Origin of the sequence: Collinsella sp. TF06-26 (assembly GCF_002232035.1) — a bacterium.
Classification (GTDB): Bacteria; Actinomycetota; Coriobacteriia; order Coriobacteriales; family Coriobacteriaceae; genus Collinsella.
In genome coordinates, this window is the sequence record NZ_NKXR01000005.1 from 1 (window position 1) to 115343 (window position 115343).

Genomic DNA, 115343 nt, shown 5'->3' on the forward strand with positions numbered 1-115343 from the left:
GTCCCGCGGGCCGCGAGGTGCGGTTCCGGAAGAGCTCGGGCGATTAGTGCGGCTCGGCTGAGGACGTCGCCGTCCTTGCACCTGCCGTCTATCGACCAGGTAGTCTACCTGGGCCCTTACCGGAAGGAGAACTAATCCCTGGAACGGCTTCCCGCTTAGATGCCTTCAGCGGTTATCCGCGCCGCACGCGGCTACCCGGCCGTGCCGTTGGTCGACAACCGGTTCACCGGAGGTGCGTCCACCCCGGTCCTCTCGTACTGGGGGCAGCCTCCATCGATTCTCCTGCGCCCACGGAGGATAGGGACCGAACTGTCTCACGACGTTCTGAACCCAGCTCGCGTACCGCTTTAAACGGCGAACAGCCGTACCCTTGGGACCTGCTCCAGCCCCAGGATGCGATGAGCCGACATCGAGGTGCCAAACCTTGCCGTCGATGTGGACTCTTGGGCAAGATCAGCCTGTTATCCCCGGAGTACCTTTTATCCGTTGAGCGACGGCCCACCCACTCGGGGCCGCCGGATCACTAGAGCCTGCTTTCGCACCTGCTCGGCTTGTGGGCCTCGCAGTCAAGCCCGCTTGTACTCTTGCATTCAAAAGGACGGTTGCCGACCGTCCCGAGCGGACCTTCGCGCGCCTCCGTTACCCTTTAGGAGGCGACCGCCCCAGTCAAACTGCCCGCCTGGCACGGTCCCCGAGCCGGTTGACGGCCTCGGGTTAGGACGCCGGTCGCGCGAGGGCAGTATTCCAAGGGCGGCTCCCCGGGGGCTGGCGCCTCCGGATCGATGCCTCCTGCCTATCCTCTACACGCGGGACCAGCGGCCAATGCCAAGCTGCAGTGAAGGTTCACGGGGTCTTTCCGTCCTTCCGCGGGTAAGTCGCATCTTCACGACCAGTGCAATTTCACCGGGTCCATGGTCGAGACAGCGCCCAAGTCGTTGCGCCTTTCGTGCAGGTCGGAACTTACCCGACAAGGAATTTCGCTACCTTAGGACCGTTATAGTTACGGCCGCCGTTTACCGGGGCTTGGCTTCGGGGCTTCGCGCGATGCGCTAACTCCTCCGCGTGACCTTCCGGCACCGGGCAGGCGTCAGACCCTATACGTCGCCTTGCGGCTTCTGCAGAGTCCTGTGTTTTTGGTAAACAGTCGCTTGGGCCTCTCCACTGCGGCCCGCCTCCGCTCCCCGGGCAAGCCGGTTCACGTACGCGCGGGCACCCCTTCTCCCGAAGTTACGGGGCCATTGTGCCGAGTTCCTTGACCATGGTTGACCCGATCGCCTCGGTATGTTCTACCCACCCACCTGTGTCGGTTTGCGGTACGGGCGCGCACGCGCCTGCCTAGGGGTTTTTCTAGGGACCTCGGGCTCACTCGCTTCGCTTAAGTGCTTCGTCCGGAGCCTCGCCCTCGTGCGGACCGGATTTCCCTGGTCCGCGGGCCGCGCTCCATCACGGGGACGTCCAGAACCCCGCCGAGCCACCCCCATCCGTCGCCCCGTCGGTCGTAGCGCCGCGTGCGCGGTGCAGGAATGTCTGCCTGCTGCGCGTCGGCTACGCCTTCCGGCCTCGCCTTAGCCCCCGACTGACCCTGGGAGGATTAGCCTTGCCCAGGAAACCTCGGGTTCACGGCGGACGAGTTACTCTCTCGTCTCTCGCTACTCATGCCAGCATTCTCACTCCCATGCGCTCCACCGCCGGTCGCCCGGCGGCTTCACCGCCCATGGGAAGCTCCCCTACCGATTCTGAAAATCAAAATCCCGCCGCTTCGGTGTCCAGCTTAGCCCCGTGTATTGTCGGCGCATGTCCACTCGACCAGTGAGCTGTTACGCACTCTTTGAATGGATGGCTGCTTCTAAGCCAACATCCTGGTTGTCTGGGCGGACGCACATCCTTTGCCACTCGGCTGGAACTTGGGGACCTTAGCGGGCGGTCCGGGCTGTTTCCCTCTCGAGCACACAGCTTAGCCCACATGCTCTGACTGCCGCGCTCTGGGCCGCCGGCATTCGGAGTTCGGTTGGATTCGGTAGGCGGCGAAGCCCCCTCGTCCATCCGGTGCTCTACCTCCGGCGGTGAACGCGCGACGCTAGCCCTAAAGCTATTTCGGGGAGAACGAGATATCTCCGGGTTTGATTGGCCTTTCACCCCTATCCGCAGGTCATCGCCGCCGTTTTCAACCGACGTGCGTTCGGCCCTCCACGGGGTCTTACCCCCGCTTCAGCCTGCCCACGGATAGCTCACCCGGCTTCGCGTCCGCGGCGCGGGACTCAAGTCGCCCTGTTAAGGCTCGCTTTCGCTCCGGCTCCCTTTCGGTTAACCTCGCCCCGCGCCAGCGACTCGCTGGCTCATTCTACAAAAGGCACGCCGTCACACCCCGAAGGGTGCTCCGACTGCTCGTGGGCGCACGGTTTCAGGTACTGTTTCACTCCCCTCCCGGGGTGCTTTTCACCTTTCCCTCACGGTACTGGTGCGCTATCGGTCACAGGGTAGTACTCAGGCTTGGATGGTGGTCCACCCAGGTTCGGACCGGGTTTCACGTGCCCGGCCCTACTCAGGGACCGCGTCGCGCCGTCCGGTCTGGGTTCGCGTACGGGGCTGTCACCCGCTGCGGCCGGCCCTCCCATGCCGTTCCGCTCCCCAGCCGGACCTGCGCCCGGGGGCGGCAGCCCCCGGATGCGCGGCCCTGCAACCCCGTCGGCGGAACCCCTGCCGGGTATGCCCGCTCGACGGTTTGGCCATCGGTCCCCTTTCGCTCGCCGCTACTCGGGGAGTCTCGAGATTGATTTCCTCTCCTCCGGGTACTTAGATGTTTCAGTTCCCCGGGTTGTCCTCCCGGCCCCTATGCGTTCAGGGTCGGGATATCCACACCTCTGTGGATGGGTTCGCCCATTCGGAGACCCCCGGGTCGAAGGATGTGTGCTCCTCGCCGGGGATTATCGCAGCTTGCCGCGTCCTTCATCGGCTCCCTGTGCCAAGGCATCCGCCGTGCGCCCGTGGTATCTTGCGGGACCGCTCTCGGGCCCGCGGGATATCCACGTGTCGCTAATTAAGTTAAATTAATCGATATCATGAATAGCGCTCGTATGTCGCAATTCGGGTATCTCATACCGCGGCACAGTAGTTGACTGTGCTCGCGATCAGATGCTCCTCACTCATATATAAGTGAATTCTTCTTGTTTGGATCGGATGAATGATTGCTATCATTCTTGATTTAATCGCAGAAAAGAATCGAGTCTGGAAGAATGATCTTCCATCTCTCTCCTATCGCTATGCGGCTCTCAAGGTACGCGGGTGCGACCCCGGGGACCGGGTGCTGCGGGGACTTCCCCCGGGCGACATCCACCGGACGGGCTCCTGCCCTCTATTCGAGTTAAGTTGATCTCTCTAGAAGATTTATCTCCCTAGAAAGGAGGTGATCCAGCCGCACCTTCCGGTACGGCTACCTTGTTACGACTTCACCCCCCTCACCCTCCACACCTTCGGCGCCTCCCCCCTCTCGGTTGGGCCGGCGACTTCGGGTGCAGACGACTCGGGTGGTGTGACGGGCGGTGTGTACAAGGCCCGGGAACGCATTCACCGCGGCATGCTGATCCGCGATTACTAGCAACTCCGACTTCATGGGGGCGGGTTGCAGCCCCCAATCCGAACTGGGGCCGGCTTTCCGGGATCCGCTCCCCCTCGCGGGGTGGCATCCCTCTGTACCGGCCATTGTAGCACGTGTGCAGCCCAGGGCATAAGGGGCATGATGACTTGACGTCGTCCCCGCCCTCCTCCGCCTTGACGGCGGCGGTCCCGCGTGGGTTCCCGGCATCACCCGATGGCAACACGCGGCGGGGGTTGCGCTCGTTGCGGGACTTAACCCAACATCTCACGACACGAGCTGACGACAGCCATGCACCACCTGTATGGGCTCCTCTCGGCCACGGGGTCTCCCCCGCTTCACCCATATGTCAAGCCCTGGTAAGGTTCTTCGCGTTGCTTCGAATTAAGCCACATGCTCCGCTGCTTGTGCGGGCCCCCGTCAATTCCTTTGAGTTTTAGCCTTGCGGCCGTACTCCCCAGGCGGGACGCTTAATGCGTTGGCTGCGGCACGGGGGGATCGTCCCCCCACACCTAGCGTCCATCGTTTACGGCTGGGACTACCAGGGTATCTAATCCTGTTCGCTCCCCCAGCTTTCGCGCCTCAGCGTCGGTCTCGGCCCAGAGGGCCGCCTTCGCCACCGGTGTTCCACCCGATATCTGCGCATTCCACCGCTACACCGGGTGTTCCACCCTCCCCTACCGGACCCAAGCCGCGGAGGTTCCGGGGGCTTCGGGGGGTTGAGCCCCCCGCTTCGACCCCCGGCCTGCCGGGCCGCCTACGCGCGCTTTACGCCCAATGAATCCGGATAACGCTCGCCCCCTACGTATTACCGCGGCTGCTGGCACGTAGTTAGCCGGGGCTTCTTCTGCAGGTACAGTCTTGACTCTTCCCTGCTGAAAGCGGTTTACGACCCGAAGGCCTCCGTCCCGCACGCGGCGTCGCTGCGTCAGGGTTCCCCCCATTGCGCAAGATTCCCCACTGCTGCCTCCCGTAGGAGTCTGGGCCGTGTCTCAGTCCCAATCTGGCCGGTCGGTCTCTCAACCCGGCTACCCGTTGTCGGCACGGTGGGCCGTCACCCCGCCGTCTACCTGATGGGCCGCGGAGCCATCCCCTCCCGTCGGGGCTTTAGCCGGGGTGCCATGCGGCACCCCGGGGTATCCGGTATTACCCGTCCTTTCGGGCGGCTATCCCGGGGGAGGGGGCAGGTTCTCCACGTGTTACTCAGCCGTTCGCCACTCGCTTCCCTCCGGAGAGGGGTGCCGTTCGACTTGCATGTGTTAGGCGCGCCGCCAGCGTTCATCCTGAGCCAGGATCGAACTCTCCGTCCAAAATATTCTGGGCTTCGAGCCCGTCCGGTCCTCTCAGTCCATCGCTGATCGGTTCCGTTCGATTCATATGGTTCTGTATAGGAAAAGGAATTTCTCGGGGCCGCCTCTCGGCGGCCTTGCGAAAAACAAATCCAAGTTAGACCATTTCAAATGGTTCGATGTCTGCCCGGATGCGACACTGAATGTGTCCATCCTCGCAGTATCCGGTTCTCAAGGTGCACGCCTGGCGGCTGATCCGGTCCGACCGGGCCGCGCGGCAAGGAGATATATTGCCAGACCGGAGGGGCGCCGGGGGCGGGAATCGCGCACTCCATATTTTGTTCACAAATGAATAGGTCCCTCAGTCGCATCACTGAGGTTAAAACTGAAGCATTGGCTTCTGATATTGGCGATGACCAGCTGGTTTATAGGTGTTAAGGCATCGGTCATCTCTGGAGCGCCACTTTACTCCAAAAGCATCAGCTATTTGTTTCCCGTCGGTAAAAGGCAGGTTTTGTTCGCCAAGCGTTCTTATATATAGAGAAGTTCGGGTTCGAACCCGTGTCGCGGCAACAAAAAAGCGGCCGGCATCCGCCAGTCGCTTTTTTAGTCTATGGTGGGCCGTCAGGGGTCCAGCCTGCTCCGCAGGCGGCCGCTGCGGCGCTTCGCGCCTTGCTCGCTGCGCTGGCAAACGCTCACGCGTTTACTCAGCTCCGCGCCCCGACGGGTTCGAACCCATGAAAAGGCGACAAAAAAGACGGCCAACCGAAGTTGACCGTCTCAACAATCTTTGGGTGGGCCGTCAGGGGTTCGAACCCTGGACCTTGGGATTAAAAGTCCCCTGCTCTGCCAGCTGAGCTAACGGCCCGCGGGTGGCATTGTACCACGGTCTGGGACTATTCCCAACTCCATTGGCCGTTCTGGAAAATCACAACTTCACGTCCATCAGGCGTAATGCCCGTAATATCGATGTCGTCCGTGCCAATCATAAAATCGACGTGCGTGCTCGAGACGTTAACGCCATGCTCCAGGAGCTCTTCCTTGGACATGTCATACCCACCCTCGATACATTCGGGGAAACCGACACCTAGCGCGAGATGGCAGCTGGCGTTCTCATCATAGAGCGTGTCATAGAACAGAACGCCACTTTCACGGATCGGCGTGTTCTTGGAGATAAGCGCAACCTCACCCAGATGAGCGGCACCTTCATCGGTGTCAATAATGCTCGCAAGCGTCGCCTTACCCACGCGGGCATCGTAGTCCACTACGCGGCCCGCCTCGAACTTGATCCAAAAATCATCGACCTTGTTGCCGTGGTGGATGAGCGGCATGGCCGAGTACACGATACCGTCAGCGCGCATGCGATCGGGCGAGGTGAAGACCTCCTCGGTGGGGATGTTGGGGAAGAAGGGATGACCGTCGGGGGTCTCACCCTTACCGCCGGCCCACTCATGGCCCTTCGTCATACCAATCGTCAGATCAGTTCCGTTCGAAGCGGTGTAGTGCAGGTAATCAAATTGATTATCGTTTAGAAAACGCAGGTTCTTTTCGAACGCCGCGTCATGAAGCTCCCAATCGCTCTCCGGGTCCTGGCCATCTGCGCGAGCGGTGTGCAGAATCGCATTCCACAGCTTATAGATTGCGACCTCATCGGCGTCTCCCGGGAACACCTCACGCGCCCAAGCCACGACCGGAGCGCCGGCGATACACCACGGGTTGATGTTGTAATCCAGTCCACGGCGGAAGACCTTGCACTGCGTATTCCTTGCCTTGGAAGCCGCGGCTGGCTTGGCGGGATCGATACCCTTGAGAGCTGCAGGGTCCGCACCCTCGATAAAGATAAAGCAGGCACCATCCTGGGCCAGGGAATCAAGCTGCAGGCGCTTCCACTCGGGCGTCTGCTCAAAATAGCTTTGCTCGACATGCTCGTACGTGAGCCTCGTCACGGCATCATCGGCCCAAATAACCGTCACGTGACCGGCACCGGAGGCATAGGCCTCCGCGACCACCACGCGCGCAAACGGCGCGCACTCGACCGGAGACTGAACGACAACCTCCTGGCCGGGCTTGACGTTTACGCCCTTGCGGACAACCAGGCGCGCATAGTTTTTAATCTTGGGCTCTAGGGCCTTCATGCCCTCCAGAGCCTCTTCGACCGTCAGGGCAGCTCGAATCATGTGCCACTCCATCTATCTATAGAACAGTAAAAAGACGCGCCGCAAAAACGACGCGCCTTATATCTTAGCGATAAGTATGCATGCAAACGCTACTTCTTCTTGGAGTCCTTCTTGTCCTCCTCGGCAGCCGAGCGCTCGATAAGGGCGTTGAGCTTGTTCTCGGACATGCCCTCGGCCTGCGTGCGGTACATGTTGCGCAGGGGACGAATACGAACGAAGTCGTAAATAAAGTCACCCAAAATGACGACGTAGGACAAAACGATGCCGACCATCTGAACAGGGCTGGACACCATGCCAGCGGGAGCGAAGTACAGCGAAGCCCAAATGGCCACGACGAGCACCATGCCGATAGCGAGCACGGCCCACCAAATACGGCGGCGCTTGGTGTAGTCCTCATCCTGCTTGAGAAGGATATTCGACACCGTGTAGATGCGATCCTCTCGGGCGCGCTGCTTGGCCTTGCGGGCGCGTTTTTCCTCCTTGGAAAGGCCTTCCAGGTTTTCGCCCTTCTCGAGCTCTTTGCGGCGTGCCTTGGATGATGCCGGCACGACGTGAACAGAGCTCGCTGCCTGACGGGCGGGCTTAGCGGATGCGGCGGACTTGCGCGCAACCCCGGTAACCTCGCGGGATTGCGTGCGCTTGTTCGTGGCGCTGCGGGTACTCACTTACGCGTTCTCCTTCATGCTTGTGAACTGGGAGCCCGTGATGATCTGGAAGGCCTCGCGATAGCGCTCGGACGTGCCATCGATGACCTCGGCGGGCAGGTGCGGGGTCTCCCCCGTCATATCCCAGTTGGCTTTGAGCCAATTGCGGACGAATTGTTTGTCGTAGCTGGGCTGAATCTTGCCCTCCTCGTAGCTGGCGGCAGGCCAGAAACGGCTGGAGTCGGGCGTGAGGCACTCGTCGATCAGCGTAACCTTGCCATCGATGACACCAAACTCGAACTTGGTGTCGGCGATGATGATGCCACGGGTCGCGGCGTACTCGGCAGCGGCCTTGTAGATCTTGAGAGACAGGTCGCGAATCTGCGTGGCGATGCCCTCGCCAACGATCTCGCAGCAACGCTCGAACGAGATGTTCTCGTCATGGTCACCGATCTCGGCCTTCGTGGACGGCGTGAACAGCGGCTCGGGAAGCTTGGAGGCCTCGGTCAGACCCTCGGGCAGCTGAATGCCGCAGACGGTGCCGTTCTCGTCATAGGTCTTCTTGCCCGAACCGGTCAGATAGCCGCGGACGATGCACTCGATAGGAATCGTCTGGGCCTTCTTGACCAGCATGGCGCGGCCTGCGAGGTAGTCACGATACTCGGCAAACTCCTCGGGGAAATCCGCCGGGTCGATGGAAACGAGGTGGTTGGGAACGATGTCGGCAAACTTATCGAACCAGAATGCCGAGATGCGGTTGAGCACCTCTCCCTTAAACGGAATCTCGTCGGGAAGAATGAAGTCGAACGCAGAAATGCGGTCGGTGGCGACCATCAGCAGGTTTTCACCGGTATCGTAGATATCACGAACCTTGCCACGGGAATCCGGACGACGCTCCATCGTTGTCACGTGAGTCACTCCTTACCAAAATACGACAGTAATGCGGGTTCTTTCCCGCACGTTTTCGCAAACCCGGAGCGGCAAGGACAAGACCCCTCCTTCACCGAGTAGCGAAAAGCTAGTGCTCCATTGTAGTAGATGCCGCGTCCGCCGTGTGCTCGCGTGGCAGATGAATCGTAAAAGTCGTACCCTTTCCAAGCTCCGACTCCACGGATATGTAGCCGTGATGACGCTCGACAATCTGCTTGGTCACGGCGAGGCCCACGCCCAGACCGCCCGCCTCACGGGCGCGGCTGGCGTCGGCACGCCAAAAACGACCAAAGATGCGCGACAAATCATCCTTGGCAATACCGATGCCCGTATCCGAAACCGCGATATCGACGTGCTTGCGGTCGCTGAGCACCGACACCACGACCCAACCCCCCTCGGGGGTATAGCGCATGGCGTTACTCAAAAGGTTGATGACGCATTGCGTGATCATGTCGGGATCTGCCTCGACAACGTCATCGTGGCCCTGCGTCTCATCCGCAAAGCGCAAACGCAGGTCACGATCGGCAAACAGGCGCTCCTGGCCATTCACAATCGAACGCACAAACGGCACCATATCCACCGGCTCCAGGTTGAGCGGCGCGGTACTGTTTTCCATGCGCGACAGATCGAGCATCTGCTGCACCAGACGGGCCAGACGACGCGTCTCGGATGCAACGGTTTCCAGATGCTCGTCGTCGGTGGGATACACCCCATCCTGCATGGCTTCGACTGTCGCGAGCATGGCCATAAGCGGAGTACGAAGTTCGTGAGCCACGTCTGAGGTCAGGCGCTTCTCGTGTTTCATATCCTTCTCAAGCGAAGTGGCCATCTCATCGAAGGTCTCACCCAGCTGATCAATCTCGTCATCACCGCGCAAACCAGTACGAGCGGACAGATCGCCATCGCGAATTTGCTTGGCCGTGCTCGTAATACGATGAATCGGCTTGGTGAGCATGCGCGACACGAGCGATCCGATAACGACCGAAATGCAGATTGCAACAACCGCGGCGAGGGCCATGGCGTTAAAGGTCTTCTCCCTAAATGCAGAATCCGCCTTGGTGAGCAAGGCATCGGAGCCGATGGCCCATAGCTTTACCTGTCCGACATGCTCGCCCGAAGACGTTATGATTTCGACGTTGGCAACGCTATCGGAGTCGGTTGGAGCAGACGAGACCGGGCTATGCGATGCTTTTTTACCGCTCGAGCTGCTCGACGCCGATTCGCTCTCGCGCACATCGGCGGTCGCGCTTGCCGAAGGCCATGAGTCGTCATAGACGACAACGCCCTTCTTGTTGACGACCTGCATACTCAGGTCGTCGGATACCAAACTCGATGTCGCGACCGTGCGCAGCTCGCCCGCAGTCCAGTTGCCGTTTTCCTCATACGACGTCGCAAGCTTTTCGGCAGCAGAATTGGCGATCTCGACGATATTGGAGCGCGTGTAATCCGAAAAGACCGTGCCCCACACAACAGAGACCACGCCCACCAGCACCAATACCGTCATGAGCGATGTCAGAGCAAAAGCAAGTGCCATGCGCGAGGGATAGCTCATCGTTGGCCGTGAATCGGAACGAGGCGTGTTCCAACTAGCCTTGGAACCCGCCTCGCTCTCCTGCTTGTGCTTTTGTCCGATTTCAAAGCGCGCAGGTGTCATATGTGATTTCCCTATTTCTCGTCCGACTTATCGGTCTTGGCCGGAGCCTCGAAGCGATAGCCGACACCGTGGACGGTGTAGAGCCACTTGGGCTTCTTGGGATCATCGCCCAGCTTGGCGCGAAGGTTCTTCACGTGGCTATCGATGGTGCGCTCATAGCCCTCAAAGTCGTAGCCGAGCACCTTCTCGACCAGCTCCATGCGGTTGTAGACGCGACCGGGGTGACGGGCAAGCGTGGTGAGCAGCTTAAACTCGGAAGCCGTCAGGTCGACTTCCTTGCCCTCGACCAAAATCTTGTGGCCCGAGATATCGATGACCAGATCGCCGAAGTCGAGTACCTCGACGGCTGGCTCGTCGGCCTGATGGGCACGGCGGAACAAGGCGCGTACGCGCGCGACAAGCTCGCGCGGCGAGAACGGCTTGATCAGATAGTCGTCGGCGCCGAGCTCAAGACCGATAATACGGTCCTCGATCTCGCCCTTGGCAGTCAGCATGATGATGGGGACATCCGAGGTATCGCGAATGGTGCGGCAAACGCGCTCGCCGGGGATCTTGGGGAGCATAAGGTCGAGCACGACCAGGTCAAACTGATGCTTCTCGAACTCCTCGATCGCGGACTGGCCGTCGCCGACACCCACAACCCAGTAGCCTTCGCGCTCGAGATAGGCAGCGACGGCGTCACGGATTGCCTTCTCATCCTCGACCAGCAGAATCTTTTTTGCATCTGAAGCCATAACACGGCCCCCCTGTCTCAATCAGCTAAGAACAAGCCCATTTTAACGCACCTGAGCCCGCCGGATGCCACTATGACGCGGCAGCTCGGCGGGCGGTACTCACAATTACAACGCGTTTATTCCCCTGTTGGCGCCTTTTTAACCCCTCTAAGCTTAAAGAGAGAATAGGCGTGCGGTGACCGTCTCGGGTATACCCTGGCTGTTGCGCACCGTGGCGTACGTAAGGAATGAGTCCGATTTTCCCGCCGTAGCTGGATAATCGCCATATTCCAAAGCGCGGTCGGGCGACAACAGCGAGCCATAGGTCTTGGCAGAGGTGTCGATGAGAAAATGCGATGCCTGGACTTTAACCAGGTATTTATTTTTCCTTCCCGCAACGCACGCGAGCGGCTCACGCGAAAGGAAGAGGTACGGCCCGCCCTCGTTACCGATATAGGTGCCCATATTGCCCAGGCTACCCACACCGTTATACGTCGCCTCAATGGAGAACACGAAGGTGTCGCCCATATACACGGCCTCGAAAGGCGAAACCGACGAAGGAAGCACCAGCTGAGCTCGCTTCGTATTGTTGCCGTCAGTCAGGTCGATCGCCGTCATACCGTAATAGACGCCCTCATCATTGTGCACGCGGGGCGAGATGGTCAGGATGCCGTCGCTCACACGCGGGGCGGATGCGAAGCGGCCCGTCGACTTCCAAATAGTCTCAGGCTTGGACTCGCTGGGCGACTGACGGCAGCAGTACGAATCGTTACTCGTCTTGCTGCCGCCGGACGAGGGCATCTTATACCAGATGACCGACGACCCATACGCTGTGAAGAGCGGCGGATCGTAATTTTCGCCACCGCGATCGAGCTCGACAGCGTTGCCGGTAAGGGAGGAGCCTGCAAGGTTTTGCGCATAGAGTTTCCAAGACGCATTGGCAAAGTTCATCTCGACCCACGCGAACACGCCATCACCCGCGCGAACGTCGTAAAACGCATAACCGGTTCCCTCAACGGGATCCTCGATAAGTGTGGTAAGCGAGCCATCGCCCAGGTTGAGCACACCAAGCGTATTGGCATGCAGGGCAGAAGCAGGCGCCATCATCGCGGCAGCGTAGTCGCCATCGCAGTAGTACAGCAGCGTGCCCAGCGGCAGCGTCCACGACGCCGCCGGCTCAAGATCGATATCAACAGCTTCGTACTCATCAGTGATCGAGACAATCTTCGAATCGTCCTTGATAACTTGCGGCTCGCCGGCGGCATCGTCGCTGGTGCCCGTTTTTTTCGAGCAACCGGCAAGCACCGTGGCAGCGCCCGCGGCAGCACCGCCGAGCACAAAGCCACGGCGCGATATTCCATTCTTGATGTGGTCGGCGATACCCATTAGGCGATCTCGGCGCGAGCGGCCTCGATAGCGCGCGTAAGCTGATCGGCGCAAGAGGTCTTTTTCATACCGCAGGTATTACCGGCGAGAACCTCGATTACGCGATCGGCAGGAGCACCCTCGACTAACTTGGAGATTGCCTTGAGATTGCCGTCACAGCCGCCGGTAAACTCAACGCCCAGCACCTTGCTGCCATCGTCAGAGAGATTGAGGTGAATATTGCGAGAGCATACACCCTGCGGCTTGTAATCAAACGAAATCATGCGATCCCCTCTCAGAATGTTATTCGAGACGACTATTATCCCCGTCTTTCCCTAAATGCAACGAGGCGCTTTGCCGGCAACACACATTACCAGCAAAGCGCCCTAAAAAGCTAACGTTATGCCCGAACCTACTCGAAGCTCAGCTGCTCCAGGCGATCGAAGACCGTGTCGATGCGGGTGAGGAAGTCCCACGGATCAAAGATCTCGTCGAGCTTCTCCTGGCTGACGGTGCAGCGCGGATCAGCCTCGAGACGCTCCTTAAAGGTGGGACCGGAGACGCAATCCTGCACCTCGTGCCAGGTAGCCATGGCGTTTTCCTGCACGATCGCATAGGCATCTTCGCGGGTGATGCCCGTATCGACGAGGGCCAGCAGGACCTTGGAGGAGAAGATGAGACCGCGAGTCTTGTTGAGGTTGGCCATCATGCGAGCCGGATACAGCTGCAGGCCGTCGATAACGCGGATGAGACACTGGAACATGTGGTCGAGTGCGATAAAGCTATCGGCCTGGGCGACGCGCTCGGCAGAGGAGTGCGAAATGTCACGCTCATGCCACAGGGCGACATTGTCGAAGGCAACCTGGGCATTGGACTTCACGATGCGCGACAGGCCACAGACCTTCTCCATGGTGATCGGGTTGCGCTTGTGCGGCATGGCGGAGCTGCCCTTTTGACCCTTACGGAACGGCTCCTCGGCCTCAAGCGTATCGGTCTTCTGCAGATTGCGGACCTCGGTAGCGATGCGCTCGCAGGTGGCCGCCGTGGTGGCGAGGACGCCGGCGAGGTAGGCGTGATGGTCGCGGGAGATGACCTGCGTGGACAACGGGTCGTGGACCAGACCCAGGTGCTCGCAGACATATTCCTCGACAAACGGCTCGATGGAGCTGTACGTGCCGACAGCGCCCGAGATGGCACCGAAGGCAACGTTCTTGCGGGCGTCCTCAAGACGATCCAGGTCGCGCTTGAGCTCCCAGGCCCAAGAGCCAAACTTCATGCCGAAGGTCATCGGCTCGGCATGGATGCCATGGGTGCGGCCAGCGCAAAGCGTGTTGCGCTCCTCGAAGGCGCGGCGCTTGCAGATCTCGCCGAGCTTCTTGACGTCCTCGATGATCAGATCGCAGGCCTGGGTGAGCTGGTAGCACAGAGCCGTATCGCCCAGATCGGAGCTGGTCATGCCATAGTGAATCCAGCGGCTGGGCTTGGGGTCGCCCTCGGGAACATCGGCGTCGATGTACTCCTTCATGTTGGTCAGGAAGGCAATAACGTCGTGGCGCGTGACTTCCTCGATCTCGTCGACCTTTGCCTTCTCAAAGTTGGCGTGGTCGCGGATCCACTGGGCTTCGTCTTTAGAAATGCCGATCTTGCCGAGCTCCGCCTGGGCCTCGCAGGCCAGGACCTCGATCTCCTGCCAAATGGCGTACTTGTTCTCGAGGGAGAAGATGTGTCCCATCTCCGGGCGGGTATAGCGATCGATCATAGCGGCTCCTTTTTGGTTATTGGCACGTTGGTCGTAACCCAACCATTGTACCGTGCGCAGGTGCAAGTATGGGCAGCAGGCATTAACCTAACATTTTGGAATTGGAGCGGGCGACGGGACGTCCGCGTATTTGCTTCGCAAATCCGCACCGGCTGCGGTCGATCTCCCCGGATTCACGGAGACGATGGGGAAGACTTTGTTGAATTGGCCGTCCCAAGGTCTCCCGCGCTCGATGGAGCGGGCAACGGGACGTCCGCGTATTTGCTTCGCAAATCCGCACCGGCTGCGGTCGATCTCCCCGGATTCACGGAGACGATGGGGAAGACTTTGTTGAATTGGCCGTCCCAAGGTCTCCCGCGCTCGATGGAGCGGGCAACGGGACGTCCGCGTATTTGCTTCGCAAATCCGCACCGGCTGCGGTCGCCTATCGGCGACCTTGCCTGCTCGCTATAAACGCTTCGCGTTTATTTAACGCTCGCACCCTGTCGGGTTCGAGTCCCGGCACTTTATTGAAAAAGGCACAGTAACGAAACGTTACCGTGCCTGAAATTCGAATGGAGCGGGCAACGGGACTCGAACCCGCGAGTGTCAGCTTGGGAAGCTGATGCCTTACCACTTGGCGATGCCCGCTTGTGTGTTGGCTAGTATAACGCGGTTGTCTTGTTCGATACAAGGGTGGCGATGCTTGTTTTAGCTGTGGAGATTCGTTTGAAAATCGCGTCAATTGTGGAGATGAGGACCTTTGACCTCCTGTTCTCCCTATCTTCTACCTGCGCTTTTGCTTGGTTGTTGTATTTGAGCTCAATTTGTCAGGAATTGGGCAAGCTTTTGGTCAGGCTCCGGTACTTACCCGCATGAACCTCGGGGGTAGCCTCATCCTACGCGTCGCAACCTCCCCATGCGGCGCACGAGGGATAAGGAGCAGCCATGTCCAACGCACCCACGCACTCTGTCCACAGCGCAATCGCAACAGGTCCGCTGCTCCTGCTCCTCTTCCTGCTTTTCGGCTGCCTGGCACCGGGAGCCGCATTTGCCGTCGATGGCTACGACCAGCTCGGCTTCCGCACTATTAGCGATGATTGTGGGCCCTTCTTTATCGGCAAGTATGAAGCTCAAGACGCCTCGATTGCCTACTGCATGAACCAGGAGCGCCCCGGCCCCACCAAGCCGGGCGGCCCATGGCTCAACTTTGATCAAGGCTGGGTGTGGCTCGACGACGAGTTCGCGGCAATCGTTTGTCACGGATATCCTACCGCCACGTCGTTTGGCGGTTACCATCTTTCACCCGATCGCGCCCGCGCCGCCACCCAGCTTGCCGTATGGATGCTCAACGGCACTACCCATGTCGACGGCACCTACTCCTACACGACCGCTCAGGGTAAAACCAAGAGCGGACACTTTACCGCCGACAATGAAGTCGTAGCGGCTGCGCGGTGGCTCCACGACAACGCAAAATCAGGAAGCATCAAAGCCGCTCCGCACCGCGCGCGGCGCTATTTAGGGGCCGTATCGGGCGGCAGCAAACGTCAAGACATGCTCTATGTACTGCCAGCGGTCTCTGTTTCCTTCCAAAAGCAGTCTGCAAACGCTGCCATTACCAGCGGAAACAATACTTATCAGTTTGACGGGGCAACATTCGATGTTTTTGAGAGCGCCAGCGACGCACGTGTCGGCACCATCCAGATGGACGGCAACGGTCGAGCACAGGCAACACTTCTGCCCAATACGGCATACTACCTAGTTGAAACGAAGGCGCCGGCCGGCTATGTCCCCCGTCGTGATCGCATCGCCTTTACCACGGGGAATGACGGTGGACAGGTCGCCATTGAAGAACAGCCCGGCACCATCAACCTGTGTATCGTAAAACTCGATGCCGCGACGAATGCCGGCCCCCAGGTGGGATCTTCACTCGCAGGAGCAGAGTTCACGTGTGTGTCGCAATCAACCCCTGGATGGGCGCAAATCCTCACGACCGACGAAAGCGGCCGAGCCACCCTCACCGATGTCCCCCTAGGAACCTTTACCATCTATGAATCAAAAGCCCCCGAGGGCTACCTGCCATCCAACGACAGCTGGTCCTATACCGTTAGAGCCGACCAGCTCGGTGATTCAGGCGTGGTCGAGATTGAATCTCGCGTTTCCGATATCCCCATTGCGTTTGACCTTGAAATTTCCAAATTCAAGGACTACGGCAATAGCGACCAATCCGGCTTGGAGCAGCCGGCGGGAGGTGTTGTCTTTGAGGTTGTGAGCAACAGCTCTCAGCAGGTTGTTGGCACACTGACCACAAACATCTATGGCTTTGCCTCCACCAAAGATCAGCCCGAAGCATGGTTTGGCGCAGGCAAGCGACCCGCCGGTGTCCACGGAGCCATCCCATACGACCGCGCCGGCTACACCGTTCGTGAGGTTCCGGAAACCGTCCCCGAGGGTTTTAAACGTGCAGGGGAATGGACAGTCGAGGCCAATCAGATTTCCGACGGCGCCGAGCTTCAATATATCGTGGACAACCACGCTCTGTCGACGCATCTCCAGATTGTAAAACGCGATGCCCAAACAGGCGCTTCTGTTCCCCTAGCCGGATTCACCTTCCAACTCCTCGACAGCAATCACAAACCTGTCTCACAAACTTGCTGGTATCCAGCACATAACGTAATGGACACCTTTACGACCGACGCGACCGGGACCGTCACACTGCCCGAATCGCTCGTGCCGGGCACCTATTATGTACGCGAAACCTCGGCCAAAGAGCCCTATCTTGTCGGCAAAGAGATCGAGGTAAACATACCCGCCGACATGAACCTAACGCCCGTTGCAATCGCCTCGTATTATGACCACGCCGCGACCGGAAACATCAGGATCGCTAAAACCGATGTCGTAGACGGCAGCAGCCTCGCGGGCGCCATCTTTGAGATCCGTGCCTCGGGTGATATCGTGCGCCCCGACGGTAGCATTGCCGCGCTCGACGGTGAGACTGTCGCTACCGTCACAACGGATGAAACTGGAGAAGCACGCGCGGACGACCTCCCGCTGGGATCTGGCACCGCACGCTACGAGGTTGTCGAGACTCAAGCGCCGGCAGGCTTCTTACTCGACCGGACGCCCCATATCGTAGACCTCGCTTATGCCGACCAGAAAACACCCGTTGTAGAAGCACGGCTTAACGTATCCGACGATTACACCAAGGTTGATATCTCCAAGGTCGATGCAAGCGGAGAGCAGGAAGTGAAAGGCGCACAACTCACCTTATATGGTCCCGATAAAACCGAAATAGACTCCTGGACCTCATCCGACAAGCCGCACCGCGTCGAACATCTTGCACCCGGCACCTACTCGTTGCGCGAAATGATGTCTCCGCGGACCTATGACCTTGCCGAGGAGATAACGTTTGAAATAAAGGATACGGGAGAAGTCCAATCCGTCGCGATGAAGGATGCGCCCATCGAGATCAAAGGACAGGTCGACAAGCGTCAGGAGCTTGTCCAACCTATCGGGAAGGGTCTGCTGGCCAACGGCGATGGTAAAAATCGCGCCGCAACGCAAACCAATACGGACGGTCTTTTCTCCTATACCATCGACGCTCGAAACGATTCAGCTACCTGGGTTGATGAGTTCACAATTACCGATGATCTTGAGTGTGCCGAGGACGATACGGCGAGATTCGTCTCAATCGAAACCCCCGTCGCCATCGGCGACCTCAACGGTCTGTGCAACGTGTGGTATCGCACGACGCCGTTGGACTCGACAGACGTCGATGAGCCGGCAAACGCGACGCTTGACGATGGGCACGAAAATCCTTGGCTTGAGTCCGACGAAGTAAAAGAGAGTCTGGGTGAAGATTGCCGCCTCGTCGATTACGACGGCTGGCACCTCTGGAAGGCGGATGTCTCGACCACGGAATCAGCCACACTCGAGGCGAAAGAACTCAACCTTGCATCCAATACCGTCGTAACGGGCATTCGCATTGAATACGGTGCGGTAGCCGCCGACTTTACGACTCGAAGCGATACGGATTCTTGGACCCGCGATGATCTCAAAGATGAGCACGACGACCTTGACGATGCCAAAGCAATCCTTGGCACAGATGCTCGGGGCGCAGTCGTGCACATGCAGGCAACGTCGGCTTACACACCCCAAACCGCACTCACCAACAGCGCACGCGTCGATCTTTGTCGCAACGGCGGCGGCGATAAACTTGAGTCACATGACGAGGACCGTGTCATTCAACGCTGTACCCTACCGCAGGACCTACCGGCAACAGGATCAGCTCCCATCACCGCTTGCATCACCGCGCTTCTGACCTCGGGTGCCGCAGCCCTATGGTTCGCTCGCCTTAGGTCAATCCCAAAGAAGCGCTAGCGCGATGAAAAAGCGGGCGAGCCAGTCCCCCGGCTCGCCCGCTTTCAATCATTTAAATCGCCGCATCTACTCTGCAGACGAAGATCCACCATCAACGATTGCCTGCTCGGACTCAGGAATCCCATCGGCGCCCGTGCTCTGTTCTTGCTCCACCTCTTCGCTGATTGCGGAGGCGGGGGTCGAGCCCTTCGCGCCCACGATGTAGGCAGCTCCAAACCCTAACGCAATGGCAATCAAGGTCAAAACCACGTAGACAGGCCAATGGCGCTTAATATACGAAAACACGTTGACTCCTTAGAGCTCCGTCTACGAACGGCGGATAACCTCGGTCACGACCTCGGATACCGTGGCAATGTTCGTCGGGTTGACATTGTGGGGCAGGTCGTCCTCGGTACGAGCACAAGCCAGGCGCGTGCCGTCCACGCCGGCGATGGTGAGGGCTCGGCGGCTCGCCTCGAGCGCGGCATAGGCATCGGTCTTGGCATAGGGCATCTCGAGCGCGCCACAATCGACATGGAACGACTTGCACACCTTGCTGACCAGGTTCATGATGCGGCGATCGCCCTTGAGCAGCTGCTGTTCGCCCTCAACCGTCACCACCGAAAGCCTACCGGCGCCGACGGATTCAAGATTGATGAAGAATACGCCGCGGAGCTTATCGCGATGCGAAGCCAAGAAGGCCTTCATACCGGCGCCATCACAGTCCGAGGCGCCCGTTGCCACAAACCAGATATCGTGACCGAGCAGCTCATCATCGCCCATAGAGGCGACAGCCGAGAGCATATCTTCGGAAGAAGCGCCGTCGGAAGACGTAGCGCCGCCCTTCCAGCCATCGTTATCGTCCTCGAAATTATCCCACGAACCGATGCCGCGACCGGACTTCTTGGCATCGTAATCGTCTTCGACGCCCAGCCAATCACTCATGCTGTCCTGTTCGTTTTTCTTTTTACGACCGAACAGGCCGCCCAGGCCGCGCTTGCGAGACTTGGGTGCCGCCGGGGCGGGAGCCGAAATGGTCTCGATCGGCTGAGCGCCCGACGCAACGGGCATAGGAGGCGCAACGGGTGCCGATGTGGGTTCGGGACCCTGAGCGGTAGCAAAGGGGTCGTTGACCTGTGCGGAGGGGTCGGGAAGGTCGAACAGCGACGTGCGAGACGCAACGTTTGCCTGCTTCATCGACGGCAGCGACGGATCGGGGACCGAAGCCAGCGGAGACGAGGAAGGTGCAGGCGACGGAGCCGACGCCGGATCGGGAACATTCATCTGCGGACGTGGCGATGCCTGGGAGGAAATCTGGGCCATAAGGGAATCGACCGTTTCGTCCTGGGTGGGAGCAACATCGGCAACCGTGGCACCGGAACCACTCGGGGTCGGCATGGTGAAAATCTGCGTGGAGTAAGGCCTCGACTCATCTGTCTCGGGAGCCTCGGAAACCGCAGGCACTTCCTCCTGCTCGACCTCGGTCGAATCATCTTGCTCGGCTGTTGCGTATTGCTCTTCGTCAGAGTTGGCCTCGACGGGCTCGTCCTCGGCGGCATCTTGGATTTCGGCAGCATCAATAGGCCCGTCATCGTCTGCCGCGTCGCCCTGCTCATCGGAAACAGGAAGGGACTCGGCAATCGCGGTGCCTTGCTTTTCAAACGTTATCGTGGAATCGAACTGCGCGGCATCAAACGACATGGTGCTATCGACGTGCTGCTGAGCCTCGAAAGACGTCGTCGCCTCAACAACATCCGCGGACGCCGGTTGCTGGGACTCAAAGGACGTCGTAGCTTCGGCAGCGTCGACGGGCACGGACTGCATAGCCTCGTTCTGCTCGAACTCTTGCGCCGCGAGCTCACGTGCCGCCTCGGTTGCCTGCTGCTGAGCGATAGCCTCCTGCTCGGCGGCCTCGCGTGCGGCAGCGCGCTTCTCCTCGAAATCGTCGACAAATTTCCTGCCCTTTGCGAGCGCACCCTTAAAGAAGCTGGAAGCGCTGGCACCAATCGAAGAGAACGCGGATGCAATATCGGCATGGGGCGTTGCCGCGGGAATCTCGGCCGAGAAATCAGTATCGCTCTCGTAAGACACGCGCCTCGGCTGTTCAACGTAATCGTCGTCAGACTCGTCCGCAACGTCTTGCGCCGGCGAGGCGGGAGCCAAAATGTCCAGTCCTACCGCGGGATCGATCGCGGACACCGCCTCGGACTCGGCAACGGCAGCGGTAACCGCGGCAGACTCATCATCCACGGTCACGACGGGGGCAGGCTCGGGCTCAAACGTCGGCTCCTCGCCCTCCTCGTAATCGAGCGTGCAGGACTCGGGAAGCATCCCGAGCGCACGGATGGCATCCGAACCAAAGCGGATGTTGCCGGCGGCATTGCGATAGAGCTTGGGCTCGGGCTCGGCCGCGACAGGCTCCTCCGCCGGCTCGGCAGCGGAAACCTCGTCATTGAACTCTTCGGCCTGGACAGCCTGATTCTGATCCTCGGGCACAATGGCGCCAATCAGCGTCTCGTCGGCAGACGCACCCTCAAAGCCCTCGATCTGCTCGTCGAAATCCTCACCCTGTTCGGGCTCGGCCTGAGCGTCGGGAGCAATCGGCTGACCGAACTCATCCTCGGCGTAGGTAGGCTCTTCATACTCGATGGTGTTGCCGTAGTCGTTTTGCTGCTGGGCCGCGGCATACTCCGCCGCTGCGCGCGCCATTTCCTCGGCACGACGCTTCTGCTCCCCAAAATAGGTATCGAACGGAACATCGTCGGGAAACTCGTTTTCGCCCTGGAAGGGAGCAACGTTGTCCATGACGCCGAGCATAGCGGCGACAGAAGACTTGTTGCACACTGCGCCGGACGTATAGGGAAGAATGTGGCGGTTAGAGATGATGTTTGCCGCGTTGACAAGTGCAACGAGGGAAGCGAGGATCGCGACAATCCACAGCAGAACCTTGAGCGCGCCGGGGAGCGGCAGGATACGCAGGATGGCAACGGCAGCAGGGGCAACCGTGGCAACGGGCAACAGCTTGGCGATGAGTGCGCGATACGAAGCATAGGGCTCGCGGGCGAGCAGCTCAGCACGGGGAGAGTCGTAGTGTGCGACAACGACCACCGGGCGGTTGCGCGGAGACGCGAGCGGGCCCGAGGCCTTGTGGTAGGCGATGACATTTTGGCTCACGCCCGTCTTGCCCAGGCGCGAAACCACGGGGTGGCCCGTGCGCTCGAGCACGTAAAGAACGGCGCCGATGATGGCCAGCAAGGTGCCGACCAAGCCGATACCGCCGCCGATGCCCATCAGCAGGGCACCGGCAAACGCAAGAATACCGGTAACGGCAAATGCCAATCTACTGGGCGCCGGGGCATTGAACTCCTGAACCTCGGGATCAAAGCCGTGGTTGCGGAAGATTTGAGCGATATCCTCGGCAGCCAAGCGCTCTTCTTCGCTGCATGCCGGCGTAATGCCGGTGTTCTGCAGCAGGTGGTTAATATAGTTCTGGGTGTTCGCCATGTGCGCTCCACATCCATAATCCGACAAATAGGCCCAATGCATGCACATTAGAACCGTATATAGTCGAAAGTATACCCCGAGCGAGCGCAAACGACCGAATTCGGGCCATCTTAACGCCCCGAGCGGACAAGGATATAGCCTAATCTCCATATCGGACTAAAATCATGGCAGCAAACTACCTTCTCATGCGAGGACTCTATGACGGCAAGCGACGCGACCGCGACAATTAAAAAGGGAAATTCGGAGCCCAGTTTCGATAAAACGGCTCAGCGCATCCTCAATCTTTTCTTTGTGCTCAACAGCTCCCCCGAACCGCTGACGACCGAGCAGATCGTCTTGGATTCTGACCTGGGATATGGTTCGGGCAATATCGACTCGGATAAGCGCAAGTTTCGGCGCGATCGTGACAAACTGCTCGAGCATGACATCTTAATCAAGGAGGTTCGCCCCGCCGGTGCGCAGGAGACCGAGGAAAGCTCGTGGACAATCGACCGCGAGCACACGTTTGCTGCAGGCGGCCTCATCACCGCAGACGACGCCGATATCCTGCTCAACGCCATCGACCAGACGCTAGCGGCCGGCTCATCCACCTTTGCCGCGCCGCTTGCCGATATTCGCTCCAAGATTGCCTATCTCACCGGTAGGACGGCGGTGGACGAAGTACCGATCCGCCGCTCTCCAACCGTCGATGCGGTTTGGAGCGCCTTTGCCGAGCGTTGTGCGCTGCGATTTTTATATCAGAACGGACGCGGCGAGCAGAAAAAGCGTACCGTCCGCGTCTACGGCATGTTCGAACGCGAGGGCGTGGCGTACTTCTGCGGCCTCGACAATGTCACCGACGACATCAGGACATTCCGCTGCGACCGTATCGTTCGCGCTTGGCGTCCTTCGAAGGCCTACGTCATCCCTGCGGACTTCAATCTCAACGACTATCTGTTCTTTGAATTCGATTTTGCCGACCGCCCGCCCGTTGCAGCTACGTTCTCGTTCGCCCCTCAGACGCAGATCGATATGATCAACGGCCTCACGCGCGGGCGAGGTGAGCTCGCACACACCGATGCGGGATGGATCTGGACCGTTGACGTGCGCGACCTTGAAGCCGCCGCCTCATTTTGCATGGCCCACGCCATGGACGGCATGAGGCCCATGGCCCCCAAATCGCTCAAGCAGGCGTGGAACCGCCTCATTGAAAGGACGGTGCACGAGCATGCCCGTGCGTAAACTCACCAGCGAGCAGAGACTCTCGCGCGCCATCGACATCATGGAGGCCCTCTACGCCGCCGGCGAGAGCGGCATGACACGAACCGAGATTTGCAGTCGCTTTGACATCACGGGGGTGTCGCTCGACGAGATTCTCGAGATCGTCTCAACGCTCGCGGACCGAGAATCGGGCGTGCGCATCATCTGCGAATGCCACGGCGAGCGTGTGGTCCTCACCGGTGACGCCGGGCGCGTGCTACCGCTGCGCCTGAGTGCCGCCGAAGGCGCTGTGCTCAGCCATGAACTTGAATCGTTGGGGATCGAGCCGCATACGGCAGCTCGGATTCGACATGCCCTTCTACCCGAAGAGCTCGGCTATAACCAGCGCGTCTTTGACACCGTCAACCACGGGTCGCACTGGCAGCAGCTGAGCTGCGCCATTCAGGACGGCGTTCGCTGCCGCATCTCATATCGCTCGATGGACGATGCACGGCCACGCGAGCGTCTGGTCGACCCCTTGCGCATTACGGCAAACGGCGACCAAACATACCTGATTGCCTGGGACATCGCGGTCGATGGGCAGCGCACCTATCGCATGGATAAAATCGAGGGACTCACCTTGACGGAAGACTCCGTCGTGCCTCACGCACCGGACGTTGCATCCCTCCACGATTCCCTTGCCCGGACGCAGCGTAGCGCAAAGCTCTTGATGCCACTCGATATGGCGGAGCATCTGGACTGGGCCGGCATCACCCTCATCGAGCGCAGCGGGGCAGACAAGGCAACGGTAACTGTGCATTACGGCTCCGAGCGTTGGCTACTGAGCCAGATAATCGCAGCGGGCGGAGCCATCCGCATCTTGGATGACCCCGCCTTGTCAAAGCGTCTGTGCGAAATGGCAAAAACCCTCGTCTGTCCGCTTTAGCGCCGCCGCTCGTGGCGTGCGCGCCACAGTTGCAGATAGTGACCGATCTGCGCCGATTCGATGCGCTGATAGGAGCTCGTGGGCAGCGACGTTAAGAACTTCTTTCCGTAGCCCTTCGTCACCAGGCGCGGGTCGGCCAGAATCAGCACGCCGCAATCGGTCGACGAGCGGATAAGGCGGCCGGCCGCCTGCTTGACCTCGAGCACCGCCTCGGGCAGCGAATAGCGCGCCCAAGCGCGGTCTTCGCGCAGGTTGCGCTCGCACGAGAGCGGGTCCGTGGGGCTCGAGAACGGCAGCTTGGGAATGATGACGCAGCGCAGCGTCTCGCCGCTGGCGTCGAATCCCTCCCAGAAGGCCTTAAGCGCAAAAAGCGACGAGGTCGGCTCGTTGATAAACCGGTCGCGCAGGCGACGAGGAGATGAGTTGTGCTGCTGGCAGTTGAGTTCCAGACTCGCACGGGCAAGCTTGGGCTCGACGCGAGCGTACAGCTCCTCCATATCACGCCTGTTGGTGAACAGCGTGAGCACCGAGCCGCCCATGGCAAGATGAGCGTCGACCAGCACACGCTCGAGCGCCGAAAGATAGCCTTCGCGGTCGCGTGGATCGGGAATATCCCCAGCCACAACCACGGCCATATTCGAATCGAAGTCGTAGCTCGAGTCCAAGTGCAGCGATGAAGATGTTGAAGCACCGATGCGATCGAGCCCGACAGCATGGTTGAAGTGCTCAAAGCTTTTGGACACCGTCATGGTCGCTGAGGCAAAGATAGCCGTGTGAACCTCGGGCAGCCACTCGGTTGCCAAGGCCTCGCCAATGTCGATGCGCTCTGCGGTCATCGACTCTCCGCCGGCACGCAGCCTGCGATTGACCTGCAGCGAATACACGTAGTGTTCATCGGTGCCATCAATGATGAGTTTGAGGTTCTCGGCCAGCTCGTGCAGGCGGCGCGAGATATCACCCAGGTCGACAACAACCTCGGGCTTGTCGGCGGCGACGGCTTGCACCAGCGCGTCGACGCTCTTGTCAGCTTGTTCCAATGCGGCGATGGCAGTGTAGGCCGACTGTAAGAAATCATGCCAGTCGTCTGATTCGCGCAGCTCGGGGCCAATCCACAGATTGGCATTGTCATAGCCCCCACGGGCACGGCGGCCGAGCTCGCGTACTCCATCGAACACGTCGGCGATCGCCATGCTCGCGCGCGCAGCCGTCGACGTCGCCTTGGCAGTAAGGCCCAGATAGAGCGTAGAGCCCTCGGAGGTTGCCAAATCACGGGAAACCTGGCTTAGCGCGCCGGTGCTCGAGCCACCCAGGCGCTCAAACAGAACGCGTGATTCGTCCGCCGACACCACGCGCGCCCACTGGCGGCGCGCCTCGCGCTCGATGGAATGGGCCTCGTCGATTACCCAATGACGAATCGGAGGTAAAATCCTGCCCTCGGCCGCGACATTGCGGAACAGCAGGGAATGGTTGGTGACCACCACATCGGCATGCGCCGCACGACGGCGAGCGCCGTGGACCAAACATTTATCAGGGAAAAACGGGCAGAGGCGGCGAGCACACTCGCGCGAGGCCGTCGTAAAGTCGGGGCGGTTGACGCTGCGCCACCGAATGCCGAGCGAGTCGAGGTCGCCATCGGCCGATTGGCAGACGTACGCCATAATGACCGCGACCGCCGTGAGCGTATCCGCCGGATCGCGCTTGGTGGTAATCTCGACCTGGCCGCGGCTCATGCGCTCAAGCTTGCGCAGGCACGGATAGTGGTCATACCCCTTGAGAGCGCAAAACGACAGACCACCGTCCAGTTGCTCGGCAAGTTTTGGCAGCTCATGGTACATGAGCTGGTCGGCAAGATTGTTCGATTTGGTCGCAATACCAACCGTGATGTTGTTACGGCGTGCTGCCTCGGCAAAAGGCACCAGATAGGCCATCGATTTGCCGACGCCTGTGCCTGCCTCAATTACTCGATGAGTGCCCGTGACCAGCGCATCGCGGACCTCGAGCGCCATCGCGATCTGCTCATCACGCGGCTCGTAGGTGGGATACATGCGATTGACCAGGCCACCTGGCGCATAGTCTGCCTCAATCTCCTCACGACTCGGCATCTTGAGTACCGGCAGTTCATCGGCGTCCACCCGATCGTCGGCGCGATCGGCCTTGAGAACGTCAGCACGAGCGGCGCTGAGAGAGAAGATAGAACCAGGGTTCTGCCCTGCCAAGAACGAGAAGATAGGACGATAGGACCAAGGCACGTCCGGATGCATGTCGGCTAGGCGCGCCATGAGGCCCTGGGGCAAGTCGGTGAGCGCCACGAGCAACACGCGCCATACGCCACACAGGGCGTCGACGTCGGCATTGGCACGGTGTGATACCGAGTCGCAGCCAAACAGATCGGCCATAAAAGACAGCTTGTGAGAGGCCAGGCGCGGAAGCGCGATGCGCGACAGCGCCAGCGAATCGATCCAAATATCGCTCACGTTGACGCCGCCTTTGACCGACTCGATAAACGAGCGGTCGAACGTGGCGTTGTGTGCGATCACCGGACAGCCACCGACAAAATCGGCGAGAGCGGCGACGGCCTCAACCGCCGACGGGGCATCTGCCACATCGGCATTTGTAATGCTCGTGAGCTCGGTAATCTCGGCGGGAATCAGCTGCTTGGGATGCACGAAGGTATCGAAGCGGTCAATGACCTCGCGGCCCGAAAGACGGGCCGCCGAGATCTCGATCAGCTCGTTGTCCTGCACCGAAAGACCCGTGGTCTCGGTATCGAGGACAATCACATCTTCCTCGATAAGGCCGAAGGACTGCGTTTTGGCGCGGTCGGCAAGCGTGGCATAGGAGTCGATGACAAACTGCGGCGTTCCTGACGAAACCGCGTCCTCGATTAGCATGCAATGCCCGCTCGACGAAGGCCCATACGGATCAGGCTGTCACAGACCTGCGGGAACGTCATGTCGTCGGTGTGGCGGATCTCATCCGGATACAGCGACGTATCGGTCATGCCGGGAATGGTATTGGTCTCGAGGATAACGGGGCCGTCCTCGCTCACAATAAAGTCGCTGCGCGAGATACCCAGGCAACCGAGGGCCTTGTGAGCGGCACAGGCAAGTTCCTGAGCGCGAGCGTAATTCTCGGGTGAAATCTGCGCCGGAATGCGATGGATATCCGTAGGGTCGACATACTTCACGTCCAGATCATAGAACTCGCAGTCCTCGGGCTTACGAATCTCGACAATCGGCAGGGCGCGCACGTCATCTTCGCCGTATACGCCGACGGTGATCTCGGTACCCTCGATGCACTTCTCGACCAGCACTTTGTCGCCGTACTCAAACGCCTTGGCGATTGCCGCGGGCAGCTCGGAGGGCTCATGGACCAGGGAAATGCCATAGCTGGAACCGTTGACGGCCGGCTTCACAAAGCAGCGCTCGCCACAAACCTCGACGATATGATCGATATCGACTTCATCGCCCACCTCGAGCGCGAGGCCGGGGGCAATGGGAATGCCTGCCTTGGCGTACAGGAGCTTAGAGACCTCCTTGTCGGCACCGCAGGCGCTGGCAAGCACGCCCGAGGCTGTGTAGGGGATACCCAGGGTCTCCATGGCACCCTGCATGGCACCATCCTCACCGCCGGCGCCGTGCATGGCGATAAATGCCACGTCGAAACCACCGGTCGCCATGGTTACCATAAAATCATCGGCAGCCGTGTCGAGCAGCTTCACCGAAGTGTAGCCGGCCTCCTTCAGTGCCACCACAACGTTCTTTCCCGAATTGAGCGAGATCTCGCGCTCAGCGGAATGACCGCCCGCCAAGACCGCTACGTGCATGTTCTCTAGGCTTTTACCCGGCATGGGCAGACTCCTCCTCTATAATTTCTGCAGCTGATACCATATTGTAGCGATACCCTCTACGTTTCCCCAAAATCGAAAGGCTTCCATGAATCCCAGGACTAAATCTCAGGACATTCGCGACTTGAGCCAAAACGATATTCGTGAGCTCGTGGCCGAACTTGGCCAGCCCGCCTTCCGCGCGAAGCAGCTCATCGAATGGGTCTTTGAGAAGAACGTTTGTTCGTTTGACGATATGACCAACCTTCCCAAGGCTTTCCGCGAGCAGCTTAAAGAGGCTTTTGCCTTTGATACGCCGACTGAACTCACCAAGCAGGTTTCCAAAGATGGCTCGCGCAAGTATCTGCTCGAGTACCACGATGGCATTTCCGTCGAGACTGTCGGCATGCCCCGTCGTAACAAGCTTTCCGTCTGCGTTTCCACCCAGGCAGGCTGCGGCATGGGCTGTGCCTTTTGCGCTACCGGTCTCAACGGCCTCAAGCGCTCTCTGACCGCTCAAGAGATCGTCGACCAGGTGCTTCATGTATCCAACGACTTTGGCGAGCGTGCCACAAGCGTTGTCTTCATGGGCCAGGGCGAGCCGTTTGCCAACTACGACGAGGTTCTCAAGGCGCTGCGTATCCTCAACGACCCCGATGGCATCGGTATCGGCGCTCGTCACCTCACCGTCTCTACCAGCGGCGTTATTCCCGGTATTCGCAAATTTGCCGATATCCCCGAGCAGTTCACGCTTGCCGTTTCCCTGCATTCCGCCATCCAGTCGACGCGCAATAAGCTCATGCCCGGTGTTAAGAAGTACACGCTGCTTCGCCTTCACGAGGCACTTCAGCTCTACACCGAGAAGACTGGCCGCCGCCCGACCTATGAGTATGCCATGATCGAAGGCGTCAACGATACGAATCCCGAGATGCAGGCGCTCTGCGACTTCTGCGAGGGAACGCTGTGCCACGTTAATCTAATTCAGCTTAACGACATCGAGGGCAGCCCGCTCAAGCCGTCGCCGATTCATAAGGTTGAGGATCTTCAGCGTCGTCTTGAGTCCCGTGGCATCGAGACCACGATTCGTAACTCCCGTGGTAACGATATTGACGCCGCTTGCGGACAGCTGAAGCAGCGCTTCAAAGTTCAGAAGAACGCATAGGGGAGTCGCACCCCAATACGTTTCATGTGAAACATCGAACGACCCCGGTTGCAGGATATGCAACCGGGGTCGTTTCATTTATCGACCTCAATTTTGGACCAACTGCTACCTTTCCCATTTTTTACGGACAAAATAAAGGGCCCTTGTCTCATGAATCAGACAAGGGCCCCTCAAAATATGCAGGGTAATTGTTTGGTACCTAATAGCCTACATTTTCCCATTGGTTGCTAACCCAACCTTGATTAATCTTGGGATTCTTCGTTACCTGAGCAGTACGCATGGCAACATCTTCTGTCATAACATCCATTTTCTTCTTTGAAGTATCGACGATATCTTGCGCGCTACGAAGCAAACGACCTCGAAGTTCATCGTCTGTCGCGATCTTATAGCCAGCAAAGGCACCAGCCGCGACAGTCGTCGCCAATGCAATCGCAGTTATAATCTTATTCCTCATCTTGGCCCCCTTGATCAAACTGAATCATTTCACCAAGAATACGAGAAAGCTCTTCTTCGTCTTTAAACTCAATTTCAATCTTATTCTTTCCACGCGAGCTCTTCACACGCACGTTGGTATTAAATACCTGGCGAAGCACACGGGCAGCCTTTTTAAAAGATTGAGGCGTTGCAGGCCTCGGCGTCTTAGGCGTCTCTCCGGCAGAAAACAATGGAGCAAGATTTTCTGTCGCTCTTACGGAAAGGCCCTCTGCAACAACCTTTTCTGCAAGTCGAATTCGAGCATCCTCATAGGGAACTGCAAGAATCGCACGTGCATGACCAGCAGTAAGTTTACCCTCAAAAATCATCTGCTGAACTACTTCGGGGAGATCGAGAAGGCGCAACGAATTTGTAATTGCAGAGCGTGACTTGCTTACTGCCTTCGACAATGCCTCCTGGGTCATACCGCTGGCATCAATGAGCTGGCGATAGCCCTTGGCCTCTTCGACGGGATTCAGATCAGAACGCTGAAGGTTTTCGATAAGAGCAAGAGCCAGCATCTCTTCATCATTAACATCTTTAATGATGACAGGCAGCTCCTCAAGACCAGCAAGCTTTGACGCCTGGTAACGACGCTCACCAGCGATAATCTCATAGCCGTTTCCATGCTTGCGAACCAAGAGCGGCTGCAAAACGCCATGTTCTTGGATTGACTCGCTCAACTCGCGAAGTTCAGTTTCATTAAAATGAATTCGCGGTTGATTAGGGTTGGGAACGATATCCTCAATAGGTAGTTTTGTTTCAGATGCGGCATTTGAAGCAGATGCAGCAGAACCACCGGTCTCATACTCAGCCTCTGAGACCAAAGCATTGAGTCCGCGTCCCAATCCACCACGTTTCTTTGCACTAGGCACGCTTGATCACCTCTTTTGCAAGGTTCATATACGCTTTTGCACCCTTATTTTGAGGTGCATAGGTAATTATCGGTTCTCCAAAAGACGGAGCTTCAGAGATTTTAACCGTACGGGGAATCAGCGTCTTAAACGCCTTATCACCAAAGTACGATTGAACTTCCTCAACAACCTGATTCGACAAAGAAGTACGTGAGTCATACATGGTCATAAGCACACCATAGGTGTCTAAGCCCTTGTTCAGACGTGATTTGACCATCTTCATTGACTCTAGCAGCTTCGTAACGCCCTCGAGTGCGTAGTACTCGCACTGGATCGGAATCAAAACGCTGTCTGCTGCGGTCAAGGCATTGATAGTAAGCAGGCCGAGCGAAGGAGGACAGTCAATGAAAATAAAATCGAACTCGTCCTGAATCGGCTCAAGCAAATCTTTGAGGCGGGTTTCGCGAGCAATTGCACTTACGAGCTCAATTTCGGCACCTGCAAGCTGAATCGTAGCTGGAATTACGAATACCTTTTTGCAATTTGTATCAAGAACAAGCGATTCTGCCGGCACATCATTCAACAATGCATCATAGATGCAGTGATCAAGGTCTTCTTTTTCAATTCCAAATCCACTTGTACTGTTTCCCTGCGGATCAAAATCGACAATCAGTGTCTTACGACCCTGCTCACCCAGTGCTGCTGCAAGGTTTACAGCCGTCGTTGACTTACCGACGCCGCCTTTTTGATTGATGATTGCAATGATACGCGTGTCTCTTGCGTTCTTAGAACGCTTAACGTCGCGAAATCCCACGGTCCCTCCTGGTGTGTATTAAAGCTGTCAAACGGAGGATGTTTCACGTGAAACATTCCGATTCGATATCAACCGCCATGTTTCACGTGAAACACTGCAAGTTGTTAGTATCCATTATGTTTCACGTGAAACATCTAGGCAAGCGGATTCTTCTTTGCCATGCCATTTGCACGAGGCAATGAAACGGATGCCGGATGACTCTTTTTAAGAACAATGAACTCCCTGTGGCCCAAGCCCTCAGGCAAATCGATTGCGTCATTCAGAAGCAAAGTGAAGCCGCAAATCTTAGCTGCTGACATGCCGGAAGCAAGCTCCTCATCCGAAGGATTACCCTTGGTGATAACAAATAGCCCTCCGTCTTTGAGGAACGGAGCAGCATACTCAACAAGAATCGGTAGAGGGGCAAGTGCGCGGGCGGTTACGACAGAAAACTGCTTCTTATGGCTTCGAGCATATTCTTCAAGGCGATCATGAACCGCATGAGCATGTTTCAATCCAAGAACATCAACAAAAAAATTGACAGCATCAACCTTCTTACCAACAGAGTCAATATAAGTAGCTTTACGATGCGTGGTTATGGTTAACGGAATACCAGGGAAGCCCGCACCTGTCCCCATATCGAGCAAAGCTCCCTCAGGAGCCTTATTGATATAGGGGAGCAAAACAAGTGAGTCGAGGATATGAAGTACCGCAGCATCTTCTATGTTAAGAATACGGGTGAGATTGGTTGTCTTATTTGTTTCCAGAACCAAATCCAAATGTTGAATACATTTCCTCAGCTCAGTATCAGTTACGCTCAAGGAATACTCTTTGCAATAGGAAGTTAGACGACTCAACATCTCGTCAGCCTGCTGATCGGTAAGTACAAACAACGAAAGCTCCTTTCTGACAAAAATCAGTGTATCGAGAACTTTTGACAAAAAAAGGGGACGTGGAAACCACGTCCCCTTAGCATAAGCTCGAGTAGATTATCGAGCAACAATCACCACATGGCGATCGGGGTCAGAACCCTCAGAATGAGTATCGACGGCGTCATTGCCACGAAGTGCAATGTGAACCAGTCGGCGCTCGTAGGCATTCATGGGCGGAAGCGAAACACTCTTATGAGTGCGGATGGCACGCTCGGCAGCAGACTGAGCCATGGAGGCAACCTTGTCCTGACGGCGGCTCTTGTATCCCTCGACGTCCACTACAACCGGATACCTAAAGCCGAGCTTGCGGCTCACCAGCAATGAGAACATAACCTGAAGGGCATCAAGGGTGCGACCATGACGGCCAATGAGAACAGCAAGGTCGGGAGCCGTTACATCCAGAATCAGCTCACCCTCGTCGCCCTCATACTCATCGATAGGAGAGTTGGCGGCATCGAAGTGCGAAAGGATGGAACGCAGGATGGAAATCGCGACATCGGCAATGGTGTCGAGCTCCTCGTCGGTCAGCTCTTCACCAGCCTTGTAGCGCTGTGCAATCTCGGGATAATCGCCCGCGACCTGCGGGGCAACCTCCTCAAGCATATCCTCGATGATCTCTTCAGACATAACGTACTCCAAAAGTTAGGTACCTAAATAAGATTGATATCCCACTACTTCTTCTTGTGCGGGCGCGGCTTCTTCTCGCGACGAGTGACCTCAACCTGCAGCGGCGCGTTCTTAAGGCGCTCCTCCTCATCGGCCTTCGCCTTGTCGATGACCTTCTGCGTCACAAAAATCTGCTGGATAACCTGCCAAGCAGACGAGACGTCGTAGTACAGCAGAACACCAACGGGAAGGCTCCAGCCCATCCAAAGCATCATGACCGTCATGACAACGGCCATCATACGCATGCTCTGAGCCTGCTGGCCGGTCTGGTTGCGCGACATATAGAGCTGCGGAATCAGGGTCAGGACAGCGAACAGGATCAGGCAGACCAGCGCAGGCAGCGCGACCATAAAGCCATCGGCAAAGGAGGCACTCGGCGTGGTGGTCAGGTCGGGCAGAATATTAAAGAACGAGAACGTGCCGTCGTTAAAGTAGTCCGGCAGGTTACGCAGCAGCGTAAATAGGGCGAACAGGACAGGCATCTGAATCAACAGCGGCAGACAACCAGCCATCGGGTTGAACTTGTTCTCGCTGTAGAACTTCTGCATTTCCTCGGCCTGACGCTGGGGATCGTCGGCATAGCGCTCCTGGATCTCGAGCATCTTGGGCTGCAGCACCTGCATGCGTGCCGTCGACTTAGTCGACTTGAGCATAAGCGGCGTCAGCAGCAGACGGATGATGACCACCAGGATGATAATGGACAGGCCCCAGTCGACCGCAAAGGTCTGGATGAGCTTGAGCAGCTCGAAAAGGATGTTAACGATCCAATCCCACATGTAAGTTTTCCTCCGATAGCGAGTGCCCGCTAGGGCACAGGGTCATAACCGCCGACGTGCAGGGGATTGCAGCGAGCGATGCGCCTCACGGCAAGCCAGCAGCCTCTCAAAACACCGTACTTCTCAATCGCCTGGACGGCGTATTGCGAGCACGTTGGGTAATAAATGCAGGCGTCAGGCAATAAGGGCGAAATAACCTGTTGATATATGCGAATAGGAGCGATGGCAACACGTCGCAAAACGTGATTGCTCATCGCTCCTCCCCGGCAACGCCGGCGCGTTTCATAAGCGAACGCAATGCATTGTCCATCTCCTGCGGCGAGGAAACCCTCGTCTTGGGAGTTGCGAACAAGATGATGTCATAACCCGCAACGGGAAATCCACAGCTGCGGGCGGCCTCGCGCATCACACGCTTAGAACGGTTGCGCACGACAGCACAACCGAGCCGTTTAGCACCAACGAAGGCGACCCTTCCGGAGTCGCCTTCGCCAACCGATTCACATATGGTCATTCGAATCAGAGGGTGATTGAAACGACGCCCCTGACTGAACACATGCTCGAAATCTTGCCGAGACTTAATAGTCTTCATGCGAGATGTGTGTATCGCTGCTAGACAGTGAGACGCTTGCGGCCCTTGGCGCGACGACGGGCGAGCACGGCACGACCACCCTTGGTGGCCATACGGGCACGGAAGCCATGGGTCTTGGCACGCTTACGCTTATTAGGCTGATACGTACGCTTCATCTTAAGTTCCTCCTGCTGCATTTCGAGTGTCCGCGGGGGCGCGGACGCAGATATAGACACGTGAGCTTGAAGATTGTAGGGAAATCAATGTTCAAATGTCAAGAAATCAAAGGTAAAAGGTTGCGCAGTTCACACGGTTCCCCCATAAGCCGAGCTCGATTTAGCGGTGCATGGCAACTTTTCACGATATTTCATCGAGTTTTCAACAGGTCATGTTGGCAATGTTGAGAACTTTTCGTCCGTTTTCCAAAGTTTTCAACAGGTTTTGAAAAGTTGTCGAAAGATGAGAAACATTGCACGGTGAGCTACTATTTGTTCGAAACCTTTTGAAAGATTGCGAGCGGCATGTCTGACGACTTTTACACCATGGTCGATTCCGGAGACCCGGCACCCGACAACGAGCACATCACCGGCGTGCGCGAAGAGCGTAAGGAAGGCGAGCAGACGACCACGCAGGCGCCAAAAGCCATGTACGCCGCGCGCATCGCCGTCTATGACGACATGCTGTCGACACCGCGTGTGATCGTCATTGATCCGCAAGATGTCCGCACGTATTTGGAAGAGACGACCAACACCGTCTACCAGTGTATGAAAGAGCAAGGTGGCCACATCTCGCTCATGGTCATCCGCGAGATTGTCGAAAACTTTATCCACGCACACTTTGCCGAGCCCATCATCTCGATTCTGGACGGCGGAGACACCATCCGCTTTGCTGATCAAGGACCCGGCATCGACGACAAGGAGCGCGCTTTCGACTTTGGCGTTACCAGCGCAAACAGCAAGATGAAGCGCTATATCCGTGGAACCGGAGCAGGGTTTCCCATGGTGCAGGAGTATTTGGAAAACGCCGGCGGGGCCGTGTCCATCGAGGACAACATGGGCAACGGCACCGTGGTTACGGTAAGCCTGGACCCTAAACGCGTGCAGGAAATCGAACGCGCCGGCGGGCGCGGTGCTGCCGTGCGGCCCGAGACGGAGCAGCCCGCATATCCCCTGCCGGGAGCTTTTGCGCAGCAGCCCATGGCAACGCAACAGATGCAGCCCCGCGTGGGACAGATGCAGCAGCCCGGAATGCTTCCTACACAAGAGCCCCAGGCGGCGTCGATGTCGATGCCGCCAAACGTGCCAGAGGCCATGCCGCTGGCGGATCAGGATACAGCAGCAATGCAGCAGGCGACGGGGGCACCGGGTGGCCAGCAAATGGGCTATCAGCCGTACCAACAGGGATATCCATATCAGCAGATGCCGCCACTGGGATATGGCCAGCAGTTCCCGCAGCAGTACCAGCAGGGATATCAGCAGCCGTACCAGCAGATGACGCAGCAGCAGTACAACCCCTGGGCCCAGCAGATGCCTCCGCAGCCTTACCACCAGTGGCCTCAAAGTTTTCAACAGCAAATGCCGCCGATGCAGAGTTCTCAACAACCAGCAGCTCAAATGATGTATCCTAATGCAGCAAATCAGTATGCGCAGCCACAACCGGACGTGTTCGTAAGCGATCGCGGCAACGCCGCGCTGGGCTATCTGGCGCAAAATCAAGCGTGCGGTGCTACCGATCTGGCGAGGGCGTTTGGAAACTCGGCCCCCACTTGGTCACGCACGCTCAATGACTTGGCGCAGGCCGGCTTGGTCATCAAGCATGGCCAGAAATACCATCTGACCGAACTCGGCGCCGCTCGCGTGCGAGCTCAGAGCTAAAGAACGGGAGAGACAGTGGACGAGGAAGCAAGCATCATCCTGGGGGATGCCATCGCCTTTTGCCAGCGCGACGGCCGAGATGCACGCCTCATCAACATGCTGGGGCAATCGCGCGCCATAAGCCTGACCGAAGATACGCTCACGATCGAGGCCCCCTCGCGCTTTGCCATCGCGCAGCTCAAAAAGCATCAGCCGACCATTGAGGCCTATCTGGAAGAAATCGCCTTTGCACCGATCGCGCTCGACATCGTGGCACCGCAAGGCGCCGCGACGGAATCCGCTGCCGCGACGGCGCCTGCCACGGCTCCCGCTGCTTCCCCGGCGGTGCCGGCCTCCGCAGGCGACGTGCCGACAATCGAGCACCAGCACAGCGATGTTTCCCGTGAAACCATGGCACCGTTGCCGACCGCGGCGGCGACGTCAACGAACGCACCCGTCACGCACATGCCCATCGCTCACGACGCAACGACGGGCGCGGATTCGGGCATTGCAATCAAGAACACGCTCTCGGCCGATGATTTTCGCCGCATGATGAACCAGATGAAGGGCGGAGCGCCAACTAAATCCACGCAAGCTGCGACCCCCGCTTCACCCATGCCAGCACCGACCGCGCCGGCCGAACAGAATACGGATGGAGCCCCGCTCGCCGCGAACTCAAAATTTACCTTTGAGAACTTTGTCTACGGCCCCGAGAACAGCCATGCCTATCGCTCGGCACTCAAGTTTGCCGCCCTCGCGGACGAGCGGGGCACGTGCACATCACTGTTCATCTACGGCAAATCGGGCCTGGGCAAGACGCACCTGCTGCTTGCCATCAAAAACGAGCTCGCCGAAAAGTCGCCCGAGATCAAGGTCAAGTATGCCAACTCCCAGGCATATCTGGACGACCTGATGACCGAGTTCGACCGCCAAAAGAAGAGCAACGCCCCCATCATGCAGGCGTACCACGGCGTGGACGTGCTCATCATCGACGACATCCAAAACATCATCGGCAAGCGCGCGAGCGTGGACTACTTTTTCCAGCTCATGGACGAGTTCATCCGCAACAACAAGAAGGTCGTCATCGCGGCAGACCGCGCCCCCAAGGACCTGAGCATGGACGAGCGTCTGACCAGCCGCTTCAACGCCGGCATGCTCTGCCTGGTCGCAGAGCCCAGCTACGAGATGAAATACAAGATCTTGCAGCGCTATTACGAGAACACCATCGTCGCCGCTCCCGAGGCAGGCGACGACTCGCTGCTGGCGGCCTATGGGGGCGACGGCGGGCACCTAACCGACGAGCACTTTAAACACATGGCCGAGGTCTCGGGTACCAACATCCGCGAACTCGAGAGCTTTTGCGAGCGCTGCGCCGGCGAGGCGGGCGACCGCGAGCGCGAGGGCGGGGAGCTCACCTTTGACGATATCGACGCCATCGCCAGCCAGTACTTTGACACATCGGCCAAAAAGATCAACGTCCAGACGGTTCAGTCCGTCATCGAAGAGCAGTACGGCGTGACGCACGAGGAGCTCATCGGCCCGCGTCGCAACGCCAATATCGCCAAAGCACGCCATATCGCTATCTACCTGGCCATCGAGATGTGTGAGATGACGACCACGGCGGTGGGCGCCGAATTTGGCAACCGCAACCACTCGACCGTCAGCACGAGTTACAAAAAGGTCCAGAAGATGATCCAGGAAGACCGGACTGTTACCGAAGACCTCAAGTCGCTGCGCGATAAAATTACACTGCGCTCGTAGGTAAATGGACACAGCTGTTGAAAACTTGTCGAAACCACGGGCATAAGGTGTCTAAAACCCAACCCGCGGTGATGAAAAGTTTTGCGCAGGTTTTGAACGTGGAAAACCACCCCTGTTGCACACAGGTTGCTGTCGATTCTCTTTCTGGGTCTGACCTGCGTCTTTGGGAGTAATCAACAGTTTCGTCAGTGCTATTACTATTATTAAGATATTTATATCTATAGAAAGGTATTAAAAGATGAAGTTCACCGTCAGCCAGAGCTCGCTTACACAAGCCATCGGCGTCGTTATGAAGGGTGTCGCTTCGGCATCCACCCTCCCCATCCTGTCGGGCGTGCTCGTTAAGGCCCAAGACGGCATCTTGGAATTCCAGACCTCTAACTACACCATCTCGATCCGTCATCGCATCGCGGCGCATGTCGAAGAAGAGGGCGAGATGGTTATCCCCTGTAAGATGCTCTCCAATATCACCAAGACCCTCCCCGATGCCCCGGTCACCTTTGAGCTGTCCGAGCGCCAGGTGCTGATTGGTTGCGAGAAGAGCTCTTTTAGGCTGAACACGCTCGATGCCAATGACTTCCCCGAGTTTCCGGCCTATGCCATCGAGAGTGCCGTGGAGCTGCCGACCGATGTCTTGTCCGAAATGGTCGGCCGCGTGTGGCGCGTCACCTCGACCGACAAGGCTCGCCCCATCCTGGGCGGCGTGCACATGAAGGTCGAGAACAACACCGTACGCCTGGTGGCGACCGATTCCTTCCGCTTGGCCGTGTGCGATACGCAGGTCGAGACCTCGACCCTCGAGGGCTCCTTTGAGCTCAACGTTCCGGCTGACGCCTTTAACGACGCGCTGAGCATCATGGCCAGCCAAGCGACCATCATGATCGGGGCTACCGACACCCAGGTCGTCTTCGAGGCCGGCAACACCACCTACGTGTCGCGTCGCATCGAGGGCGTGTACCCCAACTACAAGCAGCTCATCCCCGATTCGTGCGTGACGAGCGTCAAGATCGATGTCGCCGCCTTTAACGCCGCCCTCAAGCGCGTGGCCGTTATCGCGAGCGCCAACCCCGCCGTCAAGTTCGAGATCGATGTCGAGAACGGGCAGATGGGCCTGTCCTCCATTTCCAACGACCAGGATCTGGCGCAGGAGACGATCGATGTCGAGGCCGAGGGCGAGTCGGGCACCATCGCCTTCAACTACCACTACATCTTTGGCTGCCTCAACGCCCTGTCCAAGGAGAAGGAGATCACGCTGGAGCTCAAGAGCTATTCGCAGGCTGGCATCTTCAAGTCCTATGACAAGATCAACTACCTGTACCTGGTCATGCCGGTACGCATCTAGCGCTGCGCCATGACCATGTTCGCCCGCGATCTTTCCGTCGCGCACTACCGCAGCTTCGATAGCTATCGCCTTGCCCTGGACGAGGGCGTGACGATACTTGCGGGACCCAACGCGGCGGGAAAGACCAATCTCATAGAGGCGCTGCAGCTGCTGACGAGTGGTGCCTCGTTTAGGCATCCGACCGCAGCCGAGCTCGTCCATGACGGCGTGGGCTCGTGCAAGATCGAGCTGAGGCTCGAGGGCGGCGGCCGCGTGCTTGATATGGGATTGAGCGCGGAGGACGGTAAGCGCTCGTTTAGTCGCAACGGCAAGAGATGCTCTGCCGCCGGTGTGCGCGGGATTCTGCCGAGCGTGCTGTTTTGCCCCGACCATCTGGACATGGTTAAGCGAGGCGCCAGTGTGCGCCGCGCCGCCCTCGATGACTTTGGCATGCAGCTGAGCGCGCGTTATGCCGATCTTGCGAGCACCTATGGGCGCTGCGTGACCCAGCGTAACGCCCTGCTCAAGGAGACCTGGTGCTGTCGCGAGATGCTCGGCGCGTGGAACGATTCGATTGCTCGCGCGGGCTCGGCCCTGCTCGTGCACCGGTTGGCCCTACTCGACCGGCTGGCGGGCCATGTGCACACTGCCTACGGGCAAGTGGCGTCCGGCGAGGCTGCCAACGTGACCTATGCGTCCACGCTGGGGGATTTGCCCCAGGTCGAGGATCGCGAAGAGCTGAAGGGTTGGGCGTACGAGCGCATGCTGGCTGCCCTTGACGAGCATGCCGACGAGGAAATTCGCCGCGGCGTGACGTTGGTGGGACCGCATCGCGACGAGATCGAGTTCACCGTGGCTGGTCGCTCCGCCCGTTCATTTGCCAGCCAAGGACAGCAGCGCACGCTGGTACTGTCCTGGAAGGTGGCCGAGGTGGCCGTGGCTCGCGATGTCCTGGGCACCGCCCCGCTGCTGCTTTTGGACGACGTGATGAGCGAGCTCGACGGCGAGCGTCGCGGCGCTTTCCTGCGGCTGATCGGCGATGATATCCAGACGGTCATAACTACGACCAACCTGGGGTACTTTACCGATGACCTGCTTGATCGAGCCAAGGTGGTGAGCATGGGTGAGACGTGCTAATTACGAGCGCGAGAGCGAGACAGTCGCCTTCAGTGGATTTTTGAACGCAGAGCGCCAGCGCATCCTGGCGGCTGCAACGCCTAAGCGCCGTGCGCAGATGGAGGCCGCCGAGGAGTCGCGCGCGGTCTATCGCGCATGGAACGCGGTGTGCTCGGGCACGCGCGAGGGACGGCATGTGACGGGGCTGCGCTACCTGCCCGAGTCCAATGAGCTGCTGGTGTATCTCGACTCGCCCTCGTGGACGCAGGAAATGACGCTGTTGCGCGAGATCATCCGTGCGCGCATGGAGCGCGCCGGTGCGCATGTGGACGGCCTGGTGTTCAAAACCACCGCGCCCGGTCACACGCCGCCCGCCGCCAAGGAGCGCCTGCGCCAGGCGACGACCGAGCGACCGCCGGCCCCGCACGCCGACCTAAGTGAGGCCGAGCGTACCGAGATCGAGCGCCAAGTGGCGCCCATCGAAGACCAAAAACTGCGCGAGGCCCTCGAGAATGCCATGAGAGCCAGTGCCGAGTGGGCCAAGGGCGTGCAAAGCAAAAAAGAGCCTTAAATCGCATCTGGTGGCCTTGTAGAGCCAAATACCCTCGTTCCCGAGGGTATTTTTTTACGATAAACTAGTAAGGCTGTACACATTTTCTTGACTGAAGGAGGACGTGTGGCAAACGAAAACGATTACGATGGCGGCGAGATTAAGATTCTCGAAGGTCTCGAGGCCGTTCGTAAGCGCCCGGGCATGTATATCGGCTCGACGAGCGCCAGCGGTCTGCATCACCTGGTGTGGGAGATCGTTGACAACTCCGTCGACGAGGCCATGGCCGGTTTCTGCACCGAGATCCAGGTGACGGTCCACGCCGACAACTCCATCACGGTCGTCGACAACGGGCGCGGCATCCCCGTCGACGAGCACCCTGTTAAAAAGATCCCGACGCTCGAGGTCGTCATGACGATCTTGCACGCCGGCGGTAAGTTCGATAACTCGGCCTATAAGGTCTCGGGCGGCCTGCACGGCGTGGGCATCTCCGTCGTCAACGCACTGTCCAAGCGCGTGGTCGTTCAGGTTCGCCGCGATGGCAACACCTACGAGATGGAGTTCTCGCGCGGCAAGACCGTCAAGAAGATGGAGGTCGTGGGCACCTCGGATTCAACGGGCACCACCGTCACCTTCTGGCCCGACGACGAGATCTTCGAGACCTGCATCTACGATTTCGATACGCTGCACAACCGTCTGCAGGAGACGGCGTTCCTCAATAAGAACCTTAAGATTGTGCTGACCGACGAGCGCGAGGCGACTCCCCACGTGGAGGAGTTTTGCTACGAGGGCGGCATCATCGACTTCGTCAAGTTCCTCAACGAGGGCAAGGACGTCCCCGAGGCCTTTAAGGAGCCCATCTACATCGAGGGTAAATCGGATCCGGACGCGCCTGTGACCAAGATGGGCGAGGTCGAGGTTTCCCTGCAGTGGAATAGCGGCTACGGCGAGAACGTCATGTCGTTCGCCAACGACATCTACACTCCCGAGGGCGGCATGCACCTTGAGGGCTTCCGCACCGCGCTCACCCGCGTAATCAACGATTACGCGCGCAAGCAGAACCTGCTCAAGGAAAAAGACGCCAACCTGACCGGCGACGATGTGCGCGAGGGCCTTTCGGCCGTTATCTCGGTCAAGCTGCCCGATCCTCAGTTTGAGGGCCAGACCAAGGCAAAGCTCGGTAGCTCCTATATGCGCGCGCTCACGCTCAAGATCGTGACCGACGGCCTCGCCGATTACTTGGAGGAGCATCCCAAGCCCGCCCGCGAGATTGTCAAGAAGGCGCAACAGGCCTGCAAGGCGCGCAACGCCGCCCGCAAGGCGCGCGAGGCGACCCGCCGCAAGAGCCTGCTCGAGACGGCGTCCCTGCCCGGTAAGCTCGCTGACTGCTCGGTGCGCGATGCCGAGCTGACCGAGCTCTTCATCGTAGAGGGTGACTCGGCAGGCGGTTCGGCCAAGGACGGCCGTCGCCGAGACATCCAGGCGATTCTGCCCCTGCGCGGCAAGATTCTGAACGTCGAACGCGTTGGTGACCATCGCGCGTTCTCGAGCGACACCATCCAGTCGCTGATTACCGCGATCGGCTGCGGTGTCACGACGAGTGCCGGCGACGGCGGCGACTTCGATATCACTAAGGCTCGCTACCACAAGATCATCATCATGACCGATGCAGACGTCGACGGTGCGCATATCCGCATCCTGCTGCTGACGTTCTTCTACAAGTACATGCGTCCGCTGATCGATGCCGGCTACGTCTATGTTGCCTGTCCGCCCATCTTTGGCATCAAGGTGCGCAACAAGATCCACTACGTGTATCCCAACGGCCGCCAGCCCGAAGACGAGATCCTGCGCGACACCATCCAGGGTCTGGGACTGAACCCCGACGATAACGACGAGGACGGCAAGGCCAAGGACGGCAAGATCACCAAAAAGCGCAAGGGCTATACCGTCCAGCGCTACAAGGGCCTGGGCGAGATGGACCCCAAGCAGCTTGCCTCGACGACGATGGACCCCAAGACCCGCATTCTGCAGCGTGTGTCGATCGAGGACGCCGTGGTGGCAGACCGCGCCGTGCGCGAGCTGATGGGTTCCGAGGTCGGCTATCGCCGCGAGTACATTGAAAAACATGCGCATGACGCGCGTTTCCTTGATGCTTAAGAGGAGGTAACGTGGCAGACGATATCAACAATAACGAGGGCATGGGCGAGGCCGGCGACGCCGGCATGCCCGACGATCTGAGGCGCCTGCTTGCCCGTGCTGAGCAGGGCGAGGACGGCGATCCGGACGCCTATAACCCCGATGCCGATGATGACGAGGAAGAGGACGACGGTGAGCTCGAGGAGAGCTTTGGCGAAGTCGACCGTGGCGCCTCGGCCGGCGAGGATATCAATGGCGGCCAGCTCCAGATTTCGGAGTTCGGTCGCGAGATGAAGCAGTCGTTTATCGAGTATTCGATGTCGGTCATCACGGCGCGCGCCCTGCCGGACGTGCGCGACGGCCTAAAGCCGGTGCACCGCCGCATCCTGTACGCGATGAACGAGAGCGGCATCTACCCCAACCGTCCGCACAAGAAGTCGGCCTGGACGGTCGGCGAAGTTATCGGTAAGTACCACCCGCATGGCGACTCCGCGGTCTACGAGGCCATGGTCCGCCTGGCGCAGTGGTTCTCCATGCGCACGCCGCTCATCGACGGTCACGGCAACTTCGGCAACATCGACGGCGACGGCGCGGCAGCCATGCGTTACACCGAGAGCCGCCTGGCCAAGCCCGCCATGGAGCTGCTGCGTGACCTGCAGAAGGATACCGTCGACTGGCAGCCCAACTACGACGAATCACTCGCCGAGCCCGTGGCGCTGCCTGCGCGCTTCCCCAACCTGCTGGTCAACGGCAGCCAGGGCATCGCCGTCGGCATGGCCACCAACATCGCCCCGCACAACCTCACCGAGGCGATCGAGGCCACCTGCTACCTGATCGACAACCCCGAAGCCACCGTCGACGAGCTCATGCAGATCATGCCCGGTCCGGACTTCCCCACCGGCGCCATCATCATGGGCAGCGCCGGCATTAAGCAGAGCTACGAGACCGGCCGCGGCTCCATTACCGTGCGCGCCAAGGCTCACGTGGAGTCCACCAAGACCGGCCGCAGCCGCCTGGTCTTTACCGAGATCCCCTACATGGTCAACAAGGGCACCCTGCAGGAGAAGATCGCCCAGCTCGTCAACGACAAGCGCATCGAGGGCATCTCGGATATGCGCGATGAGTCCAACCAGAAGGGTATCCGTCTGGTCATCGAACTCAAGAAGGGCGTCATCCCGCAGGTCGTGCTCAACAACCTGTACAAGTACACCTCGCTGCAGACGACCTTTGGCGCCAACAACCTGGCGCTTGTCAACGGCGTTCCCAAATGCCTGAGTCTGCGCGAGATGCTGCAGCACTACATCGACCACCAGGTCGACGTCGTCACCCGCCGCACCCGCTTCGACCTTAAGAAGGCCCAGGCCCGCGCGCATATCCTTGAGGGCTACCTGATGGCCCTTGACCATATCGACGAGGTCATCAGCATCATCCGCTCCTCGCAGACCGACTCCGAGGCCAGCAGCCGCCTGATCGAGCGCTTTGGCTTTACGCCCGAGCAGACCACGGCCATCCTCGAGATGAAGCTGCGCCGCCTGACCGGCCTGGAGCGCGACAAGATCCAGGAAGAGCTGGACGGCCTGCGCCGCGCCATCGCCTACTACGAGGACCTGCTGGCGCACGAGGAGAAGATCCTGGGCGTCATTAAGGAAGAGATGCGCGAGATCTCCAAGAAGTTCGGCGATAAGCGCCGCACCGAGATCAGCCATGTCGAGAAGGACCTGGACGTCGAGGACCTCATTGCCGATGAGGACATGGTCGTGACCATCACCCACACCGGCTATGTCAAGCGCATCCCGGTGGCCGCCTACCGCGCCCAGAAGCGCGGCGGCAAGGGCGTGTCGGGCGTCAACCTCAAAGAGGACGACGTCATCGACGAGATGTTCATCGCGTCCACGCACGAGTACGTGCTGTTCTTCTCGAGCAAGGGTAAGGTCTATCGCCTGAAGGTGCACGAGCTGCCGGTGGGTACGCGCCAGGCGCGCGGTACCGCAATCGTCAACCTGCTGCCCTTCGAGGAGGGCGAGAAGATCGCGAGCGTCATCAGCTGCCGCGAGTTCCCTGCCGACGAGTACCTGATGTTTGCCACCAAGAGCGGCATGGTCAAGAAGACCGTAATGAGCGCATATGACCGCAGCCGCCGCGACGGCCTGATCGCTATCAACCTGCGTGACGACGACGCGCTGCTGAACGTGCGCCGCGTGCGCGAGGGCGACAAGATTATCCTGGCCACCACCGCGGGCAAGGCGATCATGTTCTCCGAGGAACAGGTGCGCGCCACCGGCCGCGATACCAGCGGCGTTCGCGGTATCGGTATGAAGGACGGCGTGAGCGTTCTGGGCATGGAAGTCACTAACGGCAACGGCGATCTGTTCGTCATCACCGAGCGCGGCTACGGCAAGCGCACGCCGGTCGCGGACTACCCGGAGCAGAATCGCGGCGGCCAGGGCGTCTACACCATCCAAATGACCGAGCGTAAGGGTAACCTCGCGGCCATGAAGACGGTGGGCCCGCAGCACGAGCTGTTCATCGTGACGGAGGGCGCGACGGTCATTCGCGTCAAGACCGATGAGATTAGCCAGACTGGCCGCGCTACCCAGGGCGTCAAGATGATGACCGTCGACGACAACGACCGCATCTGCGCCGTAGCCCGCATGACGGCCGCCAAGGAGAAGCCCGAAGGTGAAGCCACAGAAGACGGCTCTGCCCCCGAAGAAACCCCTGTCGATCTAGGCGACGGCAACGACATGCCAGAGGATCTCCTAGACGAGTAAGAGGAACTAGCTGGTAAAAATTATCAGACCCCATATATCGGCGGTCGGCGCACTGCGCGCCGACCGCTTTTTGACAATCTTGGGACCCCATGGTCGCTGGGCTGGCGGGATGGTTTTGGTTTGTCGCGAGTTCCGCACGCAAAGAAGGCCACTTAATGTGGCCTTCGTCTTGCGCAGGACTGTCCGAGCAGCAAACCAAAACCATCCCGCCAGCCCAGCGACCACCCTCCCAAAGATTTTCAAAAAAGTTGTTGACGCGCGCGTAACGACTCGTCTAATATATCTCTTGCGCAATGGACCTGTAGCTCAGTTGGTTAGAGCGTCCGGCTGATAACCGGGAGGTCACAAGTTCGAATCTTGTCAGGTCCACCACTTTCTTTCGCAATAAACACCCCAGCGAGAGCCGAGTCGCCGCTGGGGTGTTTATTACTGTCTCCGTGGGGGTTTAGCTCAGCTGGGAGAGCGCGGGCTTTGCAAGCCTGAGGTCAGGGGTTCGATCCCCCTAACCTCCACCATGATGGACCTGTAGCTCAGTTGGTTAGAGCGTCCGGCTGATAACCGGGAGGTCACAAGTTCGAATCTTGTCAGGTCCACCATCAAAACTGTGAAGAGCCTCGAGGGTTTCCTCGGGGCTTTTTTCTTACCTGCTGGAGTAGTCAAAAGAGCCCCGTCCCAAAAAGACTACTTTGATTTTGTGTGCTGTGCGAAAGTTTGGGTAGTATAGCTATTCAATGCGGCGGGCTGCCGCGTGTTAACCGCTACGTACCGGAGGTGTTCCATGGTTCGTGTCGACATAGAGACCATCGTCATGGCCGCCGGTCCCGTGCCATCGCTTATCGTGCTTCGCGAGCGCTGCAGCAAATCGGACTTGCCCGCGCCGCTGCGTTCCCTTTCCATTCAGACTGGTTCGTTTGAAGCTGCTGCCATCAGCCGCGGCATCGATAGCGGTCGCGCCGAGCGCCCGATTACCCATGACCTGTTGCTCGATACCGTTGACGCCTTGGGCGCCAAACTCGAGCGCATCGAGATCGTTCGCGCCGAGCCGCCGGTGTTTTACGCGACGATTGTCGTACTGGCCGATGGTGACGAGCGCAAGATCGATGCCCGCCCCAGCGATGCCATCGCCCTTGCCGTGCGCAGCAATGCTCCCATGTTTGTGGAGGACGACATCATGAATCGCCTGGGCACCGTTTCTGCCCATGCCGAGGAAGTCGACGACGAGCAGGAGTTCGAGAAGTTCGACGAGTTCGTCCATACGCTCTCCCCCGATGACTTCTAAATGCGGGGCGTCCAGGTTGCGGAGCGTTCGCTGATGGCCGGCGGCATGTCGGCTGAGGCGGCCGCCATCGCGCGTGAAGCCCAGATGCGCTCGGAAGCATCCGAGGCGGCCCGCCTCGCCTATGTGACACAGGCCCGCACGCTTCGCGAGCGCCGCGGCTCGTTTATCAAGATGGTTGTCATCTCCGCCCTTGTCGCGGCAATCTGCTCGCGCCTTCGTGGTACAGTTGGTGCGCTTGGGTTTTCGATCTCTACGGGCCTGGTGATCTGGGGCGTGGTCGACGCGGTAATGCTGACCAGTCAGATCAAGGTGCTCGACAAGCGTGCGGTGGATATGATGCACACCCGCGACGCTGCCGCCAAGATCGCTGCTGAGGCACAAGAACTGTAACGACGCCGGATTCGATGGGAAGGTCTAAAGATGGCACAGGATATGCAGGACGCCGGTAACGTCTCCGCCGAGCTCGACGCCATGGTGTGTGACCTGATTGGTGCGTTCTTGGACGACCTTGCCGCCGGCGAGAATCCGGGCGTAGTTGTGGCGATCGAGGACGCTGCTTCCAACCGTTATCTGGCGGCGCTCGATGAGGATGGCGAAGAGGCGTGCCTCGAGGCTGCCACCAACTTTATCTCCGAGCACAAGATGGGTCTTAAGGACGAGGGGCTGGGCCGCATCGCCCGTTACGCCATCGGCTACACCGGTTGTGTCGAAATTGACGGCGGCTATCACGACGCCCTGCTCGTGAGCTTCTTCGAAACCACGCTCGAGAGCGGTTTTTCGGCATACGTGCTGTATGAGGGCATGGGTGCCGGCGATGGTTTTATGTGGAGCGACCCTGAACCTGCAGGTGAGGAAACCCCTCTTATCTAAAATCGCTAAAATAAACGAGTTTTCGGTAAAAGGCTCAATATTCCCGCTGAGCGTTGTATCGCTGGGCGGGCCGCATACGCGTGCCGTTTGTATATGGATAGAAGATAGGGGAACTACATGCGCGTAGACAATCTGAGGAACATCGCCATCATCGCCCACGTCGACCACGGCAAGACGACGATGGTCGACAAGCTCCTGCGTGCCACGGACGCCTTCCGTGCCAACCAGCAGGTCGAGGACCGCGTCCTGGACTCTAACGACCAGGAGCGTGAGCGCGGCATTACGATTCTCGCCAAGAACATCTCTATCGAGTACAAGGACGTTAAGATCAACGTCATCGACACCCCGGGCCACGCCGACTTTGGCGGCGAGGTCGAGCGTGTGCTGCGTATGGCCGACGGCGCCCTGCTGCTGGTCGACGCTTTTGAGGGCCCCATGCCCCAGACCCGCTTTGTGCTGCGTCACGCTATCGACACCGGCCTTAAGATCATGATCGTCATCAACAAGATTGATCGTCCGGGTGCTAACCCCGAGAAGGCCTACAACGACTGCCTCGACCTTATGGCCGACCTGGGCGCCACCGACGACCAGCTCGAGTTTGCCATGGAGCACGTCATCTACGCCAGCGGCGTCAACGGCTTTGCCCGCCTCGATCCCAATGACGGCAACATGGATATGTATCCGCTGCTCGATATGATTATCGACGATATGCCCGCGCCCGAGGTTGATGAGAACGCCCCGCTGGCCATGCAGTGCGTGACCATCGACCACTCCAACTTCGTTGGCCGTATCGGCATCGGCCGCGTGTACTCCGGCACCATCCACCAGGGCGACCAGATCCTGGTCGTCAAGAACGACGGCTCCAGCGCCACCGCTACCGTCAAGCAGCTCTTTACCTTCGACTACCTGGGCCGCACCGAGTGCCAGGAAGTCGGCGCCGGCGACATCGCCGCCGTCGTGGGCATCGACCGCACCGATATCGGCGATGTTTACACCGACCCCGAGAACCCCGTCGAGCTCGAGCCCATCGAGATCGACCCGCCGACCCTGTCCATCGTCTTTGAGGCTTCGACCTCCCCGCTCGTCGGCCGTGACGGCGACATCGTGGGTGCCCGTCAGCTCAAGGAGCGCCTGTTCAACGAGGCCGAGAACAACGTGACCATGAAGATCGAGGAGCTCGAGGACAAGAGCGGCGTCGAGGTCTCGGGCCGCGGCATTCTGCACCTGTCCGTTCTGATGGAGTCCATGCGCCGCGAGGGCTTTGAGTTCCAGGTCGGTCGTCCGCGCGTTCTGTTTAAGAAGGACGAGAACGGCAACAAGATGGAGCCTGTCGAGCAGGCCGTCGTCGAGTGCCCGGACGAGTACTCGGGCAAGGTCGTTGAGGTCTTCGGCACCTCCGGTGGCATCATGACGAGTATGGATACCTCGGGCATCGTGACGCACCTTGAGTTTAAGATCCCGACGCGTGGCATCATGGGCCTTAAGAACCGCATCATGAACGTCACCCACGGCGAGGGCGTGTTCTACCACACCTTCCTGGAGTACGGTCCCTACGCCGGCGAGATCGGCAACCGTCAGAACGGTGCCATGATCTCCATGACCACCGAGAAGGCCGTTGCCTATGCCCTGGGCACGCTGCAGGAGCGCGGCCAGCTGTTTGTTGAGCCGGGCACCGAGTGTTACGAGGGCATGATCGTGGGCGAGCGCAGCAAGGCCGGCGACATGGTCGTCAACATCGCCCGTACCAAGAACCTGGGCAACCAGCGTTCCTCGACCTCCGATATTTCCGTGCAGCTGGTGCCGCCCCGCACCTTCTCGCTGGAGGAGGCGCTGGAGTACATCGCCGATGACGAGCTGGTGGAGATCACTCCCAAGAATATTCGCCTGCGCAAGCGTCTGCTCAATGCCACCGACCGCAAGAAGGCCGCCGTCCGTGCCGGTCAGGTCAACAAATAAGCGCTGGGGCTTATAACCGCCAATAAGAAAGGGCGTCGACCGCGATGGTCGGCGCCCTTTTTGGTGCAAGGGGGACAGGTTCGCTTGCACCACCACAAAGGTGCCTGTCCCCTTTGTGGTGGTTGGCAGCTAGGCGGTGGGGGGTTCCGGCGTATTAGCCGGCTGTTGCGACTTGAGGTGAGCGTTGCGCCAGATGATCTGGATAACATAGCCGAGCGTGAAGACAAAGGCCACGCCGCTGATGAAATCGCCTACGAGGGGGATTGCCGTAAGTGCACCTGCGATCACGCCGCCGGCGGCCGCCATGGCGTAGCGGTTCTGGCTGTGTCCGACCATGCGCGCGATCGCGCACCCTGCAAAGGCACTCGACACCAGCGCGATGCCAATAACACCGCACATGAGGGCTCCGGCAAGCGACAGACCAGCGATAGAGATAATTAGCAGTAGGACGGCGGGGACGATAGCAATCGTGCCCAGAAGACCGCTCACCCACAGGGGCATGGGGCGCTGGTGGAGCATGCCGGCGGCGCTGGCGGTTGCGCGCGGAAAGACGAGTTCGAGCAGTAGGGCGACAAAGCAGGCCGAGAGTGCCGCGGCGACGATACCGCCGATGACATCGTTAACGGTGGAAGTATCCTCGCTCTCGGTGCGGTCGATCTTGAGCGCGCCGACCTCGGCTCCCGCGGCGCGCTCGGGGTCCTCGGAGACGTGCGCGTTCACGGTGCCGGTGATGTGGGCGTTCTTGCCCAGGATGAGCTTATCGGCCCAAACCTCGACATCGCCCTCGACGGTGCCATCGATAGTCACCGTATCGCCCGCAAGCGCTGCCGACTTGGTAGAGCCGCGCAGGGCAACCGTCTCGCCTATCGCATAGAAACAGTTGGTGGTGCTGTCGGAATTGAGCACGACATGCTGGCCGGCAACGGTCACGCTGCCATCAACCGTAGTCTTGGCAATGTCGATGGTGCGCGCCGCCAAGCGGACGGCGCCGCCCACCGTGCAGTCGCGGATGGAGAGGCTCTCGCCTGCTGCAATTATGTCGCGGCCGATGGACGCATCGTCCAAGTTGAGGGCCTGACCTGCCCAGTACAGGTCACCTTCGACGCCGGACGAATTGGCGTCATTGTCGGTCGCAAGTACGTTGCCTGCGGTGTCTGTGCCGGCGAACGACGCCGTGGGAAGTGCGGTGACCGCTAGGGCGACGAGCGCGAATAGGATCGTGATGCGGACCCACGCTTTACGGCGCTGGGTCGACGGGAATTGATTACAGGGCATAGTGAATCCTTCGTCAGATGCTCGACATACACCTAACAGGGTACCCAACGCGTGGGCGCTCTAAAAGAACCTCTCGGTTGCATTTCGAAGGGTCGTGCCGTGCTGTTTACTTTTTACGGTGCAAGAAGCGCGCGATATCTTCTTCGGTGGGGCTTTTGATGTCAAAGCGCAGCGAGAGCCAGCGCAGACCCATGGTCACGACAACGCATACGACCAGCGCGGCGACATTGCTCATAATGCCGCTCATAACGAGACACACATAGCTTGTCGATCCGGCGATGGCGGCGATGGCATAAAAGTTAGTACGTTGGAAAATGCCCGGAACCACGCCCATAAAGCCGTCGCGCAACATGCCGCCGCCCACCGCGGTGAAAAAGCCCATCATGATGCACACCGCCGGTGCAAAGCCGTAGACCAGCGCCTTGTCTGCTCCAGTGGCGGCGTAGATGCCGACCGAGATGATGTCGAGCAGGGGAATGAGTTTTTCGGGCTTGTCGACGATTGCCGGGAAAATATAGATGATGGCTGCCGTGGCAATGGAAAGCGGCAGCGCCATTGGCTGGTTGAGGATGTAGACGTTGCCCACCTGCAGCGTCATGTCGCGTAAAAGACCGCCGCCCAAGCCACAGACCACGGCAAGCGCGACCGCGCCCACCAGATCGAGCTTGTGCTCGCGCGCGACCAACACGCCCGAGATTGAAGCCGCGACGACGGCGAACATTTCGAGCCAAAACGGGATGGCGACCATGGCATCTGTGGCGTGTGAGGTAACGGTCATAGCGGCGACGACGGGCAAGATGGGGTCCTTTTGGTTGCGGGTTTAGACAATGCCCGTACATAGTACATGGTTGGCGGGCGTGGTGATCCTATTGCTCGGTAAACGGTCGGGACTGGGTGGGGGCGTAGGTTCCATGTTTGGGGATCTGGGTCGATGCTGAACGCGATGGGGGCGTGGCTGAATAGGAGGGATGTCCAAATTTTGAGCAGCGCTCAAAATTTATCCGGTCGGCTTACGCCGACCGCGCTGCGCTAAAAACGCGCCACTGGCGCGTTTTCTTTACGCTTTGCGCCCTGGCGGGTTCGAATCCCTCCTCCTCCGCCGTATTTGCTTGTAAGGGACTCTAAACAAAAAAGCCCCCGTTTTCGGGAGCTTTCTCAACCAAAATGGCGGAGGAGGAGGGATTCGAACCCTCGTGACCTTATACAGGCCAAACGGTTTTCGAGACCGCCGCATTCAACCACTCTGCCACCCCTCCGCGTGGGGTAAAAACAAAGCAGGCTCGAAGGCCTGCTTTGGAATTAACTGGCGGAGAGTCAGGGATTTGAACCCTGGAGACGCTTTTGACGCCTACACGATTTCCAATCGTGCTCCTTCGGCCACTCGGACAACTCTCCGTTAAATGCGAAAGTCAGTATACACGAGGAACCGCAAAGTGCAAACAGAAAAGTTGGCATTTTTTAAAACGCTTGGCCGCGCTTGTCGTTGCAGTGGGGTTTGAGGTGCCAAAAAACGGCTTCCGACCAGCGTGGTTGATTAACTCAATTGTTCAAAAGGGGTATTCATAAGCGACTTGGCAATGAATTTAAAAATCTTTGGGTGGCGCTGTGGACCACTGGTATGCATTTTGCGACCACAGCCTTGTGCCCGTTGACCTGTGGCTTGGCTCAGCTTGTCCCCGCGGCGTCGTATCTTGTCCACAAATCCGTCAAGCACTTGGTCAGCATTTGGTTGGAAGACGCATGAAACGTCGTGCGAGTATGGGCATATGTGGAGGTCATGAGGTTGTAGCTGCATATTCTTGCGGCCTAGGAGGTTGAAAGATATTATTACCAAGTCTTTTCCTGCTTCAGGCGCACCTTCACGACCTGAAGCCACATTTGCCCAGAGGAGGTGACAATATGAAGGCTTATGAACTGCTGTTCTTTGTTGACCCGTCGCTCGACCCCGAGACTCGTCTCGCTGTTATGAAGCGTATCGATACCACGATCGCTGAGGGCGCTGGCAAGGTCGACTCCGTTGACGACTGGGGCAAGCGCAAGCTCGCCTACGAGATCAACGACCTCACCGATGGTGACTACACCCTCATCAACTTCCACGCAGATCCTACCCAGATCGCCGAGCTTGGTCGCATCCTGCGCATCACCGACGCTGTGGTCCGCCACATGATCGTCCGTCGCGACGACCAGGAGTAAGACTGTCGTTTTGGACTGGGCTTGTGCCCCAAGAGGAAGTAGTGAGTTATGAGCATCAATCGAGTGAACATCACCGGTAACCTCACCCGCGATCCCGAGCTGCGCGCCACCGCCGGCGGAACCCAGGTTCTGTCCTTTGGCGTCGCCGTCAACGATCGTCGCCGTAACGCGCAGACTGGCGAGTGGGAGGACTATCCCAACTTTGTCGACTGCACTATGTTCGGCACCCGCGCCGAGGCCGTGAGCCGTTTCCTGGCAAAGGGAAACAAGGTCGCGATCGAGGGCAAGCTGCGCTACAGCTCTTGGGAGCGCGACGGCCAGCGCCGGAGCAAGCTTGAGGTCATCGTCGATGAGATCGAGTTTATGAGCTCCCGTGGTGGCCAGGGTGGCTACGATCAGGGCGGTTATGCCCCCGCAGCTCCCGCGCCTGCAGCACGTCCTGCCGCACCGGTGGCTACGCCGCCCGCGGTCGACGTCTACGATGAGGACATCCCGTTCTAAGGGTTGTTCACCTATTTTTGAGTGAGAGGCGGCTTCGGTTCGCCGAAGTTGCCAAATGAAAGGTATTTTGACATGGCTAATGATTTTTCTGCACGTCAGCCGCGTCGTAAGTACTGCCAGTTCTGCAAGGAGAACACTGAGTTCATCGACTATAAGGACACTCAGCTTCTCCGTAAGTACATGACCGATCGTGGCAAGATCAAGCCCCGTCGCGTCACTGGCGCTTGCACGCAGCATCAGCATGACATCGCCAACGCCATCAAGCGCGCCCGCGAGATGGCTCTCCTGCCGTACACCGTCCCCGTGGTTTCCTCTCGTGGCAACCGCGACCGCGGCTAAGAAGGGAGACGCATCATGAAGGTTATTCTTCTCGATGAGATCAAGGGCAAGGGCGGCGAGGGTGACGTCGTAGAGGTCGCTCAGGGTTACGCTGAGAACTTCCTGTTCCCCAAGAAGCTCGCTGTTGCCGCCACCAAGGGCAACCTCAAGCAGCTCGACGAGCGTCGCAACAACATCGCCAAGCGCGAGGCCGTCCGTCTGGCTACCGCCAACGAGACCAAGGCTGCCCTCGAGGGCAAGCAGGTCACCGTTGACGTCAAGGTCGGCGACGAGGGCATCCTCTTTGGCTCCGTTACCGCCGCTATGATCGCTGACGCCATCAAGGCTCAGCTCGGTATGGACATCGACCGCAAGCGCGTCGAGCTCGGTAAGCCCATCAAGGTTGCCGGTGCCCACACCGTTGCCATCTCGCTGTACCGCGAGATCAAGGCCGAGGTTGTCGTTCTCGTCGGCGTTACCGCCGAGGAGCTCGCTGCCGAGGCTGAGGTCGAGGAGGCCGCTGAGGTCGCCGAGGCCGAGACCGCCGAGGTCGAGACTGAGGCTGCTGCCGAGTAGCATTTGCTGCAACGCAACAATCTTGTTCTAAGAAGGGCGCTCTGGGAAACCAGGGCGCCCTTTTGTTTTTTGCGCTGAGTGAGTGTCATGGTGAACGTTGCGTCGAAGTCCTATATACAGGACCGTTCATCCGTTTGGTTCGGTGATGATTGGCGGCGCGCGGCGCGTTTTGGGACCGTGGCTGATACTATGGATGCTCGCAAGCGATATGAATGAGGATGCTCATGGCATATGACGATAGGGAGACCGGGCTGACGGTCGAGGACCGCGGCTCAAAGTTGGGTCTTCCCCAAAACCAAGATGCAGAGGCCAATGTACTGGCCGCTATGCTGCTATCGCCCGAGGTGGTCGAAGAGGCCCAGGTCGAGCTGCAGCCCGATGACTTCTACCGGCCCATTCATAAGACCATCTATACCGCGATGGTCGATATGTACAACAGCCGCATTCCCATCGACTCCATCTCGCTGATCGATTACCTGCGCAGCATCAACAAGCTCGATGCCGTGGGCGGCGAGGCCTACATTTTGGAGCTGATGGGTCAGACCCTGTCGCTCGTCAACTGGCAGCACCATGCCGCCATCGTTCGCCGCGACTCGATGCTGCGCGAGCTGATCGGTGCCACCAACGAGATCAACGCGCTGGCCTATAACGCCCCTACCGACACCAAGGAGGTCGTGGAGCTGGCCGAGAGCAAGCTGCTCAAGGTCACGGCGCGCGAGGTCAAGTCGAGCTACAAGACGTTGACCGAGTTTATGGTCGAGGCCTATAACGAGGCCGAGGAAGTATGCCAGGCCGGCGGCCAGGCTGCGGGCGTGCCCACGGGTTTCCCGTCGCTCGACCGCATGCTCATGGGTTTTCGCGAAGGCCAGCTCATCATCATCGGCGCCCGTCCTGCCGTGGGTAAGACGTCGTTCGCTCTGAACCTGGCACTTAACGCTGCCGCTGCTGGTTATACCGTCGGCTTCTTCTCACTGGAGATGTCGGGCAAGGAAATTGCCCAGCGTCTGATTTGCGCCTACGCCATGATCTCGATCAGTGACTTCCGCATGGGCCGCATTAGCCCCGAGCAGTGGGCCAATATCAACGAGGCCACGCAGACCTTGTCCAAGCTCGATATTCTGATTGACGATACGCCCGGCACCACAGTGACTGAGATTCGCGCCAAGAGCCGCCGCATGCTCCATAACAAGGAAAAGGCAATCATCATTTTGGACTACCTGCAGCTGGTGAGTCCTCCACCGGGACGCCGCTCCGAGAGCCGTACCGTCGAGGTTTCGGAGATGTCGCGTGGTCTTAAGATTATGGCCAAGGAGCTCAAGATCCCGCTCATCGCGCTGTCACAGCTCTCGCGTCAGGTCGAATCCCGTACCGGCAAGCGCCCGCAGCTTTCCGACCTTCGTGAATCGGGCTCCATCGAGCAGGACGCCGATATCGTCATGTTCTTGGACCGCTCCGCCGACGAGGCCGAAGCCTCGCGCGACGATCGACCCGACGAGGGCGTTACGCGTATCGTCGTGGCCAAGAACCGTTCGGGCCCGATCGGCGACGTCGACCTGATGTTCCTGCCGGCATCCACCAAGTTCTATGAGCTTGATGGGGCACATGCCGAGGAGTAGGACAGGCGCCCGTTGCACGGGTATACTGGGAATGTTTTGTGCTTCTGCGTGCCGGCGTGGCGCGTAGACAGTCCATGAATGTAAGGAGTAAACATGCCGTCAACCGTTTTGGTCGGTGCCCAGTGGGGCGATGAGGGCAAGGGTAAGATTTGCGACCTGGTCGCCGGCGACTTCGATGCCGTCGTGCGCTATTCGGGCGGCAACAACGCCGGTCACACCATCGTCGTCAACGGCAAGAAGTACGGCCTGCACCAGGTGCCCTCCGGCATCATGTATTCCGATCACGTGTCGGTGATCGGTAACGGCTGCGTCGTCAACCCCAAGGTCGTCCTTGAGGAGATCGACATGTTCGAGGCCGACGGCATCACCACCAAGAACCTCAAGATTAGTGGCAACGCGCATGTCATCATGCCGTACCACATCGATCTGGATGGCGCCTTTGAGCAGAAGCTCGGCAAGAAGAACATCGGTACCACCAAGCGCGGCATCGGTCCGTGCTATCAGGACAAGATGGCCCGCATTGGTCTGCGCATGCAGGACATGCTGGACGAGACGCTGTTCCGCGACAAGCTGGAGACCGCTCTTGCCCGCGTGAACCCCGAGCTCGAGCTCATCTACAACCTGCCCACCTACACCGTGGACCAGATTTGCGACGAGTATCTGCCGATGGCCGAGCGCCTGCGTCCCTACATCACCGAGACGAGCCTGCTGCTCAACAACATGATCGATGAGGGCAAGAACCTGCTGTTTGAGGGCGCCCAGGCGACGCTGCTCGACATCGACCACGGCACCTATCCGTACGTGACGTCTTCCAACTGTACCGCCGGCGGCGCCATCACCGGCTCCGGTGTGGGCATGAAGAACGTCGACCGCGTGCTGGGCGTCATGAAGGCCTATATCACCCGCGTCGGTTCGGGCCCCATGCCCACCGAGCTTTCCTATGAGTCCGAGGCCGGCCACACGCTGACCGAGGAGGGCTATGAGTACGGCGTGACCACCGGTCGCCGTCGTCGTTGCGGCTGGTTTGACGGCCCTATCGCCAACTATGCCTCGCGCGTCAACGGCCTCACCGACATCGCCGTGACCAAGCTCGACGTGCTTTCGGCCTTCGACACCATCAAGGTGTGCGTGGCCTACGACGTCGATGGCGAGCGCTACACGAGCGTGCCCGAGCATCAGGTGCGCTTTGAGCACGCCAAGCCCATCTACGAGGAGCTCCCCGGCTGGAAGTGCGATATCACCGGTTGCCGCAGCTTTGACGAGCTGCCGCAAGAGGCTCAGGACTATGTGGCGTTTATCGAGGATCTGGCACACACCCGCGTGACGTTCATTGGCGTTGGCGCTGGTCGCGAGCAGATCATCAACCGATTCTGGAAGTAATCGGGACCATTTGGTTATTGCGATATACCCCTTTGCAGCCCAAGTGGGCGGCCGAGGGGTATATTTGCTTGCAAAGGGCTCGCGCGGAGCGGGCCATTCATCCATAGAGGAGGCACCCTTGAAGGCGGACACTCAAACCATCGACATCCTGTTGTTGGGCAGCGGCGGCCGCGAGCATGCTTTGGCAGCAAAGCTCGCAGCATCACCGCGCGCCGGCAAGCTCTACATTGCGCCGGGTAACGGCGGCACCGCGAGCTGCGGCGAGAACGTTGTTCTCGACGACTGCGATCCCGCGGCCGTGGCGGCGTTTGCTCAGAGCCACGGATGCGGACTCGTGGTTATTGGCCCCGAGGCTCCGCTCGTGGCGGGCGTGGCCGACGCCGTGCGCGCGGCGGGTATTCCCTGCTTTGGCCCGGGTGCCGAGGGCGCCCAGATGGAGGGCTCCAAGCTGTTCTCCAAGCAGCTCATGGAGCGTGCGGGCATTCCGACGGCAGCCTATGGTTCGTTTACCGACGAGGCTTCGGCTCTCGCCTACGTGCGCGAGCAGGGCGCCCCGCTGGTCGTCAAGGCCGACGGCCTTGCCGCGGGCAAGGGCGTTATCGTGGCGACCGAACTTGAGCAGGCCGAGGAGGCCGTGCGCGAGTGCTTTGGCGGCACCTTTGGCGATGCCGGCAGCACCGTGGTCATCGAGGAGATGCTGACCGGTCCCGAGTGCTCGCTGCTGGCCTTTACCGACGGCAAGACCGTGCGCCCCATGGCCACTTCGCAGGACCACAAGCGCGCGCTCGAGGGCGACAAGGGCCCCAACACCGGTGGCATGGGCGTCTACAGCCCGGTGCCCATCGTGACCGATGAAGAGCACGCCACGATGGTGGCGGTCATGGAGCAGACCGTGGCCGAGCTTGCTGCCGAGGGCATCGACTACCGCGGCTGCCTGTATGGCGGCTTTATGCTCACCCCCGCCGGCCCCAAGGTGCTGGAGTTCAACGCCCGCTTTGGTGATCCCGAGACTCAGGTTGTGCTGCCGCGCCTTAAGAACGACCTGGTCGAGGTCATGCTCGCCTGCGCCAACTGCGAGCTCGATCAGATTGAGCTCGACTGGCGTGACGAGTGGGCCGTGGCCGTTGTCCTGACGAGCGCGGGCTATCCCGGCAGCTACGAGAAGGGCAAGGTCATCACTGGCATTGAGGATGCCGAGGCCATGGAGAACGTGACCGTTTACCACGCGGGTACTGCCGTGGTGGACGGCCAGCTCGTGACCAATGGTGGCCGCGTGCTTGCCGTGACCGCTCTGGGCGACACGTTTGAGAACGCTCGCAACCTTGCCTACGAGGCTTGCGAGAAGATTGATTTTGAGGGCAAGACCCTGCGTCACGACATCGGCCTGCGCGCGCTGCGCGGCCGCGACGCCTGGGATGCCTAAAATCCGAGAGGAATGAGACGGATGGACGAGAAGAACGAAGAGCTCGTGGACGCGCAGATCGTCGAAGAGGACAGCCGCATGTATGGGCACGCCGAGGGCGAGCCTGGTGGCGAGGTCGCTGACGAGCCGGCGCTGGTGCTGGGCGACGACGACCCGCACGATGCCGAGCTGCACGAGAAGATTCTTTCGGAGGAGTGCGCCTGGAAGGGCAAGATCCTCGACGTCCACCGTCTTGAGGTTGAGCTGCCCAACGGTCGCCGCAGCGCCCGCGATATCGTTCGCCATCCGGGTGCGGCGGCCGTCGTGGCGCTGACCGAGAGCGGCAAGATCGTACTGGTGCGTCAGTACCGCACCGCCATCGACCGCGTGACGGTCGAGATTCCCGCCGGCAAGCTCGATCCAGGCGAGGATCCGCTCGATTGCGCCAAGCGCGAACTGCATGAGGAGACGGGCTTTAGGGCTGGTCGTATTCGCTTTTTGACGTCGATTGTCACGTCCTGCGGTTTTTGCGATGAGATCATCCGCATCTACTTGGCTACCAAGCTCGAGTTTGATGCGCCCAACCCCGATGATGACGAGTTTGTCAACGTGGACCTGGTGCCGCTGCACGAGCTGATCGACGCCGTGCTCGACGGCAAGATCGAAGACGCCAAGACCGTCGTAGGCGCGCTTGCCTGCGACAGCATCGCGCACCGCTTGGGTGGGGCCGATCTTTAACGAGCGGGGATGATCCCGCAGGTCTGTGTAAGTCAGCGAAAGTGCTCCAATTGAGACAAGGTGGCCTAAAAGAGGAGGGAAGCGTATGGATATACGCGACCGACGATTGAAGGCCAGATTGTCCAAATGGAGCACTTGCAGCGTCGAGACGAAACGCGGTTTGGTAAAACCGCGTAAGGTGACTATGTTTAAGAGGTTTCTTTCTTACTACGAGCCCCAGATGGGGCTTTTTGTTGCTGATACTGTTTGCGCTCTGGTGCTTGCCGCCATTGACCTGGCGTTCCCCATTATCCTGCGCAATTTGACCGGTGGGCTATTTACTCAGGGTCAGGCTGCCATTATGCAGGCGCTCGGCATGATCGCGGTGGGCTTGGTGTTGATGTATGCCGTCCGCTGCGCCTGCCGCTACTTTGTGAGCTATTGGGGTCACGTGATGGGCGCGCGCATGGAGTCCAAGATGCGCGAGGACCTGTTCGACCAGTATGAGCGCTTCAGCTTTGCGTACTTCGACCGCAACAGCTCGGGCGACATGATGAGCCGCGTGGTCAACGACCTGTTCGATATCTGCGAGGCGGCGCATCACGTGCCCGAGTGGATCATCATCTGCGGCATCGAGATTATCGGCTCGTTTGTGATCCTCTTTACCATCGCCCCGGTGCTGGCGCTCGCCATGGCCGTGGTGACGGCGGCGTTTTCGGCCATCATGTTTTGGCAGAACATGCGCATGCGCGAGGTCTTTAGCGACAACCGCAAAAAGATCAGCGGCATCAATGCGCAGCTGCAGGATTCGCTGGCGGGCATGCGCGTGGTCAAGAGCTTTGCCAATGAGGAGACCGAGCGCTCTAAGTTCCGCGCCTCCAACAATCGCTATCTTTCGTCCAAGGAGAACATGTATCACGCCATGGGCGTCTATACTGCGACGTATGGCCTGCTCTCGGGTGTGCTCTATGTGATCGTGGTACTGCTGGGCGGCTGGCTGGTCGCCCAGGGACAGCTGCAGGCGGTCGATATGGCGACCTTTGCACTCTATATTTCGCTGTTCTGCACGCCGCTCGAGACACTCGTCAATTCGGCCGAAACGTATCAGAAGGCCATCGCCGGCTTTAAGCGCATGGACGAGGTACTCTCGACCGCGCCGGATATCCAGGACAAGCCGGGCGCCATGGATCTGCAGGTGACCGCCGGCGCCGTGGATTATCACGACGTGTGCTTTAACTACGAGGATGTTGAGCTGGGCGAGGGCGATGCCGACGAGCGTCCCGTTATCGACCATATGGATCTGTCCATCAAGCCCGGGCAGACCATCGCTTTGGTTGGCCCTTCGGGCGGTGGCAAGTCCACGACCTGTTCGCTGCTGCCGCGCTTTTACGACGTTGCCGCTGGGTCCATTAGCATCGACGGTCAGGACGTGCGCGATGTGACGCAGCAGAGCCTGCGCCGCGCTATCGGCCTGGTGCAGCAGGATGTCTACCTGTTTGACGGAACAATCGGCGAGAACATCGCCTACGGCAAGCCGGGCGCTACGGCAGAAGAGATCGCCGAGGCCGCCCGTCGCGCCAACATCGATGCCTTTATCGAGTCGCTTCCACAGGGCTATGACACGGTCGTGGGCGAGCGCGGCAGCCGTCTTTCGGGCGGACAGAAACAGCGCGTTGCCATCGCGCGTGTGTTTCTCAAGAACCCCAAGATCCTGATTTTGGACGAGGCGACGAGTGCTTTGGATAACGAGAGCGAGGAGGCGGTGCAGGAGTCACTCGAAGAGCTGGCACGCGGCCGCACCACGATTATCATCGCCCATCGTCTTTCGACCATTAAGCATGCCGATGAGATTGCGACCGTTGAGCATGGTCGCGTTGTGGAGCGTGGCACGCACGAGGAGCTTCTCGCCCGTGGCGGCACCTATGCCCGTTACTATCGAATGCAGTTCGAAGGTGCGCGTGCGCACGAGCTCGACTGATTGATATGACAGGAAGTTTATGGCTGACAAGAACCCTTTGACTCCGGAAGAAGTGACGGAGTTATTCTCCGAAATCGATGCATCCGGCGTCTTGGATCCCACGCTTGCCAAAAAGCGAACCGAGCGCATGCGTGAGAAGGAGGCTGCGGCCAAGCGCGGTGACAAAGCGGCGCTAGCGCAGCTGCGCAGCGAGGACCGCGCGAGCCAGGCAAAACATATCGACCCGCTGTCCGAGGACGATCCTTCGGGCTCGCAGGTGAGCCATACCATTACGAAGACCGCGATGGCCGTAGTCATTGGTATTTTGGTACTGATCGTGGGCATGCAGATTGGCTACGGCGTGATGCGTCGTCTGAACACCGCCAACCTGTCCGAGAGCGTTTCGGTGGATACCGTTTCGACGGCGCTGAAGGACGGCCTTGAGTGGGGCAACGGCTTTACGCAGTTCCCACTCGACTTTACCGTCGATGAAGCCGATGAGCGCACGGGCACGGTTGAGGTGACGGTGTTGGACACGTCGTCTGCCAATGAGCTCGAGCTGCTGTCCAACGGGCAGATCCAGGCCGCGGCGCTTGCGACCAACGCCCTGCTCAACGACAAGATTGACCGCGTGGTGTATAACGTTCACGCCTATATCGACGAGGATAGCAACATTCAGCACGATTCCTTTTTCGGCATGTTCCCCGCGCGGGGTCATCAGAGCGCCATTTTGACGTTTGTGTGGACCAAGAGCTCATCCAACGCCACGAGTATCGACTGGAAGATGCGCATCGTAAGCATGGACGACACCATTGCCGAGCGCATTCAAAAACAGGTGAACTCGGTTTCGTCGCTGATCGAGGACCCGGTGGTGGGCCAGACCAAGATTGACGAGGAAAAGGCCGAACGTGACCTGGAGCATCGTCTGCATGGCCGCGAGATTTTCCGCGGCGGCAAGCCCGACCGAACGCCGTCCGATCTGCTGGAACAGGACAAGCAAAAGTAAGAGGCCATTATCCCGCGTGAGTCACAAGCCCCGCGGGATGATTTTTAATCCCCGTCCCAGAAAAATCATTATGCATAGAAAGTCATAATTATCATTTCGTAAACATTTCGATGAAATTAACGCCATGAGGCATGCTTGCGGTTACAATACCGCGAGGCCTAACTACACACCTTTAAGCCGGTCCTGTGAGACCGGGAAGGAGAATTATGGCGAACAACCATACCGCGGGCGCTGCCGCCCGCACCTTCGCGCCCAGCGAGCTTTGCCAGCGTATGCTGGCCAAAACCAGCAAGGGTACCTGCGGTCCCTGTATCCTGTATCTTGAGGATGGGACCATTTTTTATGGACGTGCATGCGGCGCCGAGGGCACCGCGACCGGCGAAGTCTGCTTCAACACCTCGCTTGAGGGCTACTTTGAGGTCATGACCGACCCGAGTTATGCCGGCCAAATTGTAACCATGACCTATCCGCAGATCGGCAATTACGGTATCGACGAGACCGATGTCCAGTCGGCCTTCCCCGGCGACGCCGTGCGCCCTGCGAGCGCTCCGGCTATGCGCGGCATGATCGTTCGCGACATGTGCGCCACGCCTTCTAACTGGCGCTCGGCCGTCAGCGTGCCGGAGTACCTGCGCGCTCACGGCATCGTCGCTATCGAGGGTGTCGACACCCGCGCTCTGGTGCGCCATCTGCGCGACAATGGTTCCAAGATGGGCATTATCTCGACAGAGATCTTCGACGTCGACGAGCTCGCCGAGCGTCTGGACGCAGCGCCCACGCTGGTGGGCGAGAACCTGGTCAAGACCGTGAGCTGTCCCGCGCCTCACGAGTTTGTGGCCGCCGACCTGCCTGCCACGCATGGCTTTGCGCTTGCGGCTGCCGCTCCTGCCCGTCACAAAGTGGTCGCCTACGACTGCGGTGTGAAGCGCGGTATTCTGGAGGGCCTGGTCCGTGCCGGCTGCGACCTCACCGTCGTGCCGTGGGATACGCCCGCCCAGCAGGTGCTCGACATGAATCCTGATGGCGTCTTTTTGTCCAACGGCCCCGGCGACCCCGATGCCGTGGTGGAGACCTACGAGCAGGTGCAGCAGCTGATCGGCAAGGTGCCGGTCTTTGGTATTTGCCTGGGTCACCAGATGATCAGCTTGGCCTGCGGCGCCCAAATGGAAAAGCTTAAATTCGGTCACCGTGGCGGTAACCAGCCGGTTATGAATCTGGTGAGCCGTCGCGTGGAGATCACCGCGCAAAACCACGGCTTTGGCCTGCTGTTCCCCAGTCTGGGCAAACTGATTCCGGAGCTTTCCGGCGGCGAAACCGAGCATGCGGCCGATGGCGACCTGCGCGCCTGGGTGCGTCGCGGCGTCGCGCCGGTCGTGATGAACGAGCGCTTTGGTCGCATTCGCCTGACACATGTGAACCTCAACGACGGCACCGCCGAGGGCATCCAGCTGCTCGACGCCCCGTGTTTCTCGGTCCAGTACCACCCCGAGGCTTCGCCCGGCCCCACCGATGCCCACTATCTCTTTACCGCCTTTACGCGACTCATGGACGGCGAGGAGAACTACCTGGACATCGACACCGCGAAGGACCGCCTCGCCGGCTGGAATTTCGCCGAGTCCGAGAACGCTGCGACCGAGGAGAACTAACATGCCTAAACGTACTGACATCAAGCGCATCCTCGTTATTGGTTCGGGCCCCATCGTTATTGGCCAGGCCTGCGAGTTCGACTACTCCGGCGCCCAGGCCTGCAAGGTGCTCAAGGAGGATGGCTTTGAGGTCATCCTGGTCAACTCCAATCCGGCGACCATCATGACCGACCCGGGCTTGGCCGACCGCACCTATGTTGAGCCTATCACCGCCGAGTTTATCGAGCGCGTGATCAAGAAAGAGCGCCCGGACGCGCTGCTGCCCACGCTGGGCGGCCAGACCGGTCTGAACGCCGCCGTCGAGCTGGCAAAGGACGGCACGCTCGACAAGTACGGCGTCGAGATGATCGGCTGCGACCTGGCCGCTATCGAGCGCGGCGAGGACCGCAAACTCTTTAACGAGGCCATGGCCGAGATCGGCCTGGAGGTCGCGCGCTCGGGCTATGCCTACAGCGTGGCCGACGCCGAGGCTATCGCCGAGCGCGTGGGATATCCCTGCGTACTGCGCCCGAGCTTTACCCTCGGTGGCGCCGGCGGCGGCATCGCGCATACCCACGAGGAGCTCGTCTCCATCGTGAGCCAGGGCCTTGAGCTCTCGCCTGCCCATGAGGTGCTGGTCGAGGAGTCCATCGAGGGTTGGAAAGAGTATGAGATGGAGGTCATGCGCGACCACGCCGGCAACGGCATCATCGTGTGCTCCATCGAGAATCTCGACCCCATGGGCGTGCACACCGGCGACTCCATCACCGTGGCGCCGGCGCAGACGCTCTCCGACCTTGAGTACCAGCGCATGCGTGTCGCCTCGCTCGCCATCTTGGAGAAGATCGGCGTCGAGACCGGCGGCTCCAACGTGCAGTTTGCCGTGAACCCCCAGACCGGCCGCCTGATCATCATCGAGATGAACCCGCGCGTGAGCCGTTCGTCCGCACTGGCCTCCAAGGCCACGGGCTTCCCCATCGCCAAGGCCGCCGCTCGCCTGGCCGTGGGCTACACGCTCGACGAGATCGTCAACGACATTACCAAGGCAACGCCCGCCTGCTTTGAGCCCACGATCGACTACTGTGTGGTCAAGGTGCCGCGCTTTGCCTTCGAGAAGTTTAAGGGTACCGACCCCACGCTCACCACGCGTATGAAGGCCGTGGGCGAGATCATGGCGATCGGCCGCACCTTTGAGGAGGCCTTCGGCAAGGCCATGCGCTCGCTGGAGGACGGACACCAGGGCATTTGCGCCGGCGGCAAGGAGGGTGCCGACAAGCTGAGCGACGACGAGCTCGCTCGGGCCGTGGCAACCCCGACCGAGCACCGCATCTTCTTTGTGGTCGAGGCCCTGCGCCGTGGCTGGGACATCGCCCGCATCCATGCCATCTGCGGCATCGATCCGTGGTACCTCAACCGTATCAACGACATGGTGCAGGTCCAGGAGAGCATCCGCGGCCTGCGTGTGGAGGATATCGACGCCGACGCGATGCGCCTGCTCAAGCAGTACGGCACGAGCGACGCCGAGATTGCCGCGCTGACCGGCTCGGACGAGCGCTTTGTGCGCGCCTATCGCAAGGGTCTGGGCGTGGTTCCCAGCATGAAGACGGTCGATACCTGCGCTGCGGAGTTTTCGAGCGCCACGGAGTACCACTACAAGACGTACGAGAACATCTACCGCACGAGCCCGGATGCCAAGAAGTGCGTGGCTCCCGACGAGACCACGCCGGCGGACAAGCCCAAGGCGATGATCCTGGGCGCCGGCCCCAACCGCATTGGCCAAGGTATCGAGTTCGATTACTGCTGCGTGCACGCGAGCTACGCACTGGCGGCTCGCGGCTTCGAGACCATCATGGTCAACTGCAACCCCGAGACCGTCTCGACTGACTACGACACCTCGGACCGCTTGTACTTTGAGCCGCTCACCTACGAGGACGTCATGGACGTTATCGATGTCGAGCGCCCCGACGGCGTCGTGGTGACGCTCGGCGGCCAGACTCCGCTTAAGCTGGCGCGCATGCTCGAGGAGAGCGGCGTGAACATTATGGGCACCAAGCCCGATGCCATCGACTTTGCCGAGGACCGCGAGCGCTTCGCCGCTCTGCTCGACAAGCTGGGCATCATGTACCCGCCGGCGGGCCAGGCCACCTCGTTTGAGGAGGCCGAGGCCGTGGCCGCGCACATCGGCTATCCGCTGCTGGTGCGCCCGAGCTATGTGCTGGGCGGCCGCGGCATGATGATCGCCTACGATGCCGAGCATCTGCGCGATTACATGGCCGAGGCTGCGCGCATTAGCCCCGACTACCCGGTGTACCTGGACCGCTTCCTGGAGGGTGCGATCGAGTCCGACGTCGACGCCCTGTGCGATGGCGAAGAGGTATACATCGGCGGCATCCTGGAGCATATCGAGGAAGCCGGTATTCACTCCGGCGACTCCGCGACCTGCATCCCGCCGTTCAGCTTTAGCGAGAGCCTGCAGGCGAAGCTCCGCGAGACCACGCGCCGCATCGCGATGGCGCTGGGAGTCCGCGGTCTGGTCAACGTGCAATATGCCATCAAGGGCGAGACCGTCTACGTGATCGAGGCCAACCCGCGCGCCAGCCGTACCGTGCCGTTTATCTCCAAGGCCACCGGTGTGCCGCTGGCCAAATGCGCGGCGCGCATCATGGCGGGCGATTCCATCGCGAGCTTGGGCCTGCCGAGCGATGAGCGTCAGCTGGACTGGTTCTGCATGAAGGAAGCCGTTATGCCCTGGGGCCGTTTCCCGGGCGCCGACGTTATCCTGGGGCCCGAGATGAAGTCGACGGGCGAGGTCATGGGTATCGCCAAGAGCTATCCCGAGGCATACGCCAAGACGCAGCTGGCGATCGACTACAAGCTGCCCGACCCGAGCGCCGGCAAGGTGTTCATCAGCGTGTGCGACCGCGACAAGCGTCATATCCTTTCGGTCGCGCGTATCCTGCGCTACCTGGGCTTTGATATCTGCTCCACCGAGGGCACGGCGCGCGTGCTGCGCGGCGGCAACGTGACGTGCGAGATCGTGGAGAAGATTAGCGGCCCGCACGACGGCGAGCGCCCCAACATCGGCGACCTCATTGCCGATGGCAAGATCGCGGTGATCATCAACACGCCGTACGGTCCGGGCTCGCGCGGCGACGGCTATCTGCTGCGCACCGAGGCAGTGCGACGCGGTGTGACCTGCGTGACCGCAATGTCTGCCGCCAACACGTACGTGAGTGCCATCGAGGCGGTGCGCGAGGACCAGCAGGGTCACGGCAGCGCCAACGACATGGGCATGGACGTCATCGCCCTGCAGGACCTGCCGCAGCACACGGTGTAGATTGAGCTGTCCGGCCGGGGCGGAGGGGGCTGAGTTTCCCCCTTCGCTCCGGCTGCAAGCAGAGTCGCTCAGTGGGAAACTCAGCCCCCTCCGCCCCGGCCTGCGGTGACTTGGCTGCACCGTGTGCTGCCGAAGGGGCTTTGTGCGATGACTAGGGCTGAATATAAAATGAGTGAGGGCGCCGTCGTTCATTCGAACGAAGGCGCCCGCACTAATATTTCAGCCAACGTACGTCATAGCAATCCCCGGTAGGTCGCAGGCGCTTCGCGGGCGGGCCGGGCTTTATCTGAACGACTTTGCGAAGCAACCGGAGTGAAGATAAAGCCTGTCCCGCCCGCAAAGCACCCCTCGACCTACCGGGGATTGCTATGACGTACGTTGGCTGATTTGGGTTGGAATGAAAGGTTTGCGGAGGGTTGTGGACAGTTAGTTCAGATACGTATTTTTTTGGCCGTGCTTCTTGGCGCTAATAGAGTGGTTTGAAGTCACTTTGAGCCCCATGACAACCTTTCTCCCCCTTATATGAGCGTCTCCACCGGTTCAGAAAGTCAAATTCAGCCCAATCGGGCTCAGGTCGGCCTTTACACACCCTCTGAAAAATACGTATCTGAACTAACTGTCCAGCGACATTCTCGATCAACAGCAAAAGGCCTCCTGGCGAATGAAAATTCGCCAGGAGGCCCCTTACAAAACGTGGGCTCCTTCGTTCGAATGAACGAAGGAGCCCATACTCTTTTTTTAGGACAGGAGGCCGCGAGTCGGGCCACCAGCCGCCAATCAATCGCACTCGCCAAGCGAGCGGCGCAGCGTGCGCACAGCGCCAAGCAAATTGGCATCGTTGCCGTTCTGTGCTGGCTTGATGCAGGGCCTCGGTATGATGGGAAGAACGTGAGCCTGATCCATCATGCGCTCAAATGCCTCAAACAGCTCGGGACGGGCGCTGATTCCGCCGCCGACCACGATGACCTCAGGGTCGATGACCGACTGCAACCCCATCAGCATGTTGTCGAAGACCAACGCGTATGCATCCAGACCGCGACGAGCGTCCTCATCCCCCTCTTCAATCCAAGAGAAAATCCGATATCCGTCGATATCATCGGTCGGATCAATCCCCTTCGCCGCACACACCTGGTCTCGGAGCGCCCGCCAGCTGGTGACATCACCGTACACCGACCCAAAGGTCACGGGCTTGCGCACATCGTTGCTCACAAAGCACACGGTGCCGGCGAGATTGTGCGCGCCTCGCAAGATGTGACCGTCAACAACGATGGCACCGCCGAGACCCGTACCGATCACCACCATCAACCCCAGGGAGACCCCCTTCAGCGCGCCGACGGCATATTCTCCCAGTGCCGCGCACATCGCATCGTTCTCGATGGTTACGGGAAGCCCCGTGCTCTCGCGCAAGATGCGACCGAGCGGATATCCGTCCAAACAGTGAAGGGCGCCGCCTCCCCCAACCACGCCATCGGAATCGCCTTCGGAAAAGACTCCGGGCATACTTATTCCCACACCCCTCACCCGGGCGCGATGGGGCTCGATCACCGAGCGGAACGTTTCGATAACCTGGTCGGCGGGCGAGGTGCATGTTGGGATACTTCCGTGCTCCTCAATGTGGTAGTCGGCGTTCACCACCGCCCATTTCACCTGAGTGCCGCCCGCATCTATACCGAAATAGCAGTCCATAATCTTATCCCCTGTCCCATAGGGTTAGTCCAGGTCCTCGCCGTTGCTCTCGATGACCTTCTTGTACCAATAGAAGCTGTCCTTGCGGCTGCGCGCGAGCGTGCCCTTGCCCTCGTCGTCGCGGTCGACGTAGACGAAGCCGTAGCGCTTGCGCATCTCGCCCGTGCCGGCGCTGACCAGGTCGATGCAGCCCCACATGGTGTAGCCCATGAGGTCCACGCCGTCGAGTTCCACGGCATCCTCCATGCTCTGGATGTTCTTGCGCAGGTAGTCGATGCGGTAGCCGTCATGGATGGAGCCGTCGGCCTTCACCTCGTCGCTCCAGCCGATACCGTTCTCCACGATCCAAAGCGGCTTGTGATAGCGGTCGTAGAGCTCGTTCAAGGCGATGCGCAGGCAGTACGGATCGGTCGCCCAGCCCCAGGCGTTGGTCTCGAGGTAGGGGTTTTTCACCATGCCGAAAGCGAGATTGCCGGACGCGACCTCGAGCTCCTTCTGGCGCAACGATACCGTCGAGCCTCCGTAGCACGAGAACGACAGGAAATCTGCCGGATAGGTTGCGAGAAGCTCGAGGTCGTTCTCGCCCATTTCCAGCTTGATGCCCGCGCGCTCCATCTCCCTCAAGCGATAGGCGGGATAGTGGCCGCCCACCTGCACGTCGGCATACCACAGCGCGTCACGCTCGCGTTCCATGGCGAGCAGATGATCGGCGGGGTCGGCGGAATAGGAGTAGATGGGGTTGTACGCGAGCATCTGACCCACCATGATCTTAGGGGAGATTTGGTGCGCCGACCGAACCGTAAGGGCAGACGCCACGAACTGGTTGTGCGCCGCCTGGGCCTTCGCATGGGGGCTCCCATCCGTAAGCCCGCCCGCCATGAAGCTCCCCATGCTCATCATGTTGATCTCGTTGAAGGTGAGCCAGTACTTCACCTTGCCCTGATAGTGCTTCATGACGCAGGTGGCGTAGCGCACGAACAGGTCGATGAGCTCGCGGCTCTTCCAACCGCCGTACTTGTTCACGAGCGCGAGCGGGGTCTCGTAGTGCGAGAGCGTCACGAGCGGTTCGATGCCGTACTTAGCGCACTCGTCAAACACGGCGTCGTAGAACGCTAGACCCTCGGTGTTGGGCTCAGCCTCCTCGCCCGTGGGGAAGATGCGCGCCCAGTTCATGGACAGGCGGAAGCACTTGAAGCCCATCTCGCCCATGAGGGCGATGTCCTCGGCGTAGTGGTGGTAGAAGTCGGTGGCCGTGTGGCTGGGATAGTAGTAGCCATCAACCACCGCCACCTCCAGCCCTTCAGGAAGTCCCTCCTCGCAAACCGCATACACGGGAAGCGCGCCGGTTTCCCCTGTCGCGGTATTACGCCACGTTATCTGCCGTGACACCGTATGGCTACCGCTGGTCATGGCGTCCGAGGTGTTCGGTCCTTTGCCGCCCTCTTCCCAGCCGCCCTCATACTGGTTGGCGGCGGTGGCGCCACCCCACAGGAAACCTTCCGGAAATGCCATTGGGTACCTCCTCGATCGTGAAAACATCTTCATGAAACGGGAAGACGGGCTGCATGGCAGTCCCGGCTTCCCGTCAGATAATCAGTTAGGCGCTTGCACCCATGCGTTGATAGACCGTGATGAAGCGCTCGGCAAGGATACGGAAGCCCTCAGCGCTCATGAGCTGATCCTCCGCATGCAGCAAGATGATGCGAAACGGCAGCTCCTCGCCGCTGGCCTCTTGCTGAAGCAGTTTCATGTGAGCGTCGTGGCCTGCGTTGAACACCACGTTGCCCTCGTCGATAAGTTTCCGGGCGGCCTCAAAATCACCATTCTCGGCACAGGTTATCGCTTCGAGGTAGCAGCTGCGCGCGCTCCCCACCTGAGCGACGATAGAGAAGCACGTCATTTCAAACTGATCGATCGCTTCTTGTTTGATCTCTGACATGGCTATGCCCCCAGCAACTTTCGAGCCTGTTTGAGCACGGCCTCGCCGTTCATTGTCCCATACGCTGTCATATCAATCGGCTCCACCGGACAGTTCACTTGATTCTTCACCTTGTTGAGTTCAAAGCGAACCTGCGGTCCCAGCAGGATAACGTCGCTATCCGCATATTCCGCCGCTTGGTTGACAGGGTGCGCCTCGATGGTGCACACGAAACCGTCTTTTTCAGCCGCCTGTTGCATGCGCTGTACCAGCATGCTCGTCGAAGCGCCCGCGGCGCACATAAGTACGATATGTTTCATCCTACGCTCCCAACCTCATGGAAAATGATGGTGTGAATATGAAAATCCCTATGCGGCCGATTCCTCGAGAGCGGCCTGCTCCTCTCGCAACGCCTGGCGATCAGCCATAAGGGTGAAGGGGGTATACATGAGCACCGACACCGCCAAAACCGCAACCGAGATCACCAGGCACCCGATGCCGCCCTGCATGAATGCGATGACCGGCTGGGGAAGCACCCAGGGAAGCTGAATCGTGGGATTGAACGCAGCCCCAAGACCGAGGGCGTAAAGCGCCTGGACCACGATGGCGCAGACCGGGATGTTCAGCACGAACGGGATGAAGTACGTGGGATTCAGCACGACCGGCAGACCGAACATGAGCGGCTCGGAGATATTGAAAAGCGACGGAACAAGCGCGATGCCGCGAATCGCCTTGAAGCGCTCGGACTTGGTGAAGAGCAGCGAGATGCTGATGCCCAGGGCGTTAGCCTGGCCACCGATGGCGGTGCCGAGCGCGACGACGGCCCAAGCGCCATAGGGCAGTGCCTCGCCCGCGATGATGGCCTCGGTGTTAGCAGCGCTGCAAGCCATGATTACCGGAGCGTAGAAGTTGAGCATCACGTTGGGGTGGACACCGAAGAACCAGAAGATCGACTGCAGCGAGCACACGATGATATAGGCCAAAGGAGAGGCACCGACCATCGTGACCGGCGTGCCGATCAAGGTGTTGATCATATCGAACAGGTTGCCCCACGGGGTGAAAGAAAGACCCCACTTGGCGAACCACACCGCAGTGAATAGCACGATGGCGGCAAACATCGGCGACAGCGAGTCTGCAACCATGGGCGGAACCATATCGGGGAGCTTGATTTCAAGCTTGCTCATCAAAATGGCTGTCACCTTCGGCACGATCAGGCCAAGCAGAATGGCGACGAAGATGCCGTTCGATCCCATGTACGACGTGTTGATGAAACTCGCCATGGGAATATCCTCGAACGATTGCTGCGGCATGAATGCCAAAAACACCGCGCCGCTCACGATGCCACCGGTATAACCGCTAAGGCCGCATACCTTACCCCACCTCAAACCGATGAAGAAGGAGATGTATATACCCATCATGTTCATGGTAACGGTGAGGATGGAGTTGCCGGTCGCCATGAGACCGCTCGAAACCACCCAATCGGAGAACCCCGGAATGGGGAAGTTGATGAGAATCGCGATAACCGAGACGCCAAGGGTCATGGGCAGCGTGCACATCATGCCGCCCATGAGGGCGTCGAGCATCTTGCTGTCAGCAACCTTGCTTGCCACAGGTGCGATTGTCTTATCCATTATGTTTTGGATCTTGTCGAATACCGCCATGTTTCAGCTCCAATCTTTGCAGTGAACTCTATCGATGCCCGTGTGCGGCATCTTCCCCTCTAGATAGCGCATCCACCTCTCTTCAAAATCACAACGACGTGCTTCAGGCAGTACGCCATTCAGCGTGAATTGGCGAGATTGCCCCAGCGGACGCTTACGTCAGGTCCGCGTACGTCACGAGCCCCACGTCCTGCTCTGCAAGCCATGCGGCGACATCAGGGTCGACAAGCATCGCGGCTTCCCGGATGCGGGCCTCGAGCATGGTCGAGTTATCTCGCAAGTACGCGTCGATATAACCTGGGTGAAACACCATGAGACGGCATATCCCTTCCGGTGTCGTTTCAAGCGCCTCTCGAAGCGCCGCAAAGGGATCCGCTTCATATGACGAGAAATCCTTGGGAACATAGGAAAGCACCGGCGTCGAGCGAAAGGTGACTGGCTCGCCCGGAACACCCATCGCGAAATAGGGCAGGCCGTGACGCTCGGCAACGATCTCAAGGCCGCGGAAGAACATGGGGCTTGCGACCGCATGTCCCTCGAAGTAATCGGGCTCACGCCCGACGAGCTCAAGGAATCGCCGATACTGCGCCTCGATTTCGATAATGACCTCGTCAAGCACCACGAAGTCCTCCCCAGCCCGCGCGGCGGCGCGATATGCTGAGCTCCGCTTGAAATTGCCATCATCGTCAACGATGCTCGAGATGAGCGAGGAATCGCTGAGGGGCCTACCCGTGCAGATATTGGTGTGCTGACCCAAGCAGAGATCCTTGATTTGCAGGCGCGCCAAACCGCTTTCTGCAAGCGGCATGTTGGTCATGACGCCCACCGAGCGAATGAGCCCCGCTTGGACCGCGGCCGCTATCCCGCAATTAACACCGTCGCTGTAACCTAAATCGTCGGCGCGCAGCAATAACCGCTTCATCCGATCCTCCTCAACCGATATCTCGTCGAGCGGCAAAGCAACGAAGCGATGCCCTGTGTAGAGCCGATGCCGTGTTCCGGCGGGGCGGCAAGCTTCGTCGTCTCTTCTTGCATTAAGTATGACGCCGGCTATATCCAAAATCGGTTACATGCTGTGCCACAAGGTTGCGAGATGGCTACGCGAGTTTCATAACGTGAAACTCCGCAGGAATACCGGCATGTTTGAGCTATAGTTTGGTCAAATGAGGCCCTCTTATTCGGGCCACTGAGCATAAAGGGGACAGCCATCATGGAAAAATCCATCTCGATGGGATCGGTTGCCGAACGGTTGCTTGACTACATCGACACCGCAATGCAGCACGACACCAACTACGAGATAGCGACCACGCTGGTGAAAAACTACAGCAAGCTGAGCGAGCTCTCGATTGGAGAAATCGCCGACATGTGCTTCGTCTCGAAGGCTTCAGTGTCGCGATTCTGCCGGTTTATGGGTTTCGCTGATTTCAAGGACCTGCGCAACCAGCTTGAACATGACATCCTCAAAACCGGGTTGTTTCCACATGCCTTTGTAGAACAGCTGTCAAACGACACGGAAGGCGCTCTGGCATCCTACCGGGAGGCGATCCTGCTCAATATCGAAACGACCATCTCGGCGGCAAACATCGCGAAACTGCCCGCCATTGTCGATGATTTGCACGACAGCGGGCATGTCGCGTTCTTCTCCCACCACTTCCTCTGGGACGTGGGCCGCTACTTCCAGAGCAGGCTCACCATCATGAACCGCCTCATCGAGCTTTACCTCGATTATTCATCGCAGCTCGCCTGCGCGCAATCGCTCACCAAATCCAGCCTCGCCATCATTTGCAGCATAGGGGGAACATACCCCATTCGTTATCCAGAAATCGTCAACGCACTCGCCGCCTCCGGCTGTCGTCTTCTCGCCATCACACAAAACACCTCAAGCGCCTACTGGAACCATGCCTCCTGCATACTGAGCTGCGGAGTGACCAACAACATCGACACGGGCAAGTTCGGTGCGCTTGCCGCCATCGACTTGATAGTCATGGAATACCTGAGGCGTTATGGAGCCGATTCCGGTACTGGCGAGTAATCTCGTCGGACCACCGACGCTCAGCAGGGCAAGCCGTTTTCTCTAATCACGTCCTGATACCAGAAGAAGCTGTCCTTCCTGAAACGAGCGCATTGCTTCGCATCGGTTTCCGTGCGATCGACATACAGAAGGCCGTAGCGCTTAGTGAACCCCTGATGACTTGAGCATAGATCCATGAGGCTCCAAACGCAGTAGCCGAAGACGGGATAGCCTTCGCGAATGAGCTCCTCGACCTCGCCCAAATGTCGTGAAAGGTATTCGATGCGCACGGCATCATGCACCCTGTTCTCCTCGTCAAGTGACTCGGAAAGAGCCATGCCGTTCTCCGTGACAATCATCGGAAGCTGGTAGCGATCGTAGAGCTTGCGCATGCCCACGCGAAGCCCAAGGGGGTCGATGCCGTTCGACATCCACTCGGTCGGCGCGATCGCAGGGTTATCGCAGAGTTCGAAATCCCCGCCCGACCACGGAGGGAACCGGTCGAAGCGGATGGGCTCCGTGCGCTCATGCGCACAATTGCTGAAATAGTAGTTCACCCCAAGAAAATCGGGCCTCGTCGCGACCAGGATGTCGTGGTCCCCGCACTCAACAACAGGGTAGAAACCTTCGCGCTCCAGGTAATAGCGCGCATAAGGCGAGATGTCGCCGCGCACACTCAGGTCGAGCAGGTAGTTCTGCATCATCTCCTCGGCGTTCATGGCCGCAAGCACATCCGCCGAAGCGCTCGTCCGCGGGTTGACCACCTGCATGGCGACAACGGGGCCGATCTGCGCATCGGGGTCGATCTGTCGCAGGCACGCGATGGCGCGATGCTCGGCAAGAGCGACATGATAGCTCATCTGGTAGGCGTTCTTCTGCTGTTGGCGCGGATCGGTTTCGGTGTCACCCGTGTTGCTGGGCGCGGAGGTCGCAATTAGCTGTTCATTCACGGTAACCCAGCGCTTGACGCGCCCCTTGAAGTGCGTGAAGCAGATTTCGGCATAGCGCACATAGAAGTCGATCATCTTACGGCTCTTCCAGCCGCCGAAGGCCTCGACCAACGCACTCGGACATTCGAAGTGATACAGGGTGACCAAGGGCTCGATCCCTCGCTCCAGCAGGTAGTCAATCAGCTGGTCATAAAACGCCAAGCCCTCAGGATTGGGATCCCCCGAGGCATCGGGCATGATGCGGCTCCAAGCGAAACCCATCCGGTAGACCTTGATGCCGAGCTCGGCCATGAGGTCGACATCCTCACGCCAGTGATGATAGTGGTCCGAGGCGATCTTGTTATCGGCGATGCCGGGACGCCCCGGGCCGCGATCGGTGGTTGCCGGACCTTTGCCTCCTTCATCATACCCACCCTCAACCTGAAAAGCGCTGGTGGAAGCACCCCAGAGGAAACCTTCGGGAAACCGGTGCTGAGTCATGAGTTCAACCTCTCGTCACGGATGTCACTTCTTGCAACTCCCGTTATAACGGATGTACGAACCAAAGCCTGTTACTCATTCCCGGGCAATGTTTCACGATTTGAAAACGGCCGTGCCATCATGCACCGCAAACTCTAAAGAACATGCCGTCGCGAAGGCCAAGCCTCATGCCCGCCACCGTCACGTGCCGGCGCCGCACACCGCCAAGCCGCTACTCCCCATCGCGGAAGGTCAGGAGGTCGCGGTAGTCCGTGTCGCGCGTGCTGCCCGTCTTCGAGAACGGGTTCACCGAAGCAGGACACCTCATCCTCAAGATCTACCTCCTCGACGAAACCAAGGTCGATTTAGGAGACGCAACGTTACTACAGCGCAGGGAAAACGGCCCGCCGAATAAAATCGGATCGATCCCCCGTCTTTCGGTCGATTGCCACCATCATGGATGCCGGAAAGCGCACGGTAACTGCAACAAGCGGCTCATCAGCAACAACGCCAGGCCTGACATGGATGCGCTCAAGACGACCCGTCCAAGTCTCTTGCTCAAACTCTACGCTCTCGCGCTCGATATCTTCGTCTGTCAGGACCGATCCATCAGCTAGTTTGTACTCAGTCATTATCTAGAACCTCCCTCTCAGACAAACCATGCTTGAGAGCATTGCGGTGGACAATTGCCATGGAAGTATCCTCTCCTCCAGGCAGAGTTTGTCATACTCATTGCATGACAAACTCTGCCTTGATACGTTCCCCACCCCATGCTCATCGGCAAAGCTCAAGGCCATAAGCGAAATAAGCTTCTAACACCGAACAATTCCTACCGCTACCCATCAGACCTCTCCAGCAACATCCGTAAGTCATCGATGGGCGGCAGAGCATCGAGCAACTCTCGTGGCATATCCTTCGACGTCTTATAGGTGGCCACACCCATGGGTTTTGTGAAGTCTTGGATCACATAGTCAACAAATCCCTTGTCCATGTCTTTGCAAAGAACAAGGCCTATGGAGGGATTCTCGTGCTCGCGACGCTCAAAGTCGTCCAGGATGCGTAGATAGCCAGAGAGCTGGCCGAGATAGGCCGGCTTGAAGGGGCCGCTCTTGAGCTCGACTGCAACTAAACAGTTGAGGTCGCGGTTGAAGAACAGGAGGTCGATGTACTGATCGATGCCAAAGGCGTCGAGATGGTACTGGTTTCCCACAAACGCGAAGGCTCGACCGAACGTCATGATGAACTGCTTGATATTCTGCACGATGCCTTGCTCTAACACGCGCTCGTCGACATCCTCCGCATCGCGCACCCCGAGTTCCTCAACATTGATAAAGTCGAGCAGATACTCGTCCTTGAACGTGGCGATAGCGCGCAGCGCCTGCTGACCCTTTGGCAGCGTTGAGAGGAAGTTGTTGGAGACCTCTCCTTGATGATGAAAGTCGTCCGCCTTCAGCGAGCGTTTGAGCGCCTCCACACTTAAGTGCTCAAATGCGCACTTGTGAATGTAGAAGAGCCGCTCGTCAAGGGTCTTAGCACCTGCAAGGATATACCGATGATGGGTAAACCCAATCGCTAAAAAATCATCGAGAGAACATGTGTTTGAATTCGGCACTTGCAAGTGACGAATTTGCAGAAGGCCACCGTCTGAAGATTCGTCACTCACGAGTGACGAATCGAGAAACGCCTGTTCATCGCCCGGAGCAGACCAAGCTTCAAAGAAGATTCGCATATATTTGAGACTTGTTGTGGAGAAGCCCCTGAGTCCTGGCAGCTCCTTCCGCAATTGTTCGCTGATGGTTTTGAGCGCGTTGGTTCCCCACGTGCCATTGCGCGTGTTGGCGGAGACGTAGCCTCCCACGGCGAAATAGAGCTGCAGCTGCTGAGCGTTGGCGCTCTTCGCCGCAGCATACTGCGCACGCAATATCGCCGTCTTGATGGTCTGAACTTCCTCACGATAGCCCGTAATCTCTGACATCATGGCGTCCTCCTCTTCTTACGAACTTGTGTTCCATGACGCGTTCTATGCTATCAACGCGTGCGGACACAAAATTGCGCGTACCATAGAGGCGTTTTCTGCTTCGCCTCGTTTGGGAGATGTATGTCCAAACCCTCATCCGCACTCGACGCCAGCTCTTGCGATGTTTACGCCGACTCCGCGCGCCACCCTCTCACGCGCACATGGTGCGTAGCTGCGCTCGCCCTCATCTGCTGCGCGCTCTGGGGCAGTGCGATCCCCTGCATCAAGATCGGCTACGAGCTTCTCGGCATCCAAAACGGCGACGTACCATCGGAGTTTCTCTTCGCTGGCGTGCGCTTTATGCTTGCCGGCGCTATCGCACTTGCCGCTGCAGTCATAACAAGACGTCGCTTGCCTCGCGTCTCACGCACGGGATGGCCACTCGTTATCAGACTCTCGCTTGCCCAAACTATCGTGCAGTACGCCTTCTTTTATATCGGCGTTTCAAACGCTTCGGGTGTGCGCGGCTCAATCGTCAACGCTATGAACACGTTTCTCTGCGTGTTGATGGCAGCGCTCGTGTTCCGGCAAGAACGGCTCACTGCGCGCAAAGTCCTCGGCTGCGCTATAGGTTTTGCCGGAGTCGTTATCGTCAACCTCACCGGTGGCGATAGCGGCGGCGCCGTCACGCTCACAGGCGAGGGCTTCATCCTTATTGCCGCTGTCTCCTACGCTGTCTCGTCTGCCCTCATCCACACCTACTCCCAGCGCGAGGACCCCGTGGCGCTCAGCGGCTACCAGTTTATCAGCCCTAGTCATCGCTCAAAGCCCCTTCGGCTGCACCGTGTGCTGCCGAAGGGGCTTTGCGCGATGACTAGGGCTGAATAAAATTGAGTGTGGGCGCCGTCGTTCGTTTGAACGACGGCGCCCACGTTTTGGATTTATTGGGCTGTGGCGGTGAAGGTTGTTTTGTCGGCGGCGATGTGCACGTGCAGCTTTGCCTGACCGTCGCAGCTGATGAGCACGCCTACCTCGAACGGGGTTCCCGTCTTGTCGTAGGTCGAACGCACGATGCGCATCGCCGCCTTACCGGTGTTCTGTCCCAAAAGGCGCGCCTCATGCTTGTCGAGGTTGACCGTCTCGTAGACGGCATCGACGCTTGCAGGCAGGATGCCGGTCTTTTCCGCGATATAGGCGTAGAGCGAGCCATCCACGTCTTTGCGTGTGAGCTCGGGGCAAAGTGACACGGGGATATAGACGTAGTTGAGCTCCATGGGTTTGTCGTTGGCGAGACGCAGGCGGCGAATCTCCCAGACGGGTGTCCCCTCGGGCACTTTGAGCCCAGAGGCGATGCCGCGGACGGCCGGTATGCTTGAAAAGGCGAGAATCTGCGAGCTCGGAACCCGTCCCGCTTCGCGCATCCGCGCGCTGAAATTCAGGGCCAGGTCGATGCCGGGTGCTGAGGTTTGGGGTTTGATGAACGTGCCCTGCCCACGTTTGCGCACCACGCGCCCCTCGATGACGAGATCCTGAAAGCAACGGCGCACGGTCGCGCGCGATAACTCCAGCCGCTCACAGATTTCGAGCTCGCGTGGCAGCGGCGTCTTGGTGTCGAACGCCTGGCTGGCGATAAGCAGGGCGATTCGATGCTTAAGTTGGACATAGAGCGGCGTATCACCGCTGCGATCGAAGGGTTCGGAGGCGAGAAACGAGATCATGTCCATGGGGTACCTCCATGTCGTGAGCATACGTGACATGGTCTGACACTGCGGGACAAACCGGTGATGTCAGGCCCGATTCTTGCTGGTATGTATGGTACATAAGGAACATAAAACATTTACCAGGCAATCTACCTGCTATTTTAAAAATAATTGGAAGAAAAAATAATTTAGGCACAAAAATAGTTGCTACCGTTAACCGATGAATAGTTGCCGTTCGCAACTATTTTCTTGTACCGAACATGCCCCGGCGCAACAATAATCTCGGCAAAAAGCAAAGCCGTGCGACACACGGCAGGTCGAGAGGAGACCGCATGCGGTATCTGGTAATGGTCAGTCACGGAACGCTCGCTCCCGGACTGCACAGTGTCCTCAAGATGCTCGGCAATGACGCCCCGAACATCTTGTCGACGAGTCTCGTGGACGGCATGGGCGCTGACGAGTATGTCGAGAACGTCAAGGCGATGCTCGCTCCCGTTACCGCCGATGACGAGGTTGTCCTGCTCGGTGACATCCTGGGCGGATCGCCGCTCACCAATGCCATGAACACGCTGGCCGAGAAGGGCCTGCTCGCCCACACCATTGCCTTCGGCGGCATGAACCTGCCCATGGCTATGACCGCCATGATGGGGCTTGCCACCATGGACCTGGATTCCCTCAAGCAGATGATGCTGCAGGAGGGCAAGAACGGTATGTCCGAGCTTGTGGTCCCGACCGATGACGCCGACGACGAGGACGACGACATCTAGGCCGCACCAAGGTTTCATCTAGCTGCAAACGTTAGGAAGAAGAGGCCGCGACCGCGGGCCTCATGAAGGAAAGGGGAGAACGTATGATTTCGTTCATCCGCATTGACGACCGCATGATCCATGGACAGACCGTTACCCGTTGGGCCCTCGAGTATCCCTGCGACGGTCTTATCGCCGTCAACGACGCCGCGGCGTCCAACCCCGTGCTCAAGGAGGCCTACAAGAGTGCCTCGGGCAAGAAGACGTTCGTGTGGACCAAGGAGCACTTCAAGGAGGTCTCCGAGAAGGTTCTCAAGTCCGACACCAAGTACTTCCTGATCACCAAGAACCCGCTCGACATGAAGGAACTTCTCGTCGATTTTGGCTTTAAGCCCGGCATGGACCGCATCATCGTCGGTCCCTGCAACGATCGTCCCGGCACCACCAAGCTCGGCAACAACCAGTCGATCACGCAGGAAGAGGCCCAGGCGCTCGAGGATCTCACCAACGCCGGCTACACGGTCGAGTTCGCCCTTATCAAGGAGAAGTCCATCGGTGAGTGGCCCAAGTTCCGCGGTCAGTTTGGCTTCTAGTTAGGCGCCAGCCGCATTTTGGTATCTACAGCCCTTGGTGAAAGGGGCTGAGGAATAAAGAAAGGGGAAAGCATGGCAATCAATGCATTCCAAGCCGCGCTGTTCGGCCTGTTCGCCTGCCTGGCATCACTGCCTGGCATGGGCGGCACGACGATCGGCAACTACACTCTGGGTCGTCCTCTGGTCGCCGGCCTCATCGTCGGCATCATCATGGGCGATATGCAGACGGGCATCCTCGTCGGCGCTGCCATCCAGGTTGTCTACATCGCTCTCGTGACCCCCGGCGGAACCGTCTCCGCCGACGTCCGCGCCGTGTCCTATATCGGTATCCCGCTGGCGATCCTCGCCATCAAGAACTCGGGCATCGATCCCGCCTCCGCTGAGGCTGCCGGCATGGCCGCATCCCTCGGCGCCGCCGTCGGCACGCTCGGCACTGTGCTCTTCTATGGCACCGCCACCATCAACCTGGTGTGGCAGGGCATGGGGTGGAAGTGGCTCGAGAAGGGCGATCTCCACAAGCTCTACCTGGTCAACAACGTTCTGCCTTGGATTGGTCACATCGTCTGCTCGTTCCTCCCGACGTTCATCATCACCATGGGCGGCACCGCCATGGTCGACCTCATGAAGACCTACATGCCCATGGACGGCATCGCGATGAAGACGCTGTTCACCGTCGGCTCGCTGCTGCCTACCGTCGGTATCGCCATCCTGCTCAAGCAGGTCATCTCTAAGCCCACGGACTTCCTCACGTTCTTCTTCGGCTTCACCCTGTCCGCTGTCATGGGGTGCAACCTGATTGCCGCCGCCGGCATCGGCTGCTTCTTCGCCCTGATCAACTATGAGATCGCTTCGCTCAAGATCGACCTCGCAAACGCTCCCAAGGCAGCTATCGCCTCGGGCTCCGATGATGAGGAAGAGGAGGACATCTAATGGCAGAGAAGAAAAAGCTCTCTAAGAAAACGCTTGCCAAGTCGTTCCGCAACTGGTCCTATGGTAACCTGACCTGCTTCTCACAGGAGCACATGCAGACCTTCGGTTACCTGTGCGCCATGCTCCCGATCGTTGAGGAACTCTACGACTCGCCCGAGGAGCAGAAGCAGGCCCTCCAGACCTACTCCGCGTTCTTCAACACCGAGCCGCAGATCGGTACCATGATTGTCGGCGTCACCGCCGGCCTTGAGGAGGCTCGCGCAAACGGCGAGGCCATCGACGACGACGCTATCAACGGTATCCGCGCCGGCCTCATGGGCCCGCTCGCCGGCCTTGGCGACTCGCTGATCGTCGGTACCCTGATCCCGATCCTGCTCGGTATCGCCCTCGGTCTCTCGACCGGCGGCTCTCCGCTCGGTGCCATCTTCTATATTGTCGTGTGGAACCTGCTCATGTTCCTTGGCATGCGCTTTGCCTACAACCAGGGCTATGAGCTCGGTGGCAAGGCGGTCGAGGCACTGGTCGGCCCCAAGGCAAAGGCTCTTCGCGATTCCATCGTGATGGTCGGTACCATGGTCATCGGTGCAGTCGGTGCTACCTGGGTCTCCATCACCTGCAGCCCCAACCTGGTGCTGCCCGGCGGCGGTAAGTTCCAGGACACCCTCGATGGCATCTATCCGCACCTGCTGCCGATGGTCTTCATCATCTTCTGCTGGTACATGATGACCAAGAAGAAGGTCAACCCCATCGTTATGATGCTGATTCTCGTCGTGATCGCATTTGTGGGCGTTCTCATTGGCTTCTTCGATCCGGCGCTGAGCTACTAGTCATCATCCTTTGACCCCCTGCAAGGCCGTGCGGCCTCAACCGCACGGCCTTTTGATTTTACGCCGCCCTTCAAGGGCAATATGGCCAGCGACCTCCATCGCCTACACGACACCCGCTATATTGCTCTTGAAAGATGACGTATTCGATAAACGATGTTCTTGCACATGATGCACGCTTTGCACGAGGAGGACCCATATGCACGAGAAACACGGACACGACCTTTCGCGCGACGACTTGATTCGCGAGGCAAAGATGCAGACCGATGCTATTCAGCGGCTCAACGTTTGGCTGCGCCTGGGCTATTCGCTCGTGGCGATTGGCTTTTTGATGGGGATGTGGGGTATGCAGGGAGGCCCCGGCTGGGGTGTCCCCGTGGGCATCGTGTGCCTGGTGGTGGGCACTCCGCTTTCGATCGTGCTTAAGGTTGGCACGACCAACGCCAAAAAGAATGTCGAGCGCATGCTCGAGGCCGCGGGTATCGACGTTGAGGAGCTTATGCGACGCAAGAAGGACGAGCAATAGACTTCCGCGTTGGGGTATCATAAATAATTGTTGCGAATGTTAACTAATGTACGGCAAATGACGGTTTTATGGCCCTTCTAGAGTTGCAAAGGACAATATCCCCAGTGGATTACGATGACGTCGCTCGAAAACTGATTGTGTACTCACGTTCCCTTGCCAAGGGATCCTTGAGTGCTGCCGGCGGCGCCAGTGTGGGCGAGGCACCGGTTTTACAGTATCTATCGGGTATTGACGGTGATGTCATTCCCTCCGAGATTGCCAAGAAGCTGAAATTTTCCCGTGCGCGCATGTCGCATATCTTGGATTCACTCGAGAGCAAGGGTTACGTTCAGCGCAGGACCGATCCAAACGATCGTCGGCGTGTGCTGGTGAGCATTACCGAGGAAGGCCGTGATTTCGCGGCGAAAAAAAATGCCGAGAGTGTGGCATCGCTCTCGAAACAACTCTCAGCGCTCGGCGAGCACGATGCTCAGGAGCTCGTGCGCATCCTGAATAAAGCTTACAGCCTTACCTATGATGCCGACGACTACCTGGACAATCTATAAGGATGAAGGCAGACATTTAGGTGCATCTTGAAATGCACCCGGGACAGTTGTGCCCATTGACTACCGTCAACATCTCATTCCAAACCAAATCAGCCAACATATGTCATGGCAATCCCCGGTAGGTCGCAGGGCGGCGGTCGAGCTTTTCTCTCGGGAAACTTCGCGAAGCCCAGTTCCCGAGGGAAAGGTATGGTCTGTGTAATACCAGATAAACAGTACATTTTTGCTAGATTGGTATTTGACTGAAGAACCAATTGGTATGGCTTATTAAGCCCACCTTGCCGTTGACGCTTATTTTACTGCCGCTGGGAGAATTCCGAACTTGGGTGCGCAAGTGCTCCCATATGTTGATATGACCTAGTAGGTGGCTATCTGGTTACTACCAGTTGGCCCCTTGGTAACGGGTGGCCCCCATTGTGCGGAATGTACCGAACATCTCCGTTTGATACGTTTTCCCATGCTGCCGGGGGGGGGGCGTCCTCGGCACCTCAGCATGTCGGAAGAAAGGAGACCAGATGCGCAGGAATTCCATTTTTACGAAACGGTGGGTGAAGGGAAGCGCGGTCCTCGTTGCCACTGCAGCGACGCTCGTGTTTGCCAATCCCCAGCAGGCGATTGCCACGCCACTCAAGGGCGTCGACTCGGCGACCGTGTCCCAGTCTGCCTCGAATGTCGTCGACATCGATTTCGCTGACGGCATCAAGGGCCGTATTACGTTCCTCGAGGACGGTATTTTCCGTTATAACGTCGACCCCAAGGGTGAGTTTTCCGAGTACGCCACGCCGCGCAGTAAGTCCCACACGGCTAAGATCCAGGCTCAGCCCGATACCTCGGACACCTACAGCAAGCCGAGTGCGACGGTTGCCGACAAGGGCGACACTATCGAGATCACCGGCGGAAAGGCGACCGTGATCCTGGACAAGGCGACTGGCAAGATGAGTATCAAGTCAGGCGACCGTGTCGTGGTTTCCGAGTCCGCGTCCCTCGACCTTGATAAGAAGGGTACCGTCCAGACGCTCGCCAAGGAGAAGTCCGAGAACTTCTTTGGCGGCGGCACCCAGAACGGACGCTTCCTGCACACCAACCAGACCATCGCCATCTCCAACACGAACAACTGGACCGATGGCGGCGTTGCCTCGCCCAACCCGTTTTATTGGACGAGTGACGGCTACGGCGTACTCCGAAACACGTTTGCAGAGGGTTCCTACGACTTCGGTTCCACGGACTCATCGACGGTCACGACTTTGCACAGCGAGAATGAGTTTGATGCCTACTACTTCGTGGCGACCAACGAGGGCGCTTCGAACGTGGCAACCGAGATGCTGCGGGACTACTACAAGGTGACCGGTAACCCGGTACTGCTGCCCGAGTACGGGTTCTACCTTGGTCATCTTAATGCCTATAACCGTGACGGCTGGTCAACGACCTCGGGTCAAAAGAAGTGGGAGACCAAGGGCAGCAAGTCCTCGAGCGAGAAGGGCGACGTTAAGTACGAGTCTGGCATGTCGACGGGCTACAAGCTCGACGGCACACTTGCGGCCGAGACGCTCAACGGTGAGGGCCCTACGGTTGATACCGAGAACATGAAAGCGACCGATTTCGACCGCCAGTTCTCTGCTCGTCAGGTTATCGATGACTACGAGGACAACGACATGCCGCTCGGTTGGTTCCTGCCGAACGACGGCTACGGCGCCGGCTATGGCCAGAACGGTTACTACAAGACCGGCGGCGTCAACTCCGACGGAACGAGCTCGGCTGACCGTCTTAACGCTGTGCGTGCCAATGTCGACAACCTTAAGAAGTTCACCGAGTATGCCAACTCCAAGGGTGTGAGCACGGGCTTGTGGACCCAGTCCAACCTTGAGCCCGACAGCAACTCCGAGACCCCGTGGCACCTGCTTCGCGACTTCGACGCCGAGGTCAAGACGGGAGGCATCTCTACCCTTAAGACCGACGTCGCCTGGGTTGGATCTGGCTACTCCTTTGGTCTTAATGGCATCAAGACAGCTTATGACACGGTGACGACCGGCGCCAACAAGCGCCCCAACATCATCACACTCGATGGTTGGGCCGGCACGCAGCGCTTTGGCGGCATTTGGACCGGCGACCAGTATGGCGGTAACTGGGAGTACATTCGCTTCCATATCCCCACGTATATCGGTCAGAGTCTTTCGGGCAACCCCAACATCGGCTCCGACATGGACGGCATCTTTGGCGGCGACCCCATCATCTCTGCGCGTGACTACCAGTGGAAGACGTTCACGCCCTCTATGCTCGACATGGACGGTTGGGGCACCTACCGCAAATCGCCCATGACGCACGGCGATCCCTACACAGGCATCTCGCGCTTCTACCTCAAGCTCAAGGCGCAGCTCATGCCCTATATCTACACGAGCGCGGCCTCGGCGGCCAACATCGACACGGGTAACGGCGATGCCGGCCTGCCCATGATCCGCGCCATGCTGCTTTCCGACAACTCCGAGTACGCCGCAAGCACTTCGACGCAGTACCAGTATATGTTCGGTGAGAACTTCCTAGTGGCACCGGTGTATCAGGATACCCAGGCAGACGAGAACGGCAACGACATTCGCAATGGGATTTACCTCCCCAACTACGGCACCGACGAGAATCCCACCATCTGGATCGATTACTTCTCGGGTAAGCAGTATCGCGGCGGCCAGGTTCTCAACAACTACGAGGCTCCGCTTTGGAAGCTGCCGCTGTTTGTGAAGGCCAACGCTATCGTGCCGATGTACGCCGAGAACAACAACCCCGAGGCCGTGAGCGACACCAACACCAAGGGTACCGACCGCAGCCAGCGTATCGTCGAGTTCTTCGCCACCGAGGGCGACGGCACCTTTACGCAGTACGAGGACGACGGCTCCTCCATCGAGAACAACACGACTGAGGACGATTCCTACGGTACGATCGACAATATCTCCTACGGTGAGCATGTGAGCACCGTCTACAGATCCAAGGCCGCAGGCGGCACCGCGACCTTCACCGCCGAAGCCTCGCAGGGTGGCTACAACGGCTACGACTCCAATCGCACCACGACCTTCGTGGCCAACGTGTCCGCCAAGCCCATGAGCGTCGTCGCCAAGAACGGCGGATCCGCGCTCAACGTGGTTGAGGTCGACTCGCAGGAGACCTTTGACACCGCGACCCCCGAGGCCGGCCAGGCGGTCTACTTCTACAGCGAGACCCCTAACCTCAACCACTACGGCAGCGATGTGGACGGCACCGAGGCCGAGCGGGGCGAGAGCTTTAACAACACCAAGATCACCACGAACCCCAAGGTCTACGTCAAGTTCGCGAAGACCGATGTTGCTGCGGCGGCGCAGACGCTCGAGCTGGGCGGTTTCGTGAACGCCGACGCCACGCTCACAGCCGATCGCCTCAACGAGAACCTCTCCGCACCCACGAACCTTGCTGCCCCCGAGGACGTCACGACCCCAACGAGCATCAAGCTCACCTGGGGAAAGGTCGATGGTGCTACCTCCTACGACCTTAAGGTCGACGGCACTGTGTTCGCCGTGGGTGATGCGGCCGAGTTCACGCACACCGACCTCGCCTACAATAGCAAGCACACCTACCAGATTCGTTCGCGCAACGCCGAGGGTTACTCCGCCTGGAGCGATGTGCTCGAGGCGAACTCCGCACTCGATCCGTGGCGGAACGTCCCCGACGCCGAGCAAATCACCTGGGAGGGCTCACTTTACGGCAGCCATAAGGCCGAGCTCGCCTTCGACCATGAGTTCCAGTCGGGCGACGGCGGTTTCCACTCCGGTGGCAACGATCTGGGCAAGGCGCTTACCGTTGACTATGGACGCGCTTACAAGCTCGATAAGCTCGAGTACTATCCGCGCGATGACGCCGGCAACGGCACTGTGACCAAGATGCGTGTTGAGACGAGTCTCGATGGCGTCCACTGGACGAGTCAGGAGGTCGATTGGGCACGTTCCGCTGATTGTAAGACGGTAGCGTTTGACGGCACCGTGGCCGCCCGTTACGTGCGCATGATACCGCTCGCCTCGGTCGGCAATTTCTTCTCCGCGTCCGAGATTGCCATCTACAAGACCGATGGCACGGATGGCTTCGCCGTGGGCTCCAACCTCAACAAGGCCACGATCTCCGACGGAGACTACTCCAACATGAAGAACTATCTGGGCCTCGAGAATCGCGAGCCCGATACCCCGACGTTCGGTTCGCAGATCCGCGACCACTTCGCCGACCTCAACGATAACGGCGTTTACGACGTCTACGATTACTCGTTCACCATGGCGGGTCTTGACGGCGGCACTAAACAAAAGGGCAAGGTCGCAGGTTCGCTCGCGGTGATTCCGAGCAAGACCGAGGTCGAGGCCGGTGATGAGATCACCGTTGATGTCTATGCGGCCGACGCCAAGAACGTCAACGCCCTGGGCACTCTCGTCAACTTCAAGAGCGACCAGTTCGAGTTTGTGTCCGAGAGCATCGCGCAGGACGGCTCGACTGCCGGCATGGAGAACCTGTCTCGCGAGAAGGTCCAGTTCGCGGACAGAACGCAGACTATCAATCTCGCCTTTGCCAACCGCGGCGATGGCAAGCTCTACAACGGTACCGGCGCGGTGGCGAGTTTCAAGCTCAAGGCCAAGACCGCCGGCAAGGTCGAACTGCCCTCGACATCTTGGCTCATCGGTCCGGCATGCGACGCACTTGAGTTTGCGAGCGACGGCACGGTGACGTTGCCGGATGTTCCTCAGCCAACAGTCGCCGAGTACGGTCAGGATGCCTTCAACATCACGATGACCAACGATGAGCTCACGACCGACGACGGGACCAACGTCGAGAAACTTATCCAGCAGAAGAGCTATAACGCGCTGTTCGATAATAACGAGGGCGACAACGGCTTTGAGTTCCTATGGAACTGGAGCGGCAACTGGGACAGCGAGGGTAAGCTTCCGAGTTACGTGAAGCTTCCCACCACGATGACATTCGCATTTAAGACGCCGTCGAAACTCGATAGTGTCGAGGTCGTTAACCGCAACGGTGGCAACGGAACCGTGCAGAAGATCAAGGCTGTCGTGACGTTCGAGGATGGCTCGACCCAAGAGTTCGCGGGCGGGGAGTACGATTCCTTCCGGGCTCGCTACGCCTTTGGCCTCTCTGCCGAGAATAAGGGCAAGAAGGCGACCAAGGTCGAGGTCACGCCGCTTGAGGCATCGGGTGACCAGATGCTCACACTGCGTGAGGTCAACTTCAACTACACGCAGGGTGTCGAGGCCATCGAGGGTGTCGAGCTAGGCAAGAACCAGACCGAGTTCTTTGAAGGCGACGTTACGCCCGTCGACGCCAAGGCCACGCCTGAGAGCGCCGGCTACCCCTATGTGACGGTCGAGAGCTCCGACCCCTCTGTGGTAAGCGTCTCCGCTGTTCAGGCTGGCGATAGCGTGAGCTACTACCTGCGTGCCAACAAGGCCGGCAAGGCAAAGATCACGGTGGCGTCGGTACTCGACCCCTCCAAGACCGCATCCTATGAGGTCGAGGTCAAAGCTGGTGTCGATACCTCTGCGCTCGTGGCAGCGCTTTCCAAGGCCGCGGGCTACAGCGAGTCCGTCTACACTAAGGATTCCTATGCAGCTCTCACCGCTGCGGTCGAGGCGGCTCAGAAGCTCCTCGACGGCGGCCAAGGCAGCTATAGCAAGAAGGATGTCGCAGACGCCACAGCCAAGATCGAGAAGGCAATCGACGGCCTCAAGATGCGCCCTGTCGATGAGAAGATTCTTATCAACACGCCCGAGAACCGCAAGAACGTCAAGGTGGCCGGCTTCTCGAGTGAGGCCGACTACGAGGGCAGCAACGCCGTCAACGCTCTCGACGGCGACGAGCGGACGCTTTGGCACAGCGACTGGGCCCATGGGACCGGTATGCCCCAGTATCTGAGTGTCGACCTGGGCCGCGACTACGATCTCACCGACGTTACATTCCTGCCGCGCCAGGACGGCGGCACTAACGGCGATATCTTCGAGGCCGAGATACTGGTCTCCGACACTGCCGACGGTTATGAGATGGGCACCGCCGCGTCGATGGGTACGTTCGCCTTCGACAACGACGGCCGCGTGCTCACCGACCGTGGCGACTGGAAACAGATGAGCTTTGGCGCCGCGCGCGGTCGCTACGTGACCGTCAAGGTGATTCACGCCGGCGGTGGCAACGTTGATGCCTACTGCAGCATGGCGGAGCTCAAGTTCTACGGTACGGCCGTCCCCGATCCGGTGGCGAAGGATGATCTCGCTACCGCGATCGAAAAGGTTGATGCCGAGGTTGCTGCCGGCGACCTCAAGGCCGGTGACTACACCGAGGCCTCCTGGACGGCGCTCGAGAACGCCCTGGCGAGCGCCCGCGCCATCTTGAGCGACGAGAACGCCACGCAGGACGAGGTCGACCGGGCGCTCAGGGCGCTCGAGAGCGCCCGCGGCGCGCTCGAGAAGACCCCGGTGGCCCCGGTCGAGAATCCGACTAAGAAGCAGCTCAAGGCCCTGGTCAAGCAGGCGAAGGAGACTGACACCAGGGGCAAGACGGCCGAGTCTGTCAAGGCCCTGACGGATGCCATTACCTACGCCGAGGACGTCTTGGGTGATGAGAATGCTTCCGACACCCAGCTCCAGGCGGCCTATGACCAGCTCAAGCTGGCTATTGAGAGCCTCAAGGATGCCGATTCCGGCAATCAGGGCGGCTCGGGCAACCAGGGTTCCGGCAATGGCTCGAACGGCGGCAACCAGGCAGGCAAGCCCGCAGGCGACAAGGCCCAGGGCAGCAAGAAGAACGGTTCGGCGATTCCCAATACCGGAGACCAGACGGCGGCGACCGTCGCGACCGTCGGTGGTCTTGGCGCCATCATCGCCGCGATCGGCGCTTTCTTCCATCGTCGCAGCAAGGCTAAGTAGCCCCAGCAACAGCTAAGCAAGCGTGCCCGCCGTCCCACCCAAGGACGGTGGGCACGCTTTTTGAATGTAGGCGGAAAGCTCCGACCCTTCGGCCTTAATCTCGCAAAGCGTTCCGTCTCCCGCCGAACACATCAGCATCGGCGGCTATACTTGAATTATTTGCAGTTAAGGGTCGCGGATTGGCCGCGTCGCCGCTCTCAACAGGAGGTCTTTGTTTATGGCAGATCAAAAGCCGGTCGTCGGGATCATCATGGGTTCCAAGTCCGATCTGGGCGTTATGGAAGGCTGCACCGCCGAGCTCGAGGCGCTCGGTGTGCCCTATGAGCTCGTCATTGCGAGCGCGCACCGCACGCCGGCGAAAGTCCACGAGTGGGCTTCGACTGCTGCCGATCGCGGCATTAAAGTGATTATCGCCGCCGCCGGTAAGGCCGCTCACCTGGGTGGTGTCGTGGCTGCCTTTACGCCGCTGCCGGTTATCGGCGTGCCTATGAAGACGAGTGACTTGGGCGGTATGGATTCGCTGCTGTCGATGGTGCAGATGCCTTCGGGCGTGCCTGTGGCCTGCGTTGCCATCAACGGTGCCAAGAACGCCGCCATCTATGCCACGCAGATTCTGGGTGCTTGCGACCCCGAGTACCGCAAGGTTATCGAGAAGATGAAGCAGGAGATGGCCGACGCCTAGGAGGCTCGCCGTTCCGTTGTAATCACAGGGAGAGTCATGTCCGACTATCAGGGAAAACGTTTTTCGGCTTCTCAGATCCCCGATCCATCCAAGTCGGGATCGGCCCGCTCCATGCAGCAGGGTCGGGTATCCTTTCCTCAACAGGCTCGCGCGCCGCGCCCCGTAGCGCCGATGTCCCATCGCCGTCAGGATACGCCGGCTGCGTATCGCCCTTCGTCATATGGCACGGCAAAGAAGCAGTCCCGGACGACGGGGCAGCCGAATGACGCGCCGTCCGGCTACACCGAGCCGCCGCGCAAAAAGCGCCACTCCATTATTCCCATTCTGCTCATCATCATCGGTATCGGTCTGATTGTCGCCGCCGCCGCTATTTTTATTAATGCCCAGATTGGCTATAAGCAGGCGAGCGATTCGTATCAGAAAATCGAGAAGCAATATGTAAGCGATAAGGACGCCAGCGGCGTGCCGATTATCGACTTTGATGCGCTTGCTCAGACGAACCCCGAGATTGTGGGTTGGATTTACGTGCCGGGAACCAACATCAACTATCCCGTGGTGCAGACCAACAACAACTCCAAATACCTCAACACGCTGTTCGATGGCACGTCTAACGCCTCGGGTGCCATCTTCTTGGATAGCGATGACACCGCGCCGGGAATGGTCGACCAGCAGACCACGATCTACGGCCACCATATGAACGATGGGTCGATGTTCAACGTGATTTCGGATACGACTGACCAGGCAACGTTCGATAGCATTGAATATGTGTACTACATCACGCGCGATGCGACGTATAAGTTGCGCCCGCTGGCGACCAAGGTGGTCGAGGACACGTATGCCAAGGCGCGCACGCCCAATTTTGAGGGCGATGACGGACTGAAGAATTACCTGTCCGAGATGCTCGACGGCGCTTCGGCGGTGGCGAGCGATGCCACCGATCGTGCCGCTTCGGCAACCAAGGTCGTAACGCTTGTGACCTGCCGCTCGCTGTCATTTAGCAATACGCGCGCCGTCATGGTGCTCACGCCGGTCGAGGAATAAGTTGTTCGAGAGTAGCTAAAAAGTCCCGTCCCAAATAAGCTACTCGACGACGGTAAAAAGGAGAAATGATGCTTGAAAGTGGCAAATCGATGCCTTCGGTTGATGTTTGGCTGCGCGAGGCCAAGGCCGATTCGTCGGCTCCTGCGTGCGGTATGTACCTGACACACAACGGCGTGGTGCGTGCGACGCCTAAGTCCGAGGTGCGTGGGGTCGAGACAGATGGTGTGGCGCCTGGACATAAGGTGGGCGGCATGGTGTTTGGCTTCGATGCCGAAAGGGTGCAGGCCGCTATCGAGGCAACGCGCGCGATGCCGGGTATCGGCTATGTGCGCGTGTGGCTGGCGAGCGGCGAGCTTACCGTGGGCGACGACATCATGCTCGTGCTCATTGGCGGGGACATTCGCCCGCATGTGGTCGATGCGCTGCAGGCGCTCGTCGGTACCATCAAAAATGAGTGTGTGAGCGAGGTCGAGCGCGAGGCGTAATGCCGGCAGCAGCACTCGCCAACAAAAAGCCCGCTGGCAGTTCAAATCAGTCTGCCAGCGGGCTTTTCTGTGCGTTGGAAAATCTCGGCATTGCTTGGCGCTACACGCGCGTCGCATCCTTGGGACTCATGGTCATGCTCTGGAAGCGGTTCTCCATGTAGTCGTTATCGAAATACTTGCCGTAGAACTGCGCGACGGGAATATCCGGCTCCGTGCCGTTGACGCGCTGGTACCAGTAGTCGAGCGACTGCAGCGTCATGACGCCGTCGACCAGCATAATGACGGTAAAAATGACGGTAGCCGAGTAGCGACTCTTCCACGGAATCATGTTGATGAGCTTGAGCAGCCTCGGCAGCAGTAGCTTGATCCAGATAAGGCCGCCCAGGCCCCACAGGCAGGCAAAGCCCGTGCAGGTGCGTCCGCCCGTAAGGACGGCGAGTGGGTCGGGCATGCCAAACAGCTTCATGTGCGAGTAGCTCCATGAGACCACGCCAAATGAGGTCTGCATAAACCAGCCCACGAACACCTCGAAGCTTGCGCCGAGCACAGCGCTTACCAGGAAAATGATGATGGGGTTCTTTTTATAGAAGCGGTTGAGCACCATGGTCATGAGTACGGCGCCAAAGCCATAGATGGGGCTGAAGGGACCAAACAGCATGCCGGCGCGGTTCTGGTAGACGCCCGGGTCGTCGACCGTCATGTGCCAGATGTCCTCGGCGATCAGGCCGAGCACGCAGCAGACGAAGAATACCCAGAACAGGTTGAAGTAGTTGAGCTTGATATAGCCCTCGCCGGTTTCATCGCGGCCGAGCATGCCCTCCGCCGCGGCGTCGCGGTCGAGCATCTCCTGCAGGCGGCGCTGCAGTTCGCGCTCCTGGCGCAGCGTGGGGTCGACGGTGGCCGAAAGCGCGATGAGGATACCGAGCTGAATAGCGGGACGAAGCAAGAAGGGCCCGATGCCCTGGAGCATCACATCGACCAAAAGCTCGACGACGGTGAATGCAATAAGGATGTAGGACAGGCGGGCGGCATTGCGGCGCTGGTTCTTGATAAGGTCCAGGCCAAAGATGATTAGGATGACGGCACTTGCCGCAGAGAGCATGATGCCGGCGACGATAAGGCCGACCGCGACGAGTGTGTTGTCGCCGAGCTTGGCGGCGGCGTTGCCGTTGATGAGCGCGGTGATGACCTGCCACATAAAGGCGCCGACTGACGGGAGCGTTCCCACGCCGGACAGGATGCACAGGACGGCGTACACCTTAATGATGAGCGGGATCTTCTTGACCTCCGTGGCGCTGGGGACGCTGGGGTCGAGTTCGTTTCGATCCATACAGAACCTTTCTCGCTTTGTTGTAGGTTATAAGGATACGCCGCCGACCTGCCAAAAGACAGGACGAACGTCCCAATTGCAACTTTGTAATTCCCAACGGCGGACGCGGCGGCCATCCGGGGGCGCGGGCGCTTGCACTGGACAGACCGATAAAATGTTTGGCAACAAAACTGATTATTAGCTCGGTGGGCTTTTAAAAAGCGCTGTTCATGCGCGGGAGTGCTTGTCTTGCCGTGCGTATAATAGGGCAGGTAACGCCAAAAATACGAGGCTCTGAGGGGATACCATGTCTCAAGAAACCATCCGCGCGGCCGAGCGTGCCGCGGGACAGGTGAACACCATGTCGACGTATGATCCGGACTCCGACCAGCTGCATGAGGAATGTGGCATTTTCGGCGTATGGGCGCCCGATCGCGACGTGGCTCGACTGACGTACTTTGGCCTGCGTGCGCTGCAGCACCGTGGCCAGGAATCGGCTGGAATCGCCGTGGGTGACGGCGGTACGGTTATGGTCCGCAAGGATCTGGGCCTGCTCGACCGCGTGTTCTCCAACGCCGACTTGTCGACGCTCTCCGGTCAGCTGGCCGTGGGTCATGTGCGCTACGGCACCGCCGGCGCCAAGAGCTGGGAAGCCTCTCAGCCGCACCTCTCTACCATCAATAGCGTCATTATTGCGCTCGCGCACAACGGCACCCTCGTCAACACCGACGAGCTGCGCCGCCAGCTGATCGAGCTGGGCGTGCCGTTCCTCTCCAACTCGGATTCCGAGGTCGCGACCAAGCTCATCGGCTACTTTACCCAGCGTACGGGCCATCTGCGCGAGGGCATTCGCAAGACCATGGAGCTCGTGCGCGGCGGCTACGCCATGACGCTCATCAATGAGCAGGCACTCTACGCCTTCCGCGATCCGCACGGCATTCGCCCGCTCGTGTTGGGCAAGCTGGTGGATGAGGGACTGGACCAAGCCGACGCCGCATCCGTTTCGCAGCTGCCGTCGCAGGACGGCGCCGCGACGGTTGGCGCCACCACCCATGTCACCCGTGCCGGCGGCTGGGTCGTCGCCTCCGAGACTTGTGCGCTCGACATTGTGGGCGCCGAGTACGTCCGCGACGTCCGTCCCGGTGAGATTTTGCGCATCAGCGCTGAGGGGCTGGTGTCCGAGCAGGGTGTGCCTGCTGCCGAAGAGCCTGCTAACTGCATCTTTGAACAGGTCTACTTCGCTCGCCCCGATTCCATCATGAACGGCAAGAGCGTCTACGCCTGCCGTTATGACATGGGTCGTCAGCTGGCACATGAGGAGCCCGTCGAGGCCGACCTGGTCATCGGCGTGCCCGACTCCGGCCTGCCGCCCGCGGAGGGCTATTCGCACGAGAGTGGCATTCCCTTTGGCGAGGGCCTTATCAAGAACCGCTACGTGGGCCGTACGTTCATCGAGCCTACGCAGGAGCTGCGTGCCATGGGCGTGCGTATGAAACTCAACCCGCTGCGCGACAACATCGAGGGCAAGCGCCTGGTCGTCATCGACGACTCCATTGTGCGCGGCACCACCATGGTGCAGCTCGTCAAGATGCTGCGCAACGCCGGTGCCAAGGAGATTCATATTCGCATCAACTCGCCCGAGGTCATCTGGCCGTGCTTCTATGGCATCGATACCGACGTGCAGTCGCAGCTCATCAGCGCCAACAAGACGGTCGATGAGATCTGCGAGTACATTGGCGCCGATTCGCTGGCCTTCCTTTCGGTCGAGGGCCTGCTGAAGGTCATGCCCAAGGGCGGCTACTGCGACGCGTGCTTTACCGGCCGCTATCCCGTGGCGATTCCCGAGAGCTTTGGCCGCGATAAGTTCATGGAGGGCTTTAAGCCCCGCAACCTGGACAAGCCGCTGCACTTTGACGACGACGCCGTGGTCGAGAAATATGTCGACCGCAGCTGGGAAGAGGAGCACGGCGAGGCCTAAAACCTGCCATGTAGGGACAGGTTTATTTTGGTAGGTTTTACCTGCTGTTTTGTTGATATGACGGCGCGTGCTGTTATGGCGTGCGCCGAAATGACGCAACTATGAGCACCGTTTGGCGCCTGCTCGTCAGACGGTAGTGGGAGAGGAAGGCTCAGATGAGCGACAGCAAGCATGTGACGTACGAGGACGCCGGCGTCGATACCGCCGAGGGCGGCCGCGCCGTCGACGCTATTAAGCAGATGGTCAAGGACACCAACCGCCCCGAGGTCATCGGCGGCATCGGTGGCTTTGGCGGCCTGTTCTCGGCCGCCGCGCTTAAGGATATGGAAGACCCGATCCTGATCAGCGGTACCGACGGCGTGGGCACCAAGCTCGTGCTCGCCCAGATCATGGACCGTCATGAGACGGTGGGCCAGGACCTGGTCGCCATGTGCGTCAACGACATTTTGGCTTCGGGCGCCGAGCCGCTGTTCTTCTTGGACTACGTTGCCATTGGCCACATTGAGGCCGAGCACATGGCAAAGATCATCAAGGGCGTTGCCGACGGCTGCAAGCTCGCGGGCTGCGCGCTCGTGGGCGGCGAGATGGCCGAGCACCCGGGCGTCATGGCTCCGGCCGATTACGACCTCGCCGGCTTTACCGTGGGCGTCGTCGACCGTCCCAAGATGCTCGACCCCGCAAACGTCCGCCCGGGCGATGTGATCCTGGGTCTGCCTTCCACCGGGGTGCACTCCAACGGCTACTCGCTCGTGCGTAAGGTCATCGGTGTCGACGGCATCAAGCCGGGTACGCCCGAGGCCGCCGCTAAGGCCGAGGAGCTGAGCCGTCCGCTCGAGGAGCTCGGCGGTGCATCGCTGGCCGACGCTCTGCTGGCCCCCACGCGCATTTACGTTAAGCCGATTCTGGAGCTGCTGCGCGGTGGCGCCAACGTGCACGCCATCGCCCACATCACCGGCGGCGGTATTACCGAGAACCTCAACCGCGCGCTCGCCGACGACGTCGACGCTGTGGTCACCCGCAACGGTGCCGAGATGGGTTGGGACGTTCCGCCCGTCATCACCTACGTGTCGCGCCAGGCCGAGCTTGCGCCCAACGAGGCATGCAAGACCTTCAACATGGGCGTTGGTCTGTGCCTGATCGTTGCCCCCGAGGACGAGGCCGCGGTGACCGAGGCTATGGTCGCGCTGGGCGAGAAGCCGTTCCGCGTGGGCGAGTGCGTCGAGGGTTCCGGTAAGGTCGTGTACTCCGATGAGCGCTAACGAGCAGATGGGTGCTGGCGAGGGCCTGGATTTCGTGCCCTACGCCCGTCCGACCGGCACCGATACGGCCGAGCCGCTCAAGATCGGTGTGCTCATCAGCGGTTCGGGTACCAACCTGCAGGCGCTGATCGATCTGATCGCCGCCGGCAAGCTCAACGCTTCGATTGAGCTTGTGGTGTCGAGCCGTCCTTCGGCTAAGGGTTTGCAGCGCGCTGAGCGCGCGGGCATCCAGACGCTGACGCTTTCCAAGGACGTCTATGCCGACCCTATTGCCGCCGACGAGATCATCGCGCATGAGCTGCTCGAACGCGGTTGCGAGTATGTGGTCATGGCCGGCTACATGCGTATGGTGCACACGCCTCTGCTGGCGGCGTTTCCCAATCGCGTGGTCAATTTGCATCCGGCGCTGCTGCCGAGCTTTACCGGTGCGCATGCGATTGACGATGCGTTTGCCCGCGGCGTCAAGGTGACCGGCGTGACCGTGCACTTTGCCAACGAGATCTACGACAACGGCCCCATCATCGCCCAGCGTGCGCTGGCTGTTGAGGAGGGCTGGGACGTCGACACGCTCGAGGAGCACATCCACGCGATCGAGCACGTGCTGTATCCCGAGGTCGTGCAGATGCTCGCCGATGGCCGCGTCCACGTGCTGGAGAGCGGCAAGGTGGCTATCGACCCGGCGCGCTAGCGCGTGTAAACAGGTCACCTAGGTTTCTTTGTGACATAAGCAATCGAAATAGCCGCTTGGGGCATATGGAACCACATGTGCCCCAAGCGGCTTTTCCATCTCTTCGATTTCGGGCTCCTGATAACGTGACAGGTGGGACCGAAAAATGGGGGGGTGGTTGGCTGCGCGCATGATATGGATATCAGCGGCGATTTCTCCATCTCGGTAAATAAAGATGGCTTCAAGTTCAGTATCGGTTCGAACTTCGAGGTAGCAACCCTGTTCAACGATTTTCTTGCACTGACACCCATGTCATGAGCAAGGATAACTAGCCGGTATAGAGTCGCTTGAGCGGGTATGTGTCTGTTCAAGTGACCCATCGATTTGTTTAAGAAATAGTTAAACTACGAAACAAACGGCACGTGGGTAACTCACGACTCAGCGAGAGTAAAAGGAATAGGAGAAGAAGGTTCATGTTTTGCCCCAAATGTGGCAGCAAGATTGGTGATGATGCGCGGTTCTGTACCGAATGCGGTCTGCCCTTGGGCGGGCTCTCGGGCAAGACTGCGGCCGAGGAGGGGCCCAAGGCCGAGCCGTCGGAGCGAGAATCATCGTCCGCTGAAGTCATAATGGAACCCACAGATACCGAAACGGACTCTGCGATAGGATCCGCGAATGCCGAGTCCACAGCAGAACCGAGCCCCGAGCCGGTCTCGAAGACCGCGAATAGCGGTCACTCCCAGATGTACAACTTCTTTATGCAACGCTGTCAGGTCGGCAACCGCCTAGTGCCGCAGTTTGCTATCATGATCGCCGCATTTATCGCCGCTGCAGGCATCGCTTACGCTGCTTTCATGCTCTACAAGAACGTCATCGAGCCCAATCTCCAGCAGCAATCCGTGCAACAGGAGCAAGCGACCGAAAGGCCCAAGAAGGACGAGAGAGCGGTCGAAGAAGTTGTCTATACGTTGGAGGCAAAGTCATTGACGGCGTCTGCTCCGGTCGACCCTATGCTCGAACAGGGCGAGCGGAGGGACATGGAATGGTCCTATCCGCAACTTAAGAGCTCCACCAAAGACGACGTTGCAGACAAAATTAACAAGGCGATTCTCGAGCCCCTTCAAATTGATGCGGAGCGAACGAATCGAGCATCAGATAATGAGCAATCAGATGCTGAGTTGTACCCCGACGGCGAATTACCCTGCATATCGAGAAACGTGACGGTTACGTACATGGATGAGAACTTTTTCTGTATCCGTGACGAGCGCTATTCGACGGGATGGGGTCCGCATGGCGGCACGGTTGTGACTGGTGTTATTTTTGATTTGCATACGGGTGATACTGTTAGTCCTCAGGACATGTTTGGCATTGATACCGAGGATCTTGCCAATTCCATGAGTTCGGCAGTTTGGCCGTATCTTACGGAAATGGGCAGAGAACATCCGTCTGATTACAATTCGATGCTCATGCGGAGCAATTCTTCGGACTATTCAATCAAGGGCTCAACGTGCTTGTGTGTGACATCCAAGGGACTGGTGTATCACACCGAAGACTATGAGCTCGGTTCTTTTGCGGACGGCAATTGCGAGATTTTGGTTGCGTCCTGGGATGATGAGTCTCAAGTGGGGTCCGAAGTAACCCCTGATGAGGTCAAGGACGGTACAACGGTGAAAGTCGATAAGGAGGACTAACATGTTCTGTCCCAACTGTGGATTTGAGCTTGATGGCGATTTGCGATACTGCACCGAGTGTGGCTATGCACTCGAAGATGCAAAGGCGGTGCTGAACTCTGCCAGCAACGAAGTGGCAGAAGAGCCTTCCGTTATCAATGAGGCTGCGGAAGAGATTTTCGCTAGTGACGAAACGGAGAAGGAGCCTTCCGCCGGTGCCGAGGCGGGGGAGGAAAAGTCGCCCGTGGAGAGCGAGCCCGTAGCGGACGAAGAAGACGACCGGCCCAAGGACGACGTGTCGTCCGATGCAACGCCTTCGATTCAAGCCGTGCGCGCCGACCGGCCAAAGCCGAGCAATCCGGTCGCCAAGCCCGTCGCGGCGCCAGCCCCTGCGCCTGCGGCGAATGTATCCGCACAGAAAAAGGAGCCCAAGGCGCTCTATATCGTTGGTATCGTCGTTGGTCTGGCAGTCATTGCCATCTTTAGCTATCTGCTGTTCTTTAGCAAGTCCGGCGACGTTGCCCATTACGGCCAGGACAAGGCCATCGTGGTGGCCCAAGAATCCAAGATTACCCCGACCGACGCAAAGGGCGAGAAGATCAAGAAGTACTCGGTGACCCTGAACGGCGACAACGGCTACAGCACCAATGCTGAGGTTAAGGGTGACGAGGGCTTCACGGTAAGCCAGTTTCCCGATATCAAACCGGGAAAATATACCCTCACCGTTAGGGACTCCAAGACCAAGGTTGAGTGGAGCGTTCCTGTCGAGGTGGTCGACAATTCCAAGTCCGATGAGGCCGTGAAGGATGTTTCGCTCGAGGTGCCTAAGGCTGACAGCGCAGACGCAAAGGCGGACGAGGGCGACAAAAAGGACGGAAACGCCGCTGCGGACAATGCTGCTGCATCCGCTGCCTATAAGCAAAAATGCCAGGAATATCTTGCGCGTTATGGTGAACCTCAAATGGTTGAGATTGAGGACTATATGTCAGCCCTTAGAGGTTTTTGCTTGGCTGATTTGGTTGATTTCGACAACGACGGCGTTTCTGAGCTCGTGACGGTTGTTAACGATATGAGCGCGGACGATATGAAAAGCGCCTGGGACGGAAATATTGAAGAGCTTCAGAAGTCCTACACCGTAGAGGTTTGGTCGGCGGAAGACGGCGGCATCAAAAGGATATATAGCCAAAAATGGCTCGACAACTCTAACGGAGGATCGATGTACCTGCCTCTTGTTAAGGATGATGAGCAAAACGTCTTACTTGGCAAGCGTACGTACGAAATGTGCGATGCGCTCAAAGCAAAGCTCTCAGGTAAACAGATAACCTATGGCGATAACTGGTCTTTATTCGGCAAAAAGGATGATTCGCTTTCGTTGGTGTTAAATCGCGAAGCTTGGTCCGTCTCTGTTTCTGGCGGTAATCTTGGAGACTATTACGCATCTAACGGCAAGGAGATATCCGAGAAGGATTTCAACGCGTTAAATTCCTACACAGATTTCAATCATCAATACTGCACGTATTATTTTGTTGACTTCTCAAGCTCAAGTCAGGGGTCATTTTCAGATGTGCCCGTTGTTGGTTGCCGCCAAATGTCCGACCGCACCAATAGCACACTAAAAAAGTTGGGGATTGAATAAAAGTTGAAAAAGGGGCCTGGAAATTGCGTCCAGGCCCCTTTTCTTAGAGCAGCTGCTCAAGGTCAATAAGCCTTGTGTCGTTCACTTGGGCGGCTTGCTCTCGACATGCCTCCGTAAATCCACCCTTGCTAAACAGGTAATATCGTTGGATCGGCCTGCCCAACAATGTTCCGCGACGCATGAGCGTCTCAAGCACATCGACGTCAGCGGGCTCGTTTCTCCATTTGCACTCACCAACGATGAGCTCCCCATCGGCGCCCTCTAACACAACGTCAATCTCTTCTTGCCGGCGCGTGTTCGGGTTCGTGCCCCACCAAGAGCCGATTGCCTTGGGCAGCACATCCAGCTCGCTCTCAACAACCTGCCGCATCAACCACTGGCGGCATACCTCTTCAAATGCAGGACCTACAAAGGTGGACAAATCATGCTTGGCGATACGCGCGGCCACAGCGGCTCCGAGCCCCTCCTCAATTGTTCCTGCGTACTGTGGAACAAAACGATACCAAAACCTAAACAGGTTATCGCAGATCCGATAGACTACCTGGCGTTTTGTTGCCTTTACAACGGGCGTGACGCGCTCAACGATTCGCAGCTCGATCAATGCGTCGAGCAGCCGCGCGACCTGTGGCGTTGCGAGGTGGGTAACATCGGCAATCTCTTTGGAGCGTACATAGCCGTTGGCAATGGCGGTTATGACGGCATTGTAGATAGCCGGGCTGCGGACCTCTTGCAGCAGATAGTTCTGGGGTTCGGCATACAAAAACGCATCTTGACGCAACAGCGCATGCTCAAGGTTCCATTGAGTGGAACGCGTGCCATCGAGCTGTGATAGATAGAGCGGCATCCCGCCAACAACGGAATACAGCTCGATGACCCTTTCGATGGGTGCATCGGGAAGCATGAGCGCCGCGTCGAAGATGGTGAAGGGGTCAATGCGCAGCTGCATGGTGCGGCGTCCATAAAGAGGGCTTTGGTGTCCTAGTACCTGGTGTTCCATAAAGCTCATGGACGACCCGCAGAGTACGAGGAACAGCTTGCTCGTGTCTTTATGTCGATCGATAAGCGTTTGCAGGCACGAAGAGATGCCCGGATCGCTCTCGGCGAGGTAGGGATACTCATCAATAATCAGAACGATTCGCTCTGTCTTGGCGTGTTCGAAGACGGATTCGAGTGCAACCTGGATAGAGGGGAACGCTGCTCCTGCGGCGCTATCGCCAAGTATCTCGCGGCTGAGCAGCGCGAGATTTTCGCTTGCAACGGTTTGCTGCCCAGTAAAGAAGATCACATGGGGTTTGCCCTGTGTAAAGGCGTGAAGCAGGCTGGTTTTACCTACGCGACGCTTTCCATAGACTACAGCAAACTGAAAGGAACTCTTTTGATAGGCGGTTTCCAGGGATTCAAGCTCTTCCCGACGTCCAACAAACATGATGTGCCTCGCTCATATACGTATTACTAACATATATATTACTAACACGTATATGAGCAACTTTCCACCCGTCAATCGGATGGCGAGGAAATGACAGCGTTTCTACTTAACGAGGCGCTTGAGCTTGGCATAGTCCTGAATTTGCTTTTTGCGCTTGGCGTTGAGGAGGTTGTTGAGGTCGAGCTTCTCAGCGGTGCAGCGTTTGAGTAGCGCGGAGCTATCAAAGCCGTTTGACTCAATGTCTTCATCCAGATCGTGCTTGAGCTTGGTCCATTTATTGAGCTGCGAGCGCACGTAGGCCGCGGGACGTTCTATCTCGTTGGCGATGTCGCGTACGCTGGTGCCCGTTCCAAACAGCTCGCGTATCTTTGCCGTCTCCTTGCGCGTGCGCTCATTTTTGGCATCGGTCTTGCATCGATCGCTGCAGTAGTGCCGTTTGACGCCACGATGCCCGGCAAGTGAATAGGCGCGTCCGCACTGCTCGCAATAACCAATTTTGACGGTGCTCAGCTTGCGTGAAAAATCAAACCAGAGCCACGAGAGATAGCTGTCAAAGGAGAGGAACCCTGTGGACTCGTTACCCTGGAACACATCCACGTGCGCGCCCGAGAGATGCGAGATCACGAGCGCCTGCACCAAAGCGGTGAGTGCATCGCGGTCATCATTTTCAAGTTCTTCGCGGCGCTCCTGGATATCTGCTTGAGGGTCGATTACATAGAAGCTCTCCTCGCTATTGCTGACCTTGAGCCGCGCTGAAATCTCCAAGCTGGAGTCTTCGTCCATGTAGAACATCGCCTGCAAAACACTGAAGTCATTGGCGGTGAGCTCGTGTTCAAAAGAGAGCACGTTGAGTGCAACGAGGGATTCTTCCTCGTCGATCATAAACATAAAGGCGTAGAAATATCCCGCATCGGATTCGATTTTGCGCACGATGGGCAGGCTTTTGAATGAGTCGGTATAATCACCGCCCGCCCTCAGGATAGTGGTGTAGATCTTGAAGGATGACCCGTTTGCCGCGCAGGTCACCACTGATTTCTCGATTCTTTCCAATGCGGAGACCTTTGCGATGGTGCAGCTCCCGTTGAGGTATTCCTGGATGCGCATGGCAATAAGTGCTGCCATCGCGGCATTGGCCCAATCGCGTACGGATTCTATTGCGTGCTTGCCAAAAAGCGGCCCGGTCTGTTCGGCGTAATCAAGTACGTTAAAGAGGCTTGCGCGGAAGGGCTGCTCTTTAACGGCGGTGGGTTCGATGCATGATGCCAGCCTGATCAGATCGGCATGGCGCTCGCTGTGTGCGGGCCCTTCGTTGCTCTTGTTGCCGGCCAGCTCGGTGGGCATGTAGAGTTCAAAGACAAGCTGGGCCTCGCCAACGGGCCTATTGGGTTCGTTCTCTATGAGGTTGACTTTCTTAAACGGAATCGAACCTTCAACGGTGCGTGTTTGGGAGAACTCAAACATTGTTACCCCTGTCTCTAGCTGCAGGTTTAATAGCGTAGCACGTTTAGGAAAATTACCCGGTCAAAATCTCTATATCGGATAAACGACAAATCGTATCTTGTGATCGTCAAGAAAAGGGGTAACGAGAAAGGACCCGATTATGCATTGCAAACAGTGTGGAGCAGAGATTAACGACGGCGCCAAGTTCTGCGGCGTGTGCGGAACGCCTACGGTCGCGGCTGCGGCCAGCGCGGTGGGGGATGCGATTTACGTCGAGGCCCAGCCGATTGAGAGCCAGTCTGTCGAGGCTCAGTTTCAAGCGGCGGAGGATGCAGAGGCCGCTGCTTGCCTGCAGGATTCGCTTCACGAGTCCATCGGGTCGCTTGGGCGAGCAGCGGTGATTTCATTGCTCTATGTGCTCTTTTTCAATTACGTGCTGGGAGGTGGCTCGCTGGGACTTAACAATATGATTCCGCTGGCGCTGCTTCTGATTGGTCCCTGGAAGGTGATTATCTCGCTGTACCGCAGCGGTGTAAGGCTTCCCTTTGTCTATGGTAGCGGCATTATCGGTATCACGATTATGCTAATCGAGCTTGTGGTTCTCGTGGGCCTTCCTGTCGTGGTTCTGATGCTTTTTTACTGGTTGGGCAGCGTGATTCACGGGGCGGTTCCTGTTATTCCCGAATCGGTTCCGATGACGATCGTGGCGCTCTGGCCTATTGCCTCGGTTGCCAACATCATCTTCAAGGCAATCAAGCTGCACATGGCTCGCGCCTAGCAAGTAGCCCGTCGCATGCCTTCCGCGTGGGGTCAGGCGAATTTGAAAGGTGAAAGAAAAGGTTTACAGTCGAGCAAATTGCTCCTGGGCCTTTTCTGTTTGCAGGCTGTGGGCTATCGTTTCGATATGCTGAAGTTCTAGGGGGATTTATGTACTGTGCAAGCTGCGGGGCAAAGATCAAAGACGGGGCGCGATTCTGTTCTGCATGCGGAAAACCGTTGGATGTGGATGATGCGCCGGCGAATGCTCAGCAGCCGCTTCCTTCAGGTACACCAAAGGCGTCTGCTGATAGAAAAGCGACAAGCGATCCTGCTGTATCTCGCGCAGAGGGCCCTTCTCCGGCGCCCTCTGATCATATGTCCTTTGCGGCCTTTATGATGCAGCGTCGGCAGATCGGCCGTTTTGCTGTGCCTACGTTTGTCACCATTCTTGCAGCAATCATCTTTACCGCTGGTGTCGCTTACGCCCTGGTCAAAGCTTACGAAGCCTTTGTGCTGCCTCAAGCGCAGCAGCAGGAGCAGCCGGCTGCAGTCGAGGAGAAGTCGTCTAAAAAGAAGGTCGCGGCAACAAACAAGAAAGCACGCAGGGCTTACGAGGGCGTGGTTGCGCGTTACGAGGACTTTGCGAGCTATTGCGAGCAGAAGGGGGCTGGTGCTGCCAGCTACGACGACTGGGCCCAGGGACGCGGTGGTGATTCTGGACTGGGGCAGATATTCGTTTATAACAACCAGACTGCCCCCGGCTTTTTAAGCTACTACTATGCTTTCGATGATTTGAATGGCGACGGAATTGACGAGCTGCTTGTTGGGTTTGTCGATGCGCAGAACGATATTTCGGCGATTGTGGGTGCCTACTGCTTTGTTGATGGAGAGGCCGTTTCGGTTATGCCTTCGTCAGAGATGGTAGAAGGCTCCAGCAATATGACGAATCAGTACGACGGTTTTATTGCTCAGGGTGAGAGCCAAGTCATTACTGTCTGTAAGGACGGCATCGTTAAATTTACTTGTAGTCAGGATTGTAACCAGGCAGATTTCTATATTTCGCTTACTGCAAAGGGTCCTGAGGTCGTAGACGCGGTGCAAATTCAAAATAAGGAATTCGATAGGCAGAATGGCGCCTACTTGGTGAGGACCGTTGAGGATGGTGGCAAACCGCAGGAGGCGATGGTCCAGGGGCGTGAGGAAGCGTGCAGAATTCTTGACGAGCTCGCCGGGAAGTATCCGGAGGCCGACATTGAAATGCCGTCCGCAAGCAGCGATATGTGGAAGGCATTCAAAGGGGTGGAGCCTTCGGAGGGCTCTTTGAAGGACGGCTCTGGCACTGCGGACGATCGATCTGGCGCATCTCAAGCACCATCTGAAGCGGCATCCGATAGCAGCGACGATGGGGAGGCCGCTGCGCGCGGCGATGGCGTGATCGCCGACATGGATGCGTTCATTGCAAACGCCAAGCGCGAGTTGATTGTGCCAGATGACGCCTCTATTACGTTCAAGGTCGCTGATAAGCCAAACTATTGGGAGGGGGCGGCAACGTACGTTTGGTACGTCGAGTTTTATAAAGACGGAAAGGTCGTAGCGTCTGCGGAATGCGGCTCCGAAGGGTACCCATGTCGGTCGATTATGGCCTATCACGAGAGCTGGTAGCTTTAGCCGAGCCGTTTTGGCATTACAGCGCGCGCAGCTCTTATACCTTTCCCCTTGTTCCATCCGACGAGTTTAGTTGCGGCTAAAACGGACGTTACGAAGAGCTGACCGAGAGGCCGAACGCGCTCGCCCGCTCAGCGGATATGCCCCAAAAGGGCATCTGGGGTTCGAACCCTCCCGGTTCTTCGTCAGTTGACCAAAGGTGCGACATTATTGCCGCTCATCGGGGGTGGCTAAATGAGATGACTTGAGGGCTATAATTAGCCAAGCTAAGTTGGGGACAGATTGAGGCGCACAGGCTTTCGATGCGCCTGTCGACTCGGCAGTTCACAATTTATTAGACACGCGGAACGCGTGGTTTGGGATTAACGAAAGGAATCAGCATGTCACTGTTCCATAGCGATAACGAAAAGGAAGAAAAGCACAGCGGAATTCTCGGTGCCTTTTCTGTCGACAATATCAAATGGGAGCCTGGCAACGACGAAGATGCCTCGCTTGTCTCATTCCGCTATCCCTACGAGGATTTTCCCAACGGGTCCTATCTTCAGGTTGCGCAATCGCAGATTGCCGTTTTTACCAACAATATGGGGGCGGGCAGTTCTACTGACGCTACGGGTGCCGGCGATTCTCAGGTAAGCGTGTTTGTCGGTCCGTGCAAGATCAAGCTCGACACGGGAGACAGCCGATTCGCCCCGTTCCGCAATGCCGCCCATTCGCTTACCGGCGGTAGCTCGGCGTTTCATTCCGTTGTGTACTTTATCAATACTAACTACATGAACGAGCTGCGCTGGGGCACGACCGAGCCCATCATTGTCCAAGACCCTGAGGAAGACGTCAACGTTCATGTTCGCGCCTTCGGTTTGTTTGGCGCGCATATCGAGCAGAATGACTCGAGCCTGGTTCCCATTCAGGTGAGGAAGTTCCTCGTTAAGGTCGTGGGCACGCGAGATCGCTATACGCGAGAAGAACTTACTTCCTTTATGCGGGCAAAAATCCTTGAGTATGTTCCTGACCTGCTTGCCAAGGCGATTGTTGACCAGGAGGTTTCCGTTCTTAAAATTGCGACGCATCTGAGCGACTTCTCGTCTCAGATGCAGAGCAAGCTCGTTAACTATTTCGATGAGTTTGGTCTCACGCTCGATAACTTCTCGTTCAACAGCATCAAGCCCTTCGAAGAGGATCTTGCTGCCATCAACGAGATGAAGATCCAGCGTAAGCGGAGCATTCTCGAGGCGCAGGGTAACGCTGCCCAGATGGACATCGAGTCCGAGGCACTTGCCAGGAAGCGTGCGCGCGAAGGCTACAACTATCAGCAGGAGCGCGGCATGGACGTAATGGAGAGTGCTGCGGGCAATGAGGGGAGTGCCGCATCGGGCCTCATGGGAGCCGGCATGGGACTCGGCATGGGCGTTGGCATGGGCGGTGCATTTGGAGCTGGCTTCTCCAACTTGGCCAACCAGGCCATGGGCGCTGTTGCTCCCATGGTTGGAACGGCTTCCGCGTCCGCAGGTATGCAAAACGGTCCCGTGTGTCCCAGTTGCGGAAACGTTAATCCGATGGGTGCTAAGTTCTGCCTGGAATGCGGACAAAAGCTCGAGCAGGGTGTTGCGTGTTTGGCGTGTGGGCATCTTAACCCGGTCGGTGCCAAGTTCTGCCTGGAATGCGGGAACCGGTTGATCTCGCCAAGGTGCCCGAGCTGCGGAGCCGAGTTGCCCGAAGGGACCAAATTCTGCCCCGATTGTGGAACTAAGATCCAATAAGGAGAAACAAAGATGAACGGTTCTGTTAAACGTGTCATTTTGGGCGAGGCAATCGTCTTGGTGGCATGGCTTGTAATCATGTTTGTCTGCAAAAACTCGCTGATGAACCCTATCGTCTTTGCTATGTCGCTTGGCTTTGGGGTTTTGGCTTTTGCGGCGGCTTCGATTTCGGCTGCCATGTCCGATAAGCAGTCCACGGTCAAAAGCACGACCGAAATCCATTATTTGCCGGTCGCATCCAGCTGTGCCTACTTTGTCGTTGCCCTTCTGGCCAACACGTACTTTGTGTTTGCGGCATATGGGTGGGGCGGCAGCACGATTCCAGTCGTCGTAAACGTTGTCCTTCTTGCTGTGCTTGTCCTTGTGCAGATGGGTCTAGGCTTCAATGGTCGCCAGGTTGACCAAAAGGTTGCTGCCGTGGCCGCAAAGACGGTTCAAACGGCGCAGTTCGGATCGTATGTGGGACAGCTCCTCGCCGTGGCGCAGGACGCTCAGGTCAAAGCCGAACTCAAAGCGCTTAAGGATGACATCTCCTTCAGCTCCAACATGTCGCAACCCCATGTTCAAGAGATCGAGCGACAGTTCTCCGCCGCGCTTGAGGCGGTCTCGAATTCCATGAGTGCCGATGAGCCGGCAGATGTTACGGTTGGCCTTGTCCATGATGCGCGCAATATCTGGAAAAAGCGCAATGCGGCGCTGACCGCTGTCAAATAAGGGTTCGCGCTGCTTTTTGCCAGGGCACTTTGATGGTTGAAGTGGGGGAAGCTATTGGAAATCAACGGTATAACTTGTGAGGGCTGCGGCAGCACCGATGTCGAGTTTGACCCCGCAACTCGAAAGGTTCATTGCAACCAGTGCGGTCGCGAGATGTACTATTCGCGGGCGCGTCTGGGGGCCACGGGCAAAATCGCGTTTGCCAAGGACAATGCCATCAAGTTTTTTAAGGGTGGTAACTTTCCGGAGGCCCGCAAATTTGCCGCGGACGTGCTCAATATGATGCAAGACAACGCGGCGGCACAGTTTATGGTTGCGTACTGCGATGAGTTTTGCGAAGGTCTTTCGGGTTCGATGGCGGTTTTCTTTAAAAGGGCCGAAGATATCCCTCTCGAATATGACGAAGTGCGTGACTTGATCGACTTGTTTGAGTCGACGCTCTACAACATGCGTGACTTTGAGGTTCAGATGGTATCGCTCGTGGTCGCCAATATGCAGAGCATGGAGGATCGGTCTCGGCTTGAGAGCTTTATCGATGCTGTGTGCCCGTTCTGCATAGCGCGGTATGCTTCGGAAGACTTTATGACCGCAGAGCGGGAGAGCTTCTATCAAGATATCGCCGCCAACTGCAACATACCCAAGACGTGTCTCGCACTACTCAAGGGCATTAGAGAGAACCCCGGGTCCCCCTATAAAACTGGTTCGTTTGCGTTACGAAGAAGGACCTCGTACTTTCTCGAACACTATGTGGAGCCCGTCGGGCGCATCGTCAATTCGATGAAGGCAAGCCAATACAAACAGAAGTTTCTCGTGGCCTATCAGCAGGTGTCCGAGCAATACCGAAGCATGGCCTCTCAATAAAGCGGATGGCGGGTGCTTACTCGCTTAAAGCTATTGGATGATCTAAACAGTTCAAACTGAAAGGTGGTACAGATGAGTGATTCGGGATTAGATACTGCCCTTATCGAGCGCAGGATCGCCGCTATTGGAACAAAAGTTGACCAGATGACCACGAAGGTCGATAAGGTCGAATCCCAAATGGAGGAAGTGCGGAAGGACCTTAAAAAGCTCCGAAAGGACTTTCTCGAGATGATGCTCGAACAGCGTCGTACCGCCGCACTTGAGCAGGCGACTACGGAGCTCGTGAGCGTCCGGCAGGAGATGGACAAGAAGTTCGGCAACTACTCGGTGGTTCGAAACACCATGGTCGGTATTCTCCAGGCAACCGATGCGGCGCTCGTGCGCAAGGCGACGATTTCGACGGTCTCCGAGGAGTTAATGATTTCTACCCCGGACTACTGGCTGGCGCCTGTCCTGGTTGCCCTTGCGGCATGGATCAACAACAACCGAGATCTTGCAGAGCGCGCAATACGCGAGGCTGTCAAACGTGACAACGAGCACACGTCGCTTGCGATGGCTCTGATCTGCAGACGTAATAACCGCACGGCTACGTGCTACGAATGGCTAGCACGCTACTTCTCGACGCAAAACGCCGCCCGCATCGATGCCGATGCGATGGTCTACATCGATGCTTATATCAACGGCATCTTCGGAACCGACGAAAAGCACCTGTGCGACGACTATATGGCGGGCTGGATCGAGCAGATCAGAAATCAGAGCCCTGAGTTCGAGAATGAGCAGTCTAAGTCATGGGCGGAGTATTTTATCGGCTACGAGGAGGATATGAGTTCGAGATATCCGGCGCTCAAGGTGGTGGTCAAGGAGTTTGACTACATCAATAAGTATCTCGGAAAAGTCGAGGCAATCGAGAGCATCTCCAATGACTTCGCCGACCTCAAGGCTTCTGATGTTGACGAGAGGACGCTTGCCGAGCAGGTTGACAGGCATCTGATGGAGCTCGTTAACTCCGATGACTCCAAGGAGCGAAATTTGCGCCGCCAGGAGGAGTATCTTCTTGCGGTCAAGGCGTTTGGCGGAGACGTGGAGCGCGCCCGAGAGCTCGTCAATCGTCGCCGTGATGAGAAGCGTCAGCAGACGATGAATATCATCGACCAGATGACACGCTCGATGCGCGACCAGAGTGCGTCTGTGGATGTGCATAAGAAGAAGACCGCGATTCAGTTTTTGGGCTCCTATATCAACGGTGGTTTCAACCGGTATCGCAAGAGCGATATCCCCGAATTTCCGCAGGCGATCACCCTTGACTTCGACGGATGGACAAGCAGGGCGGTTACCGGCGATGAGGGTAATGCGCTGCGCGGCGATTATGTTCGCTATGTCGGTGAAGAGAAGAAAAAGGAGCTCGCTGAGCTTGATGTCAAGGTTGCGAAGGGCAACAAGAGCCACAAGATAGCGGCCGTTGTCCTCGCTGTTTTGGGAGTAGCTCTCTTTGCATTTGTAAACCAGGTTATTGGCATTCTGCTTCTTGCGGGGGCTGGCTATTGTCTAGTAAAGACGGGCCTCTCGAGCAAGCAGCGCGCTGCGGAGGCAGGAGAGATTGAGGCCAAATACTCCAAACGCATCCAGGAAGGCTGTTCCGAGATCGATCTGGCGCTTAATCAGTGGAAGAGCGCGAAGGAAGCGGCGGCCGAGCGCAGCGACCTGCTTAAGCTCGATAAGGTTGCCTAGCCGATAGGATTGACTCGATAACCATGAATGGAGTGAAATAGATGACTGATGAAGTGACTGATTTCGACCATAACGATGCCGCGATGCAGGACTTCGATGCATTGAGCGAGCTCGATAGTCTGTTTGAAGAGGACGAGCGACTGAAGCAAGCTGAGAACAATGTTTTGACTCAAAATCTCTCAGGCTTTGCAAACTGCTTTCCCGATTGGGATTTGCATCCGCCGGTAGCGTAGAAAAGCGCTTGAAACACAAGCTGCGATCATTTGGAAACATCGATGTTTCTGCGGGCTAGAAGCCATGGGGCTTTTGGCCCGCTGTCTTTCATATGCCGGTCGGCGGCATAGGACATCAACCGTATTCTAGGTTCTTGGACGCCAGGCCGGCTCGCTTCGGATCGGGCGCTACACCAACTTTCTCGAGACTACCAATCTGACAGGGCCTCGTCCGCGTGTGGACGGGGCCCTTTTGCGTGGCCTTTTATGTCTGCTATACTGCTAGCACGTAGAAAGGAGCCGTTATGGGAACGGCAATGGTGCAGCTCAACACGCGAATTGATCCCATGCTCAAAGCTGGTGGCGATGCGGTCCTAACTCGCAATGGGTTGGGGCCGAGTGATGCCATTCGCGCGCTTTGGGTCTATCTTGTCGAGCATCAAGCGCTGCCGGGATTTATGGTGGCGGATAAGCGCGAGGCGCCCCGTGCGGAGAGCCTGGCCGAGCAGGGGTGTGGCCTAGCTTTTTCCTCGTTGGGGCTAAGCGCTTCGGATTTTGCGCCAGCTGAATCGTCTGCGGAAGACTGGGATGCCGTACGCGATGATATGTATGACGCGATGATTGCCGACATAGAGGCGAATTGCCGATGATTGAGGCAAAGCATCTCTTGGTAGATACGAACGTTTGGCTCGATTATTACCTGCAAGAAGGGGCGTTCGACGAAGCGAAAAGATTGGTTGAACTGGCCGAGGCGGGAAAGATCGACCTTCTGTATGCGCCAACGACGGCAAAGGATGTGTTCTATATTTTGCCTCGTCGTCTGGCCCGGCGGAATGCGAATGGGATTAACGTGTCATTTACCTCGGCGTCATGGGCCTGCATCGAGCACATGATGCAGGCGGCAACCGCCTCTCCGCTTTCGTTGGCAGAGTGCGAGATGGCGCGCATGCTTGGCAAGCGCATGCTGGATCTTGAAGACAACCTCATCATCGCTTCGGGCGAGACGGCAGATGTTGACTACGTAGTCACGAGTGACCGACGCATGCTGGAGGCAATGCCTGAGGTGTGCCTGACGCCCGCGCGTGCACTCGAGATGATCGGGATCCTCGACTAACCTTGTCTGTCTGGTTTCGCTATCATATGGGGCAATGTGAACCTCATGCAACTTTGGAGGACGGTATGGCGGATAACGCCGAGATGCTATTCTCGCCCGAGCTGGTGTTTTTTGATTGGGAGTGTGCGACGCCGGGTGAGGTGTTTGCGCAGCTCGAGAGTGAGCTTGCTCCGCGCGGCTACATTGCCGACGGTTGGCTCGACGCCGTTCGCACGCGCGAGGATGCCTATCCCACGGGTCTTGCCATGCCGGCGGCAAACATTGCCATTCCGCATACCGATCCGGGGTTTGTGGCCAAGCCCTATATCGCGGTGGTGAAGCCCGCCGCGCCCGTGACATTTAACGCTATGGCTGGCATGGGCGCTCCGGTGCCGGTGCAGATCGTCATCAATCTGGGCATCGCCGAGCCGGGCGGCCAGGTCGAGGCCCTGCAGGCTCTCATGAACATCTTTATGGACGCCGATGCTGCGGCCGACGTGCTCGGCCAAACCACGTCCCAGGGCATGGTCGACGCTATCCGCCGTCACTTCTAAGGTGCCGGCTGCCAGAGCTGTCCCCTTTGCACCAAAATGGTGCAGATTAACCTGTCCCCAATGCACCAAGCGTGCCGCGGGGGCTGCGTTGTGACACAATGGCGTTTGTTCGATTCGTTATGCGAAAGGCCAACTATGGCAAATAAGAAAAAGAACCCCGCACCCGAGCCGACGCCCGAGCAGCAGGCTCGCGCCGCCTCCAGCTCTCGCAAGAAGCAGCGCAAGACCCGCGTGTCCAAGACCGTCAAGATCGTCCTGGTGGTTATTGGCGTGCTGGCAATGCTGCTTTCTGTCTCGGCCATGGCGTGCTCCGGACTTATGTCGCAGGCCGAGGACACCTCGGGCTACAAGCTGACCGGCGGTGTTGCTGCCACTATCAACGGCACCAACCTCACCGAGGACACCGTGACCAAGCAGATCATGAGCATGCGCACGTCCTACGGCTACACCAAGGACAAGGACTGGGCGCAGTATCTGGTCGACAACGACCTCACGCCCAAGAAGTACCGCAAGCAACTCATCGATTCCTACACGCAGCAGATTCTGCTTCAACAGGCACAGAAGGAGAACGGCGTGACGGTGTCGGACGAGGAGGTTGAGAAGGCTTGGAAGGACGCGTGCAAGAGCGCGGGCGGTGCCAAGGCCTTTAAGAAGACCCTCAAGACCTACGGCTATACCGAGGATACCTACAAGGATTCGCTCAAGGAGAGTCTGGCGCAGCAGAAACTCAAGGATGCCGTCGCGCCCACGAGCAAGCCCAAGGACAGCGAGATCGTCGATTGCATCAACGAAAACCTGTCCAGCTACAACGACGCCCGCCGCTCGTCGAACATCCTGATCAAGGTTGATTCCGACGCTTCCGACGAGGACAAGGCTGCCGCCAAGGCCAAGGCGCAGGAGTGCCTGGACAAGATCAACTCCGGTGAGCTGAGCTTTGAGGACGTCGTTGAGCAGTACTCCGAGGACACCGGTTCCAAGGAGAAGAAGGGCGATGTGGGCTGGGATAAGCTCACCACCTTTGTCGACAGCTACCAGACGGCGCTCGAGGGGCTCAACAAGGGCGACGTGAGCGAAGTCATCGAGTCGACCTATGGCTACCACATCATCAAATGCACTGACTACTTCCATGTCGATAATCAGGTTGATGACATCAACCAGGTGCCCAAGGACATCAAGAAGTACGTTTCCAACGTGGTGAAGACGCAGGCGGCCAGTACTGCATACAGCGAGTGGCTGGAGCAGTACAAGAAAGACGCCGACATTACCGTCAACCCCATGCCCAAGGATGTGCCCTACAACGTGAGCCTGAAGGGCG

At 58.5% G+C, this 115343-nt stretch carries 91 protein-coding genes, 7 tRNA genes and 2 rRNA genes (1 of these 100 running past the window's edge); 59 read left to right on the forward strand and 41 right to left on the reverse strand.

Annotation, left to right across the window (positions count from 1 at the left end):
- Positions 1-23: 23 nt before the first annotated feature.
- From CHY22_RS04115 to CHY22_RS04170, 12 genes are all read right to left on the reverse strand, one after another.
- A 23S ribosomal RNA gene (locus CHY22_RS04115) occupies positions 24-2998 on the reverse strand.
- Positions 2999-3396: 398 nt separating this feature from the next.
- Positions 3397-4902 (reverse strand): 16S ribosomal RNA (locus CHY22_RS04120).
- Together the 16S and 23S rRNA genes form the textbook arrangement of a ribosomal RNA operon.
- A gap of 774 nt (positions 4903-5676) precedes the next feature.
- A tRNA-Lys gene (locus CHY22_RS04125) sits at positions 5677-5749 on the reverse strand.
- 28 nt (positions 5750-5777) lie between these two features.
- Positions 5778-7058, reverse strand: a complete 1281-nt coding sequence (locus CHY22_RS04130) for an aminopeptidase (RefSeq protein ID WP_089572555.1) — start codon at positions 7056-7058, stop codon at positions 5778-5780.
- 89 nt (positions 7059-7147) lie between these two features.
- A complete protein-coding gene (locus CHY22_RS04135) occupies positions 7148-7723 on the reverse strand; it encodes a hypothetical protein (protein WP_089572556.1) in 576 nt (191 codons plus the stop codon).
- Positions 7724-8602 carry a phosphoribosylaminoimidazolesuccinocarboxamide synthase gene (locus CHY22_RS04140; protein WP_089572557.1) on the reverse strand — a complete coding sequence of 293 codons (879 nt, stop codon included), beginning with the start codon at positions 8600-8602 and terminating at the stop codon, positions 7724-7726.
- A gap of 118 nt (positions 8603-8720) precedes the next feature.
- Complete coding sequence (locus CHY22_RS04145) at positions 8721-10286, reverse strand: HAMP domain-containing sensor histidine kinase (protein WP_089572558.1); 1566 nt, start codon at positions 10284-10286, stop codon at positions 8721-8723.
- 11 nt (positions 10287-10297) lie between these two features.
- Positions 10298-11020: a response regulator transcription factor gene (locus CHY22_RS04150; RefSeq protein WP_006236208.1), complete on the reverse strand. Its 723-nt coding sequence runs from the start codon at positions 11018-11020 to the stop codon at positions 10298-10300.
- A 153-nt stretch (positions 11021-11173) separates the two neighbouring features.
- Positions 11174-12385, reverse strand: a complete 1212-nt coding sequence (locus CHY22_RS04155) for a twin-arginine translocation signal domain-containing protein (protein ID WP_089572559.1) — start codon at positions 12383-12385, stop codon at positions 11174-11176.
- Positions 12385-12648 (reverse strand): TIGR03905 family TSCPD domain-containing protein, encoded by a 264-nt coding sequence (locus tag CHY22_RS04160; protein ID WP_089572560.1) that lies wholly within the window; start codon positions 12646-12648, stop codon positions 12385-12387. The genes CHY22_RS04155 and CHY22_RS04160 overlap by 1 nt, the downstream gene beginning before the upstream one ends.
- A gap of 128 nt (positions 12649-12776) precedes the next feature.
- Positions 12777-14123 carry an adenylosuccinate lyase gene (gene purB / locus CHY22_RS04165; protein ID WP_089572561.1) on the reverse strand — a complete coding sequence of 449 codons (1347 nt, stop codon included), beginning with the start codon at positions 14121-14123 and terminating at the stop codon, positions 12777-12779.
- A gap of 555 nt (positions 14124-14678) precedes the next feature.
- Positions 14679-14753 (reverse strand) — tRNA-Gly (locus CHY22_RS04170).
- A 297-nt stretch (positions 14754-15050) separates the two neighbouring features.
- Between CHY22_RS04170 and CHY22_RS04175 the strand changes: the two genes are divergently transcribed.
- A complete protein-coding gene (locus CHY22_RS04175) occupies positions 15051-18482 on the forward strand; it encodes a SpaA isopeptide-forming pilin-related protein (protein ID WP_089572562.1) in 3432 nt (1143 codons plus the stop codon).
- A 66-nt stretch (positions 18483-18548) separates the two neighbouring features.
- On the opposite strand, the gene CHY22_RS04180 is transcribed toward CHY22_RS04175, so the two are convergent.
- Both CHY22_RS04180 and CHY22_RS04185 read right to left on the reverse strand, forming a co-directional pair.
- Positions 18549-18767, reverse strand: coding sequence for a hypothetical protein (locus CHY22_RS04180; RefSeq protein WP_089572563.1), 219 nt, complete (start codon positions 18765-18767; stop codon positions 18549-18551).
- Between the two features lie 21 nt (positions 18768-18788).
- A complete protein-coding gene (locus CHY22_RS04185) occupies positions 18789-21965 on the reverse strand; it encodes a hypothetical protein (RefSeq protein ID WP_089572564.1) in 3177 nt (1058 codons plus the stop codon).
- Positions 21966-22163: 198 nt separating this feature from the next.
- On the opposite strand from CHY22_RS04185, the gene CHY22_RS04190 reads away from it, so the two are divergent.
- Together CHY22_RS04190 and CHY22_RS04195 are read left to right on the forward strand one after the other, a co-directional pair.
- Positions 22164-23186: a WYL domain-containing protein gene (locus CHY22_RS04190; protein ID WP_089572565.1), complete on the forward strand. Its 1023-nt coding sequence runs from the start codon at positions 22164-22166 to the stop codon at positions 23184-23186.
- The gene (locus CHY22_RS04195; protein ID WP_089572566.1) at positions 23173-24090 is read left to right on the forward strand and encodes a WYL domain-containing protein; all 918 of its coding nucleotides are present in this window, start codon (positions 23173-23175) and stop codon (positions 24088-24090) included. The genes CHY22_RS04190 and CHY22_RS04195 overlap by 14 nt, the downstream gene beginning before the upstream one ends.
- Here the strand turns inward: CHY22_RS04195 and CHY22_RS04200 are convergent.
- A complete protein-coding gene (locus CHY22_RS04200) occupies positions 24087-26981 on the reverse strand; it encodes a helicase C-terminal domain-containing protein (protein WP_089572567.1) in 2895 nt (964 codons plus the stop codon). The two genes, CHY22_RS04195 and CHY22_RS04200, sit on opposite strands and share 4 nt — an antisense overlap.
- The gene (locus CHY22_RS04205) at positions 26975-27940 is read right to left on the reverse strand and encodes a D-alanine--D-alanine ligase (RefSeq protein ID WP_089572568.1); all 966 of its coding nucleotides are present in this window, start codon (positions 27938-27940) and stop codon (positions 26975-26977) included. Before CHY22_RS04205 ends, CHY22_RS04200 begins: the two co-directional genes overlap by 7 nt.
- A gap of 85 nt (positions 27941-28025) precedes the next feature.
- Between CHY22_RS04205 and rlmN the strand changes: the two genes are divergently transcribed.
- Positions 28026-29078, forward strand: a complete 1053-nt coding sequence (gene rlmN / locus CHY22_RS04210) for a 23S rRNA (adenine(2503)-C(2))-methyltransferase RlmN (protein ID WP_055251319.1) — start codon at positions 28026-28028, stop codon at positions 29076-29078.
- Positions 29079-29277: 199 nt separating this feature from the next.
- On the opposite strand, the gene CHY22_RS04215 is transcribed toward rlmN, so the two are convergent.
- The 9 genes from CHY22_RS04215 to rpmH form a co-directional block, all read right to left on the reverse strand.
- Complete coding sequence (locus CHY22_RS04215; protein ID WP_089572569.1) at positions 29278-29532, reverse strand: hypothetical protein; 255 nt, start codon at positions 29530-29532, stop codon at positions 29278-29280.
- Complete coding sequence (locus CHY22_RS04220; RefSeq protein ID WP_199408188.1) at positions 29522-30427, reverse strand: ParB/RepB/Spo0J family partition protein; 906 nt, start codon at positions 30425-30427, stop codon at positions 29522-29524. The genes CHY22_RS04215 and CHY22_RS04220 overlap by 11 nt, the downstream gene beginning before the upstream one ends.
- Positions 30420-31220, reverse strand: a complete 801-nt coding sequence (locus CHY22_RS04225; RefSeq protein WP_089572570.1) for a ParA family protein — start codon at positions 31218-31220, stop codon at positions 30420-30422. The genes CHY22_RS04220 and CHY22_RS04225 overlap by 8 nt, the downstream gene beginning before the upstream one ends.
- A 134-nt stretch (positions 31221-31354) precedes the next feature.
- Complete coding sequence (gene rsmG, locus CHY22_RS04230) at positions 31355-32092, reverse strand: 16S rRNA (guanine(527)-N(7))-methyltransferase RsmG (RefSeq protein ID WP_246824568.1); 738 nt, start codon at positions 32090-32092, stop codon at positions 31355-31357.
- A gap of 96 nt (positions 32093-32188) precedes the next feature.
- Complete coding sequence (locus CHY22_RS04235; protein ID WP_022093802.1) at positions 32189-32758, reverse strand: R3H domain-containing nucleic acid-binding protein; 570 nt, start codon at positions 32756-32758, stop codon at positions 32189-32191.
- A 44-nt stretch (positions 32759-32802) separates the two neighbouring features.
- The gene (locus CHY22_RS04240) at positions 32803-33573 is read right to left on the reverse strand and encodes a YidC/Oxa1 family membrane protein insertase (protein ID WP_055251326.1); all 771 of its coding nucleotides are present in this window, start codon (positions 33571-33573) and stop codon (positions 32803-32805) included.
- Positions 33574-33602: 29 nt separating this feature from the next.
- Positions 33603-33827 carry a membrane protein insertion efficiency factor YidD gene (gene yidD / locus CHY22_RS04245; protein ID WP_022093804.1) on the reverse strand — a complete coding sequence of 75 codons (225 nt, stop codon included), beginning with the start codon at positions 33825-33827 and terminating at the stop codon, positions 33603-33605.
- A complete protein-coding gene (rnpA, locus tag CHY22_RS04250; RefSeq protein WP_082435526.1) occupies positions 33824-34162 on the reverse strand; it encodes a ribonuclease P protein component in 339 nt (112 codons plus the stop codon). The genes yidD and rnpA overlap by 4 nt, the downstream gene beginning before the upstream one ends.
- Before the next feature lie 20 nt (positions 34163-34182).
- Entirely contained in the window at positions 34183-34317 is a 135-nt protein-coding gene (rpmH, locus tag CHY22_RS04255) for a 50S ribosomal protein L34 (RefSeq protein ID WP_019127408.1), read from the reverse strand.
- Between the two features lie 345 nt (positions 34318-34662).
- Here rpmH and CHY22_RS04260 point away from each other — a divergent pair, with 345 nt between their 5' ends.
- The 14 genes from CHY22_RS04260 (at position 34663) to typA (ending at position 49754) form a co-directional block, all read left to right on the forward strand.
- Positions 34663-36015, forward strand: a complete 1353-nt coding sequence (locus CHY22_RS04260; protein WP_089572572.1) for an ATP-binding protein — start codon at positions 34663-34665, stop codon at positions 36013-36015.
- A 15-nt stretch (positions 36016-36030) separates the two neighbouring features.
- The gene (locus tag CHY22_RS04265; protein ID WP_089572573.1) at positions 36031-37755 is read left to right on the forward strand and encodes a DnaA/Hda family protein; all 1725 of its coding nucleotides are present in this window, start codon (positions 36031-36033) and stop codon (positions 37753-37755) included.
- Positions 37756-37993: 238 nt separating this feature from the next.
- Positions 37994-39097, forward strand: a complete 1104-nt coding sequence (gene dnaN, locus CHY22_RS04270) for a DNA polymerase III subunit beta (protein ID WP_089572574.1) — start codon at positions 37994-37996, stop codon at positions 39095-39097.
- A gap of 9 nt (positions 39098-39106) precedes the next feature.
- Positions 39107-40213 (forward strand): DNA replication and repair protein RecF, encoded by a 1107-nt coding sequence (gene recF, locus CHY22_RS04275; RefSeq protein ID WP_089572575.1) that lies wholly within the window; start codon positions 39107-39109, stop codon positions 40211-40213.
- On the forward strand, positions 40200-40763 hold the full coding sequence (locus CHY22_RS04280; protein WP_089572576.1) for a DciA family protein: 564 nt from the start codon (positions 40200-40202) through the stop codon (positions 40761-40763). Before recF ends, CHY22_RS04280 begins: the two co-directional genes overlap by 14 nt.
- A gap of 105 nt (positions 40764-40868) precedes the next feature.
- Positions 40869-42899, forward strand: a complete 2031-nt coding sequence (gene gyrB, locus CHY22_RS04285) for a DNA topoisomerase (ATP-hydrolyzing) subunit B (protein WP_089572577.1) — start codon at positions 40869-40871, stop codon at positions 42897-42899.
- Positions 42900-42940: 41 nt separating this feature from the next.
- Positions 42941-45649: a DNA gyrase subunit A gene (gyrA, locus tag CHY22_RS04290; RefSeq protein WP_199408741.1), complete on the forward strand. Its 2709-nt coding sequence runs from the start codon at positions 42941-42943 to the stop codon at positions 45647-45649.
- A gap of 295 nt (positions 45650-45944) precedes the next feature.
- Positions 45945-46021 (forward strand) — tRNA-Ile (locus CHY22_RS04295).
- A gap of 67 nt (positions 46022-46088) precedes the next feature.
- Positions 46089-46164, forward strand: a tRNA-Ala gene (locus CHY22_RS04300).
- Positions 46165-46168: 4 nt separating this feature from the next.
- Positions 46169-46245, forward strand: a tRNA-Ile gene (locus CHY22_RS04305).
- A 182-nt stretch (positions 46246-46427) separates the two neighbouring features.
- Positions 46428-46928: a bifunctional nuclease family protein gene (locus CHY22_RS04310; protein WP_089572578.1), complete on the forward strand. Its 501-nt coding sequence runs from the start codon at positions 46428-46430 to the stop codon at positions 46926-46928.
- A complete protein-coding gene (locus CHY22_RS04315) occupies positions 46929-47318 on the forward strand; it encodes a hypothetical protein (RefSeq protein ID WP_089572579.1) in 390 nt (129 codons plus the stop codon).
- Positions 47319-47348: 30 nt separating this feature from the next.
- Positions 47349-47798, forward strand: a complete 450-nt coding sequence (locus tag CHY22_RS04320; protein ID WP_089572580.1) for a hypothetical protein — start codon at positions 47349-47351, stop codon at positions 47796-47798.
- A gap of 117 nt (positions 47799-47915) precedes the next feature.
- Positions 47916-49754, forward strand: coding sequence for a translational GTPase TypA (gene typA, locus CHY22_RS04325; protein ID WP_089572581.1), 1839 nt, complete (start codon positions 47916-47918; stop codon positions 49752-49754).
- Between the two features lie 129 nt (positions 49755-49883).
- Here the strand turns inward: typA and CHY22_RS04330 are convergent, their stop codons facing one another.
- The 4 genes from CHY22_RS04330 to CHY22_RS04345 form a co-directional block, all read right to left on the reverse strand.
- Positions 49884-51029 carry a polymer-forming cytoskeletal protein gene (locus tag CHY22_RS04330; RefSeq protein ID WP_089572582.1) on the reverse strand — a complete coding sequence of 382 codons (1146 nt, stop codon included), beginning with the start codon at positions 51027-51029 and terminating at the stop codon, positions 49884-49886.
- A 106-nt stretch (positions 51030-51135) separates the two neighbouring features.
- Positions 51136-51825, reverse strand: a complete 690-nt coding sequence (locus CHY22_RS04335; RefSeq protein WP_229057814.1) for a TRIC cation channel family protein — start codon at positions 51823-51825, stop codon at positions 51136-51138.
- A gap of 369 nt (positions 51826-52194) precedes the next feature.
- Positions 52195-52285: transfer RNA gene (locus CHY22_RS04340), tRNA-Ser, on the reverse strand.
- A 48-nt stretch (positions 52286-52333) separates the two neighbouring features.
- Positions 52334-52424, reverse strand: a tRNA-Ser gene (locus CHY22_RS04345).
- Positions 52425-52928: 504 nt separating this feature from the next.
- On the opposite strand from CHY22_RS04345, the gene rpsF reads away from it, so the two are divergent.
- The 12 genes from rpsF to carB all read left to right on the forward strand — a co-directional run bounded on the left by rpsF (position 52929) and on the right by carB (position 67657).
- Positions 52929-53222 carry a 30S ribosomal protein S6 gene (gene rpsF, locus CHY22_RS04350; RefSeq protein WP_089572583.1) on the forward strand — a complete coding sequence of 98 codons (294 nt, stop codon included), beginning with the start codon at positions 52929-52931 and terminating at the stop codon, positions 53220-53222.
- 48 nt (positions 53223-53270) lie between these two features.
- A complete protein-coding gene (ssb, locus tag CHY22_RS04355; RefSeq protein ID WP_006235830.1) occupies positions 53271-53723 on the forward strand; it encodes a single-stranded DNA-binding protein in 453 nt (150 codons plus the stop codon).
- Positions 53724-53795: 72 nt separating this feature from the next.
- Positions 53796-54062: a 30S ribosomal protein S18 gene (gene rpsR, locus CHY22_RS04360; protein WP_006235829.1), complete on the forward strand. Its 267-nt coding sequence runs from the start codon at positions 53796-53798 to the stop codon at positions 54060-54062.
- Positions 54063-54077: 15 nt separating this feature from the next.
- A complete protein-coding gene (gene rplI, locus CHY22_RS04365; RefSeq protein ID WP_089572584.1) occupies positions 54078-54617 on the forward strand; it encodes a 50S ribosomal protein L9 in 540 nt (179 codons plus the stop codon).
- 224 nt (positions 54618-54841) lie between these two features.
- Positions 54842-56233, forward strand: coding sequence for a replicative DNA helicase (dnaB, locus tag CHY22_RS04370; RefSeq protein ID WP_022094074.1), 1392 nt, complete (start codon positions 54842-54844; stop codon positions 56231-56233).
- A 93-nt stretch (positions 56234-56326) separates the two neighbouring features.
- Entirely contained in the window at positions 56327-57613 is a 1287-nt protein-coding gene (locus CHY22_RS04375) for an adenylosuccinate synthase (RefSeq protein WP_089572585.1), read from the forward strand.
- Positions 57614-57731: 118 nt separating this feature from the next.
- A complete protein-coding gene (gene purD, locus CHY22_RS04380) occupies positions 57732-59036 on the forward strand; it encodes a phosphoribosylamine--glycine ligase (protein WP_089572586.1) in 1305 nt (434 codons plus the stop codon).
- A 21-nt stretch (positions 59037-59057) separates the two neighbouring features.
- A complete protein-coding gene (locus CHY22_RS04385; protein WP_199408739.1) occupies positions 59058-59753 on the forward strand; it encodes an NUDIX hydrolase in 696 nt (231 codons plus the stop codon).
- Positions 59754-59937: 184 nt separating this feature from the next.
- On the forward strand, positions 59938-61710 hold the full coding sequence (locus tag CHY22_RS04390; RefSeq protein ID WP_089572587.1) for an ABC transporter ATP-binding protein: 1773 nt from the start codon (positions 59938-59940) through the stop codon (positions 61708-61710).
- Positions 61711-61729: 19 nt separating this feature from the next.
- Positions 61730-62695 carry a hypothetical protein gene (locus CHY22_RS04395; RefSeq protein WP_089572588.1) on the forward strand — a complete coding sequence of 322 codons (966 nt, stop codon included), beginning with the start codon at positions 61730-61732 and terminating at the stop codon, positions 62693-62695.
- 206 nt (positions 62696-62901) lie between these two features.
- Entirely contained in the window at positions 62902-64341 is a 1440-nt protein-coding gene (carA, locus tag CHY22_RS04400; RefSeq protein WP_089572589.1) for a glutamine-hydrolyzing carbamoyl-phosphate synthase small subunit, read from the forward strand.
- A gap of 1 nt (position 64342) precedes the next feature.
- A complete protein-coding gene (gene carB / locus CHY22_RS04405) occupies positions 64343-67657 on the forward strand; it encodes a carbamoyl-phosphate synthase large subunit (protein WP_089572590.1) in 3315 nt (1104 codons plus the stop codon).
- A 777-nt stretch (positions 67658-68434) separates the two neighbouring features.
- Here carB and CHY22_RS04410 read toward each other — a convergent pair.
- The 6 genes from CHY22_RS04410 to CHY22_RS04435 all read right to left on the reverse strand — a co-directional run bounded on the left by CHY22_RS04410 (position 68435) and on the right by CHY22_RS04435 (position 73880).
- Entirely contained in the window at positions 68435-69343 is a 909-nt protein-coding gene (locus CHY22_RS04410; protein ID WP_089572591.1) for an ROK family protein, read from the reverse strand.
- A gap of 24 nt (positions 69344-69367) precedes the next feature.
- Positions 69368-70855: a family 1 glycosylhydrolase gene (locus CHY22_RS04415; protein ID WP_089572592.1), complete on the reverse strand. Its 1488-nt coding sequence runs from the start codon at positions 70853-70855 to the stop codon at positions 69368-69370.
- An 85-nt stretch (positions 70856-70940) separates the two neighbouring features.
- On the reverse strand, positions 70941-71282 hold the full coding sequence (locus CHY22_RS04420; RefSeq protein WP_089572593.1) for a PTS lactose/cellobiose transporter subunit IIA: 342 nt from the start codon (positions 71280-71282) through the stop codon (positions 70941-70943).
- Between the two features lie 2 nt (positions 71283-71284).
- Positions 71285-71581, reverse strand: a complete 297-nt coding sequence (locus CHY22_RS04425; RefSeq protein ID WP_089572594.1) for a PTS sugar transporter subunit IIB — start codon at positions 71579-71581, stop codon at positions 71285-71287.
- Positions 71582-71629: 48 nt separating this feature from the next.
- A complete protein-coding gene (locus tag CHY22_RS04430; RefSeq protein ID WP_089572595.1) occupies positions 71630-72922 on the reverse strand; it encodes a PTS transporter subunit EIIC in 1293 nt (430 codons plus the stop codon).
- A gap of 154 nt (positions 72923-73076) precedes the next feature.
- Positions 73077-73880, reverse strand: coding sequence for a ChbG/HpnK family deacetylase (locus CHY22_RS04435; protein ID WP_233502819.1), 804 nt, complete (start codon positions 73878-73880; stop codon positions 73077-73079).
- Between the two features lie 252 nt (positions 73881-74132).
- Here CHY22_RS04435 and CHY22_RS04440 point away from each other — a divergent pair, with 252 nt between their 5' ends.
- A complete protein-coding gene (locus tag CHY22_RS04440; RefSeq protein WP_089572597.1) occupies positions 74133-74954 on the forward strand; it encodes a MurR/RpiR family transcriptional regulator in 822 nt (273 codons plus the stop codon).
- A gap of 20 nt (positions 74955-74974) precedes the next feature.
- Here CHY22_RS04440 and CHY22_RS04445 read toward each other — a convergent pair whose 3' ends face one another.
- A complete protein-coding gene (locus CHY22_RS04445) occupies positions 74975-76363 on the reverse strand; it encodes a glycoside hydrolase family 1 protein (RefSeq protein WP_089572598.1) in 1389 nt (462 codons plus the stop codon).
- Between the two features lie 251 nt (positions 76364-76614).
- Between CHY22_RS04445 and CHY22_RS10135 the strand changes: the two genes are divergently transcribed.
- The gene (locus tag CHY22_RS10135; RefSeq protein ID WP_157758013.1) at positions 76615-76959 is read left to right on the forward strand and encodes a hypothetical protein; all 345 of its coding nucleotides are present in this window, start codon (positions 76615-76617) and stop codon (positions 76957-76959) included.
- A 218-nt stretch (positions 76960-77177) separates the two neighbouring features.
- Here the strand turns inward: CHY22_RS10135 and CHY22_RS04455 are convergent, their stop codons facing one another.
- On the reverse strand, positions 77178-78320 hold the full coding sequence (locus CHY22_RS04455; RefSeq protein WP_089572600.1) for a PDDEXK nuclease domain-containing protein: 1143 nt from the start codon (positions 78318-78320) through the stop codon (positions 77178-77180).
- Positions 78321-78440: 120 nt separating this feature from the next.
- Between CHY22_RS04455 and CHY22_RS04460 the strand changes: the two genes are divergently transcribed.
- Entirely contained in the window at positions 78441-79187 is a 747-nt protein-coding gene (locus CHY22_RS04460) for a DMT family transporter (RefSeq protein ID WP_089572601.1), read from the forward strand.
- Positions 79188-79240: 53 nt separating this feature from the next.
- On the opposite strand, the gene CHY22_RS04465 is transcribed toward CHY22_RS04460, so the two are convergent.
- Positions 79241-80023: a GntR family transcriptional regulator gene (locus CHY22_RS04465; protein WP_158551165.1), complete on the reverse strand. Its 783-nt coding sequence runs from the start codon at positions 80021-80023 to the stop codon at positions 79241-79243.
- Between the two features lie 308 nt (positions 80024-80331).
- On the opposite strand from CHY22_RS04465, the gene CHY22_RS04470 reads away from it, so the two are divergent.
- The 10 genes from CHY22_RS04470 to CHY22_RS04515 all read left to right on the forward strand — a co-directional run bounded on the left by CHY22_RS04470 (position 80332) and on the right by CHY22_RS04515 (position 93300).
- Positions 80332-80766 (forward strand): PTS fructose transporter subunit IIA, encoded by a 435-nt coding sequence (locus tag CHY22_RS04470; protein ID WP_089572603.1) that lies wholly within the window; start codon positions 80332-80334, stop codon positions 80764-80766.
- A gap of 83 nt (positions 80767-80849) precedes the next feature.
- On the forward strand, positions 80850-81338 hold the full coding sequence (locus tag CHY22_RS04475; protein ID WP_089572604.1) for a PTS sugar transporter subunit IIB: 489 nt from the start codon (positions 80850-80852) through the stop codon (positions 81336-81338).
- Positions 81339-81410: 72 nt separating this feature from the next.
- Positions 81411-82268 (forward strand): PTS sugar transporter subunit IIC, encoded by an 858-nt coding sequence (locus CHY22_RS04480; protein ID WP_089572605.1) that lies wholly within the window; start codon positions 81411-81413, stop codon positions 82266-82268.
- Positions 82268-83095 (forward strand): PTS system mannose/fructose/sorbose family transporter subunit IID, encoded by an 828-nt coding sequence (locus CHY22_RS04485; protein WP_089572606.1) that lies wholly within the window; start codon positions 82268-82270, stop codon positions 83093-83095. Before CHY22_RS04480 ends, CHY22_RS04485 begins: the two co-directional genes overlap by 1 nt.
- A gap of 196 nt (positions 83096-83291) precedes the next feature.
- Positions 83292-83618, forward strand: a complete 327-nt coding sequence (locus tag CHY22_RS04490) for a hypothetical protein (protein ID WP_089572607.1) — start codon at positions 83292-83294, stop codon at positions 83616-83618.
- Positions 83619-83722: 104 nt separating this feature from the next.
- Entirely contained in the window at positions 83723-84163 is a 441-nt protein-coding gene (locus CHY22_RS04495) for a MarR family transcriptional regulator (protein ID WP_158550938.1), read from the forward strand.
- A gap of 515 nt (positions 84164-84678) precedes the next feature.
- Entirely contained in the window at positions 84679-91092 is a 6414-nt protein-coding gene (locus CHY22_RS04500) for a discoidin domain-containing protein (protein ID WP_089572609.1), read from the forward strand.
- Between the two features lie 217 nt (positions 91093-91309).
- The gene (purE, locus tag CHY22_RS04505; RefSeq protein WP_006235810.1) at positions 91310-91774 is read left to right on the forward strand and encodes a 5-(carboxyamino)imidazole ribonucleotide mutase; all 465 of its coding nucleotides are present in this window, start codon (positions 91310-91312) and stop codon (positions 91772-91774) included.
- A 36-nt stretch (positions 91775-91810) separates the two neighbouring features.
- Positions 91811-92815, forward strand: a complete 1005-nt coding sequence (locus CHY22_RS04510) for a class B sortase (RefSeq protein ID WP_089572610.1) — start codon at positions 91811-91813, stop codon at positions 92813-92815.
- A 68-nt stretch (positions 92816-92883) separates the two neighbouring features.
- Entirely contained in the window at positions 92884-93300 is a 417-nt protein-coding gene (locus CHY22_RS04515) for a molybdenum cofactor biosynthesis protein MoaE (protein ID WP_089572611.1), read from the forward strand.
- A 100-nt stretch (positions 93301-93400) separates the two neighbouring features.
- Here the strand turns inward: CHY22_RS04515 and CHY22_RS04520 are convergent, their stop codons facing one another.
- Complete coding sequence (locus CHY22_RS04520) at positions 93401-94630, reverse strand: putative ABC transporter permease (protein ID WP_089572612.1); 1230 nt, start codon at positions 94628-94630, stop codon at positions 93401-93403.
- Positions 94631-94916: 286 nt separating this feature from the next.
- Here CHY22_RS04520 and CHY22_RS04525 point away from each other — a divergent pair, with 286 nt between their 5' ends.
- From CHY22_RS04525 to CHY22_RS04545, 5 genes are all read left to right on the forward strand, one after another.
- Positions 94917-96587, forward strand: a complete 1671-nt coding sequence (locus CHY22_RS04525) for an amidophosphoribosyltransferase (RefSeq protein ID WP_089572613.1) — start codon at positions 94917-94919, stop codon at positions 96585-96587.
- A 155-nt stretch (positions 96588-96742) separates the two neighbouring features.
- Complete coding sequence (purM, locus tag CHY22_RS04530; protein WP_089572614.1) at positions 96743-97846, forward strand: phosphoribosylformylglycinamidine cyclo-ligase; 1104 nt, start codon at positions 96743-96745, stop codon at positions 97844-97846.
- Positions 97836-98534 carry a phosphoribosylglycinamide formyltransferase gene (gene purN / locus CHY22_RS04535; protein WP_089572615.1) on the forward strand — a complete coding sequence of 233 codons (699 nt, stop codon included), beginning with the start codon at positions 97836-97838 and terminating at the stop codon, positions 98532-98534. The genes purM and purN overlap by 11 nt, the downstream gene beginning before the upstream one ends.
- 452 nt (positions 98535-98986) lie before the next feature.
- The gene (locus tag CHY22_RS04540; RefSeq protein WP_089572616.1) at positions 98987-100204 is read left to right on the forward strand and encodes a zinc-ribbon domain-containing protein; all 1218 of its coding nucleotides are present in this window, start codon (positions 98987-98989) and stop codon (positions 100202-100204) included.
- Position 100205: 1 nt separating this feature from the next.
- Complete coding sequence (locus CHY22_RS04545) at positions 100206-101819, forward strand: zinc ribbon domain-containing protein (RefSeq protein ID WP_089572617.1); 1614 nt, start codon at positions 100206-100208, stop codon at positions 101817-101819.
- A gap of 43 nt (positions 101820-101862) precedes the next feature.
- Here the strand turns inward: CHY22_RS04545 and CHY22_RS04550 are convergent, their stop codons facing one another.
- Entirely contained in the window at positions 101863-103245 is a 1383-nt protein-coding gene (locus CHY22_RS04550; protein ID WP_089572618.1) for an ATP-binding protein, read from the reverse strand.
- Positions 103246-103347: 102 nt separating this feature from the next.
- Positions 103348-104706 (reverse strand): hypothetical protein, encoded by a 1359-nt coding sequence (locus CHY22_RS04555; protein WP_089572619.1) that lies wholly within the window; start codon positions 104704-104706, stop codon positions 103348-103350.
- Between the two features lie 139 nt (positions 104707-104845).
- Here CHY22_RS04555 and CHY22_RS04560 point away from each other — a divergent pair, with 139 nt between their 5' ends.
- The 11 genes from CHY22_RS04560 to CHY22_RS04610 all read left to right on the forward strand — a co-directional run.
- Entirely contained in the window at positions 104846-105463 is a 618-nt protein-coding gene (locus tag CHY22_RS04560) for a zinc ribbon domain-containing protein (protein ID WP_089572620.1), read from the forward strand.
- Between the two features lie 149 nt (positions 105464-105612).
- On the forward strand, positions 105613-107106 hold the full coding sequence (locus CHY22_RS04565) for a zinc ribbon domain-containing protein (protein WP_089572621.1): 1494 nt from the start codon (positions 105613-105615) through the stop codon (positions 107104-107106).
- 383 nt (positions 107107-107489) lie between these two features.
- Positions 107490-108866: an SPFH domain-containing protein gene (locus CHY22_RS04570; RefSeq protein WP_089572622.1), complete on the forward strand. Its 1377-nt coding sequence runs from the start codon at positions 107490-107492 to the stop codon at positions 108864-108866.
- A 12-nt stretch (positions 108867-108878) separates the two neighbouring features.
- A complete protein-coding gene (locus CHY22_RS04575) occupies positions 108879-109580 on the forward strand; it encodes a hypothetical protein (RefSeq protein WP_089572623.1) in 702 nt (233 codons plus the stop codon).
- A gap of 54 nt (positions 109581-109634) precedes the next feature.
- Positions 109635-110441 (forward strand): hypothetical protein, encoded by an 807-nt coding sequence (locus tag CHY22_RS04580; RefSeq protein ID WP_143759209.1) that lies wholly within the window; start codon positions 109635-109637, stop codon positions 110439-110441.
- A 72-nt stretch (positions 110442-110513) separates the two neighbouring features.
- The gene (locus CHY22_RS04585) at positions 110514-112169 is read left to right on the forward strand and encodes a hypothetical protein (RefSeq protein WP_143759210.1); all 1656 of its coding nucleotides are present in this window, start codon (positions 110514-110516) and stop codon (positions 112167-112169) included.
- 41 nt (positions 112170-112210) lie between these two features.
- Positions 112211-112402 (forward strand): hypothetical protein, encoded by a 192-nt coding sequence (locus tag CHY22_RS04590; protein ID WP_089572626.1) that lies wholly within the window; start codon positions 112211-112213, stop codon positions 112400-112402.
- A 284-nt stretch (positions 112403-112686) separates the two neighbouring features.
- Entirely contained in the window at positions 112687-113031 is a 345-nt protein-coding gene (locus CHY22_RS04595) for a type II toxin-antitoxin system RelB/DinJ family antitoxin (RefSeq protein ID WP_089572627.1), read from the forward strand.
- Positions 113028-113495 carry a PIN domain-containing protein gene (locus tag CHY22_RS04600; RefSeq protein WP_199408738.1) on the forward strand — a complete coding sequence of 156 codons (468 nt, stop codon included), beginning with the start codon at positions 113028-113030 and terminating at the stop codon, positions 113493-113495. The genes CHY22_RS04595 and CHY22_RS04600 overlap by 4 nt, the downstream gene beginning before the upstream one ends.
- Before the next feature lie 65 nt (positions 113496-113560).
- Entirely contained in the window at positions 113561-114028 is a 468-nt protein-coding gene (locus CHY22_RS04605) for a PTS sugar transporter subunit IIA (RefSeq protein WP_089572629.1), read from the forward strand.
- A gap of 135 nt (positions 114029-114163) precedes the next feature.
- Positions 114164-115343, forward strand: the 5' portion of a protein-coding gene (locus CHY22_RS04610) for a peptidylprolyl isomerase (RefSeq protein ID WP_089572630.1). The gene runs 41 nt beyond the window's last position; the window shows 1180 of its 1221 coding nt (coding positions 1-1180); the start codon lies at positions 114164-114166; the stop codon falls past the right edge of the window.

Bases quoted from the DNA above. Each gene is read 5' to 3' on its own strand.
- CHY22_RS04130 (WP_089572555.1), bottom strand. From the start codon at position 7,058: ATGATTCGAGCTGCCCTGACGGTCGAAGAGGCTCTGGAGGGCATGAAG.
- CHY22_RS04140 (WP_089572557.1), bottom strand. From the start codon at position 8,602: ATGGAGCGTCGTCCGGATTCCCGTGGCAAGGTTCGTGATATCTACGAT.
- CHY22_RS04145 (WP_089572558.1), bottom strand. From the start codon at position 10,286: ATGACACCTGCGCGCTTTGAAATCGGACAAAAGCACAAGCAGGAGAGC.
- CHY22_RS04150 (WP_006236208.1), bottom strand. From the start codon at position 11,020: ATGGCTTCAGATGCAAAAAAGATTCTGCTGGTCGAGGATGAGAAGGCA.
- CHY22_RS04155 (WP_089572559.1), bottom strand. From the start codon at position 12,385: ATGGGTATCGCCGACCACATCAAGAATGGAATATCGCGCCGTGGCTTT.
- CHY22_RS04160 (WP_089572560.1), bottom strand. From the start codon at position 12,648: ATGATTTCGTTTGATTACAAGCCGCAGGGTGTATGCTCTCGCAATATT.
- purB (WP_089572561.1), bottom strand. From the start codon at position 14,123: ATGATCGATCGCTATACCCGCCCGGAGATGGGACACATCTTCTCCCTC.
- CHY22_RS04175 (WP_089572562.1), top strand. From the start codon at position 15,051: ATGTCCAACGCACCCACGCACTCTGTCCACAGCGCAATCGCAACAGGT.
- CHY22_RS04185 (WP_089572564.1), bottom strand. From the start codon at position 21,965: ATGGCGAACACCCAGAACTATATTAACCACCTGCTGCAGAACACCGGC.
- CHY22_RS04190 (WP_089572565.1), top strand. From the start codon at position 22,164: ATGACGGCAAGCGACGCGACCGCGACAATTAAAAAGGGAAATTCGGAG.
- CHY22_RS04195 (WP_089572566.1), top strand. From the start codon at position 23,173: ATGCCCGTGCGTAAACTCACCAGCGAGCAGAGACTCTCGCGCGCCATC.
- CHY22_RS04200 (WP_089572567.1), bottom strand. From the start codon at position 26,981: ATGCTAATCGAGGACGCGGTTTCGTCAGGAACGCCGCAGTTTGTCATC.
- CHY22_RS04205 (WP_089572568.1), bottom strand. From the start codon at position 27,940: ATGCCGGGTAAAAGCCTAGAGAACATGCACGTAGCGGTCTTGGCGGGC.
- rlmN (WP_055251319.1), top strand. From the start codon at position 28,026: ATGAATCCCAGGACTAAATCTCAGGACATTCGCGACTTGAGCCAAAAC.
- CHY22_RS04215 (WP_089572569.1), bottom strand. From the start codon at position 29,532: ATGAGGAATAAGATTATAACTGCGATTGCATTGGCGACGACTGTCGCG.
- CHY22_RS04235 (WP_022093802.1), bottom strand. From the start codon at position 32,758: ATGTCTGAAGAGATCATCGAGGATATGCTTGAGGAGGTTGCCCCGCAG.
- CHY22_RS04240 (WP_055251326.1), bottom strand. From the start codon at position 33,573: ATGTGGGATTGGATCGTTAACATCCTTTTCGAGCTGCTCAAGCTCATC.
- yidD (WP_022093804.1), bottom strand. From the start codon at position 33,827: ATGAGCAATCACGTTTTGCGACGTGTTGCCATCGCTCCTATTCGCATA.
- rnpA (WP_082435526.1), bottom strand. From the start codon at position 34,162: ATGAAGACTATTAAGTCTCGGCAAGATTTCGAGCATGTGTTCAGTCAG.
- rpmH (WP_019127408.1), bottom strand. From the start codon at position 34,317: ATGAAGCGTACGTATCAGCCTAATAAGCGTAAGCGTGCCAAGACCCAT.
- CHY22_RS04260 (WP_089572572.1), top strand. From the start codon at position 34,663: ATGTCTGACGACTTTTACACCATGGTCGATTCCGGAGACCCGGCACCC.
- dnaN (WP_089572574.1), top strand. From the start codon at position 37,994: ATGAAGTTCACCGTCAGCCAGAGCTCGCTTACACAAGCCATCGGCGTC.
- recF (WP_089572575.1), top strand. From the start codon at position 39,107: ATGACCATGTTCGCCCGCGATCTTTCCGTCGCGCACTACCGCAGCTTC.
- gyrA (WP_199408741.1), top strand. From the start codon at position 42,941: ATGGGCGAGGCCGGCGACGCCGGCATGCCCGACGATCTGAGGCGCCTG.
- CHY22_RS04310 (WP_089572578.1), top strand. From the start codon at position 46,428: ATGGTTCGTGTCGACATAGAGACCATCGTCATGGCCGCCGGTCCCGTG.
- CHY22_RS04315 (WP_089572579.1), top strand. From the start codon at position 46,929: ATGCGGGGCGTCCAGGTTGCGGAGCGTTCGCTGATGGCCGGCGGCATG.
- CHY22_RS04320 (WP_089572580.1), top strand. From the start codon at position 47,349: ATGGCACAGGATATGCAGGACGCCGGTAACGTCTCCGCCGAGCTCGAC.
- typA (WP_089572581.1), top strand. From the start codon at position 47,916: ATGCGCGTAGACAATCTGAGGAACATCGCCATCATCGCCCACGTCGAC.
- CHY22_RS04330 (WP_089572582.1), bottom strand. From the start codon at position 51,029: ATGCCCTGTAATCAATTCCCGTCGACCCAGCGCCGTAAAGCGTGGGTC.
- rpsF (WP_089572583.1), top strand. From the start codon at position 52,929: ATGAAGGCTTATGAACTGCTGTTCTTTGTTGACCCGTCGCTCGACCCC.
- ssb (WP_006235830.1), top strand. From the start codon at position 53,271: ATGAGCATCAATCGAGTGAACATCACCGGTAACCTCACCCGCGATCCC.
- rpsR (WP_006235829.1), top strand. From the start codon at position 53,796: ATGGCTAATGATTTTTCTGCACGTCAGCCGCGTCGTAAGTACTGCCAG.
- rplI (WP_089572584.1), top strand. From the start codon at position 54,078: ATGAAGGTTATTCTTCTCGATGAGATCAAGGGCAAGGGCGGCGAGGGT.
- dnaB (WP_022094074.1), top strand. From the start codon at position 54,842: ATGGCATATGACGATAGGGAGACCGGGCTGACGGTCGAGGACCGCGGC.
- CHY22_RS04375 (WP_089572585.1), top strand. From the start codon at position 56,327: ATGCCGTCAACCGTTTTGGTCGGTGCCCAGTGGGGCGATGAGGGCAAG.
- CHY22_RS04385 (WP_199408739.1), top strand. From the start codon at position 59,058: ATGGACGAGAAGAACGAAGAGCTCGTGGACGCGCAGATCGTCGAAGAG.
- CHY22_RS04390 (WP_089572587.1), top strand. From the start codon at position 59,938: ATGTTTAAGAGGTTTCTTTCTTACTACGAGCCCCAGATGGGGCTTTTT.
- CHY22_RS04395 (WP_089572588.1), top strand. From the start codon at position 61,730: ATGGCTGACAAGAACCCTTTGACTCCGGAAGAAGTGACGGAGTTATTC.
- carA (WP_089572589.1), top strand. From the start codon at position 62,902: ATGGCGAACAACCATACCGCGGGCGCTGCCGCCCGCACCTTCGCGCCC.
- carB (WP_089572590.1), top strand. From the start codon at position 64,343: ATGCCTAAACGTACTGACATCAAGCGCATCCTCGTTATTGGTTCGGGC.
- CHY22_RS04410 (WP_089572591.1), bottom strand. From the start codon at position 69,343: ATGGACTGCTATTTCGGTATAGATGCGGGCGGCACTCAGGTGAAATGG.
- CHY22_RS04415 (WP_089572592.1), bottom strand. From the start codon at position 70,855: ATGGCATTTCCGGAAGGTTTCCTGTGGGGTGGCGCCACCGCCGCCAAC.
- CHY22_RS04420 (WP_089572593.1), bottom strand. From the start codon at position 71,282: ATGTCAGAGATCAAACAAGAAGCGATCGATCAGTTTGAAATGACGTGC.
- CHY22_RS04425 (WP_089572594.1), bottom strand. From the start codon at position 71,581: ATGAAACATATCGTACTTATGTGCGCCGCGGGCGCTTCGACGAGCATG.
- CHY22_RS04430 (WP_089572595.1), bottom strand. From the start codon at position 72,922: ATGGCGGTATTCGACAAGATCCAAAACATAATGGATAAGACAATCGCA.
- CHY22_RS04440 (WP_089572597.1), top strand. From the start codon at position 74,133: ATGGAAAAATCCATCTCGATGGGATCGGTTGCCGAACGGTTGCTTGAC.
- CHY22_RS04445 (WP_089572598.1), bottom strand. From the start codon at position 76,363: ATGACTCAGCACCGGTTTCCCGAAGGTTTCCTCTGGGGTGCTTCCACC.
- CHY22_RS04455 (WP_089572600.1), bottom strand. From the start codon at position 78,320: ATGATGTCAGAGATTACGGGCTATCGTGAGGAAGTTCAGACCATCAAG.
- CHY22_RS04460 (WP_089572601.1), top strand. From the start codon at position 78,441: ATGTCCAAACCCTCATCCGCACTCGACGCCAGCTCTTGCGATGTTTAC.
- CHY22_RS04465 (WP_158551165.1), bottom strand. From the start codon at position 80,023: ATGGACATGATCTCGTTTCTCGCCTCCGAACCCTTCGATCGCAGCGGT.
- CHY22_RS04470 (WP_089572603.1), top strand. From the start codon at position 80,332: ATGCGGTATCTGGTAATGGTCAGTCACGGAACGCTCGCTCCCGGACTG.
- CHY22_RS04475 (WP_089572604.1), top strand. From the start codon at position 80,850: ATGATTTCGTTCATCCGCATTGACGACCGCATGATCCATGGACAGACC.
- CHY22_RS04480 (WP_089572605.1), top strand. From the start codon at position 81,411: ATGGCAATCAATGCATTCCAAGCCGCGCTGTTCGGCCTGTTCGCCTGC.
- CHY22_RS04485 (WP_089572606.1), top strand. From the start codon at position 82,268: ATGGCAGAGAAGAAAAAGCTCTCTAAGAAAACGCTTGCCAAGTCGTTC.
- CHY22_RS04490 (WP_089572607.1), top strand. From the start codon at position 83,292: ATGCACGAGAAACACGGACACGACCTTTCGCGCGACGACTTGATTCGC.
- CHY22_RS04500 (WP_089572609.1), top strand. From the start codon at position 84,679: ATGCGCAGGAATTCCATTTTTACGAAACGGTGGGTGAAGGGAAGCGCG.
- purE (WP_006235810.1), top strand. From the start codon at position 91,310: ATGGCAGATCAAAAGCCGGTCGTCGGGATCATCATGGGTTCCAAGTCC.
- CHY22_RS04510 (WP_089572610.1), top strand. From the start codon at position 91,811: ATGTCCGACTATCAGGGAAAACGTTTTTCGGCTTCTCAGATCCCCGAT.
- CHY22_RS04515 (WP_089572611.1), top strand. From the start codon at position 92,884: ATGCTTGAAAGTGGCAAATCGATGCCTTCGGTTGATGTTTGGCTGCGC.
- CHY22_RS04520 (WP_089572612.1), bottom strand. From the start codon at position 94,630: ATGGATCGAAACGAACTCGACCCCAGCGTCCCCAGCGCCACGGAGGTC.
- CHY22_RS04525 (WP_089572613.1), top strand. From the start codon at position 94,917: ATGTCTCAAGAAACCATCCGCGCGGCCGAGCGTGCCGCGGGACAGGTG.
- purM (WP_089572614.1), top strand. From the start codon at position 96,743: ATGAGCGACAGCAAGCATGTGACGTACGAGGACGCCGGCGTCGATACC.
- purN (WP_089572615.1), top strand. From the start codon at position 97,836: ATGAGCGCTAACGAGCAGATGGGTGCTGGCGAGGGCCTGGATTTCGTG.
- CHY22_RS04540 (WP_089572616.1), top strand. From the start codon at position 98,987: ATGTTTTGCCCCAAATGTGGCAGCAAGATTGGTGATGATGCGCGGTTC.
- CHY22_RS04545 (WP_089572617.1), top strand. From the start codon at position 100,206: ATGTTCTGTCCCAACTGTGGATTTGAGCTTGATGGCGATTTGCGATAC.
- CHY22_RS04550 (WP_089572618.1), bottom strand. From the start codon at position 103,245: ATGTTTGTTGGACGTCGGGAAGAGCTTGAATCCCTGGAAACCGCCTAT.
- CHY22_RS04555 (WP_089572619.1), bottom strand. From the start codon at position 104,706: ATGTTTGAGTTCTCCCAAACACGCACCGTTGAAGGTTCGATTCCGTTT.
- CHY22_RS04560 (WP_089572620.1), top strand. From the start codon at position 104,846: ATGCATTGCAAACAGTGTGGAGCAGAGATTAACGACGGCGCCAAGTTC.
- CHY22_RS04565 (WP_089572621.1), top strand. From the start codon at position 105,613: ATGTACTGTGCAAGCTGCGGGGCAAAGATCAAAGACGGGGCGCGATTC.
- CHY22_RS04570 (WP_089572622.1), top strand. From the start codon at position 107,490: ATGTCACTGTTCCATAGCGATAACGAAAAGGAAGAAAAGCACAGCGGA.
- CHY22_RS04575 (WP_089572623.1), top strand. From the start codon at position 108,879: ATGAACGGTTCTGTTAAACGTGTCATTTTGGGCGAGGCAATCGTCTTG.
- CHY22_RS04585 (WP_143759210.1), top strand. From the start codon at position 110,514: ATGAGTGATTCGGGATTAGATACTGCCCTTATCGAGCGCAGGATCGCC.
- CHY22_RS04590 (WP_089572626.1), top strand. From the start codon at position 112,211: ATGACTGATGAAGTGACTGATTTCGACCATAACGATGCCGCGATGCAG.
- CHY22_RS04595 (WP_089572627.1), top strand. From the start codon at position 112,687: ATGGGAACGGCAATGGTGCAGCTCAACACGCGAATTGATCCCATGCTC.
- CHY22_RS04600 (WP_199408738.1), top strand. From the start codon at position 113,028: ATGATTGAGGCAAAGCATCTCTTGGTAGATACGAACGTTTGGCTCGAT.
- CHY22_RS04605 (WP_089572629.1), top strand. From the start codon at position 113,561: ATGGCGGATAACGCCGAGATGCTATTCTCGCCCGAGCTGGTGTTTTTT.